This window comes from Stagnimonas sp. FW305-C-60 (genome assembly GCF_058782965.1).
The window spans coordinates 55,672-167,298 of record NZ_JBYSYF010000005.1; the positions used below are offsets into that span (position 1 = coordinate 55,672).

Sequence of the window (111,627 nt, forward strand, 5' to 3'; positions counted from 1 at the left end):
GATCACGAACGGCAGCGCACGACCGGCGGCCAGATCGGTGAGACCGCTCTCGATGTAGTCGCGCATGCCCTGCTGTCCGGCCACCGCGCTGGGAAACCAGCGGAAGGTCGCCGGATCGCTGCCGGCCTCGCACAGAGCGGCATGGTGCCCGGCCAACAGCGGCTCCAGCCGCACATGGCGGCCTTCCAGAGTCACTGGCGCGAGCATCAGTCCTTGAAGTGTTCGACGCGGATCCGGGCCGCGCCCTCGCGCACGAAGGGCAAGGCCTCGATCGCCGCCAGCGCGTCGTTGAAGCGCTGCTCGGCGACGCGGTCGGTGATCAGCGCCACCGTGGCGTCTTCGTCGCCGCGCGGCTCCTTCTGCAGGATCGCCTCGATGCTGATGTCATGCTCGGCGAGGATACCGGTGAGTCCCTTGAGCACGCCCGGTTCATCGGCCACCCGCAGGCGCAGGTAGTAGCAGGACTCGATGGCACTGATCGGCAGCAGGTTCAGCACCTGCACCGCTCCCGGCTGGAAGGCCAGCGCCGGCACATGGCGGTGCGCCTCCGCGCCCAGGCCGCGCGCGACGTCGACCAGATCGGCCACCACCGCGCTGGCGGTGGCGTCGCCACCGGCGCCACGGCCGTAGAAACCCACCTGGCCGACGGCATTGCCCTGCACCAGCACCGAGTTCAGCACGCCATCGACCTTCGCCAGCAACTGGTCATCGGGGATCAGCGTCGGATGCACGCGCAGTTCGACGCCAGCCGCGGCGCGCTTGGCGATGCCCAGCAGCTTTATGCGATAGCCCAGCGTCTGGGCGATCTGGATGTCCTGCGCGGTGACCTTGGTGATGCCCTCGCAGGCCACTGCCGGGAACGACAGCGGCATGCCGAAGGCGATGCTGGCCAGGATGCTGAGCTTGTGAGCGGCGTCCACGCCCTCGACGTCGAAGGTCGGATCGGCCTCGGCATAGCCCAGCTTCTGCGCGTCGGCGAGCGCATCGGCAAAACTCTGCCCCTTCACCGTCATCTGGCTGAGGATGTAGTTGCAGGTGCCGTTGATGATGCCGGCGAGGCCATCGATGCGGTTGCCGGCCAGGCCCTCGCGGATCGCCTTGATGATCGGAATGCCACCGGCGACGCTTGCCTCGAAGGCTACCGGCACACCAGCCTTGGCGGCGGCGGCGAAGATGGCATTGCCGTTCTCGGCCAGCAGCGCCTTGTTGGCGGTAACTACCGGCTTGCCACGAGCCAGTGCCGCCAGGATCGCGTCCTTGGCGACACCCTGCCCGCCGATCACCTCCACCAGCACATCGATGTCGGCCTCGCGCGCCACGCTCATGGCATCGCTGACCACGGTGATGCCGTTGAGGTCGATCTCGCGCTTGCGTCCCAGATCGCGGGCGCTGGCATGGGTAATCAGCACCGGGCGACCGACCCGACGGGCGATCTCCTCGGCGTTGTTCTTGAGGACGCGGACCACACCCTGGCCGACGGTGCCCAGGCCGATCAGGCCGACTCTTACCGGACTATTGCTCACTGCTTCACTCTCGACGTGAAGCGTGAGGAGTGAGGAGTGAGGCGAGGCTGGCAAGGCCTCGCCCCTAGCGCCTCACGCCTCACGCAGGAATTTCTTGATGTTGCGGATGGCCTGCCGGGTCCGGTGCTCGTTCTCGATCAGGGCGAAGCGCACATGGGTGTCGCCCTCGTGGCCAAAGCCGATGCCCGGGCTGACCGCGACATGGGCCTGCTCCAGCAGCAGCTTGGAGAACTCGATGGAACCCAGCGCCCTGTATTTCTCCGGAATCTCGGCCCAGACGAACATCGTCGCCTTCGGCTTTTCGACCTTCCAGCCGGCGGCGTTGAGGCCTTCGCAGAGCACATCGCGGCGCAGCCGGTACATCTCGCAGATCTCGGCGACGCAGTCCTGCGGGCCTTCCAGCGCGGCGATCGCGGCGACCTGGATCGGCGTGAACATGCCGTAGTCGAGATAGCTCTTGATGCGCGCCAGCGCCGCCACCAGGATCGGGTTGCCGACCATGAAGCCGACCCGCCAGCCCGGCATGTTGTAGCTCTTCGAGAGCGTGAAGAATTCCACCGCCACGTCCTTGGCACCCGGCACCTGCATCACGCTCGGCGCCTTGTAGCCGTCGAAAACGATGTCGGCATAGGCGAGATCGTGGATCAGCCACATCTCGTGTTCCTTGCAGATCGCCACCGCCTTCTCGAAGAAGTCCAGCTCCACGCACTGCGTGGTCGGATTGCCCGGGAAGTTGAGGATCAGCATCTTCGGCTTCGGCCAGCTGTCCTTGATGGCCTTAACCAGCTCCTCGAAGAAGTCGACGTCGGGCGTCATCTTCACATGGCGCACGTCGGCGCCGGCCAGCACCACGCCATAGGGGTGGATCGGGTAGGCCGGATTCGGGCACATCACCACATCACCCGGCGCCAGCGTGGCGAAGGCCAGGTGCGCGAGACCTTCCTTGGAGCCGATGGTGGCGATCACCTCGGTCTCGGGGTTGAGATCGACGGCGTAACGGTTCTTGTACCAGTTGGCCATCGCCCGGCGCAGGCGCGGAATGCCCTTGCTGACGCTATAGCGATGGGTATGGGTGCCGTCCTCGTCGTGGACTTCCGGCTTGACGTAGTCGCTCTCGGTGCCGCGCACCGAGGCTTCCACCAGCTTGTCGACGATGTGCTTCGGCGTCGGTTGGTCGGGGTTGCCCATGCTGAAATCGATGACATCGTCCCCGCGAGCTCGGGCCGCCTTCTTCATATCACCGACGATGTTGAAGACGTAGGGCGGCAAGCGCTGGATGCGCGGGAAATTGGTGTTCATCGTGAACGCAACAGGGGTCTGTCCTCGTGGTAGTGGGCTGCAATGCCGCCTGGGCGGCGACCGCCGCGGGCGCGGCGGCGCGCAATTAGACTCCCAGTCGCTACGCGCTGCAACAAAATTGCGGACTTGAGCTGGCCGTCAGCGCGCAGGAAGGAAGCGCAAGGGGTCCACTGGCTTGCCGTGCTCGCGGATCTCGAAGTGCAGCGCGGGCTTCTGCTCGGGGCCGATGCCCAACTCGGCGATGGTCTGGCCGGCACGCACCTCGTCGCCCTCCTTCACCAGGCGCCGCTGGTTGTAGCCGTAGGCGGAGAGATAGGTGTCGTCGTGCTTGACGATCACCAACTCGCCATAGCCCTTGAGCGCGCTGCCGCTGTAGACCACCTTGCCGGCGGCGGTGGCGGTCACTGGCTGGCCGATGTCGCCGCCGATGTCGACGCCCTTGGCGCCGGCTGCCAGGCTGTAGCCGCGCAGTACCGCGCCGTTGGTAGGCCAGGACCAGCGCAGACCAGAGCTGCTTGCAGGCGGCAGGCTCACGACCGGCGCTGGCAGGCTGGCTACCGCCGGCAGCGTGGCGGCCGGCACAGGCGCGGGTCCGGTCGCCGCAATCGGCTTGGGCCCCGCCGGCTGCGGTGCCGGTGGCAGCGCGGTCGGCGCCAACGGCCGGGTCTCGACCACCTCGCTGCCCAGCGGTGCCGCCGGTGCGGTCAGCCGCAGGCCCTGGCCAGCACGGATCAGGTAGTCAGGGCCGGCAATGCCGTTCCAGGCCGCCAGATCCTTCCAGTCGAGCTGATTCTTGAAGCCAATGGCGTACAGGGTGTCGCCCGGCTGCACCAGGTAGTCAGCAGCCGAAATCCCTGCGCCTGGGCCCTGCCCGCGCACGCCATTGGCGGCCGAGGGCGGGTAGATGCGGGGCTCTTCCTTCCAACCGTAACCGCAGGCGGCCAGCAGCAGGGCGGGGGCGAGGACCAAGACGAGACGCGGCGACGACATGGCGATCAACCTCCGGGTTCAAGGGCGTGGGCGGAGCAGGAACCACAGGCCGAACAGCGCCGTCAGCGCCACCGCGGCATAGCCGAACAGATGGCTGTACTCGGCCACCAGGCGGATGGTCGGCTCGCCCAGGTAATAGCCCAGCGTCACCAACACTCCGCACCAGAGCGTCGCGCCCAGCGTGGTCAGCAGCGCGAACGGCAGCAGCCCCATGCCGAACACGCCGGCCGGCAGCGAGATCAGGTGCCGGATCACCGGAATGAAACGGCCGACGAAGGTGGCCAGCCGGGCGTTCTTCAGAAACAAGGCCTCCGCCTCGTGGTACTTGGCCTCGTTGATCAGAAACCACTTGCCATAGCGCAGCAGAACCGCACGGCCCACATAGCGGCCCAGCGCATAGTTGGCGGAGGCGCCGAGCAGCGAGCCCAAGCCGCCGGTGAGCGTCGCCAGCCAGGGATTGAGATCGCCCTGCGCGGCGCGGAAGCCGGCGGGGATCATCACCAGCTCCGAGGGCACCGGAAACAGGCTGGACTCCAGCGCCATCAGGAAGAAGATTTCGGTGTAGCCCAGATGCTGGACCACGGACTGCACCCACTCGGCGAATCCAGCCATCACTGCTTACCGGGCAATAGGGGAACGAAACTGACCGTGGCCACGTCCTGCACCTGGGTCTTGCCGGCGGCATCGCGGCTGATCAGCTTGAGCAGCTGCCGCCCGGAAGGCCCCACCGGCACAACCAGACGTCCGCCCGGCGCCAGCTGCTCGACCAGGGTCGGCGACAGCGCCTCGGCGCCGGCGGTGACCAGGATGCCGTCGTAGGGCGCGAAGCTGGCCCAGCCATCGGTGCCATCGGCGTAGCCGAAATGCACGTTCTTGATGCCCATCGCCGCCAATCGCCGGCGCGCGGTCTCGCTCAGGGCCTTGATGCGCTCGACGGTGAATACGGTGTCGCAGAGGCTGGCCAGCACCGCGGTCTGGTAGCCGGAGCCGGTGCCGATCTCCAGCACCCGGCCAAACTTGCCGCTGGGCTTGCCGGCCAGCAGGGCCTCGGTCATCACCGCCACCACCCGCGCCTGCGACAGCGTCTGGGCGTGGCCGATCGGCAATGTCAGATCGGCCTTGTAGGCCTGGGCCTGGAACGCCGGATCGACGAATTCGTGGCGCGGCAGCTTGCCGATGGCGGCCAGTACCCGTTCATCCTTGACGCCCAGGCCGCGCAACTCCTCGACCAGTTTGGCGCGGCTGCCGGGCGAGGTCAGCCCACGGCCCTGGGCATGGCTGTGGCTCTCGCGCATCAGGCCGCGAGCCAGCCGCGGAGGCTGTCCAACGCGCTGTGCTTGGTGAGATCCACCAGCAGCGGCGTGATCGAAACCTTGCGGTTGTTGACGGCGTGGAAGTCGGTGCCGGGACCGCAGTCTTCCTCCGGACCGGCGGCACCCACCCACCAGATGGTCTTGCCGCGCGGATCGGCGCTGCGGATCGCCGACTCGGCGGTATAGCGATGCCCCAGGCGTGTCACTTCGATCCCCTGCAGCTCTTCGTAGGGGATGTCCGGCACATTGACGTTGAGGATGGTGTCGCGCGGCAGCGGCACCCGCTGCAGGCGCTCGATCAGCTCCACCGTCACCCGCGCAGCGGTGGCGTAGTGGTGCGGCGCATGGGCCACGCAGGAGACCGCGATCGCCGCCGCCGCCAGCCGGCGGCCTTCCATGGCGGCGGCGACGGTGCCCGAGTACAGGGTGTCGTCGCCGAGGTTGGCGCCGGCATTGATGCCCGAGACCACCATGTCGGGCACCTCGTCCAACAGGCCGGTGAGCGCCAAATGCACGCAGTCGGTGGGGGTACCGTCGACGCACCAGCCGGGGATTTCCCCGTGGTCGTGCCGCTGCGGCCGCAGCGGATGCAGGATGGTCAGCGAGTTGGAGGCGCCGCTGCGATTGCGATCCGGCGCCACGACCTGCACCGCGTGCTGCTCGGCCAGCTTGGCAGCGAGCACACGCAGCCCGAGCGCGGTGCAGCCATCGTCGTTGGAAACAAGAATTTTCATCGGCCCGCCGCGGTGTTCAACCGCGTGCGTTTACTTGAGGTCTGTGGGAAGGCGGTATTGTATCGCCACCCCTCGCAGCGAGCGCCGCCGATGACGCGCGACGATGACAGCCCGGTCGATTTGCTGGCGGCCCTGCCCGGCCTGGTGCGGCTGCCGCCCTCCGACCGCCTGCCCCCTGCGCTGAAACCCCTGCCGCCACCGCACCCGCGCCAGCAGGAACTGGACGAGCGCGCGGTTCTGGTCGAGATGCTTCAAGACCCGCTACACCCGGAAGACTTCGAGAGCGGCGACACCCTCGCCTACCGCGCTCAGGGCATCCAGGACAGCGTCTGGCGCAAGCTACGCCGCGGCCAGTTTCGCATCCAGTCGGAGCTCGACCTGCACGGTCTCAACCGCGACGGTGCCCGCAGCGAGGTCGCCCTGTTCCTCGCCCACTGCCAAGACCAGGCCTACCGCTGCGTGCGCATCGTCCACGGCAAGGGCAATGGCTCCCCCAACAGCGGGCCGGTGATCAAGCGCTACCTCGACGGCTGGCTGCGCAAGCGCCGCGACGTGCTGGCGTTTTGCTCGGCGCGCGCCTGCGATGGCGGCACCGGCGCGGTGTACGTGCTGCTGCGCGCCAACGGCGCCGCCTAGCGCCCAAGCGCCACAGGCATCCACACCCTGCCGCCTTGACTTGGCGCGCCCGCAAGCTGCACAGTTGTTCAGCTTACAAACTTGTAAGTTGAATGCAGAACGCCTCCGCCGACCTCGCTGTCTGCGGAGCACACCATCAGCACCAGAAGGCTGCCGCCAAGACGGTGGCCTCGACCATTCGGAGGAGTGGTTATGTCGCAGTTTCGTCTACGCCCGGCGCAGGTCGCCGGTGCCCTCGCCGTGGCCCTGGCCGCATTCGCACTGTCTGCCTGCGGCGAAAGCAGCAAGCCCACAGGCAGTGGCAATCCAGGCAGCGGTGATCCGGTGATCCCCGCCCCGCCGGCGCCGGTGGACAACAGTCCGCCACCGCCGGCCGCGAGCCTGGACAGCAGCGTGCTGCAAGACCTGCTGAGCTTCGACCGCTGCGATTTCCTCAATCGCGAGTACTGCATGTTCCCCTGGCCGAACAACTGGTTCACCACGACGGACAGCAGCACCGACACCGGCCTGCGGATCAACCTCAACCCGCTGTCGATGCCCAGCAACGTGCTGGCCAAGCCGCTGGACCCCAGCGACTGGAATCGCAACGACGGCTTCTCGCCGGGCCAGGCCATCCTGATTCGAATTCCCGGCCTGGATCTCGGCAAGACCGGCGCGGTGCCGCTCACCGACATCGCCAAGAGCTATGCGCATGACGCGCCGATTGAGGTGATCGACGCCGACACCGGCGAGCGCCAGCTGATCTGGGCAGAGATGGACGCCAACATCACCAAGTTCGAGGGCTGCGACACGCTGGGTATCGTCGCCACCCTGGGCAGTCTGCTGGGTGAAGTCGGCTTGCCGGGCGTCGACAGCGTCGAAACCCTGGCCAACACCCTGCGCGGCTACTGCGGGCAACTGCCAGCAATCAGCAACCCGCTGGTCGACCCGGGCCCGGCGCTGATCATCCGTCCAGCCAAGAACTTCACCCCCGGCCACCGCTACATCGTGGTGCTGCGCAACCTCAAGGACACTGACGGCGCCGCCATCGAGGCGCCCGCGGCGTTCCGCATCTACCGCGACAATCACAGCAGCAGCCTGCCGATGGTCGAAGGCCGGCGCGCGCACTTCGAGGACTTGTTCACCAGCCTGGGCAAGGCCGGCATCCCGCGCAGCGAGCTGTTCCTCACCTGGGACTTCACGGTTGCCAGCGAGCGCAACCTCACCGAGCGGGCGCTGCACATCCGCGACGATGCACTGGCGGCGCTGGGCGACGACACCCCGGCCGATGGCATCGTCCAGGGCGAGGCACCGACCATCTCCGACATCACGGTCAGCGACCGCGTCGGCGACGCGAACATCGCCCGCGAGGTGCGCGGCGTGATCACCGTGCCGAGCTATCTGAACATCCCCAACGGCCCCGCCGGCTCGCGCTTCTACTACGCGCCGGGCAATGGCAGCCTCTACGGCGACGGCCTGCCCGACCGCAACCCGATCAAGGGCACGCAGACCTTCGACTTCCTCTGCCGCATCCCGCGCCGCGCCTTCGATGGCGCGCAGGATCCGGCGACCGCGACCAAGGGCGTCCCGCAGCGGCCGGCGCTCTACGGCCACGGCCTGCTGGGTTCGCAGAGCGAGGGCAGCGGCCAGGTCGGCGCCATCATCCAGGAAGTCGGCATGGTCTATTGCTCCACCGACTGGATCGGCATGGCCAGCCACAACTTCGACCCCACCCAGCCCATCGACACCGTCTATTACGACCCGCCGCTGGGCGATGTACTGAACGTGCTGACGCTGCTGATCGACATGAGCAACTTCACCACGCTTACCGACCGTGTGCAGCAGAGCCTGATCAACTTCAGCTATCTGGGCCGGGCGGTGCTGCACCCGGATGGCTTCTGCAAACTCGACGCCTTCAAGGTCGGCGATCAATGCCTGCTCGACCGCAGCGAGCTTTACTACGACGGCAATTCCCAGGGCGGCATCATCGGCGGCGCCTTGCTGGCGGTGAGCCCGGATATCAAGGCCGGCGTGCTGGGTGTGCCGGGCATGAACTACTCGACCCTGTTGTCGCGCAGCGTCGATTTCGACCTCTACGCCACCTTCTTCTACGCCAGCTACCAGGCCAGCCTGGACCAGCAGTTCGTGCTGTCGCTGATCCAGATGCTCTGGGACCGCGCCGAGAACAACGGCTATGCCTGGAGTCTGGCCGCCGGCAAGAACCTGCCCGGCGCCACGCCGAAGCGGGCGCTGCTGCATCCGGCCTTCGGAGATCACCAGGTGACCATGACCACCGCGGAAGTGATGGCCCGCACCATCGGCGCGGGGGTGCACTGCCCGGCGGTGGCGCGCGGCAGCAGTCCGCAGCGTGGCCGCGGGGTCTATGACCTGGTGAACGCCGCCATCGGCCTGGACCCGCTGGACCTCAATCGCCGTCACCCGGACGACGAGCCCTATTACGCGATTCCCTGCCTCAGCAATCCGCATGTCGGCAATGCCCTGGTGGTCTGGGACTCCGGCCCCACCCTGCGCGCCGATGGCACGCCGCGCAACGACGCCGACGACAGCGGCGAGAAGCTCTCCGGCGTCGCCCCACCGCCGGTCACCAACACGCCCCCAAGACCGGAGCTGGGCTACGGCGCCGACCCGCACGAATACCCGCGCTCCACCGCCGCCAGCCGCCAGCAGAAGGACGCCTTCTTCCGCCCCAATGGCGCGGTGGTGGACACCTGCGGCGGCAAGCCCTGCGCCACCCGCAAGTTCGAGCCATGACGCGCCGAAGCATCGCGCTGGCCATCGCGGCCGGCTTGCTGCTGGCCGCCTGTGGCAACTCCTCGCGTCCGGAACCGGGCGCCGGCGACGGGGTCATCGGCGATCCCGCTCTGCCGGACCTGGAAGTGCTGGCCGGCCCGCCGATCCGCGAAGGCGAATCCGGCGCGGCGGCCCTGCGCTTCGAACTACGGCTGAGCCGAACCAGCGACCGGCCAGTGCAGGTCCGCTACCAAACCCGCGACGGGGAAGCCCAGGCCGGCGAGGACTATCAGGAAACCGCCGGCAGCCTGAGCATTGCGGCCGGAGAACGCCGCGCCTACGTCGTCGTGCCGCTGATCGACGACGCACGCCCGGAACATGACGAGCGGTTCGCGCTAGCGGTCAGCGAGGCCAGCGGCAGCAATCTCCGCGGCGCCAGCGCCCAGGGCCTGATCGTCAACGACGATCTGGTCAGCGACTGCGCGCAACCGGCGCCCGGACTGTTCTGCGCCGGCGCCGCCGAAGGTGCACTGCGGGTGCCGGTGGGCGTGCCCCTGGGCGGCTATCTGCGGCCGCCGCTAGGCGGCGAGTACGCGCCGCAGCTGGAGGAGCTGGCGGGGGGCAATCCGCTGCCCTTCTTCCAGGCTCTGCTTGGTTTCATCCCGGCGATCAGCGAGGGTGGCGGCCTCAATGTCGTGCCGCCCAACGAGCTGCGCCGTTCGCCCTACTCGACCATCTCGCCGTCTTCGCGCGGCTATTACGACTCACTGATGACCAAGGCCATCGCGCTCAGCCGCGACGGCAAGACCCTGGTGCTGGTGAAGACCGACACCGTCGGCATGCTCGACGAGCTGGTGGTTGGCGTCGCCGCCGAGGTGAAGGCGCGTACCGGCATCGATCTCGGCGACGGCCTGATCATGTCGGCCACCCATACCCACGATGGTCCCGGCGCGATCGGCAACCTCTCGATCAAGTACTTCTGGGCGGCGCTCGATGTCTATCACCCCGATCTCTTCGAGCAGATGGTGCACAGCGTCAGCGATGTCGTGGTGCAGGCGCTCGCCAACCGGGTGCCGGCGCGCTTCGGCTTCACCGAAGGTCTGGAACAGGGCCGCGGCGAGGACCGCTACCTGAATTCCTTCCGCCGGTCCCGCGAGCCCTACAGCGAGGAGCGGGTCGCCGAACAGACGCTGCTGCGCCGGCGCATCGGCGTGTTTCGTATCGATGAGGTCGACGCCCGGGGAGCGCCGGTGCGCCCGCTGGCGGTGATGGTCAACTACGCCGCGCACGGCATCATGTTCGACATCGAGAACCTGTACTTCTCCGGCGATTGCCTGGCCGGCCTGGAGCGCAGTGTGCAGGCGCGCTTCGAGACGCCGGTGGTGACCATGCTGATCCAGGCCGCGACCGGCGATGTCAGTCCGCGCGCCGACGGCGACCCCACGCGCCAGCGCATCGAACGCTTCGGCGAGCTGATCGCGCCACAAGTCCTCGACCTCTGGCGCAAGATCGACAACTTCAACCGCGCGCCGGAACTCCGGCTGCTCAGCCAGCGCGTCATCCTCAGCCTAGACAAGCTCGGCTACGCGCCCGACGAATACCCCTACCCATTCGGCGCCGTGCAGTGCAACGCCCTGGCGCCGTTGCCGCTGTGCCTGCCGGCCACACCTTCCGGGCCGGAGGACCTGCTCGACAACGGCGTCGCCGAGAACGATGCCTTCGTGCCCCAGGACACCCGCCTGGGCGTCGCCCAGATCGGCGACGCGGTGCTGATCCTGCAACCGGGCGAGCCACTGACCGAGCAGGGACTACGGTTACTGGAAGCCAGCCCGTTCCCACGCGAGCACAGCTTCATCTGGGGTTATTCGCAGGACCACGTCGGCTACATCCTCCCTGATCTGAAGGCCGATTGGGACCTGGGCGGCACCGAGGGCACCACCACCTTCTGGGGCTGGAAGCAGGGCGGCCTGATCCTGGACCGCACCGTGGCTCTGCTAAATGCGCTCAAGAACCACAGCGAGCCGCCGCCGGACGAGTTCCAGGTCAACTACTTCTCGCTCTTGCCGTCCCTGCCGCCGCCGGCCTTGCCTTCGCTGGCTCCGGGCAGCGTGCTGGTGCAGCCGGCGAGCATTGCGCGCTTCGGCAGCAACCATCTGCGCTTCGAGGGCGGTGATCCGGTGATCGACCTGCCGGTGGTGACCCTGGAAGAAAAGGTCGGCGAGAACTGGCAGCCGATGCGGCGCAGCGACGGCCGGGTGCTGCAGCCCTACTACGAGTTCTGGCTGGAGTATCTGATGACCAATGGCCAGCACGGCTGGAACGTCCGCTTCGAGCCGACAAAGGATTTTCCGGTCGGCGAGTACCGCTTCCACGTCCGCGGGCTCGCGCAGCAGTTGCCGGTGCAGGCGCCCTACGAATTCAGCTCTGAACCGTTCACCGTTTCCGAAGCCGGCAATTTGCTGGTGGAAGACCTGCGGCGCGAAGGCGACTGGCTGAGCGCCACGCTGGCCTACACCCCGGTGCCGGACAACTATCGGAACATCGAGCCGGAAGGCGACGCCGATCAGCCGGCGCCGGTGCGCCAGGGCCGGGTGCGCTTCCAGTCCGGCAAGCGGGTAGCGGTGGCCAGCCAGCCGGAGATTGAAGAGATTGAGGGTCGGGTCTACGCCCGCTATCGGGTGCGTCTGCCCGCCGCCGGAGCCGACAGCGCCAGCGGCGAGGACCGCTGGGGCAATCGCACGCCGGAGCCCAGCGACTAGGGCAGGTTCGGACTAAACCTTCGCCAGCAGCACCACCGCGTGGGCTGCGATGCCCTCGCGGCGGCCGATGTGGCCCATGGTCTCGTTGGTGGTGGCCTTGACGTTGATGGCGTCCAGCCCCAGCCCCATCACCGCGCCCAGGGCCTCGCGCATCGCCGGCACATGCTTGGCAACGCGCGGCACCTCGGCGATCAGGGTCAGGTCGGCGTTTGCCGGTGCGTAGCCGGCGGCACGCACGCGCTCCATCACCACCGCCAGCAGTTTCCGGCTGTCGATGCCCTTGAACTGCGGATCGTTGTCGGGAAACAGCTTGCCGATGTCGCCGCCGGCGATGGCGCCCAGCAGGGCATCGCAGAGCGCATGGATCAGCACATCGCCGTCGGAGTGGGCAATGATCCGCCAGTCGCAGGCGATGAATACGCCGCCCAGGCTGACGCCTTCCCCCGCTTCGATGCGATGGGCATCGAAGCCATGACCGATGCGGATAGGCAGGCTGCTCATGGGTGGCGCTCTCGCCGCGACAGCCAGAACTCGGCCAGCGGCAGGTCTTCGGGATAGGTCACTTTCAGATTGCTCTCGTGGCCGCGGACCAGCCGCGGCTTGTAGCCGGCGCGTTCCATCGCACTGGCCTCGTCGGTCACTTCCAGATCGCGCGCGCGGCACTCCTGCAAGGCCGCGCTCAGCAGCCTGAGCGGGAACAGCTGCGGCGTCTGTGCCCGCCAGTAGAAGGCGCGGTCAACGGTCTCCACCACCTTGCTGCCCTTGGCACGCTTGAGCGTGTCGGTACAGGGCAAGGCCAGCAGGCCGCCGTGCGGCTCACCGCATTCCTCACGCAGGCGCTCCAGCGCCGAAGCGTCCAGACAGGGACGCGCGGCATCGTGCACCAGCACGCGGACGTCCTCGAAGGCGGCGGCACGGCTGGCAACGGTGGCGAGGCCGGCCAGCACCGAGTCGGCACGCGCGGCGCCACCGGTGGTGACCACGATCTTGGGATGACCGGCGAGCGCCAGACCGGCGAACTCGTTGTCGCTCTTGGCCAGCACCACCACGATGCCGTCGATCCAGCCGGCCTCCAGCAGCGGTTGCAGACTCCATTCCAGGAGGCTGCGGCCACGCAGCGGCAGGTACTGCTTGGGCCGGTTGAGGCCCATGCGGGTGCCGCCGCCGGCGGCCGGCACCACCGCCCAGTAGCGGCAGGCGACGCGCGGGGAGCTGGAACCGCTCACGGTTTGGGAGTCATCAGGTAGAAGGTTTCGCCGGGCAGGATCATGCCGAGATCGGCGCGGGCACGGGCTTCGACCGCCGCCACGCCGGCTTTGAGGTCATCGACTTCGGCTTGCAGCGCCGCGTTGCGGGCACGCAGGCGTTCGACCTCGACGCGCTGCGCCTCCACCTGCGCCGCCAGCCGGCGCTTGTCGGCATAGCCGCCATCGCCGAGCCAGAGCCGGTACTGCAACACCAGCACCAGAGCCAGCAGCAGCCAGGTCATCAGACGACGTGGCACGACTGACTCCGGGAGTGCGTGCCTGGCTTAGCCAATCTTCACCGGGAAGGCGCCGGCGCCGGGGTAGCGCGCCTGGCTGCCGAGGATCTTCTCGATGCGCAGCAGCTGGTTGTACTTGGCCATGCGGTCGCTGCGACACAGAGAGCCGGTCTTGATCTGGGTGGCATTGGTGCCCACCGCGATGTCGGCGATGGTGGCGTCCTCGGTCTCGCCGGAGCGATGGCTGACCACGCTCGAATAGCCGGCATCGGTCGCCATCTGGATCGCCTGCAAAGTCTCGGTGAGGGTGCCGATCTGGTTGGGCTTGATCAGGATGGAGTTGGCGATGCCCTTGGCGATGCCTTCCTTGAGGATCTTGGTGTTGGTGACGAACAGGTCGTCGCCGACCAGCTGCACCTTCTTGCCGAGCTTGTCGCTCAAGTACTTCCAGCCCTTCCAGTCGCCCTCGGCCATGCCGTCCTCGATGGAGATCACCGGGTAGTTGGCGACGATGCCGGCCAGGAAATCGCCGAACTGCTCGGGAGTAAAGCTCTTGCCCTCACCGTGCAGCACGTACTTGCCCTTCTCGAAGAATTCCGAGGAGGCGACGTCGAGGCCCAGGTAGATGTCCTTGCCCGGCTTGAAGCCGGCCTTCTCGATGGCTTCCAAGAGGCAGTCCAGCGCCGCGACATTGCTGGCGAGGTCGGGGGCGAAGCCACCCTCGTCGCCGACCGCGGTGTTGAGCTTGCGGCCCTTGAGCACTGCCTTGAGGCTGTGGAAGGTCTCGGCACCCCAGCGCAGCGCTTCCGAGAAGCTCGGCGCGCCCACCGGCAGGATCATGAATTCCTGGATGTCGACATTGTTGTCGGCATGGGCGCCGCCGTTGATGACGTTCATCATCGGCACCGGCAGGGTGACGCTGCTGATGCCGCCCAGGTGGCGGAACAGCGGCAGGTAGTTTTCGTCGGCGGCGGCCTTGGCGTTGGCCAGCGACACCGCCAGGATGGCGTTGGCGCCCAGGCGGGCCTTGTTCTCGGTGCCGTCGAGCGCGCACATCGCGGCATCGACCAGGGCCTGCTCCTGCCCTTCCATGCCGACCACCTTCTTGGCGATCTCGGTCTCGACGTTCTTCACCGCCTGCAGCACGCCCTTGCCGCCGTAACGAGGGCTGGTGCGCGACTTGGTCTTGCCCTTGGGCGCGCCATCACGCAGTTCCACCGCCTCGCGGCTGCCGGTCGAGGCACCCGAGGGCGAAGCCGCCCGCCCGATCGCGCCAGACTCCAGCTCCACCACCGCTTCGATGGTCGGGTTGCCACGGGAGTCAATGATTTCGAGGGCGGTAACTTTGGCGATCTTGGACATAGTGTCTGGCGCTGGCTTCAGGTGTGGGTGGGAAAGGTCTGTGAGTGGCGCGCATTTTAGGGCCAGTTGCTCCGCCTGGCATCGCCGCGGCCAGCAACAGGCGCGTCCTGCCGCAAACTTCGGCGGTGGCAGGCACCAGGCCCAAGATGGCTTGAACGCCGGACAGGCGAACTCGGCCTGAGCCCGAACCAGCCCCAGGCCACCCGAGCCAGTGGCGAACCCCGCGTATTGCTTAGGCGCAGCCGGCCGGCTTCAGGGCGCTGTCCAGCGCCTCGCTGGTGCAGCTCCAGGTCACATTGCCGCTGGCATCCTGGCGCGGCGTGTAGCGCAGCACCGCACCGGGCAGCGACGAGCCCTCGCGGAACCAGATGCTGATCATGCCGCCTTCGCTGACGCCATAGGTCACCCCGGGCAGGGGATCGCCACCGACCTTCAGGTCTTCGATCTTCGAAGGCCAGCGCTGCTGGCTGGTGGCGAACTCGACCACGCCTTCTTGCAGGCGGGTGGCCGACTCAGTGGCGATCTTGATGTGCTCGGCCTTCTTCTGGCCGCTGCAGGCGACCAGAACCAGGAGCGGAACCGCGGCCAGAAAGCGCAGCGGGGGACGGGCGTACTTCGCGCCTTTCATCATAGTTCTCCTCCTGCCGACACCAGGACGGTTCGGCTGCGGGGAGTGTAACGCGCGGACCTGACAGCTGTTGTCAGCCGAACGGCCTAGGCCTCAGGCCAGTGCGGTTTCCAGCAAGGGCCGCTTCTTGACCACACTGTCCAGCTCGACCAGGGTCTCCAGCAGCTCCGCGATCTTGGCCAGCGGCAGGGAATTGGGGCCGTCGCAGAGCGCGGAATCCGGGTCGGGATGGGTTTCCATGAACAGGCCGGAAATGCCGGCACCGACCGCCGCGCGCGCCAGCACCGGGATCATCTCGCGCATACCGCCGCTGGCGGTGCCCTGCCCGCCCGGCAGCTGCACGGTGTGGGTGCCGTCGAACACCACCGGGGCGTACTGACGCATGATCGCCAGGCCGCGCATGTCGGCCACCAGATTGTTGTAGCCGAAGCTGAAGCCACGCTCGCAGAGCATGAACTGATGCGGCGCCACCGCCTTCATCTTCTCGATCACATTGCCCATTTCCCAGGGCGACATGAACTGGCCTTTCTTGACGTTGATCGGCCGGCCGGTCTTGGCCACGTTCTGCATGAAATTGGTCTGCCGGCACAGGAAGGCCGGGGTCTGGATCACGTCGATCACGCTGGCCACCTCGGCCAACGGAGTGTCTTCGTGCACGTCGGTGAGCACCGGCACGCCGATCTGGCGCTTGACCTCTTCCATGATCTTCAGGCCGCCTTCCAGGCCCGGGCCGCGGTAGCTCTTGTGGCTGCTGCGGTTGGCCTTGTCGAAGCTGCCCTTGAAGATGTACAGGATGCCCAGCTTCTCGGCGATCGGCTTGATGTAGCCGGCGACATCCAGCGCCAGCTGTTGGGATTCCAGGGTATCCGGGCCGGCAATCAGGAACAGGGGCTGGTCGATACCGATTTCGCGGCCGCAGAGTTTCATGGTTAGTCCTTAGGCCTTGGCCTGATGAGCAAGGTGGTGCTCGCGGGCGACGCTGACAAAGCCCTTGAACAGCGGATGACCTTCCCGCGGCGTGGAGGTGAACTCCGGGTGAAACTGCACGGCGATGAAGAACGGGTGGTCGGGCAGCTCGATGATCTCCACCAGCTCCTCGTTTTCCGACACGCCGGCAAACTGCATGCCCTTGGCGGCCAGCGGTTCGCGGTAGTTGTTGTTGAACTCGTAGCGGTGCCGGTGACGCTCGTGGATCACCTCGGCGTTGTAGAGCTCGCGTGACTTGCTGCCGGCCTTGAGCTTGCAGGCCTGCGCACCGAGTCGCATGGTGCCGCCCTTGTCGGACTTGGCCGAGCGCTTCTCGACCTTGCCGGAAGCGTCCTTCCACTCGGTGATCATGGCGATCACCGGATTCGCCGACTTGGGCGAAAACTCGGTGGAGTGCGCGTCCTTCAGGCCAACCACATTGCGCGCGTACTCGATGCAGGCCACCTGCATGCCCAGGCAGATGCCCAGGTAGGGAATCTGGTTCTCACGGGCGTGGCGGGCGGCGATGATCTTGCCCTCGACCCCGCGCTCGCCGAAGCCGCCCGGCACCAGGATGGCGTCGGCGCCCTGCAGCACCCGCGCGCCCTGGCTCTCGACCTGTTCGGAGTCGATGTAGCGGATCTTGACCTTGGTGCCGGTGTGCAGACCGGCATGGATCAGCGCCTCGTTGAGGCTCTTGTAGGCGTCGGCGAGATCGACGTACTTGCCGACCATGGCCACCGTCACCTCGGTATCGGCAGCCAGGCGCTTCTCGACCAGATCGTCCCACTCGCGCAGATCGGCCTTGTGGCAGTCGGTAAGCCCGAAGTGCTCGATCACCAGCTCGTCCAGGCCCTGCTGGTGCAGCCAGCCCGGAATCTTGTAGATGTCGTCGAGATCCACCGCCGAGATCACCGCGCGGATCGGCACATTGGTGAACATCGCGATCTTGCGACGCTCGCTCTCCGGCAGCGCGCGGTCGGTGCGGCAGAGCAGCACGTCGGGCTGGATGCCAATCGTGCGCAGCTCCTTGACGCTGTGCTGGGTCGGCTTGGTCTTCATCTCGCCGGCGGCCTTGATGTAGGGCACCAGGGTGAGATGCATGAACATGGTGTGCTTGCGGCCCAACTCGACCTGCATCTGGCGGATCGACTCCAGAAACGGCAGGCCCTCGATGTCACCGACCGTGCCGCCGATCTCCACCAGGCAGATGTCGCAGCCGGCGCCGCCGCGCTTGATCGCGGTCTGGATCTCGTCGGTGATGTGCGGGATCACCTGCACGGTCTTGCCCAGATAGTCGCCGCGACGCTCCTTGTCGAGCACGTTGCGGTAGATCTGGCCGGTGGTGACGTTGCTGTTCTTGCTGGTCTTGGCGCGCAGGTAGCGCTCGTAATGCCCCAGGTCGAGGTCGGTCTCGGCGCCGTCCTCGGTGACGAATACCTCGCCATGCTGGAACGGCGACATGGTGCCGGCATCGACGTTGATGTAGGGATCGAGCTTGATCATGTGGACCTTGAGTCCACGCGATTCCAGGATCGCACCCAGGGAGGCGGCGGCGATGCCCTTGCCGAGGGCCGAAACCACACCGCCAGTGACGAAGATATAGCGAGTCTGATGGTCCGGCATGAGGTCTTGAGTATCCCGTTCGTCTAATCCCCCATTTTACGGCAGCGGGGCACCGACCCGGAAGCCGTCAGGCCTCCGGGTCGGGTTTTGGATACCCCCGTTCAGGCGGTCGGCAGCTTGTATTCCTTGTACTGCTGACGCAGCTGTAGCTTGCTGATCTTGCCGGTGGCGGTGTGGGGGATGTCCTCGACGAACACCACGTCGTCCGGCGTCCACCATTTGGCGATCTTGCCCTCGAAGTGCGCAATCAGCTCGGCCGCGCTGAGCTCGGCACCAGCCTTCTTCACCACCACCAGCAGCGGTCGCTCGTCCCATTTCGGGTGGTAGACGCCAATGACCGCCGCCTCCTGTACCGCCGGATGGGAGACCGCGACATTCTCCAGGTCGATGCTGCTGATCCACTCGCCACCGGACTTGATCACGTCCTTGCTCCGGTCGGTGATCTGCAGATAGCCGTCGGGGTCGATGGTGCCGACATCGCCGGTCGGGAACCAGCCGTCCTGCAAGGGATCCTTGTCCAGCTTGAAGTAGTTCTTTACTACCCAGGGGCCACGCACCTGCAGGTCGCCAAAGGCCTTGCCATCGTGCGGCAGTGCCTGGCCGTTCTGGTCGACGATGCGCATGTCGACGCCGAATACCGGCCGCCCCTGCTTCAGCTCGATGGCGAACTGTTCCTCGGGTGACAGCTTCAGATGCTTTTCCTTGAGCGTGCAGACCGTACCCAGCGGCGACATCTCGCTCATGCCCCAGGCGTGGCGGATCTTCACGCCGTAGCCATCACGGTAGGCGCGCATCAGCGCCGGCGGGCAGGCGGAACCGCCAACGATGGAGTGCCAGGGCCGGCTGAAATGCAGATTGTTCTTCTGCAGATGCTGGAGCAGGCCCAGCCAGACCGTCGGCACGCCGGCCGAGAAGCTGACCTTCTCGCTCTCGAACAGCTCGTAGAGGCTGGGGCCGTCCAGACCGGCGCCGGGCATGACCAGCTTGGCGCCGATGGCGGCGGCGGAGTACGGGATGCCCCAGGCGTTGACGTGGAACATCGGCACCACCGGCAGCACCACGTCGCGCGCCGAGAGGCCCATGACGTCCGGCATGCAGGTGCCGTAGGCGTGCAGGATGGTCGAGCGGTGCGAGTACAGCACGCCCTTGGGGTTGCCGGTGGTGCCGCTGGTGTAGCAGAGCGAGCCGGCTTCGCGCTCGTCGAAGCTCGGCCACTGGTAGTCCGGCGAGGCGGCGGCCAGCAGTTCCTCGTAGGCCAGCGGCTGGACGTTCTTCATCGCCGGCAGCCGGTCGGCGCTGGTCAGCGCCACCCAGTGCTTGACGCTTGGGCAGCCGCCCGCCACCAGGCCATCAACGAGCGGCGCAAACGTCACGTCGAAGAACACCACCGCGTCTTCGGCGTGATTGATGATCCAGCAGATCTGCTCCGCGAACAGCCGCGGATTGATGGTGTGCAGCACCCGCTGGCTACCCGACACACCGTAGTACAGCTCCAGATGCCGATGCGTATTCCAGGCCAGGGTGCCGACCATGGCCTGCGGGCCTAGGCCCAGGCCGCCAAGGGCGTTGGCGAGCTGGCGGGAGCGCCGCGCCACCTCGCCCCAGCTAGTGCGATGAATGGCCCCGGCCGCGTCGGGCAGCCGCGAGACGATCTCGGTGTCTCCGTGGTAGCGCTCGGCGTGACGTATCAGTTCGGAGATCAGCAGGGGCTGATCCATCATGAGGCCGTGCATCTAGGTTCTCCTCCTGGGCAGGCGATGGTTGGTTACCGCTTTATCGACGCCAGCTTAACGGCAGGCCGGGCAGTTCGGCATTAGACCAAGTTTGGATGTATTCACAACGCGGCTTGTGATCGGCATGCCAACGCCCGGCGATGGACTGCAATTCCCCATCGACATAAATCAGCGCCAAGCGCTGTCGCACCCAGGGTGGCAGTCCCTCGCGCTGTGCCAGCGCGCGCAGGCTGCGGTGATGGGCTTCGCCGGCCAGGCGCAGGCGCTCGCCGCCGTGGGGCAGACGCACGGTGGCCCGCAGCGGACCGCCGGCTTCCAGGCGCCCACAGCCGGCCGGCAGCCGGAGTTCGCTTAAGCCATCCCACTCCAGCGCGTAGTCCTCGGGCGGAGGTGGCAGACGCGCACTGGCGTAGAGACCGTCGCGGTAGCGCCGAAACTCACCACCCGGCCAGGCCAGCAGGGGCTCGGCGTCCGGGCGCACCGCCAGCACCTCGCGGTCGAGATGCCGCAGGGTTTCATCGTAGGTCGCCGGCAGCCCCAACTGCTCCAGCCAGTGTCGCAGCAGCAGGTGACGGCGCGCCGGACTCAAGGCCAGCAGGCCAGAAACCGAGAGGCCACCGTCCTCCCGCTGTACCGCCGGCAAGCCCTCGGCGGCCAATTCCGCCAGCAACTCCGCCGCCTCGGCGCAGCGCGCGGCGGTGGCGGCGAGCTGCTGCTCGGCCTCCGGCCAGCGCAGCCGCAGCCGCGGGATCAGCTCCTGACGCAGCCAGGAGCGGGCGTAACGTGGCGACCGGTTGTGCGGGTCCTCGATCCAGTCGCTCCCGCGCTCGCGCAGGTAGTCGCGCAGCGCCGCACCCGGCACCGCCAGCAGCGGCCGCCACAGCCAGCCGGGGTCGAAGCGGGTGAAAGACCGGATCGCGGCCAGACCGTCGACGCCGCTGCCACGCAGCAGGCGCAGCAGCACGGTCTCGGCCTGGTCGTCGCGGTGATGCGCGGTCAGCAGCAGCCCGCCTGCCGGCAGGCGACTGCGCAGCGCGGCATAGCGGGCGCTGCGGGCGGCGGACTCCGGCCCCGCCGGATCGTCGGCCGCCACCTGCACGCGCAGCACCTCCAGCGGCACGCCCAGGCCAGCGCAGACCTGCTGGCAGTGCGCGGCCCAGTCATCGGCGGCGGCCTGCAGGCCGTGGTGGACATGTACCGCGCGCAGACCCGGCAGGGCCTGCTCTACGGCCAGATGCAGGAGAGCGGTGGAATCGGCGCCGCCGCTATAGGCCAGCAGGCAGGGCGCCTGGCCGTGACCAGCAGGCGCCTGTAGATGGCCGGCCCAGGAGCTGGCTCTGGATTTAGCCAACGGCCTTCAGATGGGTGACGACCTGCGGCTCCTCGTAGGCGCCGAAGTTCATCAGGCGCTGATAGCGGTCGTGCAGCAGCACGGTCATCGGCCGTTGCAGCAGGCGGTCCAGATGCTCCACCAGACGGCCCTTGACGCTGGCGATCATGGTCGCCGGATCACGGTGGGCGCCGCCCAGGGGCTCGGGGATGACTTCGTGGATCAGCTTCAGGTTGTAGATGTCCTGCGCGCCGACGCGCATGGCGGCGGCGGCTTCCGGCGCGCGGCTGGCGGACTTGAACAGGATGCTGGCGCAGCCTTCGGGCGAGATCACCGAGTAGATGCTGTACTGGAGCATCATCACCACGTCGGCGACGCCGATCGCCAGCGCGCCACCGGAGCCGCCCTCGCCGGTCACCGTGGCGATCACCGGCGTGCGCAGGCGCGACAGCTCAAAGAGATTGCGGGCGATGGCCTCGGACTGGTTGCGCTCCTCGGCACCGATGCCGGGATAGGCGCCGGGGGTGTCGATGAAGGTCAGCACCGGCAGCTGGAACTTCTCCGCCATCTTCATCAGCCGCAGCGCCTTGCGGTAACCCTCGGGGCGCGGCATGCCGAAGTTGCGCAGCACCCGCTCCTTGGCGTCGCGGCCCTTCTGCTGGCCGATCACCACGCAGGCGCGGCCTTCCAGGCGGGCAACGCCGCAGACAATGGCGGCATCGTCGGCGTAGTGGCGGTCGCCGTGCAGCTCTTCCCACTCGGTGAAGATGCCGTTGATGTAGTCCAGCGCGTAGGGGCGCTGCGGGTGGCGGGCCAGCTGGGCGACCTGCCAGGGCGTGAGATTGGCGAAGATCTGCTCGGTGAGCTGGACGATCTTGCCCTCCAGCGCCGCGATCTCGGCGGTCAGGTTGACTTCGCTGCCCTGGGTGGCGAAACGCAGCTCTTCAATCTTCTGCTGCAGGTCAGCAATGGGCTGTTCGAAGTCGAGATAGTTCAGGTTCATTCATCGTCTCCACCGCCGCCGGCGAAGGAGCGCTCGAAGCGTCGCTCCTGGACCGGTGGCACGTACCGTCGATATTGCACTTTAACGCAGTCGCCGGGAAGGAATTGTTGCAATGCCGCAAGACACTGGCCGTCGGCCTTCAGGCGCCAGTCCGGAGGGAATTCCAGCACCGCGCTGGCGCCCGCGCCCAGGTATTCCACCGTCACCGGCACGCCCAGTGGGTCCTTGTAGGGCTGCAGCAGGGTTTTCAGCGCCTGCACCTCGGCGGCCGGCCGGCGCAGCCAGCGCAGGCTGATGCGCTGGGCGTACTCGTTCATCACCGTGCCGGGGGCGAAGAAATCGGCATTGAACAACCGCTGCTCCTCCGGGCGGTCGTCCTTGGGCTGGGTCCAGCCCAGCTCGGAGAGCACGAACACCAGGCTGTCGGCCTTCAGAAAACCCGCGTACTTGGGCCATTTGTCGGCGTCGATCCAGACCGCGATGCTGCGGTCGGCATCGCTCAAGCTGACCTTGTAGCTGGCCCGTCCGCCTTCTTCCTTGGGCTTGAAGAAGCGGATCTCGGTGACCCAGGCGGCGAACAGCTGCTTGGTCCGCGGCTGCCATTTGGGCTTGCCGTCATTGCCCTTGACCGGCTTGGGCAGATTGGCCAGCAGATCGGCCAGCCGGGCGCTGCAGATCTGGTCGATCAGCTCCCGGGAGGTATCCATGGGATGCCCGGAGAGGTAGAAGCCCAGCGTCTCGATCTCGTGCTGCAGGCGCTCGCCCAGGCCCCAGTCCTGCACCTGGTCGGCCTGTACCCGCTCGCTGATCTTCGGCTGCGGCGAACCGAGGCCGAACAGCTCGTTCTGGCCGCTGCTGGCCGAGGCCGCGGCCCGCTCGGCCAGTTGCAGGGCCTTGGGCAGGGTCTTGATCAGCGAGGCGCGATTGAGGCCGAAGCCGTCCAGCGCGCCGGAATACACCAGCGCCTCCATCACCTTCTTGTTGCAGCGCTTGGTGTCGATGCGCCGGCAGAAGTCGAACAGGTCCTTGTAGGGGCCGTTGGCGTCGCGTTCGGCGACGATGCCCTCCACCGCGCCCTCGCCCACGCCCTTGATCGCCCCCAGCCCGTAGAGCACGGCGTTCGTCCCCGGCACGGTGAAGCGGTAGCGCGAGCGGTTGACGTCCGGCGGCAGCACCTTGAGGCCCATGCGCAGGGCCTCCTCGCGCATCACCACGACGGTCTCGGTATGCGCCATTTCGCAGGACATCACCGCCGCCATGAACTCGGCCGGGTAATGCGCCTTCAGCCAGGCGGTGTGGTAGCTCACCAGCGCATAGGCGGCGGCGTGCGACTTGTTGAAGCCGTAGTCGGCGAACTTCGCCATCAGGTCAAAGACCTTGCTCGCCACCTCGGTATCGACACCGCGGCCAATGGCGCCGGTGGTGAAGATCTCGCGCTGCTTTTCCATCTCGGCGCGGATCTTCTTGCCCATCGCCCGGCGCAAGAGGTCGGCGCCGCCCAGGCTGTAGCCGGCCAGGCGCTGCGACATCTGCATCACCTGCTCCTGGTAGACGAAGATGCCGTAGGTGGGCTTCAAGACCGGCTCCATCTCCGGATGCAGGTACTCCACCTTGATCTCGCCGCGCTTGCGGGCGCAGAACTCCGGGATGTTCTCCATCGGCCCGGGCCGGTACAGCGAGACGAGCGCGATGATGTCCTCGAAGCAGTCGGGCTTGAGGTCGCGGCTGGCCTTCTGCATGCCCGGCGATTCCATCTGGAACACCGCCGAGGAATCGCCGGACTGGTAGACCTTGCGGTAGGTGATCTGGTCGTCCAGCGGCAGCGCCAGCATGTCGAGCTGCTTGCCGTGCAGGCGGGCGATGGTATCGACCGCTTCCTGGATGATGGTCAGCGTCTTCAGACCGAGGAAGTCGAACTTCACCAGTCCGATGGTTTCCAGGTCCTTCATGTCGAACTGGGTGCGCACGCCGCTGCCGTCGGCTTCGCAGTACAGCGGCGTGTAGCAGGACAAGGGCTTGGGCGCGATCACCACGCCACCGGCGTGTACGCCGACGCCGCGGGTGACGCCTTCCAGCGCCAGCGCCAGGTCGAGCACCGCGCGGACGTCCTCCTCCTCTTCGTAGGCCTTTTTCAGCTCCGGGTTTTCCTCGATGGCGTCGGCCAGGGTGGCGCCGGGGATGCCGGGGATGAGCTTGGCCAGGCGGTCGCCGAAGCCGAAGCCGTGGCCCATGATGCGGGTGACATCGCGCACCACGCCGCGCGCCGCCATGGTCGCGTAGGTGACGATCTGGCCGACGTACTCGCGGCCGTACTTCTCGGCGACGTACTTGATGACGCGGTCACGGTTGTCCATGCAGAAATCGACATCAAAGTCGGGCATGGACACGCGCTCCGGGTTGAGGAAGCGCTCGAACAGCAGGTCGTAGGGTAAGGGATCGAGGTCGGTGATCTTCAGCGAATAGGCCACCAGCGAGCCGGCGCCGGAGCCACGCCCCGGCCCCACCGGACAGCCGTTGTCCTTGGCCCACTGGATGAAGTCCGACACGGTAAGGAAGTAACCGGCGAAGCCCATCTTCTTGATGATGCCGATCTCGAAATCGAGGCGGTCCCGGTACTCCTGCAGCGGTCGGGCCGGCTGGATCTGCGAAAGGCGCCACTCCAGGCCCTTCTTCGCCTCCTGTTCCAGGAAGCTGTCCGGCGTGTGGCCTTCCGGCACCGGGAAGTTGGGCAGGTGGTAGGTGCCGAACTTGAGGCTGAGCGTGCAGCGGCGGGCGATCTCCAGACTGTTCTCGATTGCCTCCGGCAAGTCGGCGAACAGTGCCTGCATCTCCTCGGCCGACTTCAGGTACTGCTCCTCGCTGTAGTCGCGCGGCCGCTTGTCGTCGGCCAGCATGCGGCCGGTGGCGATGCAGACCCGCGCCTCGTGCGCCTCGAAATCCTCGCGTTTGAGGAAGCGCACGTCGTTGGTCGCCACCAACGGCAGGCCGCTGTAGCGGCTGTAGAGCGCGGCCAGTTCCACCCAATCCTCCTCGCCGGGCCGACCGCAGCGGGTGACCTCCAGGTACAGCCGGCCGGGGAAGCGCGCCAGCCATTCGGCGCGGATCGCCTCGGCGGTTTCCAGGGCGTCGCCGAGCAGGGCCTTGGCCAGGCTGCCGTCGCGGCCGGTGAGCGCAATCAGGCCCTCGCTGCGTTCGTCCAGCCAGGCGCGCTTGATCACCGCGCCTTCGCGCCCCTGCCCCTCGGCATAGGCGCGCGACAGCAGGGCCGCGAGGTTGAGATAGCCGGCCTCGCTCTGCACCAGGAGCGTCAGGCGCTCGGCGCCCTCGTCCTTGAGCCGCTCCTCGATCAGCACATCGGCGCCGGCGATGGGCTTGATGCCCGCGCCCTCGGCGGCCTTGTAGAACTTCACCATCGCAAAGAGATTGTTGCGGTCGGTGATCGCCAGCGCCGGCAGTTGCAGGTCCTTGGCGGCCGAGGTCAGCGTCGCGCCCTGGCCGCCGCCCTTGCGCTTGGGTGGCTCGACCCGGACGATGCCGTCGGTGAGCGAGTACTCGGTGTGGACCCGCAGGTGCACGAAGCTCATGCGCCCGCTCCCTCGCCGGCCAGCGGCACCGCCACCGCACCCGCCTCCAGCAGCGAACGCTGCGCGCAGGGTGCGAAGCTCATCCGATGCTCGGCGCAGGGGCCGAGCCGGCGCAGCGCGGCGAGGTGCACGGCGGTGCCATAGCCCTTGTGCTGGGCGAATCCGTAACCGGGGTATTGGACGTCGAGTTCACGTAGTAGCCGGTCGCGGGCGACCTTGGCGAGGATGCTCGCCGCCATGATCTCCTCATGCAGGGCGTCGCCGCCGACCACCAGCGCAGTGGGCAGGCCCAGGCGCGGGTCCTGATTGCCATCGACCCGGCATAGCGCCGGTTGCAGGCCCAGCGCCGTGACCGCGCGGCGCATCGCCAGGAAGTTCGCCTGCAGGATGTTCAGCCGGTCGATCTCGGCCACGCTGGCGCTGGCGATGGCCCAGGCCAGGGCGCGCTGCTGGATCTGCGGAAAGAGTTTCTCCCGCGCAGGCGCCGACAGCTGCTTGGAATCGTTCAGACCGACCAGGCCGTGGTCGGCGGGCAGGATCACCGCCGCCGCGACCACCGGCCCGGCCAGACAGCCGCGCCCGGCCTCGTCGATGCCGGCAATCAGCCGGCAGGAGTCAGGGAGGGGGGCGGCGCTCATGGCGACAGCTTGCCTGCGCACGCGAAGGATTTCACGACTTGACGGATGCCGATTCGGCGCTCAAGCCCGTACTGACGGCGTTTCCAGCAGTTCGGCGATGGCGGCGGCGGCCTGGGTGGCGGCGTCCCGGCGCAATTCCGCGCGCACGGCGGCGAATCCGGCGGTCTGCCGGTCGGCCGCCTCGCCACCCTGCAACAGCGGCTGCAGGGCCTGCGCCAGTCGTTCCGGCGTGCAGTCCTCCTGCAGCAGCTCGGGCACCAGGTTCTGGCCGCTGAGCAGATTCGGCAGGCTGACGCTGCTGACCTTCAGCAGGCGCCGCAGCAGCCAGGCGCTGAGGCCGCTGAGCCGGTAGCCGACCACCATCGGCCGGCCCAGCAGCAGGCATTCCAGGGTGGCGGTGCCGCTGGCCAGCAGCACCGCGTCGGCGGCGCGCATGGCCTCGCGCGATTGGCCGTCGAGCAGCCGCCAGTCCAGGCCCGGTGCGTAATGCTGGCGCGCCTGTTCCAGCAGCGGCCGCAGGCCGGGCTTGGCCACCGGAGTGAGCACTTGCAGGCCGGGGATCTGCTCGGCCAGGCGTGCCGCCGCCTGCGCGAACAGCTCCGCCAGCCGGCTCACCTCGCCGCCGCGACTGCCGGGCAGCAGCGCCAGCACCGGGCGCGCCGGGTCCAGGCCCAGCGCGGCCTTGCCGACGGCGGGGCTGACCGCGTCGTCCAGCTCGTCGGCCAGCGGATGGCCGATATAGGCGGCGGCGACGCCGTGCTTGGCGTAGACCGCCGGCTCGAAGGGGAATAGGCAGAGGATGCGCTCCACCGCCTTGGCGATGGTCCGCACCCGACCTTCACGCCAGGCCCAGACCGTGGGGCTGACCAGATGCACGGTCCTGAGGCCGCGCTGCCTCAGACGGGTTTCCAGGCCGAGGTTAAAGTCGGGCGCGTCAATGCCGATCAGCACCTCCGGGCGCTCGCGGCTGTAGTGGCTGACCAGCATGCGGCGCAGCTTAAGCAGACGCGGAATCGCCGGCAGCACCTCGGCCAGCCCCATCACCGACAGGGTTTCGATGCTGGCCACCGCCTCGCAGCCCTCGGCCAGCATGCGCGGGCCGGCGACGCCGCTGAAGCGCGCCTGCGGATAGCGCCGGCGCAGGGCGCGGATCAGCGCGGCGCCCAGGAGATCACCGGAGAGTTCACCAGCGATCAGGGCGAAATGGGGAGCGTCGGTCATTAGTAGTGGTCCATACCCCGGAGCAGAGCCACTGGCTGGCACTGCTGAATCAGACCGATCGCCCGCCATCCCTGGCGCAGGCGTGCAGATACTCCCTCCCCCGGCCCGGCCATCCATGGCCGGGCGTTCGCCGGGCGAACAGCCACTGGCTGGCACTGCCGAATCGGACGGATCGCCTGCCATCCCTGGCGCAGGCGCGCAGATACTCCCACCCCCGGCCCGGCCATCCATGGCCGGGCGTTCGCCGGGCGAACAGCCACTGGCTGTTCACTACAGATCCGGCTCACCCACGCGCCAGCGGCCGCTTGCCCGAGTTGATGAACTCGGACATCAGCCGGACGTGCTCGGAGGTCTTCGCCATTTCGGCCAGCTCGGCCTTGACCTCGGCCATCACCTTGCCGGAGCGGTAGATCAGCTTGAAGGCCTCTTCGATGGGCGCCATTTCCTCCGGCGTGAAGCCGCGGCGGCGCAGACCTTCCTTGTTGATGGCCCGGGCATCGGCCGGGCTGCCCTGCACCATCACGAACGGCGGCACGTCGCCGGAGAGGCCGGCGGCGTAGGCGGTGAAGGCATGCGGGCCGATACGGCAGAACTGGTAGACCAGGGTGTAGCCGCCCAGGATCACCCAATCGCCGATCTCGACATGGCCGGCCAGGCTGGCGTTGTTGGCAAAGATGGTGTCGCTGCCAACCACGCAGTCGTGCGCGATGTGGCAGTAGTTCATGATCAGGTTGCGATCACCGATGCGGGTTTCGCCGCGCTTGGTCTCGTACTCCTTCATCGTGCCGCGCTGGATGCTGACGTACTCGCGGATGATGTTGTCGTCGCCGATCACCGTGCTGGTCGGCTGGTCCGGTGTCGCGGTCTTGTCCTGAGACAGCTCGCCGACGCTGGCGAACTGGTAGACCTTGTTGCGCTTGCCCAGCTTGAGCGGGCCGGTGAGCACCGCGTGCGGGCCGATCCAACTGTCCTCGCCGATCTCGACGCCGGCGCCGATGATCGAATAGGGGCCGACTTCCACCGAGCCATGCAGCTCGGCCTTGGCATCGATGATGGCGGTGGGATGGATGCGCGCCAGACTCATGCCGGCACCTCCAACGCCGTGCGGCCCTCGTCCGGATGCTTGAGCACGCAGGTGAGCAGGGCCTCGCAGGCCAGCTCCTCGCCGACCCGCGCGTAGGTCTTGAAGCGCCAGACATGGCGCTTCTGCTTGTCCAGCTCCACATGCAGGGTCAGCTGGTCGCCCGGCACCACCGGCCGCTTGAAGCGCGCCTCGTCGACGCCGGCGAAATACAGCAGATAACCGGAGTCCGGACGGATGCCGGAGTCGAGCACCGCCAAGAGGCCGCAGGTCTGCGCCAGCGCCTCCAGCATCAGCACTCCGGGCATGGTCGGCACCAGCGGAAAGTGACCGGTGAAGTAAGGCTCGTTGTAGGTGACGTTCTTGATCGCGGTGAGCGTCTTGTGCTTTTCGTAGGCGATCACCCGATCCACCAGCAGAAAGGGAGAGCGATGGGTCAGCAGACCCATGATGTCGCGGATGTCGAGGTTGATCTGGCTCATGCTTTAGTGGTCGTTTCCTTCAGAGGCATCGGCGCTCTCCTGCGCCTTTACGTTGAGCAAGCCTTCCAGGTGCTTCACCCGCTCAATTAGTTTGTCGAGGCGGCGGATGCGCGCCACCGACTTGCGCCAGTCGCGGGCCGGCGACGCCGGCAGGCCGGAGCCATAGATGCCGGGCTGGTCGATGGACGCCGTGACCATGCCCATGCCCAGCACCACGACATCGTCGCAGATGCTGACGTGGCCGTTGATCGCGGTCGCTCCGGCGATCAGGCAGCGCTTGCCGATCTTGGCGGAGCCGGCGATGCCGGTGCAGGCGGCGACGGCGGTGTTGGCGCCGATCAGGCAGTTGTGGGCGATCTGGATGAGATTGTCGAGACGCACCCCGTTTTCGATCACGGTATTGCCCAGGGCGCCACGGTCGATGGTGGTGTTGGCGCCGATCTCGACGTCGTCGCCGATCACCACCGTGCCCAGCTGCGGCATCGACTCCCAGCTGCCGTCCGGCAGGCGCACATTGCCGAAGCCGCGCGAGCCGATCACCGCACCGGGCTGCACCAGGATACGGGCGCCGATGCGCACGTCTTCGGCGATGGTCACCGCCGCTTCCAGGCGCGCGCCTGCACCCAGGCTGGCGCCGCGGCGCAGCACGCAGCGCGGGCCTATGTAGGAGCCCTCGCCGATCACCACGCCAGCCTCGACGACGGCACCGGCGCCGAGGTAGACGCCCTCGCCCACTCGCGCGCCAGGATCGACCACGGCGGTCTCGTGCACGCCGGGCTGGAAGTCGAGGCTACGGTCGTAGAGCTTGGCGATGCGGGCAAAGGCCAGGCCGATATCGCGCGCCACCAGGCCCGGCGTGGTCAGGCCGGCGACATCGCGCTTACCGACGATCACCGCCGCCGCGCGGGTGGTGGCCAGGCCAGCGCGGTAGGCCGCGCCGCTCATGAAGCCGAGCTTGCCCGGCTCGCCCGGCAGCAGTTCGCACAGGCCTTCAATCGAGGTACTGCCGTCGCCGACCACTTCCAGGTCGAAACGGGCAGCCAGTTCAGCAAGGGTGTAGGCAGTCATAACCGGCAACATTAACGGGACTTGGCAGCGCTGGCGAACCAGCGCTAGGCAATCAGGGCTCGAATTTTCGCGACATCCGGCCGCTCGATCACGCCGCGTTCGCAGACGATGGCGTCGATCAGCGCCGCCGGCGTGACGTCGAACACCGGGTTGTAAGCGGCGTAGCCCACCGGCGCCACCGGCGCGCCGCGGAACTCGGTCAGCTCGGCGGCGCCGCGCTCCTCGATGGGGATGTGGCCGCCGTCCGGGCAGTGCAGGTCGAAGGTGCCGCTGGGCGCCACCACCATGAACTTCGCGCCATGCGCCTTCGCGGCCAGCGCCAGCGCATAGGTGCCGATCTTGTTGGCAGTATCGCCATTGGCGGCGATGCGGTCGGCGCCGACGATCACCCAGTCGATCTTCTCGCTCTTCATCAGGTGCGCGGCGGCGCCGTCGGCCAGCAGCTTGCCGGGAATACCCTCCTGCGCCAGCTCGAAGGCGGTGAGGCGCGCGCCCTGCAGCCAGGGCCGGGTCTCGGTGTTGTAGGCGAACTTCAGCTTGCCGGCGGCATGGGCGCTGCGGATCACCCCCAGCGCAGTGCCGTGGCCGCCGGTGGCGAGCGCGCCGGTGTTGCAGTGGGTGAGCACGGTGGCGTCGTCGGGCAGCAGCGCCGCGCCCAGTTCGCCCATGCGCAGGTTCTGCGCCAGGTCTTCCTGATGGATGGCCTGGGCCTCGGCCAGCAGCGCGGCAGCGCGGCGCGGGGCGACCGCGCGCATGCGCTCCAGCGCCCAGCGCAGGTTGACGGCGGTGGGCCGCGATTCGGCGAGCAGCTTCTCCGCCGCGGCGTAGTCGCGACCCTCTTGGGCGTCGAGCACCAGGCCGTAGGCAGCGGCGATGCCGATGGCCGGCGCGCCCCGCACCGCCATGTCGTGGATCGCGCCGGCGACCTCGGCGGCGCTGCGGCAGGCGAGCATCCGCACCTCCTGCGGCAAGAGGCGCTGATCGAGCAATTGCAGGTGGTCGGCGGCCCAGACGATCGGCTGTACAACAGAAGACATGGAGCTTGCCCTTAAAATGGACGGGTGACGAAAAGGGCGCGAATTGTCGGTCATCCGCTTCGCGCCGTCATGACAAACCCTCACCACGACCCTGGCGCCGCCATGCAGCCCATCGATCTGCTCGTCTTTCCCCGCTGGCTGGTGCCGGTGGAACCCGCCGGCCTGGTGCTGGAGCAGCACGCCCTGGCCGTCGACGGCGGCCGCATCCTGGAGCTGCTGCCCGCCGCCGAGGCGGCGCAGCGCTACCAGGCCCGGGAAACCCTGCGGCTGGACCGTCACGCCCTGATGCCCGGCCTGGTCAATGCCCATAGCCACGCGGCGATGAGCCTGTTGCGCGGCATCGCCGACGACCTGCCGCTGATGACCTGGCTGCAGGAGCACATCTGGCCGGCCGAGGGCGCGCATGTCTCGCCCGAGTTCTGCCGCGACGGCGTCTCGCTGGCCGCCGCCGAGCTGATCCGCGGTGGCGTCACCTGCGTCAACGACATGTACTTCTTCCCCGACGCCAGCGCCACCGCCTTCAGCGCCGCCGGAATGCGCGCGGTGGTCAACCTGATCGTGCTGGACTTCCCCACCGCCTGGGCCGCCAACGCCGACGAGTACATCCACAAGGGCCTGGCGCTGCACGACGCGCTCAAGGGCGACAGCAAATATGGTGGGCTGGTGACCACCATCTTCGGCCCGCACGCGCCCTACACGGTGAGCGACGCGCCGCTGACCAAGATCCGCGCCTATGCCAACGAGCTTTCCATCGGCATCCACATGCACGTGCACGAGACCGCCGGCGAAGTGGCGATGGCGGTGCAGGCCAGCGGCAAGCGGCCCTGGCAGCGGCTGAAGGAGCTGGACCTGCTCGGCCCCGACTTCGTCGCCGTGCACATGACCCAGCTCACCGACGAGGAGATTGCCGAGGCCGCCGAGTTCGGCGTGCATGTCGCCCACTGCCCGGAGAGCAATCTCAAGCTCGCCAGCGGCTTCTGCCCGGTCGGCAAGCTGCTCAAGGCCGGCGTCAACGTCGCGCTCGGCACCGATGGCGCCGCCAGCAACAACGATCTCGACCTGTTCGGCGAGCTGAAGACCGCCGCCCTGCTGGCCAAGGCGGTGGCCGGCGATGCCGAAGCCCTGCCGGCGCAGGCTGCCCTGCACATGGCGACCCTGGCCGGCGCCAGGGCTCTGGGCCTGGACGAGCAGATCGGCTCGCTGAAGGCCGGCAAGCAGGCCGATTTCATCGCCGTCGACCTCGATGCGCTCAACACCCAGCCGGTCTACAACGTGCTCTCCCAGCTCGCCTATGCGGTCAACAGTCGCCAGGTGTCTGAGGTCTACGTCGCCGGCAAGCCGCTGCTGCGCGGCGGGCTGCTGACCACCCTGGACGAGCAGACCCTGCGCGCCAAGGCGCGCGAGTGGGCGGCGAAGATCCGGCCATGAGCGATCCCCGTTTCGCGCGCACGCCGAAGCCGCCCTATTACGCGGTGATCTTCAGCTCCACCCGCGCGTCCGACGATGGTGCCGCCTATGACGAGACCGCCGAGCGGATGGTGCAACTGGCGCAGCAGCAGCCGGGCTATCTGGGGGTGGAGAGCACGCGTGGCGCCGACGGCTTCGGCATCACCGTCTCCTACTGGGAAAGCGAGGCCGCGATCCTGGCCTGGAAGCAGCAACTGGAACACAGCGAGGCCCGCCGTCAGGGCCGTGAGCGCTGGTACCAGCACTACGAATTGCGCGTCGCCAAGGTCGAACGCGCCTACGGGAAACCATGAACCACAGCTCCAGCAGCAACGTCGATCCCGGCGAAATCGCCAACTTCCAGAAGCAGGCCGCAACCTGGTGGGACCCGAACGGGCCGATGCGCGCCCTGCACCACATCAACGGCCCGCGCGTGGCCTACATCGAGGCCTGTGCTGGCGGCGGCTTGAAGGGTAAGACCGTGCTGGACGTCGGCTGCGGCGGCGGCCTGCTCACCGAGGCGCTGGCGGCGCGGGGCGCGAACGCCACCGGCATCGACCTCGCCGACGAGGCGCTGGAAGTCGCCCGCCTGCACGGACTCGAACAGGAGCTGGCCGGCCACTGGGCCGGCGGTGCAAAACCCAGCTACCGCGCGATCAGCGCCGAGGCCCTGGCGGCCGAAACCCCGGCCGCCTACGACCTGGTCTGCTGCCTGGAAATGCTCGAACACGTCCCCGACCCGGCCAGCGTGCTGCGCGCCATCGCCAGTCTGGTGAAGCCGGGCGGCAACGTGGTGCTGTCCACCATCAACCGCAATCCCAAGGCCTACGCGCTGGCGGTGCTGGGCGCCGAGTACGTGCTGAATCTGGTGCCGCGCGGCACGCACGACTACGGCAAGTTCATCCGCCCTTCCGAGCTGACGAGCTGGGCGCGCGCCGCCGGCCTGGAGCCGGTGGAGCTGAAAGGCCTGAGCTACAACCCGGTGAGCAAGCAGGCGCGGCTGGGCAGCGACATCGACGTCAATTACTTCCTGCACTGCCGGAAGCCGGCATGAGCTCCGCCAACGCCGGGCAAGCCGCACGCGCCTTCTTCTTCGACCTCGACGGCACCCTGGTCGATACCGCACCGGACCTCGGCGGCGCCGCCAACCACGTCCGCGTCTCGCTGGGCCTGCCAGCCCTGCCGCTGCTCGACTACCGTCCGGTGGCCTCGGCCGGCGCGCGCGGCCTCTTGGGCAAGGCGCTGGGGATCACGCCCGAGCACGCGGACTTTCCCCGCCACCGCGACGCCTTTCTGGCCCACTACGCCGAGCATCTGGCCGACCACTCGCCGCTGTTCGAGGGTTTTGAAACGGTCCTGGCCGCCTATGCCGAGCGGGGCCTGGCCTGGGGCGTGATGACCAACAAGCCCAAGCGCTATACCAATGCCCTGATGGCGGTGCTGGGCCTGGACCGCCGCGCCGCAGCGGTGGTCAGCGCCGACGAAGTCGCCAATGCCAAACCGGCGCCGGACGGCCTGCTACTGGCCTGCCAGCGCGCCGGCCTCAAGCCCGGCGACTGCTGGTACGTCGGTGACGACCAGCGCGATATCGTCGCCGGTCGCGCCGCCGGCATGCGCACCGTTGCCGCCGCCTGGGGCTACGAAGGCCCCCATCCCATCCACACCTGGGGCGCCGACCTGACCCTGGCCCGCCCCATCGACCTGCTGGAACTGATCGCATGAGCACCCTGCCCGCCGACTACCAGCCGCAGCCCGGCAGCCTCAAGGACCGGGTGATCCTGATCACCGGCGCCGGCGATGGCCTGGGCAAGGCCACCGCGCTCGCCGCCGCCCAGGCCGGCGCCACGGTGATCCTGCTTGGCCGCACCATCAAGAAGCTGGAAGCGACCTACGACGCCATCGAAAAGGCCGGCGGCCCGCAGCCGGGCATCGTGCCGCTCAACCTCAATGGCGCCACCTGGAACGATCATCTGGCCCTGGCCGAGACCCTGGAAGCGGAGTTCGGCCGCCTCGACGGTCTGGTGCACTGCGCCGCGCACTTCACCGGCTTCGCGCGGCTGGCGGAGCTGGCGCCCAAGGACTGGATGGACAGCGTGCAGACCAATCTCACCGCCGCCTACGTGCTCAGCCGCTGCTGCCTGCCGCTGCTGGAGAAGTCGCCGGACGCCAGCCTGGTGTTCATCAGCGACGCCGGCGGCCGTCAGCCCAAGGCCTATCACGGCGCCTACGGCATCACCAAGGCGGCGGTGGAGGCCATGTCGGCAACCTGGGCGCAGGAATGCGCCAGCACCCATCCCAAGCTCCGTATCAACAGCTATTACCCGGGGCCGATGCGCACCGCGATCCGGGTCAAGGGCTATGCCGGCGAAGGCGTGCAGGAAACCCCGCCGCCAGACCTGGCGGCGCGGCGTCTGCTCTGGTTGCTGGGTCCGGACAGCCGGGGTGTCAGCGGCCAGGCGCTGTAGGCGCTAGCTGCGGGCGTTGCTATCGGCGGCGACGCTTTGCTCGGCGCGGCCGGCGCGCAGCGTGTTGACCCCGGCCAGCAGCCGATTGCCCCAGCCCAGCCCGGCGGCACCCAGACGGCGTGCCAGGCGCGCCGGCGCGGACAGACGCTCGAAGCGCGCCTGCGCGTAGGCGTAGAGCTCCAGATCCAACTGGTTCTCGGCGCTGATCGCCGCCGCCGCGGCGCTGTCCAGCAGACTGCCGCTGTCCACCCGGCTGACGTTGCGCTTCTGGTAGTAAATCCGCGTCCAGCCCAGGCTCGCGGCCAGTTGCACCAGGCTCTCGTCGAAGCGCTCGGCCAGTCCCAGCCAGGCGAAGTGCTGTTCGACGTTGGCGATGGCCCGCTGCAGATCGTCCTCGGTCAGATCGCGGTCGCCCCAGACGCCGGCCAGCATGCGGGTCTGACCATTGCTCAGCTCCTGGCACATCCGGCTGGAGGCGTAGCCGGCGAGGTCATAGCCGCGCGCCATCAACTCGGCATGCAGATCGTGGCCGGGGTTGGACTTCACATAGTTGTAGTGCGAGGCAACGCGCGGCAGCGGATGCCGCAGCATGCCCAGATAGCGCGCGCCCGGGGCCAGGAATTCGTGCAGGCCAAAGGCCTGATGACCCCGCAGAAGACGGATACCGGCGCGTTGCTCCGCCGGCATGGCCTTGAGCCGCTCGACGCTGCCGGCGATGTCGGCACTGCGGATCGCATAGGACTGCCCCGGCCCGAACTGGCGGTTGATCACCGTATTGAGGGTGGTGCCGCCGGTCTTCGGCACGTGCAGGAAGATCAACGGCGCAGCGGCGGCGGATGGTTTCATGATCGGGCCGGACCTCGTAAGAGACTTACGCGGGGGCTTCAAGCCCCGGGCCTGAGATCAATAGGTTCCATCCCTAGATCGAATTGACATTCAGTTGAGAAACCAACGGGTGGCCGGCGCGGAGGTTTACAGCGGGCATAAAAAACCCGGCGACCAGCGCCGGGTTTGGAGACTGCCCAGAACCCGAGCTGGGTCTAGTCCTCGTCACCCTTCTTCTTGCCGCGCAAGCCCAGCTTGGGCTTGCCGTTGCCGCTGGCGGCCTGGCCGTCACGCACGGTGTAGCGCTGCAAAGTCTTCTTGGGCGCCGCCCGCGCCGCCTCCGGCTTGCTGCCCCGGTAGCCACCGCCTTCGCCAGCCGGTTTGCCAAAGGGACGAGCACCCGCCGGGCGCTCACCGTAGGGCTTCTTGGCATAGGCCGGACGCGCGGCGCCTTCTTCACGCGGCGCGCGCGGCTTGTAGGCCGGACGCTCTCCACCAGCGGCAGCCCGCTCGCCATAGGGCTTCTTGCCATAGGCCGGGCGGGCGCCGGCGGCTTCGCCGGAGAAGCGCGGCTTGAACGCGGGGCGCTCGCCCTCGCCGGCACGGGCCGGGCGTTCACCGTAGGTTTTCTTGGCGTAGGCCGGACGCGCCGCGCCGTCCTCGCGCGCGGCGCGCGGCTTGTAAGCCGGACGTTCGCCGCCGGTCGCGGCACGCTCGCCGTAAGGCTTCTTGCCGTAGGCCGGACGGGCGCCGGACTCCTCGCGCGCAAAGCGCGGCTTGAACGCGGGGCGCTCGCCCTCGCCGGCACGGGCCGGCCGATCACCGTAGGGCTTCTTGGCATAGGCGGGACGGGCGGCGCCGTCTTCGCGCGCGGCGCGCGGCTTGTAGGCCGGGCGTTCGCCGCCGGTGGCCGCACGCTCGCCATAGGGCTTCTTGCCATAGGCCGGACGCGCGGCGCCTTCGCCGCGCGGCGCGTAGGGGCGCTCAGTGGCTGCCTCGCGACGGCGTGGCGCCGGCGCGCTGTCGCCACGCTCGGCATAGCTGCGCTCGGACTTGGCGCCAAAGCCGCGCGCCTTGAACTGCTGCGGCTCGCCACCGGTACTGGCCGGTGCGGCGCTGGCGGCGTCCTTGCGCCAGGGGCTGGGCTTGCCGGCCTTGGGCTTGGCGCTGGCTTCGTAGGCGCTGGGCGGACGAGCCGGGACGGCGGCATCGCGCTTCATCTCGAAGCGCTCGGTGCGTTCGATCTGCTTGCGCTCGTCGCGGCTGGCCTTGCTCCAGCCCTCGGCTCCGGACTTGAACTGCGGCTTGGGACCGGCGGCCTTGGGCTTGCCGCCCTGCGGAAACTCGCTCTTAGCGCGGTGCGATTCCCGCACCCGCTCCGGCAGCGCCTCGCTGTGGTCCATGCCGACGGCGTCGAGCAGCTTGTGGATCTCGTCGCGGGTGGCCTCGCGGTAGCTGCCACTCTTGATGCCGCGGCCGAGCTTGATCGGCCCATAGGCGGTGCGGATCAGGCGGTTGACGGTGAGGCCCTGCGACTCAAACAGCCGCCGCACCTCGCGGTGGCGGCCCTCGGCGATGGTGACGATGAACCAGTGGTTGGCGCGGCCACCGCTGCCCTCGCCCTCCGACTCGTCGTCCTCGATCTCGTTGTCGCCGAAGCGGATCGACTCGAAATGCGCCGGGCCGTCTTCCAGTTGCACGCCAGCCTGCAGGCGCTGCATGAAGCCTTCCGGCAGCTCGCCCAGCGCGCGCACCGCGTACTCGCGCTTCTGCTCAAAGCTGGGGTGCATCAACCGCCGCGCCAGCTCGCCGTGATTGGTCATCAGCAAGAGGCCGGAGGTATTGACGTCCAGACGGCCGACCGCGATCCAGCGCCCGGTTTCCAGGTCAGGCAGCTTGCGGAACACCGTGCGCCGGCCTTCCGGGTCTTCGCGGGTGACCATCTCCCCGGTGCGCTTCTTGTAGATCAGCACCTTGAGGGGCTCGTTGCCGCCCTTGAGCGAGAGCCGCTTGCCGTCGAGCTTGACGGCATCGCTCTCGTCGATCTTCTGGCCGATTTCGGCCGGCTGGCCGTTGACCACCAGGCGGCCTTCGACGATCCAGTCCTCGACCTCCCGGCGCGAGCCGTAGCCAAGATTGGAGAGGTACTTCTGGATGCGTTCGGACATGGGGTGTATCCCGGTTGACGCCTCTCGGCGTGTAAAGAAATGGGTGGACGCGGACGGCGCCGCGTCTACGCCGGTGCCGCGTTCAGTGAATGGTGACGTCGGCGGGCGGATCGGTCTCGATCACCGGTGCCGGCTCCTCGGCCTCAGCCACCGCGATCTCCAGCGGCTGGCCGGCGAGGCGGCTGAGCGCGGCTTCCAACTGCTCCATGTCCTTGATCTCGGGCAGTGAGGGCAGCTGGTCCAGCGAGCGCAGGCCAAGATCGTCGAGCAACTGCGGCGCGGTGCCGAACAGGCTGGGCCGGCCCGGGGTTTCGCGTACGCCGACCTCGCGGATCCAGCCGCGCTCGATCAGGGTCTTGAGGATGTTGGGCGACACCGCGACGCCACGAATCTCCTCGATCTCGCCGCGGGTGATCGGCTGGCGGTAGCAGATCAGCGCCAGGGTTTCGAGCAGGGCGCGGGTGAGCTTGGGCGGCTTTTCCTGCCAGAGCCGCGCCACCACTTCCGCGTAGTCGGCCTTGACCTGGATGCGCCAGCCGCTTGCCACCTCGCGCAGCTCGGCGGCGCTGTCGGCCAGGCGCTGTTCCAGACGCTCCAGCGCCAGCCGCAGTTCGCGGCGGCCGATGGGCGCATCCGGCGCCAGCAGCTTCACCAGCGCGTCCAGGCTCAGCGGCTGGTCGGCCGCCAGCAACAGGGCCTCGACCAAGCGCGACAGGCGCTCGAGATCGTGGCTGGGCGCGGCGACCTGGGCTTCCGCCGTCTCGGCCGCTTCGAGTTCCGGTTGATCTTCCATCTCGTTCATTCGTAGCTCGCCTCTTCGGTCCACTCGCCATCGGCATCCATACCCTCGCGCGGACGGCCAACGTCGATCAGCACCGGCGCGAACGGGGCATCCTGCACCAGGTCGATCAGCGCCAGCTTGGTCAGTTCCAGGATCGCCAGCAACACCACCACCACGCCGGCCTTGCCCTCGGAGAGATCGACCAGATCGCGCAGCTCGCAGGCGCCGTGGTTCTTCACATGCTCCAGCACCCGGCTCATGCGCTCGCGCACCGACAGCGGCTCGCGCGCCACCTGGTGGCGGCTGAACAGCTCGGCGCGCTGCAGGACATCCCGCAGCGCCAGCAGCAGCTCGCGCAGATGCGGCGTCGGCAGCGGCCGTTCCAGCTTGATCTCTTCCGGCTTGGCCGAGGCCAGGTGCCAGTCGCGGCCCAGGCGCGGCAGGCCGTCGAGGTTCTCGGCGGCGGTCTTGAAGCGCTCGTACTCCTGCAGCCGGCGCACCAGCTCCATACGCGGGTCGCCGCCCTCGTCGGTCTCGGCGACCGGCTTGGGCAGCAGCATGCGGCTCTTGATCTCGGCCAGCAGCGCGGCCATCACCAGGTACTCGGCAGCCAGCTCCAGGCGCAGACCCTGCATCAGCTGGATGTACTGCACGTACTGCTTGGTGATGGTCAGCACCGGGATGTCGAGGATGTCGAGGTTCTGCCGGCGGATCAGGTACAGCAGCAAGTCCAGCGGACCCTCGAAGGCCTCCAGCACCACCTCCAGCGCATCCGGCGGGATGTAGAGGTCGTCCGGCATCTTCTCCAGCAACTGGCCGTGCACCTTGACCGGATGCGCGGCCAGCACCTCCGGAGCAGGCTCGATCAGGCTGGCTTCGGTCTCGCTCATTCCGGGATGAACCCCAGCGCCTCGTGCACGCGCTTGAGCGTGGCGTCGGCCTGAGCGGCGGCGGCATCGGCGCCGGTGCGCAGCACCTTGCGCAGGCCGGGCACGTCTTCGCGGATGCTGGCGTAGTGGGCCTGGATGGGTTTCAGACATTCCACCACCGCCTCGGCGACCTCGGCCTTGAAGTGGCCATAGCCCTTGCCGACATAGCGCGCGGCGATGCTGTCGAAGCTCTCGCCCTTGATCGCGCCGAGGATGGACATCAGGTTGGAGACGCCCGGCTTCTCGGCGATGTCAAAGCGGATCTCGCTGCCCAGGTCGGTGACCGCGCGCTTGATCTTGCGGGTGACCACGTCGGGTGCGTCGAGCAGATAGATGGCGTCGGTCTCGGCGTCGCCGGACTTGCTCATTTTCGCGGTCGGGTTCTGCAGGCCCATCACCCGCGCACCCACTGGCGGGATCATCGGCTCCGGCACGGTGAACACCTCGCCGTAGAGGCCATTGAAGCGCTGGGCGATGTCGCGGGCCAGCTCCAGATGCTGCTTCTGGTCGTCGCCCACCGGCACCTGATGGGCCTGGTAGAGCAGGATGTCGGCCGCCATCAGCACCGGGTAGTCGAACAGGCCCGCGTTGATGTTGTCGGCGTGCTTTGCGGATTTGTCCTTGAACTGGGTCATGCGGTTGAGCTCGCCCATCTGCGTGTAGCAGTTGAGGATCCAGCCCAGGCGCGCGTGGGCGCCGACATGGCTCTGCACGAACAGGGTGTTCTTCGCCGGGTCCAGGCCACAGGCGATGTACAGCGCCAGGAATTCGTAGCAGCGCTCGCGCAGCACCACCGGGTCCTGGCGCACGGTGATCGCGTGCAGGTCCACCAGCATGTAGTAGCAGGAGTACAGCTCCGACAGCGGCACCCAGTTCTTGAGCGCGCCCAGGTAGTTGCCGATGGTGAGCTTGCCGGAAGGCTGGATGCCGGAGAGGACGATGGGTTTGCTGTTGGACATGATGAAGCGCGCTAGGCCTGGATGCCGAACAGGCCCAGGATGAGGGTTTGGCTGATGCCCACCAGGGGGCCAAGAATCTTGCTGAGGATGCCGGTGGCCATCAGCACAATGAGAATCACCAGGCCGTAGGGCTCCAGCTTGGAGAGTGCGATGGCCTGCTTCATCGGCAGCAGGCCGACCGCCACCCGGCCACCGTCCAGCGGCGGCATCGGCAGCAGGTTGAGCACCATCAGCACCAGGTTGATGCTGATGCCGGCGATGCTCATTTGCGCCACACCCAGCCAGATGCCGGCGCTGACGTCCTGGCTCAGGGCGATTTTCAGCAGCAGCGCCCAGCCCAGGGCCATCACCAGATTCACCGCCGGACCGGCGACGGCGACGATGGCCATGTCGCGCTTGGGGTTCTTCAGGTTGCGGTAATTGACCGGCACCGCCTTGGCCCAGCCGAACAGGAAGCCGCCCAGGAGCAACAGCAGCGCCGGCACCAGCAAGGTGCCGATCGGGTCGATGTGCTTGATCGGATTGAGCGACAGCCGCCCCTGCGCGGCGGCGGTGTTGTCGCCCAGGTGACGCGCAACATAGCCATGCGCCACCTCGTGCAGGGTGATGGCGAACAGCACGGGCAGCGCCCAGACGGCGATCTTCTGGGCGAGGGGAATTAGTTCAGGCATGGCCGCATTATACGGGCTGAGGGCGGCGGCTCCGCCGCCTGTGAGGGCGCGGGTTCGCTACGCTCCCCGCTGTGAGGGCGGGCCGCTGCGCGTCCCTGTGAGGGACAAGCACGGATAGACCACTCGTTTGAGCTTTTCCCTCACAGCGAGGCGCAGCCGAGCGACCTCACAGCCGACCAGCGCAGCGCAGTCGGCGCCCTCACAGGGTCGCGCTGCGACCCGCCCTTACCGAACTCAGAGCCCGAGCATAGAAACGTCGCCACGCCCCTGGCGCACCAGCACCGGCGCGTCGCCGGAGAGGTCGATCACCGTGGTCGGCGTGAGACCGCAGTTGCCGGCATCCAGCACCAGATCCACCGAGTGCAGCAACTGCTTCTCGGCGTCCTGCGGCTCGCTCACCGGCTGATCCTCGCCGGGAAACTGCAGGGTGCAGGAGATCAGCGGCCCGCCCAAGGCTTCCAGCAGCGACTGCGCCACCACATGCTCGGGCACGCGGATGCCGATGGTCTTGCGCTTTTCATGGCTCAGGCGCTTGGGCAGCTCCTTGGAGGCTGGCAGGATGAAGGTGTAGGGGCCGGGCGTGAGCAGCTTGAGGATGCGGAACTGCCAGTTGTCGACGCGCGCGTAGTGGGAAATCTCCGAGAGGTCGCGGCAGACCAGGGTGAACTGGTGGTGCTTGTCGAAGTCGCGGATGCGCCGCAGCCGCTCGGCAGCGGCCTTGTCGTCGAGCTGGCAGCCGAGGGCGTAGCAGGAGTCGGTGGGATAGGCGATCACCGCGCCACGGCGCAGCTGCTCGGCGGCCTGGGCGAGCAGGCGCTTCTGCGGGTTGACCGGATGCAGTTCTAGGAATTCGGCAGGCATCCCACATTGTAGGCCCAGCTACAATCGCGGGATGAAAACCCTGCTCGATCTGCTGCCCGCCATCGCCTTCATCGGCGCCTATTATTTCGGCGACATCTACCTCGCCACCGGCGTACTGATTGCCGCGATGTTCGTCACCGTCGCCGGCCACTGGCTGATCAGCCGCAAGCTGCACAAGGCGCATTTCATCGGCGCCCTGGTCGCCCTGGTTCTGGGCGGCATCACCCTCGCCTTCCGCGATCCCGATTTCATCAAGCTCAAGCCCAGCGTGGTCTACACGCTGTTCGCCGCTGCCCTGCTGGGCAGCCATCTGGTCGGCGACAAGGTGCTGCTGCAGCGCATCCCGCAGAAGATGCTGGTGATGCCGGACGCGGTCTGGAAGCGGGTGAACCTGGCCTGGGCCGCGTTCTTCCTGTTCTGCGCGGTGCTCAACTACTACGTCGCCCATCATTTCGACGAGGCCACCTGGGTCAAGCTCAAGGCCTTTGGCTTCTCGCTGATCATGATGGCCTTCATGTTTGCCCACCTGCCCTTCCTCAGCCGCTATCTGGTGCAGGAACAGGACGGCGCGGAGAAGAAGTGATGCTCTACATGATTCTCGGCCAGGACGCTCCCGACGCCCTGCCCAGGCGCAAGCTGGCCCGCCCCGCGCACGTCGAGCGCTTGCGCGTGCTGCAAGCGCAGGGCCGCCTGCTGCTGGCTGGCCCGCGTCCCAAGATCGACGCCAGCGCCGCCAACGAGGCCGGCTTCAACGGCAGCCTGATCGTCGCCGAGTTCGCCAGCCTCGCCGAGGCCGAAGCCTGGGCAGCCGCCGACCCCTACGCGCTGGAAGGCGTGTTCGAGCAGGTGCTGGTGCAGCCCTTCGTCAAGACTTTTCCGGAATGAGCGCGAGCCGCGTCGCGCGCATCGAGGCGGCGCTACGGGAGGCATTCCCCGACGCCGACATCGAGGTGCAGGACGACAGCGCGCAGCACCTCGGCCATGCCGGCGCCGCCAGTGGTCGCGGGCATTTCCGGGTGCGCCTGGTTTCCGCGACTTTCAGTGGCCAGCCGCTCTTGGCGCGCCACCGCGCGGTCTACGCGGCGCTGGGCGAGCTGATGCAGACCGACATCCACGCCCTGGCCATCGAGGCGCGGCCGCCGGGCTGATCCGGCGCAGGTGCCTCAGCCCGCGCTTGCCAGCAACGTCTGCAAGGCCGCCCAGTCCAGCACCGGCACGCCGAGCTTCTCCGCCTTCGCGAGCTTGGAGCCGGCCGCCTCGCCGGCGAGCAGGAAGTCGGTGTTCTTCGACACGCTGCCCGAGACCTTGCCACCCTGGGCCTCGATCAGGGCGGTGGCCTGTTCGCGTGACACCCCGCCGGGCAAGCTGCCGGTGATCACCAGGGTCTTGCCCGTGAGCACGCCTTGCGCCGCCGCTTTCGGGGCCGGCCATTCGATGCCGGCGGCGACCAGGGCGGCGATCACCGCGCGGTTGCGCGGCTCGGTGAAGAAATGCACCACGTGCGCAGCGACGGTCGGGCCGACGTCCGGCACCGCGCGCAGCAGCGGGAAGCGGTCCTTGTCCTTCAGCGCCGCATCGTGTTCGGTGGGCGCATCGGCCTCGGCGGCGGCGTAGAGCGCCTCCAAGCTACCGAAGTGACGGGCCAGATCGCGCGCCGTGGTCTCGCCGATCTGCGGACAGCCGAGCGCGAACAGGAAGCGCTGGAAGCTGCTCTGCTTGCTGCGGGCGATGGCCTCGACGACGTTGGCGGCGGACTTCTCGCCCATCCGCTCCAACCCGGCCAGTTCCTCGACGGTCAGCGTGTAGATGTCGGCCGCCGAGGCGACGCGGCCGGTGTCGATCAACTGGGCCAGCAGCTTTTCGCCCAGGCCCTCGATGTCCATCGCCTTGCGGCCGACGAAGTGGATCAGCGCGCCGTGCAGCTGGGCGCGGCAGGACAGCCCATTGGTGCAGCGGGCGATGACCTCGCCCTCGACGCGCTCGACCTTGCCACCGCAGACCGGGCAGGCCGGCACTAGCTCGATCCTGGGCCTCGCCTCGTGGGCCAACCGCGCGGCCTCATCCGGCAGTCGCACGCCCAGCACCTCCGGAATCACGTCGCCGGCGCGGCGGACGATGACGGTATCGCCCACCCGCACGTCCTTGCGCTCGACCTCGTCCATGTTGTGCAGCGTGGCATTGGAGACGGTCGCGCCGCCGACGAACACCGGCTTGAGCCGCGCCACCGGCGTCAGCGCGCCGGTGCGGCCGACCTGGAATTCGACTTTTTCCAGCAGCGTCTCGGCCTCTTCCGCCGCGAACTTGTAGGCGCAGGCCCAGCGCGGCTCACGGGTTACCGAACCCAGTTCCTCGCGGCCGGCGAGATCGTCGAGCTTGAACACCACGCCGTCGATGTCGAAACCGAGCTGCGCGCGCCGCGCACCGATCTTCTCGAAGTAGCGCAGGCAGCCCTCGACCCCGACCAGCCGCTCGACCAGCCGCGACACCGGGAAACCCCAGGTGCGCAACTGCTCCAGCGCTTCCGAATGCAGGCGTGGCGCCTGCCAGCCCTCGCTGTAGCCGACGGCATAGGCGGTGAAGGCCAGTGGCCGCTGGGCGGTAATGCGCGGATCGAGCTGGCGCAGGCTGCCGGCGGCGGCGTTGCGCGGATTCACCGGCACCTTCTCGCCGCGCGCCGTGGCCTCTTCGACCATGCGCCGGAACCCGTCCCAGGGCAGATAGACCTCGCCACGCACCTCCAGCAGCGGCGGCACGGCGCCACGCAACTGCAAGGGGATGCTGCGGATCGTGCGCAGGTTCTCGGTGATGTCCTCGCCGGTCTCGCCGTCGCCACGGGTGGCGCCGCGGATCAGCCGCCCCTGTTCGTAGATCAGCGACACCGCCAGGCCATCGAGCTTGGGTTCGCCGGTGTAGCCGGCCTCCGAGATGGCCAGAGTCTCGCAGACACGGCGGTCGAAGTCGCGCAACTCCTCTTCGTCGTTGCACTTGCGCAGCGACTGCATCGGCAGGCGGTGCCGTACCTCGGCGAATTCCCGCAGCGGCGCGCCGCCCACCCGCTGGGTCGGCGAGTCCGGCCTCAGCAGCTCGGGATGCGCGGCCTCAATGGCCTGCAATTCAGCGAACAGGCGGTCGTACTCGGCGTCCGAAATGCTCGGATCGTCGAGGACGTAGTAACGGTGGTTGTGCTCGTTGAGCTGCGCCCGCAGCACCTCGGCACGGGCGGCTGGCGTACTCATGATTGAGCTTGCGAAGAAATCGTAGCGAGCATGGCCTGATGCAAGGAATAGCAGCGCAGCAACCGCAGCGTACTCAAGTACGTGAGGATTGCGAGCAGCGCATGACGCCGCAGCAGGTCAGCGCAGTAGATTTATTCACAAGCTCAAGCCGTGGGGTGCTGGCGAGCCCAGTGCTCGACATCGTGTTCGAGCTTCAGCAGCGCCTCCGGCGTCAGCGGCTTGCGGCGCATGTCGTAGACCTCGGCATTGAGCGCCTGGGCCAGGGCATGGGCGGTCTGCAACATCTCGCGGAAGGCGGTGACCGGCGGCAGCGGTCCCGGCAGCACCAGGAACATCGACAGTCCCGGCGTGCTGAAGCCGGCCGCCTCGGCCGGGTCGAGATAACCAGGCTTGAGCAGGCTGGCGACGCTGAACACCGGCTCGCCGCCGGCCAGGTGGTGGTAGATCTGCTTGTCGCCAAAGGCCAGGCCCTGGGCCTTGAGCGCGGCGTGGATCTTCGGGCCGTTGATGTGGGTGCCATCGCGTTCGGCGATCAGCAGGGCGACGATCTTCTGCTGCACCGGCGGGCGGCTCGCGGCCTCCGAGGCGGTGGGCGCGCCATCCAGACGCGGCGCGACCTTGCGCGGCTTGCCGACGCCGAATTCATCAAACTGGCCGGTGCTGTTGAACATGTCGAGCTGGGCATCGGCTGGACGCCGCGGCACCCCCAGCGTAGGCTCGCCGCCGCCGCCCGGCTGCCAGTCACGCAGTCCGCTGCCGCGTCGACGCGACACCCACCAGACCGCAATCGCGGCTCCCAACCCCACAACCAACAGCGCCCACTGGAGTGGCGTCATCGTGCGTTCTCTTGTGGCAACTCGGAGCCGGTCAATTCCACTGCCTGCGCCACGTCCACACTCACCAGGCGCGACACGCCCGGCTCCTGCATGGTGACGCCGTGCAACTGGTTGGCCAGCTCCATGGTGATCTTGTTGTGCGTAATGATAATGAATTGAACGCCTTGCGACATTTCCCGGACGATCTCGCAAAACCGGCCGACATTGGCGTCGTCCAGAGGCGCATCGACCTCGTCCATCAGGCAGAACGGCGCCGGGTTGAGCTGGAACAGCGCCAGCAGCAGCGCCACCGCGGTCATCGCCTTCTCACCACCCGACAGCAGCTGGATAGTCGAGTTGCGCTTGCCCGGCGGCCGCGCCATCACCCGCACGCCGGTGTCGAGCAGATTGTCGCCGGTCAGCTCCAGATAGGCCTCGCCGCCGCCGAACAGCTTGGGGAAGCGGTCCATGAACACGGTGTTGACGGTGTCGAAGGTCTGCTTGAAGAGATCGCGGGTCTCGGCGTCGATCTTGCGCATCGCCTCTTCCAGCGTGTCCAGCGCGCCGGTGAGGTCCTGGTTCTGCTCGTCGAGGTAGGTGGCGCGGGTCTGCGCCTCTTCCAGCTCCTGAATCGCCGCCAGATTGATCGCGCCCAGGCGTTCGATACGGCGCAGCATCGAGGCCAGCTTTTCCTCCCAGGGCTCGGCGGCGGCGTCGGCCGGCAGGCCGGCGCGCAGGGGTTCCAGCTCGAAGCCGGTCTCGGTCACCTGCTCCAGCAGCGAGGCCTCGCGGGCCTTATCGCCCTCGGCTTCCAGGCGCGACTGCTGTAGCGCGTCGCGCGCCGCGTCCTGGCCGAATTCGGCGGTGCGCGCGGCCTCCTGCGCCTGCCCCAGCGCCCGCTCGGCGGCGCTCAGGCGCTCGCGGGCGCCACGCAACTGTTCGCGCTTGGCCGCGACCAGGGTGCGGGCGGCTTCGACTTCGCCCGCGGTCTCGGTGACCGGCGCATCCAGCTCGCCGGCCTGGGCCTCGTACTCGGCCTTGGCCTCGGCCTGCGCGGTGATCCGCGCGGCGAGGTCCTGCAAAGCCTGTTGCAGGGCGGTGACCGCGCTCTTCTGCCCGGCCAGGCGCAGTTGCACGGCATTGCGCGCCTGCGCCGCCTGGTTGAGCAGGGCGCGCACGCGGTTGACCTGGTCGCGGGCGCGCGCCTGCGACTGCTGCAATTCGACGCGCTCCTGGCGCAGGCGGGCGGCGGTGGCCTCCAACTGCACCAGTTGCTCGCGGGAAGCGGCCAGCTCCTGGCTCTGCTGCTCCTGCTGGCCATGCAGGGCCTGCAATTCCTGGCTCAACTGATTCTGCCGGTTGAGCACCTGCTCCAGGCGCACCGCCTGCGCCTGCCGGAAGGCCTGACGCTGCGACTGCCGCTGACGACGCTGCTCGACCCGCGCGGCCTGCTCGCGGCGCTCGGCCTCCAGGCTCTGCGCCTGGTTGCGCAGGCCACCCAGGCTCTGCTCCTGCTCGGCGACCTTCGCGGCCAGGGCATCGACCTGGGTCTTGAGCTGCTTGAGCAACTGGGCGCGCGCCAGCACGCCGCTCTGGGCGTCGCCGGTCTTGGGGTGACGCACCCAGCCACGGCCGCGCCAGACGCCGTCCGGGGTCACCACCGACTCGCCGGCGAGCAGGGTTTCGGCGCGCCCGCGCGCGGCTTCGGTGCTCGGCGCGACGAACACGCCGTGCAGGAACTCCAGCACCGCCGCCGGCCCGCGTACGTGGTGCGAGAGGCGGTCGGCATCGCCGGGCGGCACGCCGGGCGTGGCATCAAGCAGGGCGATGCCGGCCTTAGGCGCGCCGGTAGCATCGGCGTAGGTCGGAGTCAGCGGAGCTTGCAGGAGGCCGCCGAGCACGTGCTCCACCGCCGCCTCCCAGCCGCCTTCGACACTCAGCTGCGAGGCCAGCCGTGGCGCCTCGGTGAGGTTCTGCGCCCGCAGCCACTGGTTCAGCTCGGCGTCGTCCTGGCGCAGGGCGGCCTGTTGCAGGGTTTCCAGCGAGGCCAGGCGACCGCGCGCCGACTGCAAGGTCTGGCGGTCCTCGTGCAGGTTCTTTTCCAGGTTGGCGCGGATGTCGCGCTGGCTGGCCAGCTCCTGATCGACCTGCTGCAGGCGGGCACTAGCCTCGGCCAGCTCGGTTTGCAGGCTCGCCAGCTCGGCATCGCAATCGCTCAGGCTGGTCTGGATCGGCGCCGCGTCCAGCGTCGCCTGCTCGCCGGCCAGGCGCTTGACCCGCTCGTCCAGCATCAGGCGGGCGCGGTCGAGCTGCTGCACGCGCACGCGCTCGGCCTCGACCTGGGTCAGCGGCGCCTCGGCGCGCGCCAGATGCTCGTTCCACTTCTGCTGCTCGGCCTGCGACTCGGCCTCGGCCTTGCTGACCGCCGCCAGGGCCTCGCCCTCGGCGGTTTCGGCGTCCTGCGCCTGCTGCTCCAGCGCGGCGACGTCGGCGTTCAGCGACAGCAGGCGCTGCTGCTCGCGCTGTTCGCGCTGCTGCAGTTCGAGGAGCTGGCGGCTGAGCTGTTCCAGCTCGCGCGCCTTCAGGCTTTGCAGCTCGCGGGCGTGCTTGAGTGCCTGCTCGTGGCGCGCCAGCGCCGCCTCGGCCTCGTAGACCTGGGCTTGCTCGCCGTTGAGCAGCTCCTGCTCGGCCTTGAATGCCGCCTCGGCCTGCTGGCGGCCGGCGTAGCTCTCGATCACCGCCCGCTTGGCGGCCTCGAAGGCCTGCTCCTGGGCCGCGATCTGCGCCAGGGTGGCGCTGCGCTGCTGCTCCAGGGCGGCCAGGCGCAGCACCAGAATCTCGGCACGAAGTTGTCGCTCCTGTGCCTTGAATTCCTTGAACTTCTCGGCGTTGGACGCCTGCTTGGCCAAAACCTCCAGCCGGGTCCCAAGTTCGCTGCGCAAGTCATTGAGCCGGGAGAGATTTTCCCGCGTCTGCTTGATCCGCGACTCGGTTTCGCGCCGGCGCTCCTTGTACTTGCTGATGCCGGCCGCTTCTTCCAGCCACTGGCGCAACTCATCGGGCTTGGCCTCGACCATGCGGCTGACCATGCCCTGCTCGATGATCGCGTACTGGTTCTTGCCGCCCAGGCCGGTGCCGAGAAAGAGATCGGTGACGTCGCGCTTCAGGCACTTCTTGCCGTTCAGGTAGTACTGCGAGTTGCCGTCGCGGGTCAGCTCGCGCTTCACCGAGATATCGGTGTAGGCGGCGTAGGGGCCGACGATCTGCTGGTCGGAGTTGTCGAACACCAGCTCCACCGAGGCGCGGCCGACCGGCTTGCGCGACTTCGAGCCGTTGAAGATCACGTCCTCGGAGTCGGCGCCGCGCAGGTTCTTGATGCTGGTTTCGCCCAGCACCCAGCGCACCGCGTCGATGAGGTTGGACTTGCCGCAGCCATTGGGGCCGACAATGCCGGTGAGATTCGACGGCAGCGGCAGTGCCGTGGGATCGACAAAAGACTTGAAGCCCGCGAGCTTGATGGCGGTAAGACGCATTGACGGTTTGGCTTGGAGCCGCGTGGGCGCGGTCTAGATGGGCGGATGGGCGTCTAGTGTACTAATTCGGGCCGCCGCACTCGAACCGCCGGCTGCCGCCGGACCTGCCGCGCTTTCAAGTTTGCCGGGGCGCATCAATAATTCACGCCCTGTCCGGCCCCCCTACGCCGACCCAACATCCCCGCCTTGCCTCCGCAGACCATGTCCACTCAGCCGTCGAAGTCGCTGGAAACCTTCCCCAACCCGAACCCGGCGCGCGACTTCCTGATCCGCATGCGGATGCCGGAATTCACCTGCCTGTGTCCGAAGACCGGCCAGCCCGACTTCGCGACCTTCTACCTGGAGTACATCCCGGGCGAACTCTGCGTGGAACTGAAGTCCCTGAAGCTGTACATGTGGAGCTATCGCAACGAAGGCGCCTTCCACGAGGCGGTGACCAACCAGATCCTGGACGATCTGGTGGCCGCCACCCAGCCCAAGTTCATGCGCCTGACCGCCGACTGGTACGTGCGCGGTGGCATCTATACCCACGTCACCGTCGAGCACCGCCAACCCGGCTACGCGCCGGCCTTCGCCGACCCCAGCGGCCTACCGCCGGCGAAGTGGGAGGGCTATCAGAACCACTAGCCCCGAACAGACCCTAGAAACGCCACTTCAGGCGCATCTGCAGCACCGGCTCGTCCTGCTGGCCAGTGCTGCTCTTCCAGCAGGCCTGCTGAAGGGTGATGACCGCCTTGCCACGCAGGCCAAACAGGCGGTCGGCGTCGATGATCAGCTGTGGCGCCACCTGCAGGCGACGCTCGCGGTCGCGTATCTGGAACGAGGCGTCGAAGCGGTCGACGCTGACCAGATCCACCGCCGCACCCAGCGACCAGAGCTCGGAGGGCTCGGCGCTCTCGTTCTCGCCTTCACCCAGCACCCAGCGGGCGCCGCGGTCGATCTCGTCGCCACGCGGATGCAGCATGAAGTGCAGCTTGCCGGCGTCTGGCAGATCGAAGTCGACACCGATGCCATTGCGGATATCGCGCACCTGCTCGACCACCTCGTGGTTGCGCAGTTGCAGCAGACGGGCGAGACGATTGAAGGCCCCGCTCAGCCGCGGGTCATTGGTCGAAAAGCCGATGCGGTAAACACTGAGCGCGTCGCCCGAATACCCCTTCTGAGCTTCGATGCTCAGGTTCACGTTCAAGGGAATATTGCCGAACAGCTCCTGCTCCTGGCCGGCGGCGGCGAGTTGCTGGCCGCTCACCCAGAGCATCAGTCCGTAGGCGCCACGCCGAAAGGCCCCGATCAGCCCTCTCCGCCGCCGCTCTCGACCTTCCTTTGACATGGTTGCCTCCGCCGGTGCACCTGCCGCCTGGCGAGTTGCCCCGGCCTATTGCCCGAGTAACCCTGATGGCGGAACTATCGGCGCCTCAGACAAGGTGGACAGATAATGTCCAACAGCCGCGTGCATCAGGCCGACAGACGGCGGAAACGACAAAGCCCGCCGAAGCGGGCTTTGTTGCGGGGGAGAATGAAGTTGGTCGGCGCGAGAGGATTTGAACCTCCGACCACTACCACCCCAAGGTAGTGCGCTACCAGGCTGCGCTACGCGCCGAACCAGACCGCAAGTGTAGCCGAAGTGGTGGCTCAGCCGATAGCTTTTAGACTGGCCAACGCTTCAACAAATCTTCAAGCTCGGTGCGGATGTCGTGCAGCTTCTCTTTGCGGCTGGGCAGCGAGGACGACGCGGCCTTGGCCGGATTGGGCGGAGCCGCTCCATTCAACGACAGACTCGCCGCCTCGATGCGCTCGGCGCGCGCCTCGCGCAGACGCTGACGGGCCCCGCCGATGGTGAAACCCTGTTCGTAGAGCAGGCTGCGGATGCGGCGCACCATTTCGACGTCATCGAACTGGTAGTAGCGACGGTTGCCACGGCGCTTGACCGGCTTGAGCTGGGGGAACTCCTGCTCCCAGTAACGCAGCACATGCGGCTTGATGCCACAGATCTCGCTCACCTCGCCAATGGCGAAATAGCGCTTGCGCGGAATCTCTGTCTGCGCGACCGGCAGCGGCTCAACCTTCGGTTTCATCGATGCTGACCCTCAGGCGGAGCTTCTGACCCGGACGGAAAGTGACCACGCGGCGAGCGGAGATCGGGATTTCCTGACCGGTCTTGGGATTGCGACCGGGGCGCTGGTTCTTGGTACGCAATTCGAAGTTGCCAAAGCCGGAGAGTTTGACCTCCTCCCCAGCTTCCAGGCGCGTGCGCATCTCCTCGAAGAAGAGATCCACGAATTCCTTGGCTTCACGCTTGTTCAAACCCAGCTCTTCGAACAAAGCGTCGGCCAGCTCCGCCTTCGTCAACGTCACCGCCACCGGCTCCCAAAGTTGCGAAAAATGTCGTTATTCCCTCAACACGGCGCCGAGGTCGCGGGCCAAAGCCGACGTTACCCTGGCAATGGCCGCATCGATATCCTCGACAGTTAGGGTGCGGGAATAATCTTGGAAAATCAATCCCAAAGCGACACTCTTTGATCCTTCACGCAAACCCTGGCCACGGTACACGTCGAACAGCCTCAGGGCGCTGAGGCCAGGGCCGGCGGCTTGGCGCACGGCGTCGATCAGGGCCTGGGCAGGGACGGCCTCATCGATCACCACCGCCAGGTCGCGGCGCGAAGCCGGGAACTCCGACACCGGCCGGGCGACCGGAACGGTCGCCTGCGAGAGTAGCGACCAGTCCAGTTCAAACAGCAGAGGTGCAGCCGGCAGGTCGAGTTCGCGGGTCAGCACCGGGTGCAGCTCGCCATACACGCCGACCTCGACGCCGTCCCGCAGCACCCGCGCGGTGCGGCCTGGATGCAGGGCCGGATGGCTGCCGGCCTCGAAGCGGAAGCGCGCCGCCTCGCCGCCGAACACCGCACAGACCGCCTCGATGTCGGCCTTGATGTCGTAGAAATCGACGCCGCGAGCGGTATGGCCCCACTGCTCGTCCAGCGCCGGGCCGGCGGCGAGACCGGCCAGACGCGGGGTTTCGATGATGCCTTCGGCGTTTTCGGCGAAGGTGGAGGCCAGCTCGAAGAAGCGCGCGCGCTTGTTCTGGCGCTGGTGGTTGTGCAGCCAGGCGCCGATCAAGCCGCTCCAGAGACTGGTGCGCATCACCCCCATGGTCTCGGCGATCGGATTGTCGAGCGGTATGCCGACGAAGTCCGGCGTCAGCCGCGCCTGCAACTTGGCGTCGACGAAGCTGTAGGTGACCGCTTCCTGCCAGCCACGGGCCACCAGGGCATCCTTCACCCGTGTCGGTGGACGCCGGGTCTCGGACTGCGCGGCCGGCGACAGCGTGGCGGCATAGGGCCGTACCGGGATGTTCTCGTAGCCGTGGAGTCGCGCCACTTCCTCGATCAGATCCTGCTCAATGGCAAGGTCGAAGCGCCAGCTCGGCGGCGTGCACAACCACTCGCCCGTCCCGGCGGCGGTCAGCTCAATGCCGAGACGGCGCAGCAGGCCTTCGACCTCGGCCACTGGCACCTCGCAGCCGAGCAGCGCCAGCAGGCGCGCGTGGCGCAGGCGGATGGCCTGCGGCAGCGGCCGCTCGCTGCCAGCGAAGCAGATGGGCCCGACCTGCCCACCGCAGATCGCCAGGGTCAGCGCGGTGGCGCGCTCCAGCGCCTCGCGATGCAGGACTGGGTCGACGCCACGCTCGAAGCGGTAGGCGGCATCGGAACTGAGCTTGTGACGGCGAGCCACGCCCGCGACCGCCGCCGGAGTGAAGGCGGCCGACTCGAAGAAGATCGCGGTGGTGCCCGCGCCCACGCCGGACTCGGCACCACCCATGACGCCAGCCAGCGCCACCGGCGTTTCCCCACTGGCGATCAGCAGCTCGTCGCGCAGCTCGATGGTTTCATCGTTGAGCAGCTTGAGCGTCTCGCCGGCACGAGCGCGGCGCACCCGGATCGGGCCGGACAGCTTGGCGAGATCGAAGGCATGCAGCGGCTGGCCCAGTTCGATCAGCACGTAGTTGGTGATGTCCACCACCGGGTGGATGCTGCGGATGCCGGAACGGCGCAGCTTCTCGCGCATCCAGTCCGGCGTGCGCGCGGCCGGGTTCAGGCCGACGATGACACGCCCGGAGTAGGCCGTGCAGTCGGCGGCGCTGTCGATGGCCACCGCCAGCGTCTGTTCGATGCTGACCGCCGCCGCGCTCACCGCCGGACGGCGAACGTCGAGTCCGTAGAGAGCCGCCGTCTCGCGCGCCAGACCGGCCACCGACAGACAGTCACCACGGTTCGGGGTCAGCTCCAGGGTCAGCAGACCGTCATCGAGTTGCAGATAGCTCTCGATGGGCGTGCCCGGCACCGCGCTGTCGTCCAGCTCCAGCAGGCCTTCGGACTTGTCCGACAGCGCCAGTTCCTTGGCCGAGCAGAGCATGCCGCTGGAAGCGACGCCGCGCAGCTTGGCGTCCTTGATCTCCATGCCACCCGGCAGCTTGGCGCCCGGCAGCGCGCAGGGCACGCACAGGCCGGCGCGGGCATTGGGCGCACCGCAGACGATCTGGCGCGGCGTGCCATCACCGACATCGACGCTGCAAACCTGCAGGCGGTCGGCCTGGGGGTGACGCTCGGCGCTGAGGATGCGCCCGACCACCACGCCGCTGGCGCGCTCGTCGAGCAGGGGTGCTGCCTCGCATTCGAGGCCGGCGAGGTTGAGCTTGTGGGCGAGCTCGGCGGCGGTAACAGGCGGATTCGCCCATTCGCGCAGCCAGCGTTCGGAGACTTGCATGGCTGGTTCCTACTTGAACTGTTCGAGGAAGCGGACGTCGTTCTGGAAGAAGTCGCGCAGATCGCTGACGCCGTAGCGCAGCATGGCCATGCGCTCCACGCCCATGCCGAAGGCATAGCCGGTGTAGCGCTCGGGGTCGATGTTCACCGCCTTCAGCACATTGGGGTGGACCATGCCGCAGCCCATCACCTCCAGCCAGCGCGGCCCCTTCTCGGGATCGTCCCACTTGATGTGCACGTCGGCGCCCGGCTCCACGAAGGGGAAATAGCTGGGGCGGAACAGGGCCTCGACCTCGCGCTCGAAGAAGCGCGACAGGAAGGTGGTGATGTCGTACTTCAAGTCGGCGAAGCTGACCTTCTCGGCCACGTACAGACCCTCGACCTGATGGAACATCGGGCTGTGAGTGCGATCGTAGTCGACGCGGTAGACGCGGCCCGGGCAGATGATGCGGATCGGCGGCGCGCGCGACAGCATGGTGCGCACCTGCACCGGGCTGGTGTGGGTGCGCAGCAGACGGCTGCCGTTCTTGAGATAGAAGGTGTCCTGCATCGCCCGCGCCGGATGGCTTTCGGGGATGTTCAGCGCCTGGAAATTGTGGAAGTCGTCCTCGATCTCCGGGCCCTCGACGGTCTCGAAGCCGAGATCGTTGAACAGCCGCGAGATGCGGGCGATGGTGCGGCTGATCGGGTGCAGCCCCCCCACCCCTTCACCACGACCCGGCAGCGTCACGTCCAGGGTTTCCGAGGCGAGCTTGCGCGCCAGCTCCACCTCGGCCAGCGTCTGGCCGCGGGCGTCCAGCGCCTGGTTCACCGCGTCGCGCAGGCGGTTGACGCGCTCGCCAAAGGCCTTGCGCTCGTCGGGCGCCATGGCCCCCAGACTCTTGAGCAGCTCGGTCACCCGGCCTTTCTTGCCGAGCAGGTCTACCCGCAGCGCTTCCAGCGCGCGGGCGTCGGCGCTGGCGGCGATGTCCGCCTGCGCCTGGGTTTGCAGTTCGAGGAGTGGGTCGCTCATTTCGCTAAGGTCCACAAACAAAAAGGGGGAACGGCAGACCTGCCGCTCCCCCGCTTGATGCTAGTCGCGCGATCAGGCGGCGAGCTTGGCCTTGGCCTGCTCCACCAGACCCGCAAACGCCGGCTTGTCGCTGACAGCCAGTTCGGCCAGAACCTTGCGGTCCAGCTCGATCCCGGCCAGCTTCAGGCCGTGGATGAACTTGCTGTACGACAGACCGCTCTCGCGGGCAGCCGCATTGATGCGCTGGGCCCAGAGGGCGCGGAACTCGCGCTTCTTGACGCGGCGGTCGCGGAAGGCGTACTGGCCGGCCTTGATGACCGCCTGCTTGGCGACGCGGAAGACGCGCGAACGGGCGCCGTAATAGCCCTTCGCCGCGTTGAGGATTTTCTTGTGACGGGCCTTGGCGGTAACGCCACGCTTGACACGAGCCATGGTGATTCTCCTTTAGATGGGGGTGGCGTTAGGCGTAGGGAAGCATCTGCTTCACTTCCGCCACGTCCGAGGCGTGGACCTGGGTCTCGCCACGCAGGTGGCGAATGGTCTTGCCCGACATCTTGGTGAGAATGTGGCGCTTGAACGCGTGACCACGCTTGAAACCACCCTTGCCGGTGGCCGAAAAGCGCTTGGCGGCGCCCTTCTTGGTTTTCAACTTCGGCATCTTGATGCTCCTGATGTCTGCATTTTTTAACCGGCTTCACATCCCACGACATCAAAACGGGAGCTGACCGGGCTTGCTGAAAAATCCAGCAAGGCTTCGGGTGCTGCTGAAAACCGCGCCGGCTTGCCTGAGCAACCGACCCATCTGGCCGATCCCCGCCGTGCGGGGAACCGCCCTACTTCTTCTTCGGCCCCATCACCATCACGGCTTGGCGACCTTCCATCCTCGGGTGCTGCTCGACCACCGCAAGCTCGATCAGATCGGACTTGATGCGTTCGATCATCTGCAGGCCGATCTCCTGGTGGGCCATTTCGCGCCCCTTGTAGCGCAGGTTGATCTTGACCTTGTCACCCTCTTCCAAAAAGCTTCTGATCTGCCGCAACTTGGTGTTGTAGTCCGCCTCTTCGGTACCGGGGCGAAACTTCATTTCCTTGATCTGGATCTGCTTCTGCTTCTTGCGCGCGGCCTGTTGCTGCTTGTCCTTCTGATACAGGAACTTGCCGTAATCCATGATCTTGCAGACTGGCGGCTCGGCGTTGGGGGAGATTTCCACCAACTCCAAACCCTCGGCGACCGCCATGGCGATCGCTTCGCGGGTGGGGATCACACCAATCTGTGCACCGTCTGAGCCGATCACGCGTACCCGCGGTACGTTGATCTCCTCGTTGCGACGATCCTGCTTTTCTGTCGAGATAACTAAATCCTCCAGCCGAAACCCGGACGGGCGGCCAAAAATAAAGGTCGCGGATGATATTCGAGCTGCCTGCCCCAAGACAAGCGGCCCGCGCCGCGCGCGGCTAAACCTCCTGCGGCGGCAACAAATCCGCCAAGGGCGCGGGCCGCGCAAAATGGTAGCCCTGCGCGAAATCGACCCCCAGCTCGCTGGCTTGCTGCGCCTGATCGGCGGTTTCTACTCCCTCGGCCACCACCTCCAGACCCAGCTCGTGGGCCATGGCGACAATGCCGCGCACCACCTTCTCGCTGGCCTGGCTCACCGAGATACCGCGCACGAAGGAGCGGTCCAGCTTCATCGCCTGCACATCAAACAGATGCAGGTAGGAGAGCGAGCAATAGCCGGTGCCGAAGTCGTCCAGCACCACCGGCACCCCCAGTTCGCGGCAACGGATGATGAACGCCTGCATCAGCGCCACGTTGCCGATCATCAGCGACTCGGTAACCTCCAGCTTCAGCCGGCAATGCCGCCCCCGCAGACGGGCCGCCTGGGTCGCCAACGCCGGCAGAAACTGCGGATCGTGCAACTGCCTGGCAGAGAGATTGACGTTCATGAACAAGGGCGCCGGAGTCGTGGCCGCGACCCCGGCCGCGACCAACTGCAGCAGGCCGTCGACTGCGGTCTCCAGTACCCAACGGCCAATCGGCCAGATCAGGTCCGAGCTCTCGGCCACCGGGATGAACTCCGCGGGCGGCACCCGGCTACCGTCCGGCTTGAGCCAGCGGATCAGCGCCTCGTAGCCGGCGACCTCGCCGTCTGGCAGCCGCAGCACCGGCTGGAAGTAGAGCTGAAACTCGCGGTTTTGCAGAGCCAGCTCCATCGCCCGCTCGATGCGCACCCGGCCAAAGGCCAGGCGACGGTCATTGGCGGCGAGCTCGGCCTCAATCGGGTCGGTGGCGCTGACCAGCAGCGGCCCAGGACGGTTGCGTTGCAACAGCTCGCGGCTGCGCAGCACCAGCGTCCGCAGCAGATGGCGGGTCAAAGGGTCGGCGCTTTCCAGGCGTTCGCGCAGATGCTCGGCGGTGACCACCAGCAAGCGGGTCGGCTCCAGGGCCATCGCCGAGGCGCTGCGTCGGCTGTCGCCCAGCAGGGCCATCTCGCCGAACAGCTCGTTTTCGCTCAGCCGGGCGATGGTCTGCCGGCCATCATCGGTTTCGGAATAGATCTCGATGCTGCCGGCGTCGACCACATAGGCGGAGTCGCCATGCTCACCCTGGCGGAACAGCACCTCGCCGGCCTCGACCAGACGGCAGTAGCGCTCTTCGATTGACTCCCGACGGCGCGGAGCTTCCATCCGCCACACCTACCCTCGCCTGTTTCGGCATGATGGCATCGGCCGAGAAGGCCTGGCAAACCAGGCAGTGGAGACCAGAAACGAAGAACCCCGCCGTAGCGGGGTTTTCGTATTTTGGTAGGCGCGATTGGACTCGAACCAACGACCCCCACCATGTCAAGGTGGTGCTCTAACCAGCTGAGCTACGCGCCCAAAAGTTCGTTCGAGGGCGCGAAGAATACTGTCCCGACTCGCAAACGGCAAATCGGCCCTAGACCACTGCCGAACGCAGTGCCGCCTCGCGCAGCTGGCGCACCTGGTCGCGCAGCCGGGCCGCCTTCTCGAACTCCAGGTTCAGCGCCGCCTGCTTCATCTCCTTCTCCAGGCGGACGATGGCGCGCCCGAGCTTGGCCGGGTCTTCGTAGTTCGGTAGCGGCTCTATGGCCTTGGCCTGGTCGCGGCCGCCGCCCTTGCGGCGCTCCTCCGGCAGGGTTTCGTAGCCCAGGCGCATGACGTCCTGCACCTTTTTCTTGACCCCGCGCGGCGTGATGCCGTTGGCGAGGTTGAAGGCGACCTGCTTTACCCGGCGCCGGTTGGTCTCGCCGATGGCCCGCTTCATCGACTCGGTCATCTGATCGGCATAGAGGATGGCCCTGCCGTTGAGGTTGCGCGCCGCGCGGCCGATGGTCTGGATCAGCGAGCGCTCGGAGCGCAGGAAGCCCTCCTTGTCGGCGTCGAGGATCGCCACCAGGGAAACCTCGGGGATATCCAGGCCCTCGCGCAGCAGGTTGATGCCAACCAGCACGTCGAACACGCCCAGGCGCAGGTCGCGGATGATCTCGGCGCGCTCGACGGTGTCGATGTCGGAATGCAGATAGCGCACCTTCACCCCGTGCTCGTCGAGGTAATCGGTGAGATCCTCTGCCATGCGCTTGGTCAGCACGGTGATCAGCACCCGCTCCTGCAGTTCCACGCGCAGGCGAATCTCACCCAGAACGTCGTCGACCTGGCTGAGCGCCGGCCGCACCTCCACCTGGGGATCGACCAGGCCGGTGGGCCGTACCAACTGCTCGACCACCTGCCCGTCCGATTTTTTCAGCTCGTAGGGGCCGGGTGTCGCCGAGACATAGATGGTCTGCGGGCAGATGCGCTCGAACTCCTCGAACTTCAGCGGCCGGTTGTCCAGCGCCGAAGGCAGGCGAAAGCCGTATTCGACCAGGGTCTCCTTGCGCGCCCGGTCGCCCTTGTACATGCCGCCGATCTGCGGCACGGTCACGTGCGACTCGTCGAGCACCACCAGGGCATCCGGCGGCAGGTAGTCGAACAAGCAGGGCGGCGGCTCGCCGGCCTTCTTGCCGGACAGATAGCGGCTGTAGTTCTCGATGCCCTTGCAGTAGCCGATCTCCTGGATCATCTCCAGGTCGAAGTGGGTGCGCTGCTCGATGCGCTGCGCCTCCACCAGCTTGTTCACCGAGCGGAAGTAGGCGATGCGCTCCTGCAACTCGGTCTTGATGGTTTCCATCATCCCCAGCGTGCGCTCACGCGGCGTCACGTAGTGGCTGCCGGCGTAGACGCTGACCCGCGGCACCCGGCGCAGCACCGCGCCGGTGAGCGGGTCGAAGTAGGCGATGCCGTCGACCTCGCCGTCGAACAGCTCGATGCGCACCGCCTCGTCGTCGGATTCCGCCGCGAAGATGTCGATGACCTCGCCGCGCACCCGGAACTGCCCGCGCTCCAGCACCGTCTCGTTGCGGGTGTACTGCATGGCGGTGAGCTGCAGGATGATGTCGCGCTGGCTGATGCGGTCGCCCTTGACCACGTGCAGCACCATCTTGAAATAGCTCTCGGGATCACCCAGGCCGTAGATGGCGGAGACGCTGGCGATGATGATGGCATCGCGCCGCTCGATCAGCGCCTTGGTCGCCGACAGCCGCATCTGCTCGATGTGCTCGTTCACCGCCGAATCCTTCTCGATGAAGGTGTCGGAGGACGGCACATAGGCTTCCGGCTGGTAGTAGTCGTAATAGGAGACGAAGTACTCGACCGCGTTGTTGGGGAAGAACTCCTTGAACTCGCCGTAGAGCTGCGCCGCCAGGGTCTTGTTCGGCGCCATGACCAGGCAGGGCCGCTGCACCTCTTGGATGACGTTGGCGATGGTGTAGGTCTTGCCCGAGCCGGTCACGCCCAGCAGGGTCTGGTGCGCCAGACCGTCGTTGAGGCCACGTACCAGGCTGGCGATGGCGGCCGGCTGGTCACCGGCCGGCGGCCACTCCTGATTGATCTGGAACTGCAGATCCTGGCGACGCTCGAGTCGGACCAGCTTGTCGGAGACGGGTTCAGCAACCAGATCAGACATGGGGAGCACACCACAGTAGCGGACCGCCTAGTTTGCCTTAAAGCCGGGGTGTGGCTGGCCTGCTCGCCTGCCCGCGCTAGGCGCCCGACGGTCCAAGGGGTAGACTCCGCGGCCATTTTTTTGGCCCGCGGCCTCGTTCCGCTTCCCCATGACCGCCTACGCCGCCATCGACTTCGGAACCTCCAACTCGGCCGTCTGCCTGGGCATCAAGCAGAAACGCCGGCTGGTGCCGCTGGAGCAGGGCAAGGACACCCTGCCCACCGCGGTGTTCTTCAACGCCGACGAGCACCACACCGCTTTCGGCCGCCAGGCCCTGGCCGAATACCAGTCCGGCTACGGCGGCCGACTGATGCGCTCGCTGAAGAGCCTGCTCGGCAGCGAGCTGCTCGGCGAAACCACCCTGGTCAACGGCCGGCCGCTGGCCTACCGGGAAATCATTGGCCAGTTCCTCGCCCATCTGAAGGCCGCCGCCGAGGTGCAGGCCAAGGGTCCGGTGGGGCCGGTGGTGCTGGGCCGCCCGGTGCATTTCGTCGATGACAATCCGGAGCGCGACCAGCTCGCCGAGGCCACCCTGGCCGACATCGCCCGCGAAGTCGGCTTCACCGAGGTGCGCTTCCAGTACGAGCCGATCGCCGCCGCGCTCGACTACGAGTCCAAGCTGGAACGCGAAGCCCTGGTGCTGGTCGCCGACATCGGCGGCGGCACTTCCGACTTCTCGCTGGTGCGGCTCGGCCCCGGCCGCGCCGGCCGCGAGGACCGCAGCACCGACGTGCTGGCCAGCGCCGGCGTGCACCTCGCGGGTACCGACTTCGACCAGCAGCTGAGCCTGGTCACCGCCATGCCCTGCCTGGGCCTGGGCAGCCTGGGGGAAACCGGAAAGCCGGTACCGGCGCATACCTATTTCGAGCTGGCGACCTGGCACAAGATCAATTTTCTGTACACGCCGCGCGAGCTGGCGCAGGCCGAGACCCTGCGCCCCTTCTACGCCGACGAGCGCCTGCACGCGCGGCTGATGCGGGTGCTGCGCGAGCGCGAGGGCCATCGCATCGCCGGCCTGGTGGAAGACGCCAAGGTCGCGGTCGCCAACGGCGGCAGCACCCGGATTCCGCTCGACTTCATCGAAATGGCGCTGTCGGCCGAAGTCGACGAAGCCCGCCTGAACGGCGCCATCGGCAAGGCAGTGGGCAGCATCGCCGAGACCGCCCGCGAAACCCTGCGGCTGGCCGGCGTCGCACCCGGCGGGCTGGACGCGATCTACTTCACCGGCGGCTCCACCGGCGTGCGCGCGCTGCGCGCCGCCATCGCCACCGCGGTAGGCGAAGCCGAGACCGTGATGGGCGACCCTTTTGCCAGCGTCGCCCGCGGTCTCGGCGTCTATGCCGGCATGCTGTTCGGCGGCAAGAAAGCCTCAGTGCGGTAGCGTCGCACCCTCCGCATCCGGCGGCGCGCCAAACCAGCGCTTGGCGCGCTCACCGAAGGCATAGAGATAGGTGTAGAGCACCGGCACCACCACCAGAGTCAGCAGGGTGGAGGTGATGATGCCGCCAATCACCGCGCGCCCCATCGGCGCCATGGTGGAGCCGCCGCTGCCACCGCCAATGGCCATCGGCATCATGCCGAAGATCATCGCCAGGGTGGTCATCAGGATCGGCCGCAGGCGCACCTGCCCGGCCCTGAGCAGCGACTCGTGCAAGCTCAAGCCGGCCCGGATGCCGTGGTTGGCGAAGTCCACCAGCAGAATGGCGTTCTTGGTGACCAGGCCCATCAGCATGATGAAGCCGATCATCGAGAACAGGTTCAGCGTGGTGTTGGTCACCAGCAGCGCGATGAACACGCCGGCCAGGGACAGCGGCAGCGAGGCCATGATCGCCACCGGCTGCATGAAGCTGCCGAACTGCGAGGCGAGGATGATATAGATGAAGATCACCGCCAGCCCCAGGGCCGCCATCGCCGCCGCGAAGGACTCGTTCATGTCCTGCTGCTGGCCGCCGACGTCGAAGCGGTAGCCGGGAGGCAGCTTGGTATCCGCCATCAGCTTCTCGACATCCTTGCCGACGTCGCCAGACGGTCGCCCCACCGCGCCAGCGTAGAGCGAGACGCGACGTTGCAGATCCTGGCGCTTGATCTGCTGCGGGCTGGCGGTCTGCACGAACTCTGCGACCTGGCGCAAAGGCACCAGCAGCGGCAGGCCGTTGGCGTCGAGACGGTTGCTGGTCAGCGACAGCTCGCCGAGATCGCTGGCGATGCGGCGCTGATCCTGCGGCAGACGCACGATCACGTCGTAGTCCTGACCATCCGGCCCCAGCCAGTGGCTGATCTGGTCGCCGGCCACCAGCGGCCGCAGGGCGCTGCCGATGCGGGCATTGGTGAGGCCGAGATCGTTGGCCAGCTCGTTGTTGATGCGCACCGCCAGGGTCGGGTTGGCGCCCTTCTCGCTGCTTTCAAGATCGGCGATGCCGGGGATCTTCGCCATCTTCGCCATCAGCTCCTGCGAGATTTCGCTCAGCCGGGTGGCGTCGGGCCCCAGCACCGATACAAAGATCGGCTTGTCGAAGCCGACCGAGAGCTTGATGCCGGCGATGCGGGCGATGCGCTCGCGCAGGTTGGCCTCGATGTCCTTCTGCGGGCGTCGATGCGTCTGATTGAGGTCGGTGAGCTTGAGGTTGATGCGCGCGTAGTTCTTGCCCTCGTCGGTGCCGACCTGGGTGTCGACCAGCTCGATTTCCGGAAAGTCCTTGAGCAGCGCCTCCACCTGCCGGGTCTTGGCGTCGGTGTATTCCAGGCTGGAGCCGAGCGGGGTTTCCAGACGCAGGGAAGTGAAGCCCTGGTCCTCTTCCGGTATGAACTCCGAACCCAGCATTGGCACGATCAGGAAGCTGCCGAAGAAGATCGCCGCCGCCAGCCATAGCGTGATGCCACGGTTGCTGATGGTGCCGATCTGCCGCCAGTCGAGGCTACGCGCCGCGTGCACCAGGCCGAAGATCGGCAGCCAGACCCGCCGGCGCCGCTCCGACAAGGCGGCCTCCAGCAGGCGGCCATAGACGCGGTGGGTGGCTTCGATGAGATGTTCGATGCCCGCCATCAGCCGGCCCAGCCAGGGCAGGTACTTGAAGCGGTTGCCGGGTGGATCGCGCCAGACCGAGGACAGCATGGGATCGAGCGTGAAGCTGACGAACAGCGACACCAGCACCGCCACCGCCACGGTGATGCCGAACTGGAAGAAGTACTTGCCGATGATGCCGCTCATGAACGCGACCGGCACGAACACCGCCAGGATCGCGAAGGTGGTCGCCATCACCGCCAGGCCGATCTCCTCGGTACCCTCGCTCGCCGCCTGCCGATGGCTCTTGCCCATGCCCAGATGGCGGACGATGTTCTCGCGCACCACGATGGCATCGTCAATCAAAAGACCTATGCAAAGGCTCAAGGCCATCAGGGTGAGGAAGTTGAGGGTGAACCCCAGCGCGTAGACGACGATGAAGGTGGCCAGTACCGAGATCGGCAGGGTCAGGCCGGTAATCACCGTCGAGCGCCAGGAGTGCAGGAACAGGAAGACGATGAACACCGTCAGCAGCGCGCCCTCGAAGATGGTCTCCTTGACGCTGTTCAGCGAGTCACGGATCGAGTCGGCATTGGAATAGACGGTGACCACATGCACGTCTTCCGGCAGCCGCTTCTTCAAGTCCTCCAGCGCCTGCTTCACGCCCTCGCCCATCTCGACGATGTTGGCGTTCTGCACCTTGTAGAGATTGATGCCGATGGAGCGCTTGCCGTTGACGCGGGCGATGGAGGTCTCCTCCGCCTCGCCGTCGACGATCTCGGCCACCTGGTCGAGGTGGATCGGCACGCCGCCCTGCTGCAGATAGACCGCGCCGCCACGGGTGGCGACGATGATCCGCCCGAACTCGGCCGGGGTCTTGATGCGACCCTCGATGCGCACCAATTGCTCGGTGGAGCCCCGGGTGATGCTACCGGCGGGCAGATCCTGGTTGGCGGCCTGGATCGCCGCCACCACCTCGTCCACGCCGACGCCATAGCTGCGCAGCGCCTCCGGTTTGAGGAAGACCTGCACCTGCCGGACCACGCTGCCGCTCAGCTGCACATTGCCGACGCCGGGCGAGCTTTGCAGGCGCTTGGCGATGATCTGTTCGGTCAGCGTCGAAACCTCGCGCAGGGTGCGGCTGTCGGAATACACCGCCAGATTGATCACCGGCTGCTGGTTGGGATCGCCATTGGTGCGGCTCACCAGCGGCGTCTTCGCCTCGCGCGGGAAACTCGGCTGGATGTCGGCGATCTTGTCGCGCACTTCCTGCGCGGTGGCGGCGACGTCGACATCGAGGCGGAACTCGATGCTGAGAAAGCCGACACCTTCGCGCGCGGTGCCGTAGATGCGCTTGATGCCGCTGACCGTATTCACCACGTTTTCGATCGGACGGATCAGGTCGTTTTCGATCGCCTCCGGCGAGGCGCCGGGATAGGTCAGCGCGACAAACACCATCGGGTTGGCGACATCCGGCATCTGCTCCACCGGCAGCCGGTTGTACGAGAACACCCCCAGAACCAGCAGGGCGAGCATCACCATGGTCGCGAAGACCGGCTGGTTGATGCTGGTTTTAGTGATCCACATGGGCAGCCTCCCTGGCGCGCGGTCTTAGTGGCCGCCCGCCGCAGCTGCTCCGGCCGTGGCGGCCTTGAGCAGCACAGCAGCACCGGGCTTGAGATTTTCCGCCTTGGTGACCAGCACCTGGGCGCCCACCGCCAAGCCTTCACGCACCTCCACCAGGGCCGCGTCCTCGCTGCGCAGACCCAGCTTCACCGGGGTCTGCACCAGCTTGCCGTCGACGATGGCGAGCACGTAGTCCAGCCCCGCCTCGCTGCGCACCGCCGCCAAGGGGATCGCCGGCGCCGGCGCCGACTGCTCGATCACCAGCTCGCCCTGCGCAAACATGCCGCCCTTGAGCAGGCCCTCGGCGTTGTCCAGCGAGAGGTAGAGCATGATCGAGCGCGAGCCCTGCTCGGCCGCTGGATTGATGCGCTCCACCCGCGCCTTGAAGCGGCGGTCGCCGAAGCCATCCACGCGCACCTCGGCGATCTGTCCCGGTTTCACCAGCGGCACCTCGGTAGCGGGTGCCGCCGCCTGCAACTCGAGATGAGCGAGGTCCACCAGGCCCAGCAGCGGGCTGTCCACCGATACCTTCTCGCCCGGCTCGGCCAGGCGCCGCGACACCACCGCCGCGAACGGTGCCCGCACCACCGCGTCGTGCAGGCCGATCTCGGCCAGCTGCAACTGCGCCTCCGCCAGCTTCACATTGGCCACCGCCGACTCGTAGGTGCTCTGCGAGGTGTCGAGCACGTTCTGAGCGATGAAGTTCTTTTCCAACAGGCGCTGGTTGTTCTCCAGATTGAGCTTGGCCAGGGCCAGGTCGGCCTTGGCTTTTTCCAGACCCGCGCGCTGGCTGGCGACCTGGGCCTGCTGATTACGGGTGTCGATGCGCGCCAGCATCTGGCCGCGCTGCACCGCCATGCCCTCGCGCACCTCCACCGACAGCAGCTCGCCAGACACCCTGGCCTTGATCGTGGTCTGCACCAGCGGCGTCAGCGAACCAGACAAGGGCAGACGCCGCACCAGAGGCCGAGGCTCCACCGTGGCGTAGTCGCTGGGCGAGAGTTCCAGCGGCAGGGCGGCGGCGTCCGCCTTGGTCTTTGCCTCGGCCTCGGCCGTGGGCGTGGCCGTCGAGGGCTTGAAGAGGAAGAACCCGATCACTACCGCCGCCACCAGCAGCAGCAAAATCCATTTAATCGGCGAGGCGCGCCGTGGGCTGCGCGAAAAATCCGGAGTCATCTTGGGTCGTCCCTGTCTCGTTCGCCGTTACGGCGGGTTAATGCCTTGTAATTGATGCGTCGCGTCGTGCAGCCATCCGCGATCGAACCCTACGATGCTCGGGATCATCCCGGCGTTTGAAAACATTTTCATGTCCGCCCGAAAGCCGTCGCCAGTCGCCGACCGGGGCAGCCGCGCGGGCCGGGTTTGCGTATCATTGCGCGCTTTTTCCCGCAGCAGCCCTGGAGACCCCCGTGGAACTGAGCCTCGCCCAGCGCGTCGGCCGCATCAAGCCGTCCCCCACCCTTGCCGTCACCGCCAAGGCGGCCGAGCTGAAAGCACAGGGCAAGGATGTGCTTTCCCTAGGTGCCGGCGAACCCGATTTTGACACCCCTGCCCATATCAAGGCGGCGGCGCAGAAGGCGATCGAGGCAGGCTTCACCAAGTACACCGCGGTGGGCGGCACGCCCAGCCTGAAGAAGGCCATCATCGACAAGATGAAGCGCGACAACGGCCTGGACTACAAGCCCAACCAGGTGCTGGTGTCCTGCGGCGGCAAACAGAGCTGCTACAACCTCTGCATGGCGTATCTGAACGCCACCGACGAGGTGATCATCCCGGCGCCCTACTGGGTGAGCTACCCGGACATGGTGCTGCTCGCCGACGCCACCCCGGTGATCCTGGAAACCCACGCCTCCACCCGCTTCAAGATCACTCCGGCCCAGCTGGAGCGCGCGATCACCCCGCGCACCCGCATGATCTTCCTGAACAGCCCCTCTAACCCCAGCGGCATGGCCTACACCAAGGCCGAGCTGGTGGCGCTGGGTGAAGTGCTGCGCCGGCACCCGCAGGTGCTGATCGCCAGCGACGATATGTACGAGAAGATCCTCTGGACCGACGAGCCCTACAGCAACATCGTCAACGCCTGCCCGGACCTCTACGACCGCACCGTGGTGATCCACGCGGTGAGCAAGACCTATTCGATGACCGGCTGGCGCATCGGCTGGGCCTGCGGCCCGGCCAAGCTGATCACCGCGATGACCGACATCCAGAGCCAGTCCACCAGCAACCCCAACTCCATCGCCCAGGTGGCGGCGGAAGCGGCGCTGGCCGGCGACCAGTCCTGCGTCGAGGAGATGCGCCTGGTGTTCAAGGCCCGTCACGACAAGCTGGTGGCCGACCTCAACAGCATCCCCGGCGTGAGCTGCCTGCCCGGCGACGGCACCTTCTACGTGTTCCCCAACGTCGAAGGCCTGATGGCCAGGCTCGGCTGCGCCACCGATCTGGAACTGTCTGACAAGCTGCTCAACGAAGCCCTGGTTGCGCTGGTTCCCGGCTCCGCCTTTGGCGCGCCGGGCCATGTGCGGCTGTCCTTTGCCACCAGCGACAAGGTGCTGACGGGCAGCGTCGCGCGGATCAAGGCGCTGGCCGGCTAGAGCCGGGTTTTATGGCTTGCAGCCGTGTGGGGCGCTCACTACAATGCGCGCCCTTACCGAGTCATTCCGTGATAGCTCAGTCGGTAGAGCAAGTGACTGTTAATCACTGGGTCCCAGGTTCGAGTCCTGGTCACGGAGCCATATTGCAGACCTCAGCCGCGGCTGGGGTCTTTTTGTTTTCGGCGCTGCCATGAGCGCGCTTGAGCTGCCGGCGCTGCGCGCCGACCGCCAGCTGGCGGCTTGGCCGCCGGAGCTGGTTTCGCCGGTGCAGCCACGGCCGGTGCCGGAGCCGCAGCTGGTGGCCTACAGCCCGGAAGCAGCTGCCATGCTGGGCCTGGACCCGGCGCTGCCGGAGCAGGCCGACTTCATCGCGACCCTGGCCGGCAACCAGGCCTGGCCCGGTGCCGAGCCGGCCGCTACGGCCTATGCCGGTCACCAGTTCGGGGTCTGGGCCGGCCGCCTGGGCGATGGCCGGGCGATGCTGCTGGGGGAGCTGGCCAGCGCGGATGGTGCGCGCTACGAGATACAGCTGAAAGGCGCCGGCCCCACGCCCTACTCGCGCCATGCCGACGGCCGCGCGGTGCTGCGCTCCAGCCTGCGCGAGTTTCTGGCCTCGGAAGCCATGCACGGGCTGGGCATCCCCACCACCCGTGCGCTGGCGGTGGTCGCCAGCCCCTTGCCGGTGCGCCGCGAAACCCTGGAGCCGGCGGCGATCCTCACCCGCCTGGCGCCCAGCCATCTGCGCTTCGGGCACTTCGAATGGTGCCGCTCGCAGGAGCGCGAGGACTGGCTGCGCCTGCTCGCCGACGCCGCCATCGCCCACCATCACCCCGAGCTGGCCGAGCAACCCGAGCGCTATCGCCTATGGCTGACCGAAGTGGTGCAGCGCACCGCCCGGCTGATGGCGCGCTGGCAGTGCGTGGGCTTCTGCCACGGGGTGATGAATACCGACAATTTTTCGATTCTGGGGCTGACCCTGGACTACGGCCCCTTCGGATTCATCGACGCCTTCGACGCCGGGCACATCTGCAATCACTCCGACGAGGGCGGCCGTTACGCCTACCAGCAGCAGCCCAGCATCGGCCAGTGGAACTGCGCGCAGCTGCTCAACGCCTGCCTGCCGCTGCTCTCTGAACGCAGCGAGACGGCGGTGGAGATCGCCACCGGCATCCTCGACCACTACGGCCCCGCCTACGCCGAGGCCGCCGTTGCCGGCTGGCGCGCCAAGCTGGGGCTGGTCGAGGCGCGCGAGGGCGATCCGGAGCTCATCAACCGCTATCTGAGCCTGTTGCACCGCAGCCGCGCCGATTTCAGTCTGAGCTTCCGCCGGCTAGCTGCGCTGGACAGCCAGGCCGAGACTCCCGACCCCGGCCGCGATCACCTCGCCGATCCCACCGGCTACGACGCCTGGGTGATCGGCTACCGGCAGAGATTGCGCGCCGAGAACTCGGATGACGCCGCGCGGGCGTTGCGAATGAATGCGGTGAACCCGCTGTACCTGTTGCGCAACCATCTGGCGCAGACCGCGATCGAGCGCGCCGAGGCGGGCGACTACGGCTATACCGAACGGCTGCGCAGGGTGCTGACCCGGCCCTACACCGAGCAAACGGGAGCGGAGGACCTGGCGGCCGAGCCGCCAGCGGAGCTCCGGCAGATCGCGGTCAGCTGTTCATCCTGAGCTGCCGGCGGCCGGCGGCGGGAGGCCCTGCGGGCTAGACCCGCAGCCGGACCGCAGCGGCCGCAGCGGCGGCGGTCGGCAGCTCCGCCTCGGGCTCCTGCAACTGGCTCCAGTTGATCACCCCGCGGCCGCGTTCCTTGCCGCCGTAGAGCTGCTGGTCGGCGGCCGATAGGGCGTCCTGCAGGCTCACCCGGGGATTCGGCCAGCAGCGCACACCGCCACCGGTCACACTCAGGCGCTCCACCTGCGCCGACAGGCCCTGGCGCAGGTCCAGCTGCTGACGCAGCGCCAGCTCCAGTTGCTCGATCCACTGCGGGTCGGCGTCGTACCAGAGCGCCACGAACTCGTCGCCGCCAAAGCGGCTGGCGACGTCCATCGGCCGGCGGGTGAGGCCGCGCAGCGCTTCCGCCACCTCGCGTAGGCAGTCGTCGCCGGTGAGATGGCCGTGCTGATCGTTGATGCGCTTGAGGAAATCGAGGTCGAGAATCAGCAGCGACACCGACTTGTGCTCGCGGGCGGCCAGGGACCAGGCCATCTGCGCGCGGTGCCCGAAGGCACGGCGGTTGCGCAGTCCGGTAAGCGCGTCGTACTCGGCGAGCTGGCGCAATTCCAGGCGCATCAGAAACTGCCGGCGGTCCTGGTATTCGGCCAGATAGCGCCCCACCACGCCGACGGCGTTGCCCAGCAACAGGTAGAAGGCCTCGTAGACCAGCCTCTGCTCCGACGCCCCACCCTGCAAGGCCAGCGGCAGGAAGAACGCCACCCAAACCAGGGCACCGCAAAATACCGCCTGCGCCCATAGCAGGCCGGACAGGAAATACAGGTAAGCGGTCACCACCAGCAGCGCCTGCATCGGATAGTCGGGCACCTGCTGGCGTCCGTACCAGATGGTCCAGGCCACCGACAGTCCCAGAACCAGCGCGGAAACGAAGGCCGCGCGCTGCTGCTGGATCGAGCCCTGCTCCTGGTAGGTGGTAAGCAAGGGCACCAGCAGGGCCGGCACCGAGACCAGGCACAGCACCTGATACACCAGTGGCGGCGACAGCCGCAGGCTCAGGTAGTCGATGACGATGAAGGCGAGGATGGCGGCAATGCCCAGCACCTGGGCGGCACGCAGGCCGCTGGCATTGAGCTGCACGAAGCTGCGTTGGTAGTCGTGCTCGAGGTCATCGACGAAGCGCAGCAGCACGAAACCACGCGCGCGCTGCTCGGCGTAGCGCCCGGCCGGCACCTGAAACTCGTCGACAACGACCGACGGCTGTCTCCAGATTCGCGAGAACCACGACCCCATAAACCCCCCTTTCACATCCTTGCAGCCGGCCTCCGCACTCTTGTTGGCTTGGATGGCTGACAACGTCCCTTGCCTCCCTTGTACCTTGCCCATCAGGGCCGGGCAAGGCTTGAAGACCGACTATGCGACAACCGGCGTCCCAGTTCTGAGACCGGAGTCAGACTGGCTGTAGGCCTTTTGGATGAAGAGTCGGGGCGGCCCGATTCGTATACTGCGCACCCTCGAGGAGACGCCCAGAAATGCACGCCAAAGTAGAACCGCAGCCCGAGGCGGCTGCCAGCACCACGCCACTGCGCTTTGTCACCGCCGCCAGCCTGTTCGACGGCCACGACGCCGCCATCAACGTGATGCGCCGGCTGATCCAGGCCAAGGGTGCCGAGGTGATCCACCTGGGCCATAACCGCAGCGTCGAGGACATCGTCCGCGCCGCCCTGCAGGAAGACGCCGACGGCATCGCGCTCTCCAGCTACCAGGGCGGCCACAACGAGTTCTTCAAGTACATGGTGGACATGCTGGCCGAGCGCGGCGCCAGCCATATCCGCGTCTACGGCGGCGGCGGCGGCACCATCACCCCGGAGGAGATCGCGGTGCTGCACAGCCAGGGCGTGGAGCGCATCTACCACCCCAACGATGGCGCCAAGCTGGGCCTCACCGGCATGATCGACGACCTGATCGAGCGTGCCCATCAGCAGCGCCTCGAAACCCGGGTGCCGGGCAAGATCAGCGTCGACGACGAGATCAGCGTCGGCCAGATGCTCTCCACCATCGAGGAAGGCCTGCTTGGCGAAGCTGAGCTGGCCAAGCTGCGCAAAACTTGGGAGCTGGCCGGCAAGGGCACGCCGGTCATCGGCTTCACCGGCACCGGCGGCGCCGGCAAGTCCAGCGTGGTGGACGAGCTGCTGCTGCGCTTTCTGGAAGCCTTCCCGACCATGCGCATCGCCGTGCTGGCGGTCGACCCCACCCGCCGCCGCAGCGGCGGTGCCTTGCTGGGCGACCGCATCCGCATGAACTCGCTGCGTAATAAACGAGTCTTCATGCGCTCGATGGCGACCCGCCGCCAGCACGCGGCGACCAACACCGTGCTCAAGGACTGCGTGGGCTTCCTGCGCGGCCAGGGCTATGACCTGGTGATCGTCGAGACTGCCGGCATCGGCCAGTCCGACTCCGAGATCGTCGATCTGGTGGACTTTCCGGTCTATGTGATGACCAGCGAGTACGGCGCCGCCAGCCAGCTCGAAAAGATCGACATGATCGATTACGCCGAGCTGGTGATCATCAACAAGTACGACAAGCGCGGTGCCGAAGACGCGCTGCGCGATGTGCGCAAGCAGTGGAAGCGCAACCGCGTCGCCTTCCAGCTGCGCGATGAGGAGGTGCCGGTTTACCCGACCATCGCCAGCCAGTTCAACGATCCGGGCGTGACCTGGATGTTTGCCAACCTCTGCCGCCTGCTGCGCGCCAAGCTGCACCTGCCGGAGGCGAAGTGGACACCGGAGCTGGACACCAGCCTGAAGGAACCGCGCGCCACGGTACTGATCCCCGGCAACCGCACCCGCTACTTGGCCGAAATCGCCGAGCAGGGCCGGCAGATCAACCAGGCCGCCGAATCGCAGGACGAAGCCGCCAACAAGGCGCAGTCGATGTGGGAGGCCCTGAGCGAACTGGCCGACCCCAAGCTGCCGAAGCCGCTCGACCTCTACGCGCAAGAGGATCTCGTAGGGTGGGCTTCAGCCCACGCGCCTGAAGACGGTGGGCTGAAGCCCACCCTACAGTCCGCCCAGCCCGACCGCTCCCTGCTCACCCTGCGACAGCGCTACCAGAGCGCGCTGCAACAACTCAGCAAGGACTCCATCGAGCTGCTGCGCGAATGGCCGGAGCGGCTCAAGGGCGTCACCGATACGCACTACACCTACGAAGTGCGCGGCAAGGCGGTAAAGGGCGAGAACTATGTCGAGTCGCTCTCGCACTCGAAGATTCCCAAGGTCGCCGCGCCGCATTTCGAGAGCTGGGGCGAGCTGTTGCGCTTCCTCTTGAAGGAAAACCTGCCGGGCGGCTATCCCTACACCGCCGGCATCTATCCCTACCGCCGCGTCGGCGAAGACCCGATCCGCATGTTCGCCGGCGAAGGCACGCCGGAGCGCACCAACCGCCGCTTCCACTACCTCTCGCAGTCCGGTTCGGCGACCCGCCTCTCCACCGCCTTCGACTCGGTGACGCTCTACGGCGAAGACCCGGAAACCCGCCCCGACATCTACGGCAAGATCGGCAACTCGGGCGTGAGCATCGCCACCCTCGACGACATGAAGAAGCTCTATTCGGGCTTCGACCTCTGCGCGCCGAGCACCTCGGTGTCGATGACCATCAACGGTCCGGCGCCGATGATTCTGGCGATGTTCATGAACTGCGCCATCGACCAGCAGGTGGAGAAGTACCTCAAGGCCGACGCCGCCCGCTGGGCCGAAGCCGAGAAGAAGATCGCCGCGCTGTTCCAGGGCAAGACCCGCCCGGTCTACTCCGGCGAGCTGCCGCCGACCAATAACGGTCTGGGCCTGGGCCTGCTCGGCGTCACCGGCGACCAGCTCGTGGACGCCGAGACCTATGCCAGGATCAAGGCCGAGACCATGTCGACGGTGCGCGGCACCGTGCAGGCCGACATCCTCAAGGAAGACCAGGCGCAGAACACCTGCATCTTCTCGACCGAATTCGCGCTGCGGATGATGGGCGACATCCAGCAGTCCTTCGTCGAACGCAAGGTCCGCAACTTCTACTCGGTGTCGATCTCGGGCTATCACATCGCCGAAGCCGGGGCGAACCCGATCAGCCAGCTCGCCTTCACGCTGGCCAACGGCTTCACCTTTGTCGAGTACTACCTCGCGCGCGGCATGCGGATCGACGACTTCGCGCCCAACCTGAGCTTCTTCTTCAGCAACGGCATGGACCCGGAGTACAGCGTCATCGGCCGCGTCGCCCGCCGCATCTGGGCGCGCGCCATGAAGGAGCGCTACGGCGGCTCGGCGCGCAGCCAGATGATGAAGTACCACATCCAGACTTCCGGCCGTTCGCTGCACGCGCAGGAGATCCAGTTCAACGACATCCGCACCACGTTGCAGGCGCTCTACGCGCTGTTCGACAACTGCAACTCGCTGCACACCAATGCGTTTGATGAGGCGATCACCACGCCCACCGAGGACTCGGTGCGTCGCGCGGTGGCGATCCAGCTCATCATCAACCGCGAGCTGGGCCTCAACTTCTGCGAAAACCCCTGGCAGGGCAGCTTCATCATCGACCAGCTCACCGATCTGGTCGAAGAGGCCGTCTACAAGGAGTTCGAGGCGATCAGCGAGCGCGGCGGCGTGCTCGGTGCGATGGACACCATGTACCAGCGCGGCAAGATCCAGGAAGAGTCGCTGTACTACGAGCACAAGAAGTACGACGGCTCGTTGCCCCTGATCGGCGTCAACACCTTCCTGCCCAAGGACCACGGTGGCGAGATCGCCACCACCATCGAGCTGATCCGCTCGACCGAGGAGGAGAAGGCGCAGCAGATCAACAACGTCGCCAGCTACCGCGCCAACCGCAACGGCATCGCGCCGGACAGCCTCAAGCAGCTGCAGAAGACCGCCCGCGAGCGCCGGAACATCTTCGAGTCGCTGCTGGAGGCGGTGAAGACCAACAGCCTCGGCCAGATCAGCCACGCGCTCTACGAGGTGGGCGGCGAGTACCGGCGCAATATGTAGGGCGCAGGCAGGAGCAAGACCAGCCCGTGAGTGCGAGTGCGATGCCGACCGGGCGGTGGCTGCATTGAGCGCGCAGCTCGGGCTCGATCTCGGCGGTGCGCCGGAACCACAGAGCGTCTTCTTCGCGCTTTGGCCAGACCTGGCGACCCGCGAGCGACTGAGCGCGCTGGCGCAGCAATTGCGGACCACGCTGCCGTCCGCTGGACGCTGGGTGAGCCCGGTCCGCTACCACGCCACCCTGCACCACTACGCCCTGGCACCGGAGGCGTTGGCGACCTTCGAGTTGGCGGCCCGGCGCGCCGTTGCCAGACTGCCGCTGCGGCCCTTCATCTGGAGCCCGGACCGCATCGACAGCTTCCACGGCCGCGGCCAGCACCCCTGCATCCTGCGCGGCGCCACGGACCCGCCGGAACTGCGCGCCCTGTGGGAGAGCCTGCGCGAGGCGCTGATTCTCGAAGGCCTGGGCAAGCAACTCGGCCGCCAGGCTTTCACTCCGCACATCACCCTCGCCTATCTGCCACGGCCACTCGCGGAGCCGAGGCCGGTCGAGCCCTTGAACTGGAGCGTCGACCGTCTGGCGCTGTTGCACAGCGTTCCCGGTCGGCCGGACTACGAATGCCTGGCGGAGTGGCGGTTCGACTAGCTGAGCTGCGTCAGCCGGTTGCTGCCGTGGTCGCAGCGGAACACCGCGCCCAGTGACTCTTCATCCGTGGGCTGGCTCACCAGCGGCACAAACCAGAATTCCGCCTGCACCCGCTCGGCGTCGATATCGAGCACGGTGTAGCCGTTGAGGGAGTTGTTGTAGTACTTGAGGTGCGGATTGGTCAGTCGCAGCAACTGCTCGACATTGTCCGGCAGCCGCTGCAACTGGGCGCTCAGCGAATCGCCGACCACGCCGTCGCCACGCGTGCTGGTGGAGGTGACCACGAACTCCACCGCCTTCGAGCCCTCGCCGGTCAGTGGGTTGTAGGCGAGCGGGTTGTTCGGGTCGTCGCTCACATCGAAGGCGTAGGCCTCGTGCGCGTCGCCGGTGAGGATCACGACATTGCCGGCCTCGGCGATGGCGGCCAGCACCCGGTCGCGGGCCGGCTCGTAGCCGTCCCATTTGTCATTGCTGAGAAACAGGCTGAGACCGCTGGCACGAGGAAAGCCCAGCAGCTTCAGCGGTGAGAAGTAGACCTGGTTGCCGAGCAGCTTCCAGCGCGCCGTGCTCGCGCCCAGGGCGCCGACCAGCCATTGCTCCTGCTCGGCGCCAAGGAGATGGCGCGACTCGTCGGCGAAATCGCCGCTCTGGGTGAACACCGGCACCGTCTCGCCGAACAGGGTGTTGGGCGCCGCCGGTTGGTCGCGGCCGACCTGGCGGGCGTCGATCATCAACAGGTCGACCAGATCACCAAACACGAAGCGGCGGTAGATGCGCGCCAGGTCGGTGCGGTCCGGCGTGCGGATCGGCATCCACTCGTGGGCCGCCTGGAAAGCCGCGGCGCGGCGGGCGAAGAAATCACCCTGCGTCGTCGGGTCGTGCGCATCGGCGCCGCCCTTCCAGGCATTGTTCGCGAGTTCGTGATCGTCCCAGACCCAGATCATCGGATGCTGGCGGTGCAGTTCCTGAAGATCGGCATCGCCGCGCAGCGTGGCGTAACGCAGGCGGTAGTCGGCCAGACTGACGATCTCGTAGGGCGGCACCTGGGGCCGCACGTCCTCCAGGCGGCCGTTCTCGTAGATGTAGTCGCCCAGGTGCAGCACCGCCTGCAAGTCCTCGCGTTCGGCCACCCGCCGGTAGGCATTGAACAGGCCGCGCGCGTAGTCGCCGCAGGTCACCACCCCCAGTCGCAGGCCCTCAACCGGCCCTTGGGGCGCAGTACGGGTGCGGCCCAAGGGCGAGCGCTGCGCGCCGCTTCGAAACCGGTAGTAATAGGTCTGCCCCGGCGACAAGCCCCGCAGGTCCAGCTTCAGCGTGTAGTCGCTGCTGGCGCTGGCCAGGCCGGTTCCGCGCTGCACCACCTGGCTCAGCTCCGGATCCAGGGCCAGCAACCAATCCACTGGCAGCTCCTGTGCCGTCGGATCGTCCGGCGTCAGACGCGTCCAGAGGATCACCGCATCACTCAGAGGGTCGCCGCTGGCCACCCCGTGCAGGAACTGGCCGCCGGAGGTGGGCACCTCGGCGGGCGGCGAGTCGCTCTCGCCACAGGCCGACAGCAGCGGCGCCAGACTGGCGGCGGCAGCGGCCTTGAGGAGGTCGCGGCGGGAGACGGGCGGCATGGCGACGGCGGGTGGATCAGAGAGCTACGCAGTCTCGTCGTTGCAGATGGCAGCTCCGTGACGGAGCGCCCGAACCGATCAGCTACACGCGTGGAGTCGGGCACGCCCTTGAGCCGGCGACGGAAACGCTTGTAGCCCCGCCAGTACTACACCGGCGCACCCAGCTCCCGCACGAGCCACCCGAACCGATTCCGGGTGTGCAGCGGCCGACCTCGGAAGGACACGAACATACCGCTGCCCTCGCGCGGATCCTGGTCCGGCATGTGGTACACGCCGTAGCACGCAGCAAAAACGCGCCCCCCTTCAGCGACAGCGCATTCACCGCACCCCCTCCACGGTGTCCGTGGCCGCATTACCGGATGAATCGGCCCCTGAAGGGAGATACGACGTCCACCATTGGGCCTTTATTGCGTTGACGCTTGTGCGGCATTCGATGCGGCTTGGGAGCCGTATCACACGAACAATCAAAGGGAAATTCACTGATGAAATGCTTACTCCGAGGCTGCCTCGCCATTGCAGCCATGCTGTGTGTCCAGCAATCCGCCAACGCGCTGCCCGACCGACCAACACTGCCGCCTACCGCAGTGGCCTCGCGACTGAACTCCACCGTTCTGGCGGCACCTGGCCAGACCATAGAGCTCGACTTGCCCGGCAGCGCCCCGACTTCGCTGTCTGACGCCCGCCGCGAGACATTCGCTAACGGCCTGGTCGGCACGGTGGCACGTACAACGAGCGGTAACGTCCGCTTCTACGCCATGGTCAGCGGCGACCGCATTCTGAGCGCCGACGCCTACCGTGGCGGACAACACTACCAACTGGTCAGCCATCAGGGCCGCAGTTACTGGGTGCCTGCCAGTGGATCGACGAGCCGTGGCGACGCCTTGCGCACGCCGACTGCGCCCGGCGCCATCGAGGCACCGGCTCGGGGCGAGGCTGGGGTCGACGGCAACTACGAGGTCAGCGTGCTGGTCCTGTACACGCCGCAGTATGAGCAGCGGATCGCCCCAAGCATGGTCGATGAGGAAGCCCAGCGCCTGGTCTTCCTCGCCAGCGCCTACATGGAAACCAGCGCCGTCCCCGTGCGTTACTCGCTTGCCGGAACAGCGGTCTTCACCGACACCCACGAGGACAGCGGCTTCTACGACAATCTCGCCGCTCTCGCCGCCAGCAAGAGCGCCGCCAATCTCCGTGATCGCTACGCCGCTGACCTCGTGGTGCTGATGCGTTCTCAGGACGGCAACGCCGATCTCTGCGGGCTAAGCTCCGGATTCAACAACTTCCAGCGCAGCGACCCGCCCACCGACATCGACACCGCGCGCGATGCCTTCAATGTCGTCGGTATCGCGCCCGATGCCAGCGGCGGCAGCGCCTGCTTCGACGACACCTTCGCGCACGAACTGGGGCACTCCCTGGGAGGCGGGCATGATTATGTCGGCTCCACCGGATTCGCCTACTGGAAGCCCTATTCCCATGCGGCGCCCTGCTTGGACGCGAATGGGGTGCGCTATTTCTCGATGATGTGGTCCCTCGGAGTCGGACCCGGCGGCGGGCGCAGTGAACTGATCACGAATCCGCGCCGGTCTCTGGACGGAGTCCCTTGCGGCATCGTGGGGCTGGAAGGCGTGGAAGCTAGTCAGGCCGACAACGCACGCGCCATGGCCGAGGCAGCCCCTTACGTCGCCGCCTACCGTAGCAAGTCCGGCACCGGCGCGGCCATGGGAGGCGATGCAGCGAACAGCGGCTCCGGCGGCGCGTGGACCATCTGCAGCTCACTGCTGCTCGGCTTGGTCGCGTGGCGGCGGGGTCGGCGGGATCGGCGGGGCTGAGTCCAGTCGATGGCGGCCTTATCATGCAGCCCCGTATCGCCGCCGCCAGCCACCATGACCCGCTTCCGCTACGACATCGAGACCGAAGGCCTGGAGGAAGAGAACCTCGGCCCCAGCAAGACCTCGGTGAAGATCGAGATGCTCGACCTGCAGGAGCTGGGTCTGGCCCTGCTGGAACTGCCGGCCGACCGCTTTGCCCGCATCGAGATGGACGAGCGCCTGCGCGAGGCCTTTCAGGAACTGCAGCGCATCACCAATCTGAGCGCGCGCAAGCGCCAGGCCTCGTTCATCGGCAAGCTGCTGCGCGATGAAGACAGCGTCGCCTTCCGCAAGCTGCTCAGCGACTATCAGCACGGCAAGGAACAAGCCGCGCGCGGCTTTCCGGAAATCGCCCGCTGGCGCGACCGCTTGCTGAGCGACGACGGCGCGATCACCGAGTGGTTCAGCCGCTATCCCACCGGCGACACGCGCACCCTGCGCGCCCTGGTGCGCAATGCCCGCAAGGAAGAGGCCGCCGCCCTGGCCGAGGCCGAGCTCAGCGGCAAGCCGGCCAGCAAGGGCCGCTACTACAAGGAACTGTTCCAGCACCTGCGCGCGGTGGTGGACGCGGCGGCGCTGCCGCCGGACTGAAGCGCTCAGCCGCGCGCGAGGAGCAGGCCCAGGGACAGCAGCAGGAAGATCAGTTCGCCTAGCGCCAGGCCCAGCACCATCGGCACGCGTATCCGGTAACGCCACAGGCTGTAGGCGCGAAAGGGGACGATGCCACCGTAGAGCATCACGCCCAGCCACAGCCCCAGGTGGTGCAGCTCCGGATGCCATGCGAGCGCGGCGAAGATCGTCGCCAGCCCCAGTTCCAGCCCGCCATATATGCTCAGAAACTCACCGCGCCCTGCCGCCGAGAGCTGCGCATAGCCCAGCGCTTGCGAGGTTTGTCCCGACCGCGCCGCGCACCAAAGGCCGAAGCCGAGATAGGTCGCGGCATTGCCCCAGAGGTAGGCCGCCGCCAGCCAACTCATGCCGCCGAGCCGCGCAGACCCTGAACCAGCCGAAGCAAAGCCAGCGCCAAGGCCCCCGCCAGTACGCCTACCAGCGCGTTCAGCAGGGTCGGCAGCACCGGCGCCAGCCAGCCCGGCGCCGGCAGCGCTTCCAGGACGTGATGCAGCCAGGGCAGACCGTGCACGAGGATGCCGCCGCCGACCAGAAACATCGCCGCGGTGCCGAGCACCGAGAGCAGCTTCATCAGCCAGGGCGCCAGCCGCAGCAGGCCGCGCCCCAGGGCCTGCGCGAACGCATTGGCGCGGCGGCTGAGGTGCAGGCCGGCGTCATCCAACTTGACGATGCCGGCGACCAGGCCGTACACGCCCACGGTCATGATCGCGGCGATGCCGGCCAGCACCGCCAGTTGCTGCCAGAAGCCGGCGCCGGCCACCGTGCCCAACGAGATCACCACGATCTCGGCGGAGAGGATGAAGTCGGTCCGCACCGCACCCTTGATCTTGTCGCGCTCGTAGGCGACCAGATCCACCGCCGGATCGGCCACCGCCTGCACCAGTTCCTGGTGGTGCTGAGCCTCCTCGGCACGGCTGTGCAGAAACTTGTGCGCCAGCTTTTCAAAACCCTCGTAGCAGAGAAAGGCGCCGCCCAGCATCAGCAGCGGGGTGATCAGCCAGGGCAGCAGCGCGCTGATCGCCAGCGCCGCCGGCACCAGAATCAGCTTGTTCAGCGCCGAGCCCTTGGCTACCGCCCAGACCACCGGCAACTCGCGGTCGGCGCTGACACCGGCCACTTGCTGGGCATTGAGCGCGAGATCGTCGCCCAGCACTCCGGCGGTCTTCTTGGTGGCGAGCTTGGTCATCGCCGCCACGTCGTCGAGGACGCTGGCGATGTCGTCTAGCAGGAGCAACAGGCTGGAGGCCATAGTCGTATCCGGAAAGCGAGCTACAACCTCAAGGCAGCACTTCGAAACGCAGCCCGGCGTGCAGTTGCAGGCGCTCGATCAGCGCGTCGCCCAGTGCCGTGGCCGGAGTCCAGAAGCCGCCGGCGAGCGCCGACTTGGGACGATCCAGCGCCAGGCAGGCGGCGGCCTCGCCGAGCATTTTGCCGGTGGAGCCGTAGCCGGGATCGCGGTCGCCGGTCACTTTCACCTTCAGGGTCTGGCCGGCGGCGGTGCGGCCGTAGAAGCGGAAGTCGTAGCCGCCCTTCTCCTGCTGTTCCGGCGTCGGGCCCTCGCCCGGCTTGGGCACCACATAGCTTTCCAGCAGCCAGCGGCTGGGCGGCAGAGCGGCGGCGGCGACGAAGCCGCCCAGCCCCAGCGCGACGCCGGTGGCGGTCAGGCGGCCCTTGAAGCCGGGGCCGGTCATCATCGCCTCGTCGTACTGGAAGCTCTGGCCGTAGGCATCACCCTTGAGCGCGTTGGAGCGCTGCACCACGCGGGTATTGATGCCCGCCATCACGAAGGGCGCGAGCCAGCTACCGGCTTCGTCGTCGTACTGCGCGAACATCACCTCCGGCTGGCGCGGCTTGCCGGCACCGCCACCGGGCACGATGGAATACGGGTCGGCCATGATCTTGCGCAGTGCCGGATCCTCGCCGATCTCCCGCATCACGTTCATCAGACTGGCGACGGTGCCGCCGGAGAAGCCGCCGCGCAGCTTGCGGATGCGCAGCTTCACCCGCGTGCAGGGCGCACCAAAGCGGCGCTGCGCCTCGGCTTGCAGGTAGTGCACGCCGAGATCGGAGGGGATGGAGTCGAAGCCGCAGCAGTGGACGATGCGCGCGCCACTCTTGCGGGCGGCGGGCTCGTAGGCCTCGATCATGCGGCGTATCCACTGCACCTCGCCGGTGAGGTCGCAGTAGTCGGTGCCGGTTTCGGCACAGACCTTCACCAGCGGCGAGCCGTAGAGCGCGTAAGGGCCGACGGTGGAAACCACCACTCGGGTGCTGTCGCACATCGCCTTTAGCGCCACCTCGTCACTGGCCTCGGCGAGCAGGATCGGCAACTCCGCCGCGCCCTCACCCAGGCTGCTGCGCAGCGCCTGGAGCTTGGCGCTGGAGCGGCCGGCGATGGCCCATTGCACCGCGCCACCGACGCCGTGCCGACCGTAGAGATAGCGGCTCAGAATCTGGCCGACGAAGCTGGTGGCGCCGTAGACCACGAAGTGAAAGCGGGGGCTGCTCATAGGGGACTCGCTCAATTGCGGAATGCGGAATGCGGAATGCGGAATGCGGAATGCGGAATGCGGAATGCCGGCAAGCATAGCGGCGGCCGGTGCCGACGCGGGGCTCAGCCGGCCTGGCTCTGCCGCCACACGGCCGGCGTGCACCCGGTCCAGCGCCGGAAGGCCCGCTGAAAGGCGCTCTGCTCGGAAAATCCGCAGGCCTGGGCGATCTCGGCCAGGTCGGCCTGGCCGTGCCGCAGCCACCAGCAGGCGGCGTCACGGCGCACCTCGTCCTGCAAGGCGCGCAGGTTAAGGTTCTGCGCCTGCAGGCGCTCGCGCAAGCCGCGCGCGCTCAGGCCCACGGCATCTGCCAGCGCCGCCGCCTCCGGTAGCTCGCCCGGCAGCGCGGCAAAGCTGGCGGCCCGCAGGCGCAGTTCCAGCCGCCAGCTCAACGGCCCCTCGGCCAGGCGGCGCCGGGCCTCGGCGAGCACCCAGTCGGCGGCGGAGGGGTCGGCCAGCTTCAGCTCGCGGCGCAGCCACTCGGCTGGGAAGTGCAGCGCGGTCTCGGTCTGGTCGAACAGCGGTTCGCAGCCGAGCAGCTCGCGGTAAGCCGGCAGCGGCGCCCGCGCCGCGTGCGCGAAGCCCAGACGCAGCTCGCCAGCCGGCACTCCGGCCAGCGCCGGCGCCAGCAACACCCAGCCGGCCAGGGCCAGCTCCATCACTGCCGGTGGGATCGGGTACAGCGGCAGCCAGCGCAGGCTGGCCGAGGTGCCGTTGACGCTCAGCTCGATGCGGCTACCGTCCCAGACCAGGGGCTCCAGTTCGATCAGCCGTGCCAGGCCGGTGCCCAGGTCGGTGCTGGCCAAGAGGCTCAGCCCCAGCCAGGGATAGGCCTTGAGGCTCAGTTGCCGCGCCTGCCGCAGCGCCAGCAGCGGGTCGGCCTGCGCCGCCAGCGCCTGATCCAGCAGCGCATAGGCCTGGTACAGCGGCACCCGATAGTGCTCGTCCGCGCGGAGACGAGCAGCATCGATGCCGGCATCGGCCAGCAGCGACGGCGGCGGATCGGCCGGCAACAGCTCCCGCAGGTAGCGGGCGCTGATACCCGCCGGAGCGCACATCAGGGCCGGGAGCGGCGGGAGCAATGACTCGACTGCCATGCGTCGGGGGTGGCTGCGATCAAGATTGGGGAGCGGGCTAGCGCTATGGTCAACGGCGAGGAGTCATCACCACAAGAGCCATCGCCATGATCGGGATCCCCCTAGGCCTCATCACCGCCAACGCCGTCGAATGGGGCATGCACAAGTACGTGCTGCACGAGGCCGGGCGCAACAAGAACAGCTTCTGGGCCTTCCACTTCCACGAGCATCATCGGGTAGTGCGCCAGAACGCCTTTCACGACCCCAACTACCGGCGCTTTGCGCTGGGCTGGCATGCGCAGGGCAAGGAAGCCTGGTCGCTGATCGCCGCCGCCGTCGCGGTGGCGCCGCTGTTCCCGATTGCGCCCTTCTACGTCGCCACGCTCTGGTACTGCGCCGGCAACTACTACCACCTGCACAAGAAGGCGCACGACAACCCCGAGTGGGCGCGCGAGCACCTGCCCTGGCACTACGACCACCACCTGGGCCGCAACGCCGACGCAAATTGGTGCGTCACCAAACCCTGGTTCGACTACGTGATGGGCACCCGCGAGTTCATGCCGGACGCGCCGCGGGAGAGCAATGTGCTGGGCCTGCAATACCTGCCCGGCTGGTTGGCGCGGCGGCTACCGGACCCGATGAAGTACGGACGAGTCGTTGGGAAGCGGACCGCGAAAGCCTGAGCCGTAGGGTGGGCTTCAGCCCACGTACCACTTTTTCGCGTGGCCTACGTGGGCACGCTTCGCTTTGCCCACCCTACGCTTGCTTCAGCCCACGTACCATTTGTTCGCGCGGTCTAGGTGGGCACGCTTCGCTTCGCCTAGAGGCGCCTACTTCTGGTGCCCACCCTACGCTTGCTACCGAGGGCCCGCGCGACTGTCCATACGCGAGCCCATCGGCCAGATCAGCCCGGCAACACCTGGCCGCCCGGCCCTTCCAGCGTCACCGACAGCGCGATCAGCCCAATCGCCAGCCAATAGGTCGAGAGGATCAACGGCTGCGCGCCGCGATAGGCGCCGTTGAACTGGCGCACCGCCAGAGCGGAGTCGGAAATCATGAAGATGAAGGCGCCGAGCATCGCCAGTTCGGTGCCGAGATTGGGGTTGGCCTGCCAGCGGGCGCTGGCGGCCAGCACCATGCCCATCAGGGCCAGACCGTAGACCAGCACCGGGCCTTTCAGCGAGCCGGTCTTGGGCAGCAGCCAGGCGAAGAAGCCCAGGCCGTAGACGACGCCAGCCCAGCACCAGACCGGCACGCCGTAGCTGCTCAGGCCCTCGGCATAGGCCCACACGAACAGGAAGTGCGCGATCAAAAAGCTGCCCAGGCCGCCGAGAAACCAGGCGTTGCCGGCGAACATCAGGCAGATGTCGCCGAGCATCGACAGCACCAGGCCGATGGCGACCGCCGTGCGGTAGTCGCCCTCCGGTCCGCACAGCGCCATGCCGAGGATCAGCAGGGTGGTCAGCGGCTTGAGCACATAGAAAGCCTTGTGGCGCTGGGCGCCGGCGCTCTCGGCAGTGATGGCGAGCAGAGCGGAGACAGCGGCGGCGATGGTGAGTGCGGTGAGCATGGGCGAGGAGTCTTGTTAGAGGAATTTGGGGATGCCCAGCTTCAGACCCTTGCCAGGCAGGGCCATGAGCGTGGAGGTGCCGTGCGCGATCAGCTCGCCGGCTTCGTCGTAGACGCTGGCCTCGGTGTAGCTGATCTGCCGGCCGGGGCGCAGGCAGTGGCCCTCGGCGCGCAGCTTGCCGCGGCTCACCGCCTTCAGGTAGTTGAGCTTGAGATCGACGTTGACCAGCCCGGCGTCCTCCGGCAGGCGCAGGAAGCCGGCCCAGAAGGTGGCGGTGTCGATGAGTGTGGCCAGCACGCCGCCGTGGATGATCCCGAACGGCTGTAGATGCCGCTCGGCCAGCTCCAGCTCGATGCGGCAGCTGTCGAAATCCATCGCCGCCAGACGCATGCCGATCAGGCTCGGGTAGGGCGCGGTGCGCACGCTCTCCTGCACGGCGGCGATGTAGGCCGGGTTCGGGTTCAGCGCCGGCAGCTCACTGGGCTTGGTCATGGTGACCTCGGGAATAGAGTTCGGGAGGCAGCGGCTGGCCGGTCATCCGCAGCGCCAGGGCCTCGGCGACGCGGATGCCGTCGATGCCGGCGGAAAGAATGCCACCGGCGTAACCGGCGCCCTCGCCGGCCGGGTAGAGGCCACGGGTGTTGAGGCTCTGGTAGTCCGGGCCACGGGTGATGCGCAGCGGCGCCGAGGTGCGGGTTTCCACACCGGTGAGCACCGCATCGGCCATCGAGAAGCCGCGAATCTGCTTCTCGAACGCCGGCAGCGCCTCGCGGATCGCGGCGATGGCGTAGTCCGGCAGCGAGGGCGCAAGATCGGTCCAGGTCACGCCCGGCTTGTAGCTGGGCTCGACGCTGCCCGGCCCGGTGGACGGCGTGGCGGCGAGGAAATCCCCTACCCGCTGCGCCGGCGCCCGGTAGCTGCTGCCGCCCAGCAGGTAAGCGCCGGATTCAAGCTGCTCCTGCAAGGCGATGCCGGCCAGCGGGCCGGCGGCGACGCCGCCCGGATAGTCCGCCGGGGTAATGCCAACCACGATTCCGGCATTGGCATTGCGCTCGTTGCGCGAGTACTGGCTCATGCCATTGGTGACGACGCGCTGCGGCTCGGAGGTGGCCGCCACCACGGTGCCGCCCGGACACATGCAGAAGCTGTACACCGCTCGGCCGTTGCTGGCGTGATGCACCAGCTTGTAGTCGGCCGCACCCAGCAGCGGATGCCCGGCGTAGGGGCCGAGCCGCGCGCGGTCAATCAGGCTTTGCGGGTGCTCGATGCGAAAGCCGATGGAGAAGGGCTTGGCCTCCAGGTAGACGCCGCGCCGGTGCAGCAGGCGGAAGGTGTCACGGGCACTGTGGCCCACCGCCAGCACGACGTGCTCGGCCTCGATCTGCTGACCGTCGGCGAGCATCAGGCCACGCAACTGACCGTCCTCGATCAGCAGATCGGTGACGTGCTGCTGAAAGCGGATCTCGCCGCCCAAGGCGATGATCTCGGCACGCATCTTCATCACCATGCTGGCGAGGCGGAAGGTGCCGATGTGCGGCTTGTTGACGTAGAGGATTTCCTCCGGCGCGCCGGCCTTCACGAACTCGCTCAGCACCTTGCGGCCGAGGTAGCGCGGGTCTTTGACCTGGCTGTAGAGCTTGCCGTCGCTGAAGGTGCCCGCCCCGCCCTCGCCGAACTGCACGTTGGATTCCGGGTTGAGGATGCTCTTGCGCCACAGGCCCCAGGTGTCCTTGGTGCGCTCGCGGATGCCCTTGCCGCGCTCCAGCACGATGGGCCTGAAGCCGGCCTGCGCCAGGATCAGCGCCGCGAAGATGCCGCAGGGGCCAAAGCCGATCACCACCGGCCGCTGACTGAAGCCGGCGGGCGCGTGAGCGACCGGGTGATAGCCGGTATCCGGCGAGGGGCCGATGTGACGGTCGCCGGCATGGCGCGCCAGCAGCGCCGCCTCGTCGGCCACCGTGCAGTCGAGGATGTAGACGAAGCTGAGCTGGCTGTTTTTTTGGCGCGCGTCGTAGCTGCGCTTGTAGACGCTGAACTCCAGCGCCTCGGAGGGCCGCAAGCCCAGCCGCAGGCGGATGGCGGCTTCCAGGGCTTCGGGCGGGTGTTCGAGCGGCAGGCTCAGTTCGGTGATTCGCAACATTCGCTGGGAAGGCCGGTGATGATCCGGCAGAGGCGGGCGGACGCGCATTTTCCATCATTCGGCCCGGCTCGTCCGATAAGACGGCGATGCGCCGGGTACGCCTGCTTAGCCTGCGCGGACCCGATGCAGGAGGAGCACCGCATGGAACGGCAACGGAATCGCCTGCTGGCCCTGATCGTCCGCGACGGACTGCTGCTGGCCTTGAGCCTGCTGCTCTGGCACTGGACCCTGGAAGCCGGCCCGGCGCAGTCGGCCGGCGGCTACGCCCTGCACCTGGGCAGCGCGCTGATGACCGCGCTCTGCGGTTACCTGCTGCACGAATGGGGGCATCTGATCGGCGCCCTGCTGGTGCGCGCGAACGTGGTGCTGCCGCGGATGTTCGAGTCGCCCTTCCTGTTCCGCTTCGACCTGCACCGCAACAGCCGCCGGCAGTTCACCGGGATGGCCCTGGGCGGTTTCGTCTCCAGCCTGCTGTTCGTGGGCTTGCTGCCGCTGGTACTGCCACTGGGCCTGCTCGCCAGCCAGGTGGCGCTGGGCCTCACCGCGCTGGGCCTGCTCGCCACCCTGGTGATCGAAGTGCCGGAATTCTGGGGCGTGGTGGTCAAGGGCGGGCCGCTGCCCAGCGGCGCGGCGTTTGTCACCACCGCGAGCGGCCGGGTGGAGCGCCCTGCCCCGCGCTGAGCGAGAGGGCTGGCACGAATGTAGCCTCCCAGCGCGCTCAGGCGCTCATACTGCGCGCCGCCCGCAATGCCGCCTCCTTCGATGTCCGAACACGTTCCCGAACCTCGCCCTCTGCTACCGGCCCTGAACGAGGAACCGGAAGCCATCGTCCCCGAGCCCCACAGCCTGCTCGACGACGTCCAGGGCTTCCTGATGGGCGGCATGCTCAGCGCCATGGGCGTGGTGCTGCTCAGCGCCTGCGGGCTGATGACCGGCGGCACCGCCGGGCTGGCGTTTTTCCTGCACTACCTGACCGGCTGGGGTATCGGCCTGGTGTTCTTCCTCATCAACCTGCCGTTCTTCCTGCTGGCGATACGCCGCATGGGCTGGCTGTTCACCTTCAAGTCTTTCCTGTCGGTGAGCCTGCTCAGCCTGCTGGTGGATCTCATGCCGCGCTACCTGAGCTTCGCCCACGTGAATACCGCCTTCGGCGCGGTGGCCGGCGGCATGCTGCTGGGCATGGGCGTGCTCGCCTTCGTGCGCCACGGCTCCAGCCTGGGCGGCATCAACATCCTGGCGGTCTATCTCCAGAAGAGCCGTGGCCTGCGCGCCGGCCATATCCAGATCGCGGTGGATGCCGGGCTCACCATCGGCGCGCTGTTCGTGCTGGAGCCCCGGCAAGTCCTCTACTCCGGGCTCGGTGCGTTGGTGCTGGGAGCGGTACTGGCCTTCAACCACAAACCCGGGCGCTACATGGGCGTCTGAGGGACTTGGGCGAGAGCCAGCCGCGCTGACGCGGCGCCCCGTCCCGGGGGGCCGCCCACACCGGGGCTCGTCCGCCATGCGCCATCGCTGCAAGCTGCTGCTCGCCGTCCTGCTGCTCGGCCTCGCTCCCTGGGCCCGCGCCGCCATCCCCTTGCTGGAGATGCCGGCGGTGGACATCGCCGCCACGCTCGCCGCCGACGCCCGCAAGGCCGGCCCGCAGCCCTACCGCTTCGCGCTGCCGATGCCGCTCACCGCGGCGATCAGCCCCGACAGCGCTGGCGAATGGCAGACCCTGGCCGACGGCAGTGCCAACTGGCGGCTGCGCATCCGCTCGGCGGGCGCGACCTCGCTCAACTTCGGCTTCACCCGCTACCACCTGCCGGCGGGTGCGACGCTGTACCTGCAGACCGCCGATGGCCGCGAGCGGCGCGGGCCCTATACCGACAGCCACAACAAGCTCGGCCAGCTCTGGACGCCGGTGCTGCGCGCCGAGGAGGCGCTGATCGAACTGCATCTGCCGGCGGGCAGCCGGCCGCAACTGAGCCTGCTGCTGGGCGTGGTCAACCACGGTTTCAGGGGCTTCGGCGCCAAGGACGGGGTCAGCGCCAAGTCCGGCAGTTGCAACGTCGACGTGGTCTGCTCCGACGGCGACGGCTGGGGCAACGAGATCCGCAGTGTGGCGCGCTACACCATCGCCGGCGCCCTGCTCTGCACCGGGCAAATGGTCAACAACACGGCGCAGGACTTCACGCCCTACTTTCTCACCGCCAATCACTGCGTCAGCACCGCCGCCGAGGCGCCAACCACGGTGTTCTACTGGAACTACCAGACCAGCCGTTGTGGCGGCGCACCCGACGGCAGTCTGGAACAGACCCAGAGCGGCGCGCTGTACATGGCGGGCTCGGCGGGCATGACCGTGGCCGGCCCGGACTTCAGCCTGCTGCGCCTGCTCGCGGCGCCGGACCCCAGCTACAAGGTCTACTACTCGGGCTGGGACCGGCGCGACCTGGCGCCCGTGGGCGTGGTCGGCATCCACCACCCGAATGGCGACGAGAAGCGCATCAGCAAGGACTTTGACCAGACCTACATCGCCGCCTATGGCGAACTGCCGGACTCGACACTCTCCGGCCTGCAGCCCACGCATCTGATGATCCAGAGCTGGGATCGCGGCGTCACCGAGGGCGGCTCCTCCGGTTCCGGCATCTGGAACTTCCAGCACCGTCTGGTCGGCCAGCTCTCCGGCGGTAGTTCGTCCTGCGACGCGCCCAAGGAGCCCGACTGGTACGGACGCATGTACCAGAACTTCAGCTACCTCAACACGCCGCTGACCAGCCTGAGCTTCTGGCTGGACCCGACCAGCAGCGGCGTCGAGACCCTGGACGGCGCCGATCCCAACAGCCCCACCGGCGGCGGAGGTGGTGGCAGCAGCGGCGGCAACAGTGCCGGTGAAAGCGGCGATGGTGGTGGCGGCTCGCCCGGTCTGGGCCTGCTCGCCGGCCTGCTGCTGGCCTCGCTGCGGCGCGGGGCGAAGCCGGCGCGCTGAAGCCGGCGCAACCGCGTCTCGGGCTGGGCCGGTTTATGCTGCCGGCTCCGCAATAACGAGAACCTGGCCATGCCCAACTGGCTGAGGCGGCTGCTGCAAACCCTGATCCTGCTGTCGGCCATCGGTGGCCCGGCCTACTACCTTCTGGTGGTGCACAGCCCGGTGGCGAGGAGCGAGTTCCCGCTCGACCTCGCCCAGGTGCGGGCGCTGGCCGACTCGCTGCCGGGCGAGAAGCCCGGCGAGATCCGCTACGAGCGGGTCATGGACTTCAAGTTCGCCGAGGCGATGGTGATGGCCGGCGAGCCCTGGAAGGCGACGCCCATCCCGGTCTACTCCTACCAGTTGGTCTACCCGGACCGCACGCTGATCGTCGATACCGCGATGAACCAGGCCATCGCCAAGCCGGAGTTCCTGGTGCCGATGTACGACCCTGGCGCCTACCAGCGGATGAGCCAGGGGCTGGCGGCGGCCTCGCTGATCGTGCTCACCCACGAGCACATGGACCACATCGGCGGACTCGCGGCGCAGCCCAATCTCGCCGCCCTGCTGCCGGCGCTGCGGCTCACCGAGGAGCAGCTCGCCAACCCCAAGGGCATGGCCCCGGCGGAGCTGCCGGCGGCGCTGATGCAGGGCTATCAGCCGCTACGCTACCAGGGCCTGTATGCGCTGGCGCCCGGCGTGGTGCTGATCCAGTCGCCCGGCCACACGCCCGGCAGCCAGATGGTCTATGTGCGTCTGGCCGACGGCCGCGAGCTGCTGTTCCTCGGCGATGTGAGCTGGCAGATGCGCAATCTCGAACGGGTGCGCGAGCGGCCGCTGTTCATGACCCTGATGATCGGTGAGCAGCGCGACGCGGTGCTCGCCGAGTTCAAGACCCTCAACCGGCTGATGCAGACCGAGCCCGGCCTCAACCTGCTGCCCGGCCACGATGGCGCGGTGGTCGAGCGCCTGCGCGCCGCCGGCCTGCTGACGCCCGGCTTCAAGCTCTGAGGCGGCGCCCTTCATGAACCGCAAGATCCTCATCACCGGCGGCAACAGCGGCATCGGCTACGAGATGGCGCTGGCCTTCGCCGCCCAGGGCGACGAGGTGCTGATCGCGGCGCGCGATGCGGCCAAGTCGGCCGCCGCCATCGCCCGCATCCGCGCCCTGCATCCGCAGGCGCAAATCGAGAGCCTGAGCCTGGATCTCGGCGACTGGCCGGGCGTGGACCGCTGCGCCGACGCGGTGCTGCAACGCTGGCCGCGGATCGACGTGCTGATCCTCAACGCCGGGCTCTACACCATGAAGCTCTCGCGCCTCGCCAATGGCTACGAGACCATGATGGGCACCATGCACTTCGGGCACTTCCGTCTGGCGCAGCGCCTGCTGCCGGCGGTGCAGGCCGCGGAGCAGGGCCGCATCGTGGTGACCAGCTCGATGATCCACCGGCTGGGGCGCATCGACGAGGCCAGCTTCACCAACCCGGGTCGCCACAAGTCCGGCCTGCACGCCTACGGCCAGGCCAAGCTCGCCAACCTCTTGTTCACCCGCGAGCTGGCGCGCCGCCTGCAAGGCAGCCGCGTCACCGTCAACGCCTTCCACCCGGGCGCGGTCGCCACCGACATCTACCGCCAGGTGCCGGCGGCGCTGAGGCCGCTGGTCACCCGCTTCATGCTCAGCCCGCGCCAGGGTGCGGATACCGCCATCTGGCTGGCCACCGCGCCGGAGCTGGCCGGCACCAGCGGCGAATACTTCATCAAACGCCAGCGCAATGCCGGCAGCGCGCTCAGCCGCAAGCCCGAGGAAACGGCGCGGCTGTGGGCGCTCAGCGAGCAACTCTTCCCGGCGTCCGCGCCATCCCCCTGACGGATTCCTGCCATGCCCCGTTCACAACCGCTGCGCGTCGCCGCCACCGCCCTGGGTCTGTTGTTGAGCCTGCCCGCTTCGGCGACGGTGCTGGATGTCGCCGCCAATGGCTTCACCATCGAGAACAGCCTCACCGTACCGACCGACGCGATGACCGCCTACCGCGCCCTGGTCAACGACGTCGGTCGCTGGTGGCCGGCCGATCACACCTGGTGGGGCAAGGCGGAGAACCTGAGCATCCAGGCCAGGGCCGGCGGCTGCTTCTGCGAGTTGAACGGCGAGCAGCAGGCCCAGCACATGACGGTGAGCTTCGCCGACCCCGGCAAGCTGCTGCGCATGCTCGGCGGACTCGGTCCCTTGCAGGGCATGGGCCTGAGCGGCACGCTGGAATGGCGCTTTGCGCCTGCCGACAAGGACAAGCCGGAGGCCGGCACCCGCATCACACTCTGGTACCGCGCCGGCGGCTACGCGCCCAAGGACATCAGCGGTTTCGTGCCGGTGGTCGATCGGGTACAGGCCCAGCAGCTTGGCGGCCTCGGCGACTTCCTGCGCAAAGCCGAGCACTAGCCGCCGCTGCGGGTAGGTGCAGTCGCCAAAAAATTTTGGCGACGGGTTTAAACCCTGCGGCCGTTTGCGCTGTCCACTGTGGTCATCCTTTTCCCTTTCGAGCCCGCCATGAGCCCCGCCCAACCGCGCCGCCTCGCCCTGCTGCTGCTGATCGCCCTGGCCAGCAGCGCCTGCGGCAAAAAGACCGAACCCGCCGCCGCTCCCGCTCCGGCCACCGCCAGCACGCCGGCAGAGAACGCCGAGTGGCGGGGCTTCCTGAAGCAGTATCAGGAGGACTACTTCGTCGCCAATCCCGCCTTCGCGGTGGTGCAGGGCCGCCACGAGTTCGACGGCAAGCTGCCGGACTGGAGCCGTGAAGGCATCGGCCGCGAGATCGCCCGCCTGGAAGCGGCGCGCGCCAAGGCCCTCGCCTTTAGCGGCCTGTCGCCGCAGCAGACTTACGAGCGCGACTATCTGCTGGCGCGCATCGACGGCGATCTGTTCTGGGCACGCGACTCCGGCGCGCCCTGGAAGAACCCGGCCTACTACAGCGGCAGCCTGGAACCCAGCGTCTATCTGACCCGCCCCTACGCGCCGCTCGATCAGCGCATGAAGGCCTTCATCGCCTACGCCAAGGCCATCCCCACCGCGACCGCGCAGATCCGCGCCAACCTGAAGACGCCGCTGCCGAAGACCTTCGTGCAACTGGGCATCAACGGCTTTGGCGGCTTTCCCGACTTCTACCGCAAGGACGTGCCGACCATCTTCGCCGAGGTGAAGGACGAGGCCCTGCAGAAGGAGCTCGCCGCCGCCATCGAGCCGGCCGCCAAGGCCATGCAGGAACTCGCCGACTGGCTCAAGAGCGAGCAGCCCAAGGCCAATGACGACTACGCGCTCGGCGCCGAGAAGTTCGCGGCCATGCTGAAGATGACCGAAGGCGTCGATACCCCGCTGGCGGAGCTGGAGGCCATCGGCAAGGCCGACCTCGCCCGCAACCAGGCGGCGCTGAAGGAGGCCTGCGCGGCCTTTGCGCCCAAGGCCAGCATCGTCGCCTGCATCGCCAAGGTCGGCGCCAACAAGCCCAAGGGCGGCGCTGTCGAAGGCGCGCGGGCGCAGCTCGCCGGCCTGAAGCAGTTCCTCATCGACAAGGATCTGGTCAGCATCCCCGGCACCGAGGAGGCCCTGGTCAACGAGGCGCCGCCCTACCAGCGCTGGAACTTTGCCTACATCGACATCGCCGGCCCTTACGACAAGGGCATGCCCAGCACCTACTACATTGCTCCGCCCGACCCGACCTGGTCGAAGGCCGACCAGGACGCCTACGTGCCCGGTCAGGCCGACCTGCTGTTCACCTCGGCGCACGAGGTCTGGCCCGGCCACTTCCTGCAGTTCCTGCACGCCAACCGCTCGCCTTTCGAGTTCGGCCAGTTGTTCGTCGGCTACGCCTTTGCCGAAGGCTGGGCGCATTACACCGAGGAGATGATGTGGGAAGCCGGCCTGGGCGAGGGCTCGCCGGAAATCCACATCGGCCAGCTCTCCAACGCCCTGCTGCGCGACGTGCGCTACCTCTGCGCCATCGGCCTGCACACCCAGGGCATGAGCGTGCAGACCTGCGAGACGATGTTCGGCGAACAGGGTTACCAGGACCCGGGCAACTCCCGCCAGCAGGCGTCGCGCGGCACCTACGACCCGGCCTACCTCAACTACACCATGGGCAAGCTGATGATCCTGAAGCTGCGCGAGGACTGGACCGCCAGCCGTGGCGGCCGCAGCGCCTGGAAGGCCTTCCACGACCAGTTCCTGTCCTACGGCGGCCCGCCGATCCCGCTGGTGCGCGCGCAGATGCTGGGCAAGACCGAGGGTGGCTTGTTCCCCGCCCTGGCCACCGCCGCCAAGGAGTGAGCCGGCCTTGAGTCCGCTAGAACAGTTCCTGCCCTTCGTCACCAACCACCCGCTGCATCGTGCGATGGGTGTCGAGCGCATCGCCGCCGCCGAGGGTCAGGCCTCGACCGAGATCCTGGTCGGGCCTGACCTGGTCAATCCCGCTGGCATGTTTCACGGCGGGGTGGTCTACACGGTCTGCGACATGGTCTGCTTCGCCGCCCTGCTCAGCCGCCTGCAGCCGGGCGAGACCGCCGCCACCCACGACATCCACGTCTCGGTGATGAAGGCGGCGCGCCTGGGCGAGCGGGTGCTGTTCACCGGCCGGGTGCTCAAGCACGGCCGCTCGCTGGCCTTCATGGAGGCCGAGGCGCATTGCGGAGACACGCTGCTGGCGCGGGCGACGGTGACCAAGTCGATCCTGAAGATGCCGGCCAGCTAAGGCGAGCCGGCCCAAACTGATGGCGGCATATTTCGCCGGCCTGTAACGGCCGGCCGCTAGCCTGCGCGGCGCGCCACCGCCCTGCACTGCCATGCCCATCGCCACCCGTCTTCTGTCTTCGCTGTTGTTGCTCTCCCTGCTCGCCGCCTGCGATGGCGGCAGTGCCACCGACAACACCGCGATTTCACCGCCGCCCGCAGGGAACGACCTCTACGGCCGCTTTGAAGGTGGCAGCGGCGGCGCCGGCCTGGGCATCGCCGGCCTGCATTACCAGGGCAGTGGCTACGCGGCTTACACCGAGGCCGACGGCAGCTACCGCTATCGCGCCGGGGATCGCCTGCGCTGGCAGATCGGCGATGTGCTGTTGGGCGAGACCACCGCCGGAGCGCTGACCAGCCCCTACGCGCTGGCCGGCAACTGCGACTTCGATGCCACGCTGGTGCGGCTGGCGCGCCTGCTGCTGAGCCTGGACCGCGACGCCGACCCCGACAACGGCCTGCAAATGCCGGCTATCCCGGCGGCTTCAGTGCCCCGCCCGCTCGCCGACTTCAGCGAGGCCGAGCTGAGCGCGCGCCTGCGGAGCTGGCTCGGCGCCGGGCGCAGCCTGGCGGAGGAACGCGCGGCGGTGGACGCCTTCGTGCGCGTGCTCGACGACGAGCGCTGGGAACAGACCAGCCGCGAGGAATTCCGCCTGAGCGCGATCGTCCGCTCCCAGGGCCTGTCCACCGACGGCAGCGGCTGGGTGTTTTCCTGGCAGAACGGCCTGCAACGCACCGGCGACTCCCCGCTGTACCTGGCCAGCGCGACCGTGCTCGACGCCATCCCCGCCGAGCTGCGCGACGCCGGCAGCGATCACATCGGCGATACCGACATCCTCGACGGCCGCCTCTACGCGCCGGTGGAGAATGCCGGCTACACCAACCCACTGATCCTGGTCTACGACCCGGTGACGCTGGAGTATCTCGGCGAGGCCTATCCGCTGGCGCCGCACCAGGCCCATGTCGCCTGGATCGCCCTCGACGGCGCCCGCCGCCTGGCCTACAGCGGCGACTGGGACCCGATGCCGGTGGTCAATGTCTACGCGCTCGACCAGGGCTTTGCGCTGCTCCGCCAGATTCCGCTGAGCGAGCCGCTGAGCCGGGTGCAGGGCGGCAAGGTCTACCAGGGCGCGCTGTACCTGAGCCGCGACGACGAGGCCAACAGCGTCTACAAGATCAACCTCGACACCGGCACGGTGCTGCCGCTGTTCAGCCTGGAGCCCGACCTCAGCGGCCTGCTGGGTGAGATGGAGGGCCTGGCCTTCCGCGACCTCGCCGACGGCAGCCAGATGCACACTCTGGAGCTCAAGGCCACATACCTGGGCGCCAACTTCCGCCATCACCGCCGCAGCCTCGCGCCAGCCCGGCAGCGCTGGTGCGCCACGCCCGGCTCCTGAATACTGCGGGCATGCCCGCCGAGCCTCCTCCGCTACCACCCCGCCCACTCGCGCCCAGCGAGGACGACTGCTGCCATCAGGGCTGCGCGCCCTGCGTGTTCGACCTCTACGAACGCGCGCTGGAGCGCTGGGAAGAGCGAGTGGCTGCCGCGCAGAAGGCAGCGACGCCAGCGCCATCCCGTGACTAGCTGAACGCCACCTACAATCGGCCGGCGCAGCCCGCGCCCACCAACGCCACCATGACTCCTGCCCAGACCCTCGCCCAGCCGCTGCGCCTCGCCTGCGGCGTCAGCCTCAAGAACCGCCTCGCCAAGTCGGCGATGAGCGAGGCCCTGGCCAGCCTCGACAACCGCCCCGGCGAGAAGCTGGAGCGCCTCTACGGCGTCTGGGCGCAGGGCGGCGTCGGCCTTTGCATCACCGGCAATGTGATGATCGACCGCAATGCCCTGGGCGAGCCCGGCAATGTGGTGGTGGAAGACGAGCGCGACCTCGACGCCCTGCGCCGCTGGGCCCAGGCCGGCAGCGCCAACGGCACCGCGCTGTGGATGCAGATCAACCATCCCGGCAAGCAGTCCCCCAAGGGCCTCAACCGCGAAACCGTGGCGCCCTCGGCGATCCCCTTCGGGCCGGAGATGTCGAGCTTTTTCGCCACTCCGCGCGAGCTGCGCGTCGACGAGATCGAAGCCCTGGTGCTGCGCTACGGCCGCGCCGCCGGCATCGCCAAGAAGGCCGGCTGCGGCGGCGTGCAGATTCACGGCGCGCACGGCTATCTGGTCAGCCAGTTCCTGTCGCCGCGCCACAACCAGCGCAGCGATGCCTGGGGCGGCAGCGCCGACCGGCGTCGCCGCTTCGTGCTGGCGGTGCTGGCGGAGATGCGCCGGCAGGTGGGCGCGGGTTTTCCCATCGGCATCAAGCTCAACTCCGCGGACTTCCAGCGCGGCGGCTTCACCGAGGAGGAGTCGCTGGACACCGTGCGGGCGCTGGCCGAGGCCGGCATCGACCTGATCGAGATTTCCGGCGGCACCTACGAGGCCCCGGTGATGACCGGCGTGAAGAAGGTGAAGGACAGCACCCGCGTACGCGAGGCCTACTTCCTGGAGTTTGCCGAGAAGGCGCGCGCGGCGGTGTCGGTGCCGCTGATGCTCACCGGCGGCTTCCGCAGCGCCGAGGGCATGGCGGAGGCCATCGCCAGCGGCGCGGTGGATCTGGTCGGCCTCGCCCGCTCGATGGCGATGGAACCCGATCTGCCCGCGCGCCTGCTCGCCGGCGAAGCTCCACGCCATCAGGTGCGGCCGATCAGCACCGGCATCGCCATGGTCGACCGCATGGCACTGATGGAGGTGGCCTGGTACACCCGCCAGCTCCGCCGCATCGGCGAAGGCCGGGCGCCACGCCCGACCGAATCCGGTCTCGCCGCCTTCGCCGTCGGTCTGGTCGAGAACGGCTGGCGCACCTTCCAGACCCGCCGCCTGCGCGCCTGAGGCGCCGCCTCGCCATGCGCCGCCATTCCGCGCTCCGCTGGTTTGCCGTCTGCACACTGAGCCTGGCGTTGCTGCTGGGCTTGGGCGCCTGCGGCGACAAGCCGCCGCGCATGGCGCGCCTGCCTGGCGATGCGGTGATCCTCGCCTTTGGCGACAGTCTCACCTTCGGCACCGGCACCAGCCGCGAGCTGGCCTACCCGGCGCAGTTGGCGGAGCTGGTGCAGCGCCGCGTGATCAATGCCGGCGTGCCGGGCGAGACCAGCGCCGAGGGTCTGGAACGCCTGCCGGCGGCGCTCGACGAGCATCAGCCGCAACTGGTGATCCTCTGCCTGGGCGGCAACGACATGCTGCGCCAGCAGAACCGCGCGGCCATGCGCGACAACCTGGCGGCGATGATCCGCGAGATCCGTGGACGCGGCATCGCCGTGCTGCTGCTGGGCGTGCCCGAGCCCAAGCTGCTCAGCCTCAAGGCCGAGCCCAGCTACGCCGCGCTGGCGCAGGAATTCGGCCTGCCGCTGGAGGCCGAGGCGATCCCGGAAGCGCTCGGCGACCGCGACACCAAGTCCGACCCCATACACCCCAATGCCGCCGGCTACCGACAGATCGCCGTGGCGATCGCCAAGCTGCTGAAGAAGGCCGGCGCGGTCTGAGCGCCGCCAGACCTGCGCCGGCCTGCCCCTATCGGCCAGCTCGCCCGCGCGCGTAGGATGCGAGGCACAACAACACCCTGGGGAGGGTAAGAAATGATCCGCAACAATTTCGTCCGCGCGGCGCTACTGCTGCTGTTGGTCAGCGGGCTAAGCGCCTGCATGCAGAGTGTGGGCCCGGGTGGTGTGCAGCAGAGCGCCGGCCCGTTTCAGCAGAGCGTAGGCCCCGGCGGCGTCAGCCAGAATGCCGGGCCTTTCGGCTCGCAGACCGTCGGACCTGGCGGCGTGCAGCAGAGCATGGGTCCGTTCAAGCAGAGCGTCGGCCCCGGTGGCGTCCAGCAAAGCGCCGGCCCCTTCGGCTCGCAATCGGTGGGCGCCAACGGCGTACAGCAGACCGCCGGCCCGGCTTCGGCCAGCAGTACCAGCGGCAACACCTGCCGCATCAGTTGCTCCGGCCGTAGCTACAGCGCCAGTTGCCCGGCACGGGAAAACCCGCTCTGCCAATGCAGCCACGCCCCCTACGCCAGTTGCGTAGGCAGCGTGCAGCCGCGTCAGTAGAGCCCAAGGCCGGCGCCCCACTCGCCGCCCTCAAACCCCACAAGCCAAAGTCCCCTCCCCCGCAAGCGGGGGAGGGTTAGGGAGGGGGCGTTCGGCGTCGGCCATCAGACCCAAGCCCTACTCCTCTCAGGGTAGGCCCCAGCCCTGACGCTCCCCTCATAGTCGCAGCACTCAAGCCCGATAACGCCTACCCATCCTGAGGGGGATGAACCATGGCTACCCGCAGCGACTTCGCACCCATCGTGGCGTCCTATCTGCTGTGCGTCGCCGCCGGCGCCGCCCTGCTGTTCGGCGGCAGCGGCCTGCCGCAACCCTGGGACGCCCTCGCCGCCGATGTGCTCGCCACCGTGGTGATCTTTGGCTTTAGTTACGCCTACAAGAACTCCAGCTTCTACGACGCCTATTGGAGCGTGATACCGCCGCTGCTGGCGGTGTACTGGTACTGGGCCAACCCCGGCAGCTTCGAACCCACTCGCGCGGCCCTGGTGATCGGTCTGGTGTGGCTGTGGGCGATCCGGCTCACCACCAACTGGTCGGTGTACTGGGGCGGCCTGCACCACGAAGACTGGCGCTACCCCATCGTCCGCGCCCGCGCCGGCCGCTTTGCCACCCTGGCCGACTTCGGTGGCATCCACCTGTTCCCCACCCTGCAGGTGTTCGCCGGCTGCCTGCCGATCTACGCCGTGCTGAGCCAGGGCAGCACGCCGCTGGGCTGGCTGGATGCGCTGGCCTTCATCGTGACCCTGGGCGCGATCAGCCTCGAACTGATCGCCGACCTGCAATTGCACGCCTTCATCGCCCGCCGCCAGCCCGGCGAGTTCATCAGGACCGGCCTCTGGGCCTGGTCTCGCCACCCCAACTACCTGGGCGAACTGAGCTTCTGGTGGGGCCTGGCCCTGTTCGGCCTCGCCGCCGCGCCGCAGGCCTGGTGGTGGGTGCTGCCCGGCGCGCTGACCATGAACCTGATGTTCGTGTTCGTCAGCGTGCCCTTCATGGACGAACGCAGTTGCGAGCGCCGCCCCGCCTACCGCGAGCACATGCGCAAGGTCTCGGCGCTGATGCTGCTGCCGCCGCGCAAGGGCTGACCCGCTTCAGCGGCACCGCGCGCGGCTAGCGCGCATCGCGACCTGCCCTCTTGCGGAAAACCGGGGCAGGCGGCGCATACTTCAGACACAAAGGCCGGTGACGGGAATCCCGGCCCCTAGAACCATTGGGAGCCAAGAGCGTGTCCAGCCTCTGTTCTGTTATCCAGAGAAAGATGGACATTTACTCCGGCCTCATTTTTTCACGACTCCAGTTTTCCGATTCGTGTTTCATCTAATTGTATTTTGACTTCATAAGGAGGGAGTCCAAATGTCGAATCGCGGTCTTTCGATGCGAGCAGGAAACAAAGGCCTAACAGTCAGAGTAAATTTGTGGGCCTTGAATGATTTTGATGGCTTTGATTCCGAGTCGGCACGACTCTGGATCAAGGGATCGGTAACCAATGCCGATACAAGTGAGGAAAAGAAATTCAACGATGCTGGAGAGCTAATTTCCATTCTTGGAAAATGGAATTCAACCAAACTTCGGAATTTGAAAAAGCAATGATTTTTTCCACACCGAAAATCGCAAGAAAAAGATAGCACATGAAAATCAAAACACTTATTTTCTCTATTGTTCTTACAAGCTGTGCTGGCTCACCCTTTTTTGGGGAACGGTTCAACACTATTGGGCCTGGCATGTCAGGCGAGGAGCTCAAAGCCAAGCTGGGAAATCCGGACAGCTATGAGAAAAGCGGCGATTACGAGCTGTATCAGTACACAGATCGCATGGTCAGTGGTTGGGGCTGGGACAAAGGCAACTATTTTGTTGTTTTGAATGGCAACAAAGTTGAAAAATACGGTATCGGCAGCATGCGCTACAGAGAGTGGGTGCCGGCGACGCCGCCGAGCCGAACCGACGTCTACATTTACAAGCCGTAGGCAAAGAGGAGAAAAGCAAGCGTAGCCCGGATGCAATCCGGGACTTTGCCAGGTTGGCAGTTCGATCCCGGATTTCATCCGGGCTACCAGCCAGCCACCGCGAGCCGCCTCCTCCCGCCTCACAACGGGTCCGTAGAAAAAAGGGGTCGAGAGAAAAGGGGGCGGAGTAATTTAGACCTACTGGAGAACTCGACCCGTTCTCGCCTCACAAAGGGTCTGTCGTCCCAACCACATCGTCGGTATAGGTATTAAGCCGGGCGATCACCTCGTAACGGTCGGCGTCGGAAAGCCCGTAGCCCTCCAGTGTCTCGAACAGATGGGCAACGAAGCGCTGGAATTCCTGGGTGGAGATGTTGAGGCCGGCGTGCGCGTGGCGTACCGGGCGGCCGCTGTAGAGGCTGGGGCCATCCAGGGCGGCGCTGAAGAACTCGGTCTGCATGTGTTGCAGCTTGTTCATCGGCGTGTGGCGGAAATGCGGTGCCAGCACTTCGTCGGCCAGCACGCGCTGGTAGAACTGCTCCACCATGCTGCGGACGGCCTCTGCGCCACCGATACGCTCGTAGAGTGAGGTTGCAGGTTGCATCGACTGCGCTCCGAAAGTGCCGCCACGGCCCGTCGCCTGCCGCCGTGCAGGGAACCATTGCCATGAGGCCAAGCTAGAGAGCCCGGCATGGCGCTGCATTGACGCCGGTCAACTTCCAGCGTGGGCAAAAGCACCTAGGCATTCCACGGGGCTACTTGCGTAGCGATGCCGCGACCAAGCGCGGTGGGGAAGACCCACCGCCCGCCTCGCTCAAAAACCTTCGCGCGGGTTCAGCGACAACTTGGCGTCGGTGACGGCCTGCTTGCAGCCGGCGACGAACTCGGCCGGATAGCCGGCGCAGGCCTTGGCGTCGAGCAGGCTGGCACGCTGCGCCCACTGGTAGCCGTCTTCCTGGCTCTGGCAGTAGGTCTTGCAGGGAGCGGCCTCGTCCTTGCCGGGCGTGCCGCTACAGGCGTTGAGCAGCAGCAAGGCGGCAGTCGCGGCCAGGCACAGTGGGTGCAGGGCGTGGGTGCGGAAAGGCGGGTTGATCATGGGGCCACTATCTCATCAGATGCCGGGGGCGGTTTGGAGGCGACCTTGCATCGTGTGTCGCTGGGGGCGACAAGTTCAGTTGCTAGGGGGATCGTTCAGCAGGCATTGCGCTGAAACGCCCCCACCCTGGCCCTCCCCCGCTTGCGGGGGAGGGAACTCAAGGCAGGGGCAAGGCTTTAGGCCGGGCTAGAACTTGACGCCGACCACGGCGAACAACTGCCGGCCGGGCGCCTGCTGGGCGAAGTAGGTGCCGGGGAAGAAAGTGGCGTCGGTCACCTGGTTGAGCACGCGCTCGTCGCTCAGGTTGGTGCCGCCCACCGACAGGCTCCAGCGCTCGCGCACGTCGGCCACGATGAAGCGCGCGGCGTACTGGTAGTAAGGGTCGACATGGGTCGCGGGGTCGAGATCGACGTCGGTGTACTGGTCGCCCTGATAGATGATGTCGCCGGCGAGGGTGAAGGCGACTTCGCCAAACTCGTAGGTGAGCGAGGGCGTGAGCGTGCCGGTGGCCTTGGGGGCGAAGGCGATGCGCTGGCCTCCGAGGTTCTGCTTGGCGCCGATACCCTGCGAGATCGGCGCGGGCGCGCCGGGGTAGTCGAGGTACTTGGCGTCGAGCAGGCCCAGCGAACCGACGATGCGCAGCGGCCGGTAGGGCGTGAGCCACTGGAAGTCCGCCTCCAGGCCGCGCGAGCGCGCGGTGCCGGCATTGCTCACGTCGAACAGCACGCCGTTGAAGGCCAGCACCTGCAGGTTGTCGAAGTCGGTCTGGTAGAGCGTGAGGCTGGTGTTGAGCGTCTTGTTGAAGAAGCGGCCCTTGGCGCCGATCTCGTAGGTCTGCGCGGTTTCGGCGTTGTACTCCAGCTTGTCACCGGTGAGCGAGATGGCGTTGATGCCGCCGCTCTTGTCGCCGCGCGCGTAGGAGACGTAGTAGTTGACGCCGTGGTCGGCGAAGTACTGCATCGAGATCTTCGGCGAGATGTCGTATTCCTTGCGCTTCTTGTCCGGGTAGTCGTAGTCGGAGCTTTGCAGCAGCAGCTCCATCACGCAGGGCGGTGGCGGCACGCCGGGGGGCAGCGCGTCCTTGATCTGGCAATGGCTCTGGCCCTTGGTGCTGATCTTCTTTTCCTCCATGCCCAGGCGCACGCCGGGGGTGATGGCGAAGTGCTTGCTCCAGTTCCAGGTGAACTGTCCGAACAGAGCGTTGGCGGCAACCTTCTGGTTGTAGTCGAACTGGTAGTAGTCGCCATCGGAGATCAGCGGCCCGGTGAGCAGGCCCAGATTGGCGAGGTTGATCGCGCCCAGAAAGCCGACCGGCGAGGAACCCAGCGCGCCGCCGCTGGCAAGCTGGGCAGCGTCGTCGGTGAGCAGGTAGGAGGTCAGGTCCTGACCGGCCAGGATGCGCGCCAGCAGGGTGTAGTCGGAGTCGTAGCGGAACAGGCCGCCGACGAATTCCAGACCGGTGCCCAGGCCGAACAAGCTGTCGGCCTTGCCGGTGAAGCGCAGCTCGGCGGTGAACTGCTGGTGGTCCTCGTGGTTGTCGAGCCGGGCGATGTCGGAGGGCGAGACATCCAGCTCGTTGAGCTGGTCGATGCGGAAGCGCGAGCCGCCCAGCACCAGCACGGTGTTGAAGTCCTTGAGGCCGGCGACCGGACCCATCGCCCATTCGTTCTTCAGCGCAACGGTGTCGGAGCCCTTCTCGATCCAGCCCGGGGTGTCGAAGGAGGTGCGGAAGTTGTAGGGGTCGTCTTCGATGTTGGCGTCGAAGTTTTCGAGGTAGGTGCGGGTGTCGTCGTCCAGCTTCATGAGCTGGAAGGGCCAGAACGGCGCGGTGGTTTCGGAGGTGACGAGCATCAGCTCGCTGCTCCAGATTCCCGACGCGAGCTTGAGCTTGCCGCGCAGGGCCTGCTGTTGCAGCGCGTCTTCGTAGCGGTCGAGGAACTGGTTGTAGGTCTGGCCGTCCTGCTCGCGGTAGAGAAAGCCGACGCGACCACCGAAGTGCTCGCCGAACATGCCACCCATGCCGCCTTCCAGGCGCTGCTCGCCCTGGCCGCCGTAAAAGTAGCGGGCGTCGGCGCTGGGCTCGCTGGTGGGACCTTTGCTGATGACGTTGAAGACGCCGGCGATGGTGTTCTTGCCGAACAGCGTGCCCTGCGGCCCGCGCAGGATCTCGACCCGGTCGATGTCGAACATCGACTCGGTGAAGTAGCCGGGGCGGCCGAAGTAGAGGTCGTCCTGCACGAAGCCCACCGAGCTTTCAAAGCTGGGGTTGAAGGCATTGGTGCCGAAGCCGCGGATGAACACCTGCGGCGAACCAATGTCGTCGGCATCGACGCGGGCATTGGGCACGTACAGCGAGACATCGGCGAGGTCGGCGGCGCCGGTCTCCTTGATGAAATCGCCCGACAGCGCGGTAACCGAGGCCGGCACCCGGCGCAGGGACTGCTTGGTCTTCTGCGCGGTGACCACCACCTCACCGAGCTGGCGCGGCCCGGCCTTGGACTCCTCGGCCGGAGCCGGTGGCGGCGCGGACTCGGCCAGCGGCTGCACCGGGATGCTGCCGACCTCGGCGCTGCCTTCCGGCGGCACCGGCGTCGGCGCATCCGACTGGGCAAGTGCCACGACCGGGAGCAAAAGGGCCGCGCTGGCGGCGAGCAGCAGAGCTTTCATGAAGATGTGGACCTAGTCAGGTTTGTGCCTATGCGCTAGCAATACACGGTCCAGGCCGGCGATCAAGAGCGCGCCGAACCGGCAGGGTCATTTTTACCAAGCCCCGGCTGCCCGCCGGGCTTTAGTCGTCCAGCGCCGCCGCAGCCTCTTCGCGCCCGCGCTGGCGCCGCTCGGCCTCGCGGCGCGCCTCCTCGATCTGCGCCAGCACACCGTCGACGTCGGGAGCGCCTGGCGGGTGCTCGTAGCGGCCGGTGAGCGGGCTGTCCGGCCGCAGCTCGCTGGCCTGGTAGAGCTGCCAGATCTCGTAGGCGTACTCGGTGTCGAGCAGCTCCGGCGCGTAACGGCCGCAATAGGCGCGGATGTTCTCGACATCGCGCACCAGCATGCGGAAGGCGTTGTTGTTGCCGGCGGCGTCCACCGCCTGCGGCAGGTCGATGATGGTCGGGCCGTCGGCGGCCAGCAGCACGTTGAATTCCGAGAGGTCGCCGTGGATCAACCCGGCGCAGAGCATGCGCACCACCTGCTTGATCAGCAGCGCGTGCCAGGCGCGCGCCTGCTCGGCGTCGGGGTGTACGTCGTTGAGGCGCGGCGCCGGCTGGCCCTGCTCATCGACCACCACCTCCATCACCAGCACGCCCTCGTAATAGCCCTGCGGCTTGGGCACCCGCACACCGGCGGCGGCGAGGCGGTAGAGGGCATCGACCTCGGCGTTCTTCCAGGCCGCCTCCTGTTCCTTGCGGCCGTGGCGGCTGCCCTTGCCCATGGCGCGGGCATCGCGGCTACCGCGCGCCTTGCGGCCCTCCTGGTACTCGGCGAGCTTCTGGAAGCCGCGCTGCTGCGCGTCCTTGTAGACCTTGGCGCAGCGGATGTGGGGGCCGCAGCGGACCAGGAACACCGAGGCTTCCTTGCCGCTCTTCAATTGGCGCAACACGGAATCGACGATGCCATCGTCGATCAGCGGCTGCAGGCTGTTGGGGATTTTCATGCGGCATTGTGAGGGATAGCCGGCAAAACCTGCCAAACCCTCACTGCCAAATGTTTCCCGCTAGAGCTGCGCGACCACCTCCGTCGCCGCGCGTTCGCCGGAGCGGATGGCGCCGTCGAAGTAGCCGTTCCAGATCTCGGCGGTCTCGGTGCCGGCCCAGTGCAGGCGGCCGATCGGCTTGCGCAGGGCCTCGCCGTAATCGCTCCAGACGCCGGGCGGAAAGTAGCTGGCGTAGCAGCCGCGCGACCATTCCTCATCGGCCCAGCTCTGCTCGATGTACTCCAGCGGTTGCAGCGCCTCGGGGCCGAAGTAGCGGGCGAAGCATTCCAGCGCCAGTGCCCGGCGGCGCTCCGGCGCCTCGCGCAGCAGGCGGCGGCCCTCGCTGGCCTCGATGAAGCCCATGAGGATGCCGAGATGGCCGTCCTGCGGCGAGTTGTCGTAGACCAGCTTGATCGGCCCGGTGTCGCTGGTGACCTGGCCGTTGATGCCGGCGCGGCGCCAGAACGGGGTGGCATACACCGCGTTGACCTTGGTGACGGTGCCCATCGGCAGGCGCTGGGTGAGCTGGTCGCGCAGGCCGTCAAGCAGCGGGAAATAGCGGATGCGCGCCGCCAGCGGCGGCGGCACGGCAACGATCACCCGCTGGCCACGCAGCTCGAAGCCGGCGCCGGAAACTTTCACGCCCTGCCCGTCCTGCTCGATGCGCTCGACCGCGGCATTCAGCCACACCGCCTCGCCAAGCCGTTCGGCCATCGCCAGCGAGATGCGCTGCGAGCCGCCGACGATGCGCGCCTCCTGGGCGCCGCCTTCGGTATTGATGAGCAGATCCAGCGAGCCGGCGCTGTGGATGTAGAACAGCACATGCAGCAGCGAGAGATCGCGCGGCTCGGCCGAGAACACCGCCTCGATGCACAGCTCGATCAGCTCCTTGGCGCCGCGGCTGAAGATGCAGCGGTCCATCCAGCTCTGGAAGGTCTGGCCGTCCCACTCGGCGGCGCGCGGGGCGGTCCAGGGCGCGGCCAGCGGCACCTCCTTGGCCATGCGGTTGAGGCGGTTGATGGCCAGTTGCGCCTCCACCGAACCGAGCAGATTGCCGGGCGGAATGCGGCCGGAGTACTGGCGCAGGCGGCCGCGCCGGTAATCGGTAAAGCGGCCCTCGCCCCAGGTCTTGAAGGTGGAAAGCCCTAGCTCCTCGATCAGCGCCAGCACGCGGTCCTGCGTCGGTCCCACCCATTGGCCGCCGATTTCCACCACGGTGCCCGGCTTGGCACCGGGCGCGGTGAGGTTGTGGTTGAGCGTGCGGCCACCGACGCGGTCGCGCGCCTCCAGCACCAGCACCTGCCGCCCCGCGGCCTGCAACTGACGGGCGGCGGCGAGGCCGGCGAGACCGGCGCCGACGACGATGACTTCGGTGCTTGCACTGCGCATGAGGATTCCTGGGGAGGGTTGACTGGCGGTACGGGCGACGCTGAGGCAATATTCCGTACGCGTTATCGAAAAATAGAAAACCATGCCCCGAAAGTCAACGCTCGCCCCGCTCGCCGCCACGCCGCCCGGTGCGGAAGCAGCGCGCCCGCGCGGCCGGCCACGGCGCAGCGCCGAGCACGAGCAGGAGACCCGCCGGCGGATCAGCGAGGTCGCCAGCCGGCTGTTCGCCGAGGAGGGCTTCGAAGCAGTGAGCATGCGCCGGCTGGCGCAGGAGGCCGGCTGCGGCACCATGAGCCTGTACGGCTACTTCCCGAGCAAGAACGCGATCCTGCGCAGCCTGTGGAAAGACTGCTTCGCCGAGCTGTTCCCGCGCATCCAGGCGGCCAGCCGGCGCGGCACGCCGCGGCAGCGGCTGGAGCGCGCCGCCACCGCCTTCGTCGACTACTGGTGCACGCAGCCGCAGCATTACCGCTTGGTGTTCCTCAACCAGGACCAGCGTAGCGGCGAGGAGCGCTACTACGTGGAGAGCCCCGCAGTGATCGAGCGCTTTGCCTTGTTCCGCGAACTGATCGCGCAGTTGCAGGCCACGGGTCAGGGTCGTGCCGGCGAGCCGCAGTTGCTCAGCGAAGCCCTGATCTGCGCGCTGATCGGCCTCTGCCACGCGCTCATCACCATCCCGGAATTCCAGTGGCAGCCGCGCGCGGCGCTAATCGCCGCCAGTCTCGGGATCGTGCTCGCCTAGCTGCGGTAGAGCTGCCCGACCGCAGCCGCGTGCAGCCAGCGCAGGCAGTGGTCGGCCTCAGCGCTGCCCTCGACCGGCGCCCAGGGCGCGAAGTCCTTGTCGCTGGCCGCCTCGTAGGGGCCCTGCTTCACTTCCAGCAGCACCGCAAAGCCCTCGCGCACGATCAGCGAATGCCAGGTGTTGGGTGGAATCTGCACCAGACTCAGCCCGGCGCCCTCGGCACCAAGCACCTGGCGCTCGCGCAACGCGCCCTGGTCGTCGAACAGCAGCAGTTCGAAGACACCGGCCAGGCAGGCGGTCAGCTCCAGCTTGTGGGCCTGCACATGGCGGTGGGGACGCACGTAGGAGCCGGGCAGCATGCCGACCAGGAAGCGTTGCAGGGGATCGGCAGCGCTGCCCGCGTGCAGCTCCAGGTGCGCACGCCGGCGCGGGCTGCTCTCGGCGGCCGCGCGCAGGGTGGCGAGTTCAGCCGCGCCTACCGCCAGCTTCAAGGGCGGCCCTGCAGACTCAGATTCAGCTTGGCCTCGCCATCCTCGACCTGTTCGACCTTTACCGGCATGTAGTCCTTCTCCGGCGCCAGCCAGAAGCGCAAGGTGGTCTTGGGGTCATCGATGCGCTCGAAGCGCACCGCCTCGAACTTGCCGGCGGCGGTTTCCACCGTGCCGCGCCCGGCGATGGCGAAGGTGTAGCTCTTCACCCGCTTGTGGTCGGCGATGGCGATCACCAGCGGCTCGGGCTTCTTGTCGGCAACGTGGTTCTGCACCCAGAGCCGCGCCGCCTGCTGCACGCTGAGCCGATCCAGCGTGCCGGGCGCGATGGGCAGCGGGCCGTTGCGGCCGCCGAGCACCAGGCCCTGCTTCCAGTCGAAGTGGATGACGAAGCCATCCTTGCTGCGCTTGGGGTTGTTGAACTCCATGCGGCTGGGCACCACCACGCCATCGACCACGCAGAACTCGCTGGTCTCGCGCGGGCTGCCGTAGAGCCAGCGCACCAGGCCGATGGGATGGGTGCTGAGCTCGTAGCGGTAGCAGTCCTCGCCGGCCTCGGCGCTGAGGGTGAGCGTGCCCTCGCCCAGCGGCGTGTCGCCCCAGGAGACGTCGTAGCGCAGCGACATCGGCTTCAAGGCCGGCGCCGCCAGCGCCAGGCCCGGCAGCAGGCTCAGCGCGGCAAGCAGACGACGCAGCGATTGCGGTTTCATCGGAACGGCTCCTCAAGATCGGCCAGCGTGCGGGGTGTCGTCAGCGGTGCGCCCTGCAACCAGGGCTGGCCCGCACGCAACTGCAAGTCGCCGCGCGCCAGCCAAGCCACCGCCTGAGGATAGATCTTCAGCTCGACTTCGTTCATGACCCGCTCGGCCAGGGATTCGGCTGAATCCTCCGGCGCGACGGTGAACGCGCCCTGAAGTACCAGCGGCCCGCCATCCAGCGCCTCGGTGACGAAGTGCACGCTGGCGCCGTGCTCGGCATCGCCAGCGGCCAGCGCCGCCGCGTGGGTCTTCAGGCCCGGATGGCGCGGCAACAGCGAGGGATGGATGTTGAGCGCGCGGCCCAGGTAGTGGCGGGTGAAGCCAGGCGTGAGGATGCGCATGAAGCCGGCCATGGCCAGCAGGTCGGGCGCATGGCGGTCGATGGCGGCAGCGAGCGCGGCGTCGAAGGCCTCGCGGCTGGGGTAGTCGCCGTGCGGCACCAGCTCGGTGGCGATGCCGGCGCGGCGGGCGCGTTCCAGACCATAGGCCTCGGCCTTGTTGCTGATCACGGCGGCGATGCGCGCCGGAATGTGGCCGGCGGCGCAATGCTCGATCAGCGCTTGCAGATTGCGGCCGCTGCCGGAGATCAGGACGACGAGGTTTTTCATGACCTGACTCCTCCCCCCCGCGCGAGGAGGAGGAAGCACATCGCGCGGGGATCGAGGCACCGCTAGACGAACCGCACTTCCTGCTTGCTCTTGACCATCTCGCCGAGCACGAAGGGCTTGAGCTTGCTTTTCTTGAGCTGGGCCAGCGCGGCATCGAGCTTCAGGCGCGGCACCACCAGCACGAAACCGACGCCGCAGTTGAACACCCGCCACATCTCGTCCTGCTCGACATTGCCCTTTTCCTGCAACCAGTCGAACACCGCCGGCCGCTGCCAGCTCTTGGTATCGACCACCGCGCCCAGGCCCTTGGGGAAGCAGCGCGGCAGATTGCCGACGATGCCGCCGCCGGTGATGTGGCTCATGCCACGCACCGGGATGCCGGCATCCAGCAGCTTGAGCACCGGCTTGACGTAGATGGTGGTCGGCGCCAGCAGCGCCTCCTCCAAGGTCTGGCCGCTGAACAGCGGCGCGTCCAGGCGGGTCTTGCTGACTTCCAGGATCTTGCGGATCAGCGAATAGCCGTTGGAATGCGGGCCGCTGGAAGGCAGGCCGATCAGCACATCGCCGGCCTTGATGCCGCTGCCGTCGATGATCTTTTTCTTCTCGACCACCGCGACGGTGAAGCCAGCCAAGTCGAAGTCGCCCTTGGCGTAGAGGCCGGGCATCTCGGCGGTTTCGCCGCCGACCAGGGCGCAGCCGGCCAGCTTGCAGCCGGTGGCGATGCCCTTGATGACCTTGGCGGCAACCTTCTGGTCGAGCTTGCCGGTGGCGTAGTAGTCGAGGAAGAACAGCGGCTCGGCGCCGTTGACCAGCACGTCGTTGACGCACATGGCGACCAGATCCTGGCCCAGGCCCTCGACGCGGCCGGTGTCGATGCCGAGCTTGAGCTTGGTGCCGACGCCGTCGGTGCCGGAAACCAGCACCGGGTTCTTGTACTTCTTGGGCAGGCTGACCAGCGCGCCGAAGCCGCCGACACCGCCCAGCACCTCGGGCCGCTGGGTGGACTTGACGATTTTCTTGATGTCGTCGACGAGGGCATCGCCGGCGTCGATATCCACACCGGCGTCGCGGTAGGACAGGGAAGCGCGCTTTTTCATGGCTAATCGCGTGGGGGAACGCTGCTATTTTACCGGTCGCACACTCATAATTCCGACCCGACCCGCGATCCGCCCTCATGCAAGCCGAGCCCCACACCCGTCTGCACTGGCGCGAATTCTGGCCCTGGCTCTTGGCCGTGCTGGGCCTGGCGGCCCTGATCGGTGCGCTGGGACCGATCCTGATGCCCTTCGTGGTCGGCGCCATCTTCGCCTACCTGGGCGACCCGCTGGTCGATGCCCTGGAACGCCGCCGGCTGTCGCGCACCTGGGGCGTGAGCCTGGTGTTTCTGCTCATCACCCTGTCGCTGGTGCTGCTGATCCTCCTGATCGCGCCGATGCTGCAGCAGCAGGCGGTGACCCTGGCGCAGAACATCCCCGAGGGCCTGCGCTGGTTGCAGGACGTGGGCCTCGCCAAGCTCGGCATCCAGTTGCCGGACAATCTGCGGCTGGACTCCAACTACCTGCGCGACTGGGTCAGCAGCCACTGGAAGGAGGCGCGCGGCGCCGCCGGCCTGGTCGCCGAATCCGGGCTGAAGGTGATGGCCACCATCGCCAACATCGCGCTGATCCCGGTAGTGAGCTTCTACCTGTTGCGCGACTGGGACAATCTGATCGGCTGGTTCGATACCGTCACCCCGCCCCGCCACCGGCCGCTGGTGCGGCGCCTGGCGAGCGAGTGCGACGAGGTGCTGGGCAGCTTCGTGCGCGGCCAGGGCCTGGTGATGCTGGCACTGGCGCTCTACTACGCGCTGGCGCTGTGGGCGGCCGGGCTCAAGCTGGCGCTGCTGGTGGCGCTGATCGCCGGTCTGCTCAGCTTCGTGCCCTACCTCGGCTTCGCGATCGGCTTCGCCACCGCGATGATCGCCATGCTGGTGCAGTCGCCGGAACTCTGGCCGCTGCTCTGGGTGGTGGCGATCTTCGCTTTTGGCCAGGTGCTGGAAGGCAATGTGCTCACCCCGCTCCTGGTCGGCGACAAGATCGGCGTGCATCCGGTGGCGGTGATCTTCGCGATCATGGCCGGCGGCCAGTTGTTCGGCTTTACCGGCGTGCTGGTGGCCCTGCCCTGCGCGGCGATCCTGGCGGTGGGCCTGCGCGAGGTGCAGAGGCGCTGGCTGGATAGCAATGTCTACCGCTGGGGCGAACAAGTGCCTGCGCCGGAGGCGCTGCCAGCGCCTCCGGCCGCCAGCCAGGGCGAGGAGCCGCCGGCGGCATGAAGGGTCAGCAACTGCCGCTGGCGGTGGCGCTA

The 111,627-nt window shown here is 67.6% G+C and carries 103 protein-coding genes and 3 tRNA genes (2 of these 106 cut by a window edge); 40 read left to right on the forward strand and 66 right to left on the reverse strand.

Features of this window, described 5'->3' with window-relative positions; all coding sequences use genetic code 11:
* The 7 genes from AC3WT6_RS14165 to surE all read right to left on the reverse strand — a co-directional run.
* Positions 1-207: the start of a GNAT family N-acetyltransferase gene (locus tag AC3WT6_RS14165; protein ID WP_492654249.1), read on the reverse strand. The gene continues 405 nt to the left of window position 1, outside the view; only the first 207 of its 612 coding nucleotides appear in the window; its start codon is at positions 205-207; the stop codon falls past the left edge of the window.
* Complete coding sequence (locus AC3WT6_RS14170; RefSeq protein WP_492654250.1) at positions 207-1,523, reverse strand: homoserine dehydrogenase; 1,317 nt, start codon at positions 1,521-1,523, stop codon at positions 207-209. Before AC3WT6_RS14170 ends, AC3WT6_RS14165 begins: the two co-directional genes overlap by 1 nt.
* Before the next feature lie 72 nt (positions 1,524-1,595).
* On the reverse strand, positions 1,596-2,822 hold the full coding sequence (alaC, locus tag AC3WT6_RS14175; protein WP_492654251.1) for an alanine transaminase: 1,227 nt from the start codon (positions 2,820-2,822) through the stop codon (positions 1,596-1,598).
* Between the two features lie 138 nt (positions 2,823-2,960).
* The gene (locus AC3WT6_RS14180) at positions 2,961-3,812 is read right to left on the reverse strand and encodes a peptidoglycan DD-metalloendopeptidase family protein (RefSeq protein ID WP_492654252.1); all 852 of its coding nucleotides are present in this window, start codon (positions 3,810-3,812) and stop codon (positions 2,961-2,963) included.
* 18 nt (positions 3,813-3,830) lie between these two features.
* Entirely contained in the window at positions 3,831-4,424 is a 594-nt protein-coding gene (locus AC3WT6_RS14185) for a DedA family protein (protein WP_492654253.1), read from the reverse strand.
* A complete protein-coding gene (locus AC3WT6_RS14190; protein WP_492654254.1) occupies positions 4,424-5,107 on the reverse strand; it encodes a protein-L-isoaspartate(D-aspartate) O-methyltransferase in 684 nt (227 codons plus the stop codon). Before AC3WT6_RS14190 ends, AC3WT6_RS14185 begins: the two co-directional genes overlap by 1 nt.
* The gene (gene surE / locus AC3WT6_RS14195; protein WP_492654255.1) at positions 5,107-5,859 is read right to left on the reverse strand and encodes a 5'/3'-nucleotidase SurE; all 753 of its coding nucleotides are present in this window, start codon (positions 5,857-5,859) and stop codon (positions 5,107-5,109) included. Before surE ends, AC3WT6_RS14190 begins: the two co-directional genes overlap by 1 nt.
* A 90-nt stretch (positions 5,860-5,949) precedes the next feature.
* Between surE and AC3WT6_RS14200 the strand changes: the two genes are divergently transcribed.
* The 3 genes from AC3WT6_RS14200 (at position 5,950) to AC3WT6_RS14210 (ending at position 11,984) form a co-directional block, all read left to right on the forward strand.
* Positions 5,950-6,495, forward strand: a complete 546-nt coding sequence (locus AC3WT6_RS14200) for a Smr/MutS family protein (protein WP_492654256.1) — start codon at positions 5,950-5,952, stop codon at positions 6,493-6,495.
* Between the two features lie 192 nt (positions 6,496-6,687).
* A complete protein-coding gene (locus AC3WT6_RS14205) occupies positions 6,688-9,246 on the forward strand; it encodes a hypothetical protein (RefSeq protein ID WP_492654257.1) in 2,559 nt (852 codons plus the stop codon).
* Positions 9,243-11,984, forward strand: coding sequence for a neutral/alkaline non-lysosomal ceramidase N-terminal domain-containing protein (locus tag AC3WT6_RS14210; protein WP_492654258.1), 2,742 nt, complete (start codon positions 9,243-9,245; stop codon positions 11,982-11,984). The genes AC3WT6_RS14205 and AC3WT6_RS14210 overlap by 4 nt, the downstream gene beginning before the upstream one ends.
* A 12-nt stretch (positions 11,985-11,996) precedes the next feature.
* Here the strand turns inward: AC3WT6_RS14210 and ispF are convergent, their stop codons facing one another.
* The 17 genes from ispF to mtnA all read right to left on the reverse strand — a co-directional run bounded on the left by ispF (position 11,997) and on the right by mtnA (position 31,226).
* Positions 11,997-12,485 (reverse strand): 2-C-methyl-D-erythritol 2,4-cyclodiphosphate synthase, encoded by a 489-nt coding sequence (ispF, locus tag AC3WT6_RS14215; protein ID WP_492654259.1) that lies wholly within the window; start codon positions 12,483-12,485, stop codon positions 11,997-11,999.
* Entirely contained in the window at positions 12,482-13,210 is a 729-nt protein-coding gene (ispD, locus tag AC3WT6_RS14220) for a 2-C-methyl-D-erythritol 4-phosphate cytidylyltransferase (protein WP_492654260.1), read from the reverse strand. Before ispD ends, ispF begins: the two co-directional genes overlap by 4 nt.
* Positions 13,207-13,488 carry a cell division protein FtsB gene (gene ftsB / locus AC3WT6_RS14225; protein WP_492654261.1) on the reverse strand — a complete coding sequence of 94 codons (282 nt, stop codon included), beginning with the start codon at positions 13,486-13,488 and terminating at the stop codon, positions 13,207-13,209. Before ftsB ends, ispD begins: the two co-directional genes overlap by 4 nt.
* Positions 13,489-13,515: 27 nt before the next feature.
* Positions 13,516-14,829, reverse strand: coding sequence for a phosphopyruvate hydratase (gene eno / locus AC3WT6_RS14230; RefSeq protein ID WP_492654262.1), 1,314 nt, complete (start codon positions 14,827-14,829; stop codon positions 13,516-13,518).
* A 232-nt stretch (positions 14,830-15,061) separates the two neighbouring features.
* Positions 15,062-15,457 (reverse strand): pilin, encoded by a 396-nt coding sequence (locus tag AC3WT6_RS14235; RefSeq protein ID WP_492654263.1) that lies wholly within the window; start codon positions 15,455-15,457, stop codon positions 15,062-15,064.
* 93 nt (positions 15,458-15,550) lie between these two features.
* Complete coding sequence (gene kdsA / locus AC3WT6_RS14240; RefSeq protein ID WP_492654264.1) at positions 15,551-16,384, reverse strand: 3-deoxy-8-phosphooctulonate synthase; 834 nt, start codon at positions 16,382-16,384, stop codon at positions 15,551-15,553.
* Positions 16,385-16,393: 9 nt separating this feature from the next.
* The gene (gene pyrG / locus AC3WT6_RS14245; RefSeq protein ID WP_492654265.1) at positions 16,394-18,049 is read right to left on the reverse strand and encodes a CTP synthase; all 1,656 of its coding nucleotides are present in this window, start codon (positions 18,047-18,049) and stop codon (positions 16,394-16,396) included.
* A gap of 101 nt (positions 18,050-18,150) precedes the next feature.
* Positions 18,151-19,782 (reverse strand): 3-(methylthio)propionyl-CoA ligase, encoded by a 1,632-nt coding sequence (locus AC3WT6_RS14250; RefSeq protein WP_492654266.1) that lies wholly within the window; start codon positions 19,780-19,782, stop codon positions 18,151-18,153.
* A 40-nt stretch (positions 19,783-19,822) separates the two neighbouring features.
* Entirely contained in the window at positions 19,823-21,133 is a 1,311-nt protein-coding gene (gene tilS / locus AC3WT6_RS14255) for a tRNA lysidine(34) synthetase TilS (protein ID WP_492654267.1), read from the reverse strand.
* Positions 21,126-22,115, reverse strand: a complete 990-nt coding sequence (locus AC3WT6_RS14260; protein WP_492654268.1) for an acetyl-CoA carboxylase carboxyltransferase subunit alpha — start codon at positions 22,113-22,115, stop codon at positions 21,126-21,128. The genes tilS and AC3WT6_RS14260 overlap by 8 nt, the downstream gene beginning before the upstream one ends.
* Positions 22,112-25,699 (reverse strand): DNA polymerase III subunit alpha, encoded by a 3,588-nt coding sequence (dnaE, locus tag AC3WT6_RS14265; protein WP_492654269.1) that lies wholly within the window; start codon positions 25,697-25,699, stop codon positions 22,112-22,114. Before dnaE ends, AC3WT6_RS14260 begins: the two co-directional genes overlap by 4 nt.
* On the reverse strand, positions 25,696-26,337 hold the full coding sequence (gene rnhB / locus AC3WT6_RS14270) for a ribonuclease HII (RefSeq protein ID WP_492654270.1): 642 nt from the start codon (positions 26,335-26,337) through the stop codon (positions 25,696-25,698). The genes dnaE and rnhB overlap by 4 nt, the downstream gene beginning before the upstream one ends.
* A gap of 60 nt (positions 26,338-26,397) precedes the next feature.
* Positions 26,398-27,558, reverse strand: a complete 1,161-nt coding sequence (gene lpxB, locus AC3WT6_RS14275) for a lipid-A-disaccharide synthase (RefSeq protein ID WP_492654271.1) — start codon at positions 27,556-27,558, stop codon at positions 26,398-26,400.
* Positions 27,559-27,841: 283 nt separating this feature from the next.
* Entirely contained in the window at positions 27,842-28,642 is an 801-nt protein-coding gene (gene lpxA / locus AC3WT6_RS14280) for an acyl-ACP--UDP-N-acetylglucosamine O-acyltransferase (protein ID WP_492654272.1), read from the reverse strand.
* Positions 28,639-29,121, reverse strand: a complete 483-nt coding sequence (gene fabZ / locus AC3WT6_RS14285; protein ID WP_492654273.1) for a 3-hydroxyacyl-ACP dehydratase FabZ — start codon at positions 29,119-29,121, stop codon at positions 28,639-28,641. Before fabZ ends, lpxA begins: the two co-directional genes overlap by 4 nt.
* Positions 29,122-29,124: 3 nt before the next feature.
* On the reverse strand, positions 29,125-30,189 hold the full coding sequence (lpxD, locus tag AC3WT6_RS14290; RefSeq protein WP_492654274.1) for a UDP-3-O-(3-hydroxymyristoyl)glucosamine N-acyltransferase: 1,065 nt from the start codon (positions 30,187-30,189) through the stop codon (positions 29,125-29,127).
* 44 nt (positions 30,190-30,233) lie between these two features.
* A complete protein-coding gene (mtnA, locus tag AC3WT6_RS14295; RefSeq protein WP_492654275.1) occupies positions 30,234-31,226 on the reverse strand; it encodes an S-methyl-5-thioribose-1-phosphate isomerase in 993 nt (330 codons plus the stop codon).
* 102 nt (positions 31,227-31,328) lie between these two features.
* Here mtnA and AC3WT6_RS14300 point away from each other — a divergent pair, with 102 nt between their 5' ends.
* Genes AC3WT6_RS14300 through AC3WT6_RS14320 form a run of 5 tightly spaced genes read left to right on the forward strand, consistent with a single transcriptional unit; the run spans position 31,329 to position 35,137 of the window.
* Positions 31,329-32,654: a TRZ/ATZ family hydrolase gene (locus AC3WT6_RS14300; RefSeq protein WP_492654276.1), complete on the forward strand. Its 1,326-nt coding sequence runs from the start codon at positions 31,329-31,331 to the stop codon at positions 32,652-32,654.
* The gene (locus tag AC3WT6_RS14305; RefSeq protein ID WP_492654277.1) at positions 32,651-32,986 is read left to right on the forward strand and encodes an antibiotic biosynthesis monooxygenase family protein; all 336 of its coding nucleotides are present in this window, start codon (positions 32,651-32,653) and stop codon (positions 32,984-32,986) included. The genes AC3WT6_RS14300 and AC3WT6_RS14305 overlap by 4 nt, the downstream gene beginning before the upstream one ends.
* Entirely contained in the window at positions 32,983-33,726 is a 744-nt protein-coding gene (gene ubiG, locus AC3WT6_RS14310) for a bifunctional 2-polyprenyl-6-hydroxyphenol methylase/3-demethylubiquinol 3-O-methyltransferase UbiG (protein WP_492654278.1), read from the forward strand. The genes AC3WT6_RS14305 and ubiG overlap by 4 nt, the downstream gene beginning before the upstream one ends.
* Positions 33,723-34,394 (forward strand): HAD family hydrolase, encoded by a 672-nt coding sequence (locus AC3WT6_RS14315; RefSeq protein ID WP_492654279.1) that lies wholly within the window; start codon positions 33,723-33,725, stop codon positions 34,392-34,394. The genes ubiG and AC3WT6_RS14315 overlap by 4 nt, the downstream gene beginning before the upstream one ends.
* Positions 34,391-35,137: an SDR family NAD(P)-dependent oxidoreductase gene (locus tag AC3WT6_RS14320; RefSeq protein ID WP_492654280.1), complete on the forward strand. Its 747-nt coding sequence runs from the start codon at positions 34,391-34,393 to the stop codon at positions 35,135-35,137. Before AC3WT6_RS14315 ends, AC3WT6_RS14320 begins: the two co-directional genes overlap by 4 nt.
* 3 nt (positions 35,138-35,140) lie before the next feature.
* Here AC3WT6_RS14320 and AC3WT6_RS14325 read toward each other — a convergent pair whose 3' ends face one another.
* The 7 genes from AC3WT6_RS14325 to AC3WT6_RS14355 all read right to left on the reverse strand — a co-directional run bounded on the left by AC3WT6_RS14325 (position 35,141) and on the right by AC3WT6_RS14355 (position 42,331).
* The gene (locus tag AC3WT6_RS14325; RefSeq protein WP_492654281.1) at positions 35,141-35,983 is read right to left on the reverse strand and encodes a sulfotransferase family protein; all 843 of its coding nucleotides are present in this window, start codon (positions 35,981-35,983) and stop codon (positions 35,141-35,143) included.
* Between the two features lie 194 nt (positions 35,984-36,177).
* A complete protein-coding gene (locus AC3WT6_RS14330) occupies positions 36,178-38,130 on the reverse strand; it encodes a pseudouridine synthase (RefSeq protein ID WP_492654282.1) in 1,953 nt (650 codons plus the stop codon).
* Positions 38,131-38,212: 82 nt separating this feature from the next.
* Entirely contained in the window at positions 38,213-38,932 is a 720-nt protein-coding gene (scpB, locus tag AC3WT6_RS14335; protein WP_492654283.1) for an SMC-Scp complex subunit ScpB, read from the reverse strand.
* Positions 38,929-39,801 carry a segregation and condensation protein A gene (locus tag AC3WT6_RS14340; RefSeq protein ID WP_492654284.1) on the reverse strand — a complete coding sequence of 291 codons (873 nt, stop codon included), beginning with the start codon at positions 39,799-39,801 and terminating at the stop codon, positions 38,929-38,931. The genes scpB and AC3WT6_RS14340 overlap by 4 nt, the downstream gene beginning before the upstream one ends.
* Positions 39,798-40,799, reverse strand: a complete 1,002-nt coding sequence (gene trpS, locus AC3WT6_RS14345; protein ID WP_492654285.1) for a tryptophan--tRNA ligase — start codon at positions 40,797-40,799, stop codon at positions 39,798-39,800. Before trpS ends, AC3WT6_RS14340 begins: the two co-directional genes overlap by 4 nt.
* Positions 40,800-40,810: 11 nt before the next feature.
* Entirely contained in the window at positions 40,811-41,470 is a 660-nt protein-coding gene (locus AC3WT6_RS14350; RefSeq protein WP_492654286.1) for a site-2 protease family protein, read from the reverse strand.
* Positions 41,471-41,704: 234 nt separating this feature from the next.
* The gene (locus AC3WT6_RS14355) at positions 41,705-42,331 is read right to left on the reverse strand and encodes an L-threonylcarbamoyladenylate synthase (protein ID WP_492654287.1); all 627 of its coding nucleotides are present in this window, start codon (positions 42,329-42,331) and stop codon (positions 41,705-41,707) included.
* A gap of 31 nt (positions 42,332-42,362) precedes the next feature.
* Between AC3WT6_RS14355 and ispZ the strand changes: the two genes are divergently transcribed.
* Genes ispZ through AC3WT6_RS14370 form a run of 3 tightly spaced genes read left to right on the forward strand, consistent with a single transcriptional unit; the run spans position 42,363 to position 43,479 of the window.
* A complete protein-coding gene (ispZ, locus tag AC3WT6_RS14360; protein WP_492654288.1) occupies positions 42,363-42,914 on the forward strand; it encodes a septation protein IspZ in 552 nt (183 codons plus the stop codon).
* Positions 42,914-43,216 carry a YciI family protein gene (locus AC3WT6_RS14365; protein ID WP_492654289.1) on the forward strand — a complete coding sequence of 101 codons (303 nt, stop codon included), beginning with the start codon at positions 42,914-42,916 and terminating at the stop codon, positions 43,214-43,216. The genes ispZ and AC3WT6_RS14365 overlap by 1 nt, the downstream gene beginning before the upstream one ends.
* Positions 43,213-43,479: a BolA family protein gene (locus AC3WT6_RS14370; RefSeq protein ID WP_492654290.1), complete on the forward strand. Its 267-nt coding sequence runs from the start codon at positions 43,213-43,215 to the stop codon at positions 43,477-43,479. The genes AC3WT6_RS14365 and AC3WT6_RS14370 overlap by 4 nt, the downstream gene beginning before the upstream one ends.
* A 15-nt stretch (positions 43,480-43,494) precedes the next feature.
* Here AC3WT6_RS14370 and ligA read toward each other — a convergent pair whose 3' ends face one another.
* The 3 genes from ligA to smc all read right to left on the reverse strand — a co-directional run bounded on the left by ligA (position 43,495) and on the right by smc (position 49,915).
* Positions 43,495-45,567, reverse strand: coding sequence for an NAD-dependent DNA ligase LigA (ligA, locus tag AC3WT6_RS14375; protein ID WP_492654291.1), 2,073 nt, complete (start codon positions 45,565-45,567; stop codon positions 43,495-43,497).
* A gap of 143 nt (positions 45,568-45,710) precedes the next feature.
* Positions 45,711-46,403 (reverse strand): cell division protein ZipA, encoded by a 693-nt coding sequence (locus AC3WT6_RS14380; protein WP_492654292.1) that lies wholly within the window; start codon positions 46,401-46,403, stop codon positions 45,711-45,713.
* The gene (gene smc / locus AC3WT6_RS14385; RefSeq protein WP_492654293.1) at positions 46,400-49,915 is read right to left on the reverse strand and encodes a chromosome segregation protein SMC; all 3,516 of its coding nucleotides are present in this window, start codon (positions 49,913-49,915) and stop codon (positions 46,400-46,402) included. The genes AC3WT6_RS14380 and smc overlap by 4 nt, the downstream gene beginning before the upstream one ends.
* Positions 49,916-50,116: 201 nt before the next feature.
* Here smc and queF point away from each other — a divergent pair, with 201 nt between their 5' ends.
* Entirely contained in the window at positions 50,117-50,542 is a 426-nt protein-coding gene (gene queF / locus AC3WT6_RS14390; RefSeq protein WP_492654294.1) for a preQ(1) synthase, read from the forward strand.
* A gap of 13 nt (positions 50,543-50,555) precedes the next feature.
* Here the strand turns inward: queF and AC3WT6_RS14395 are convergent, their stop codons facing one another.
* From AC3WT6_RS14395 to uvrB, 12 genes are all read right to left on the reverse strand, one after another.
* Positions 50,556-51,245, reverse strand: a complete 690-nt coding sequence (locus AC3WT6_RS14395; protein WP_492654295.1) for a hypothetical protein — start codon at positions 51,243-51,245, stop codon at positions 50,556-50,558.
* Between the two features lie 193 nt (positions 51,246-51,438).
* Positions 51,439-51,515, reverse strand: a tRNA-Pro gene (locus tag AC3WT6_RS14400).
* Between the two features lie 46 nt (positions 51,516-51,561).
* A complete protein-coding gene (locus tag AC3WT6_RS14405; RefSeq protein ID WP_492654296.1) occupies positions 51,562-51,990 on the reverse strand; it encodes a MerR family transcriptional regulator in 429 nt (142 codons plus the stop codon).
* Positions 51,974-52,270, reverse strand: coding sequence for an integration host factor subunit alpha (locus tag AC3WT6_RS14410; protein WP_492654297.1), 297 nt, complete (start codon positions 52,268-52,270; stop codon positions 51,974-51,976). The genes AC3WT6_RS14405 and AC3WT6_RS14410 overlap by 17 nt, the downstream gene beginning before the upstream one ends.
* A 33-nt stretch (positions 52,271-52,303) precedes the next feature.
* On the reverse strand, positions 52,304-54,679 hold the full coding sequence (pheT, locus tag AC3WT6_RS14415) for a phenylalanine--tRNA ligase subunit beta (protein WP_492654298.1): 2,376 nt from the start codon (positions 54,677-54,679) through the stop codon (positions 52,304-52,306).
* 9 nt (positions 54,680-54,688) lie between these two features.
* Positions 54,689-55,690, reverse strand: a complete 1,002-nt coding sequence (gene pheS / locus AC3WT6_RS14420; RefSeq protein ID WP_492654299.1) for a phenylalanine--tRNA ligase subunit alpha — start codon at positions 55,688-55,690, stop codon at positions 54,689-54,691.
* 72 nt (positions 55,691-55,762) lie between these two features.
* Positions 55,763-56,122 (reverse strand): 50S ribosomal protein L20, encoded by a 360-nt coding sequence (gene rplT / locus AC3WT6_RS14425; protein ID WP_123211547.1) that lies wholly within the window; start codon positions 56,120-56,122, stop codon positions 55,763-55,765.
* 28 nt (positions 56,123-56,150) lie between these two features.
* Positions 56,151-56,348 carry a 50S ribosomal protein L35 gene (gene rpmI, locus AC3WT6_RS14430; protein WP_492654300.1) on the reverse strand — a complete coding sequence of 66 codons (198 nt, stop codon included), beginning with the start codon at positions 56,346-56,348 and terminating at the stop codon, positions 56,151-56,153.
* A 175-nt stretch (positions 56,349-56,523) separates the two neighbouring features.
* Positions 56,524-57,057, reverse strand: coding sequence for a translation initiation factor IF-3 (gene infC / locus AC3WT6_RS14435; protein WP_492654384.1), 534 nt, complete (start codon positions 57,055-57,057; stop codon positions 56,524-56,526).
* Positions 57,058-57,145: 88 nt separating this feature from the next.
* Positions 57,146-58,375, reverse strand: coding sequence for an EAL domain-containing protein (locus AC3WT6_RS14440; RefSeq protein WP_492654301.1), 1,230 nt, complete (start codon positions 58,373-58,375; stop codon positions 57,146-57,148).
* A gap of 115 nt (positions 58,376-58,490) precedes the next feature.
* A tRNA-Val gene (locus AC3WT6_RS14445) sits at positions 58,491-58,567 on the reverse strand.
* 58 nt (positions 58,568-58,625) lie between these two features.
* Entirely contained in the window at positions 58,626-60,710 is a 2,085-nt protein-coding gene (gene uvrB / locus AC3WT6_RS14450) for an excinuclease ABC subunit UvrB (RefSeq protein WP_492654302.1), read from the reverse strand.
* Between the two features lie 148 nt (positions 60,711-60,858).
* On the opposite strand from uvrB, the gene AC3WT6_RS14455 reads away from it, so the two are divergent.
* Entirely contained in the window at positions 60,859-62,130 is a 1,272-nt protein-coding gene (locus AC3WT6_RS14455) for an Hsp70 family protein (protein ID WP_492654303.1), read from the forward strand.
* On the opposite strand, the gene AC3WT6_RS14460 is transcribed toward AC3WT6_RS14455, so the two are convergent.
* Positions 62,119-65,337: an efflux RND transporter permease subunit gene (locus AC3WT6_RS14460; RefSeq protein WP_492654304.1), complete on the reverse strand. Its 3,219-nt coding sequence runs from the start codon at positions 65,335-65,337 to the stop codon at positions 62,119-62,121. The genes AC3WT6_RS14455 and AC3WT6_RS14460 overlap by 12 nt on opposite strands.
* A gap of 24 nt (positions 65,338-65,361) precedes the next feature.
* Positions 65,362-66,552, reverse strand: coding sequence for an efflux RND transporter periplasmic adaptor subunit (locus AC3WT6_RS14465; protein WP_492654305.1), 1,191 nt, complete (start codon positions 66,550-66,552; stop codon positions 65,362-65,364).
* Positions 66,553-66,785: 233 nt separating this feature from the next.
* Between AC3WT6_RS14465 and AC3WT6_RS14470 the strand changes: the two genes are divergently transcribed.
* The 3 genes from AC3WT6_RS14470 (at position 66,786) to AC3WT6_RS14480 (ending at position 69,645) form a co-directional block, all read left to right on the forward strand.
* Positions 66,786-67,967 carry a pyridoxal phosphate-dependent aminotransferase gene (locus AC3WT6_RS14470; protein WP_492654306.1) on the forward strand — a complete coding sequence of 394 codons (1,182 nt, stop codon included), beginning with the start codon at positions 66,786-66,788 and terminating at the stop codon, positions 67,965-67,967.
* Positions 67,968-68,032: 65 nt separating this feature from the next.
* A tRNA-Asn gene (locus AC3WT6_RS14475) sits at positions 68,033-68,108 on the forward strand.
* A gap of 49 nt (positions 68,109-68,157) precedes the next feature.
* The gene (locus AC3WT6_RS14480) at positions 68,158-69,645 is read left to right on the forward strand and encodes a protein adenylyltransferase SelO (protein ID WP_492654307.1); all 1,488 of its coding nucleotides are present in this window, start codon (positions 68,158-68,160) and stop codon (positions 69,643-69,645) included.
* Between the two features lie 34 nt (positions 69,646-69,679).
* Here the strand turns inward: AC3WT6_RS14480 and AC3WT6_RS14485 are convergent, their stop codons facing one another.
* Positions 69,680-70,876 (reverse strand): GGDEF domain-containing protein, encoded by a 1,197-nt coding sequence (locus tag AC3WT6_RS14485; RefSeq protein ID WP_492654308.1) that lies wholly within the window; start codon positions 70,874-70,876, stop codon positions 69,680-69,682.
* Between the two features lie 299 nt (positions 70,877-71,175).
* On the opposite strand from AC3WT6_RS14485, the gene AC3WT6_RS14490 reads away from it, so the two are divergent.
* Positions 71,176-74,673, forward strand: a complete 3,498-nt coding sequence (locus AC3WT6_RS14490; RefSeq protein WP_492654309.1) for a methylmalonyl-CoA mutase family protein — start codon at positions 71,176-71,178, stop codon at positions 74,671-74,673.
* Between the two features lie 64 nt (positions 74,674-74,737).
* Positions 74,738-75,316 (forward strand): 2'-5' RNA ligase family protein, encoded by a 579-nt coding sequence (locus AC3WT6_RS14495; protein ID WP_492654310.1) that lies wholly within the window; start codon positions 74,738-74,740, stop codon positions 75,314-75,316.
* Here AC3WT6_RS14495 and AC3WT6_RS14500 read toward each other — a convergent pair.
* A complete protein-coding gene (locus AC3WT6_RS14500; RefSeq protein WP_492654311.1) occupies positions 75,313-76,935 on the reverse strand; it encodes an alkaline phosphatase D family protein in 1,623 nt (540 codons plus the stop codon). The two genes, AC3WT6_RS14495 and AC3WT6_RS14500, sit on opposite strands and share 4 nt — an antisense overlap.
* Positions 76,936-77,417: 482 nt before the next feature.
* On the opposite strand from AC3WT6_RS14500, the gene AC3WT6_RS14505 reads away from it, so the two are divergent.
* Both AC3WT6_RS14505 and yjgA read left to right on the forward strand, forming a co-directional pair.
* Positions 77,418-78,761 (forward strand): M12 family metallo-peptidase, encoded by a 1,344-nt coding sequence (locus AC3WT6_RS14505; protein ID WP_492654312.1) that lies wholly within the window; start codon positions 77,418-77,420, stop codon positions 78,759-78,761.
* A 54-nt stretch (positions 78,762-78,815) separates the two neighbouring features.
* Entirely contained in the window at positions 78,816-79,391 is a 576-nt protein-coding gene (yjgA, locus tag AC3WT6_RS14510; RefSeq protein WP_492654313.1) for a ribosome biogenesis factor YjgA, read from the forward strand.
* 5 nt (positions 79,392-79,396) lie between these two features.
* Here yjgA and AC3WT6_RS14515 read toward each other — a convergent pair whose 3' ends face one another.
* The 4 genes from AC3WT6_RS14515 to AC3WT6_RS14530 all read right to left on the reverse strand — a co-directional run bounded on the left by AC3WT6_RS14515 (position 79,397) and on the right by AC3WT6_RS14530 (position 83,061).
* Positions 79,397-79,777, reverse strand: a complete 381-nt coding sequence (locus tag AC3WT6_RS14515) for a DUF4345 domain-containing protein (RefSeq protein ID WP_492654314.1) — start codon at positions 79,775-79,777, stop codon at positions 79,397-79,399.
* On the reverse strand, positions 79,774-80,679 hold the full coding sequence (locus tag AC3WT6_RS14520) for a DUF808 domain-containing protein (protein WP_492654315.1): 906 nt from the start codon (positions 80,677-80,679) through the stop codon (positions 79,774-79,776). The genes AC3WT6_RS14515 and AC3WT6_RS14520 overlap by 4 nt, the downstream gene beginning before the upstream one ends.
* Positions 80,680-80,707: 28 nt before the next feature.
* Positions 80,708-81,940, reverse strand: coding sequence for a saccharopine dehydrogenase family protein (locus tag AC3WT6_RS14525; RefSeq protein ID WP_492654316.1), 1,233 nt, complete (start codon positions 81,938-81,940; stop codon positions 80,708-80,710).
* A 104-nt stretch (positions 81,941-82,044) separates the two neighbouring features.
* Positions 82,045-83,061 (reverse strand): AraC family transcriptional regulator, encoded by a 1,017-nt coding sequence (locus AC3WT6_RS14530; protein ID WP_492654317.1) that lies wholly within the window; start codon positions 83,059-83,061, stop codon positions 82,045-82,047.
* Between the two features lie 101 nt (positions 83,062-83,162).
* Between AC3WT6_RS14530 and AC3WT6_RS14535 the strand changes: the two genes are divergently transcribed.
* Positions 83,163-83,738 (forward strand): hypothetical protein, encoded by a 576-nt coding sequence (locus AC3WT6_RS14535; RefSeq protein ID WP_492654318.1) that lies wholly within the window; start codon positions 83,163-83,165, stop codon positions 83,736-83,738.
* 221 nt (positions 83,739-83,959) lie between these two features.
* Here AC3WT6_RS14535 and AC3WT6_RS14540 read toward each other — a convergent pair whose 3' ends face one another.
* Genes AC3WT6_RS14540 through AC3WT6_RS14550 form a run of 3 tightly spaced genes read right to left on the reverse strand, consistent with a single transcriptional unit; the run spans position 83,960 to position 86,765 of the window.
* Positions 83,960-84,625 carry a lysoplasmalogenase gene (locus tag AC3WT6_RS14540; RefSeq protein WP_492654319.1) on the reverse strand — a complete coding sequence of 222 codons (666 nt, stop codon included), beginning with the start codon at positions 84,623-84,625 and terminating at the stop codon, positions 83,960-83,962.
* A gap of 15 nt (positions 84,626-84,640) precedes the next feature.
* Entirely contained in the window at positions 84,641-85,117 is a 477-nt protein-coding gene (locus AC3WT6_RS14545; protein WP_492654320.1) for a PaaI family thioesterase, read from the reverse strand.
* A complete protein-coding gene (locus AC3WT6_RS14550) occupies positions 85,101-86,765 on the reverse strand; it encodes an NAD(P)/FAD-dependent oxidoreductase (protein ID WP_492654321.1) in 1,665 nt (554 codons plus the stop codon). The genes AC3WT6_RS14545 and AC3WT6_RS14550 overlap by 17 nt, the downstream gene beginning before the upstream one ends.
* A 141-nt stretch (positions 86,766-86,906) precedes the next feature.
* On the opposite strand from AC3WT6_RS14550, the gene AC3WT6_RS14555 reads away from it, so the two are divergent.
* The 16 genes from AC3WT6_RS14555 to AC3WT6_RS14630 all read left to right on the forward strand — a co-directional run bounded on the left by AC3WT6_RS14555 (position 86,907) and on the right by AC3WT6_RS14630 (position 100,533).
* Positions 86,907-87,446 carry a hypothetical protein gene (locus AC3WT6_RS14555; RefSeq protein WP_492654322.1) on the forward strand — a complete coding sequence of 180 codons (540 nt, stop codon included), beginning with the start codon at positions 86,907-86,909 and terminating at the stop codon, positions 87,444-87,446.
* An 81-nt stretch (positions 87,447-87,527) separates the two neighbouring features.
* The gene (locus tag AC3WT6_RS14560; RefSeq protein WP_492654323.1) at positions 87,528-88,190 is read left to right on the forward strand and encodes a YitT family protein; all 663 of its coding nucleotides are present in this window, start codon (positions 87,528-87,530) and stop codon (positions 88,188-88,190) included.
* 76 nt (positions 88,191-88,266) lie between these two features.
* The gene (locus AC3WT6_RS14565; protein ID WP_492654324.1) at positions 88,267-89,733 is read left to right on the forward strand and encodes a trypsin-like serine peptidase; all 1,467 of its coding nucleotides are present in this window, start codon (positions 88,267-88,269) and stop codon (positions 89,731-89,733) included.
* 69 nt (positions 89,734-89,802) lie between these two features.
* A complete protein-coding gene (locus AC3WT6_RS14570; protein WP_492654325.1) occupies positions 89,803-90,723 on the forward strand; it encodes an MBL fold metallo-hydrolase in 921 nt (306 codons plus the stop codon).
* A 13-nt stretch (positions 90,724-90,736) separates the two neighbouring features.
* Complete coding sequence (locus AC3WT6_RS14575) at positions 90,737-91,579, forward strand: SDR family NAD(P)-dependent oxidoreductase (protein ID WP_492654326.1); 843 nt, start codon at positions 90,737-90,739, stop codon at positions 91,577-91,579.
* A 12-nt stretch (positions 91,580-91,591) separates the two neighbouring features.
* Complete coding sequence (locus AC3WT6_RS14580) at positions 91,592-92,146, forward strand: SRPBCC family protein (protein ID WP_492654327.1); 555 nt, start codon at positions 91,592-91,594, stop codon at positions 92,144-92,146.
* Between the two features lie 108 nt (positions 92,147-92,254).
* Positions 92,255-94,027, forward strand: a complete 1,773-nt coding sequence (locus AC3WT6_RS14585; RefSeq protein ID WP_492654328.1) for a DUF885 domain-containing protein — start codon at positions 92,255-92,257, stop codon at positions 94,025-94,027.
* A gap of 7 nt (positions 94,028-94,034) precedes the next feature.
* The gene (locus AC3WT6_RS14590) at positions 94,035-94,448 is read left to right on the forward strand and encodes a PaaI family thioesterase (protein ID WP_492654329.1); all 414 of its coding nucleotides are present in this window, start codon (positions 94,035-94,037) and stop codon (positions 94,446-94,448) included.
* A 91-nt stretch (positions 94,449-94,539) separates the two neighbouring features.
* Positions 94,540-95,883 carry a hypothetical protein gene (locus AC3WT6_RS14595; protein ID WP_492654330.1) on the forward strand — a complete coding sequence of 448 codons (1,344 nt, stop codon included), beginning with the start codon at positions 94,540-94,542 and terminating at the stop codon, positions 95,881-95,883.
* 11 nt (positions 95,884-95,894) lie between these two features.
* The gene (locus AC3WT6_RS14600) at positions 95,895-96,071 is read left to right on the forward strand and encodes an oxidoreductase-like domain-containing protein (RefSeq protein ID WP_492654331.1); all 177 of its coding nucleotides are present in this window, start codon (positions 95,895-95,897) and stop codon (positions 96,069-96,071) included.
* A 51-nt stretch (positions 96,072-96,122) separates the two neighbouring features.
* Entirely contained in the window at positions 96,123-97,364 is a 1,242-nt protein-coding gene (locus AC3WT6_RS14605; protein WP_492654332.1) for an NADH:flavin oxidoreductase/NADH oxidase family protein, read from the forward strand.
* Between the two features lie 14 nt (positions 97,365-97,378).
* The gene (locus AC3WT6_RS14610) at positions 97,379-98,014 is read left to right on the forward strand and encodes an arylesterase (protein WP_492654333.1); all 636 of its coding nucleotides are present in this window, start codon (positions 97,379-97,381) and stop codon (positions 98,012-98,014) included.
* 93 nt (positions 98,015-98,107) lie between these two features.
* Positions 98,108-98,569, forward strand: a complete 462-nt coding sequence (locus AC3WT6_RS14615) for a hypothetical protein (RefSeq protein ID WP_492654334.1) — start codon at positions 98,108-98,110, stop codon at positions 98,567-98,569.
* A 212-nt stretch (positions 98,570-98,781) separates the two neighbouring features.
* On the forward strand, positions 98,782-99,654 hold the full coding sequence (locus AC3WT6_RS14620; RefSeq protein WP_492654335.1) for a DUF1295 domain-containing protein: 873 nt from the start codon (positions 98,782-98,784) through the stop codon (positions 99,652-99,654).
* Between the two features lie 268 nt (positions 99,655-99,922).
* The gene (locus AC3WT6_RS14625; RefSeq protein WP_492654336.1) at positions 99,923-100,159 is read left to right on the forward strand and encodes a hypothetical protein; all 237 of its coding nucleotides are present in this window, start codon (positions 99,923-99,925) and stop codon (positions 100,157-100,159) included.
* Between the two features lie 38 nt (positions 100,160-100,197).
* Positions 100,198-100,533 (forward strand): hypothetical protein, encoded by a 336-nt coding sequence (locus AC3WT6_RS14630; protein ID WP_492654337.1) that lies wholly within the window; start codon positions 100,198-100,200, stop codon positions 100,531-100,533.
* Between the two features lie 205 nt (positions 100,534-100,738).
* On the opposite strand, the gene AC3WT6_RS14635 is transcribed toward AC3WT6_RS14630, so the two are convergent.
* From AC3WT6_RS14635 to AC3WT6_RS14655, 5 genes are all read right to left on the reverse strand, one after another.
* Positions 100,739-101,116, reverse strand: a complete 378-nt coding sequence (locus tag AC3WT6_RS14635; protein WP_492654338.1) for a group I truncated hemoglobin — start codon at positions 101,114-101,116, stop codon at positions 100,739-100,741.
* A gap of 210 nt (positions 101,117-101,326) precedes the next feature.
* On the reverse strand, positions 101,327-101,608 hold the full coding sequence (locus AC3WT6_RS14640; protein WP_492654339.1) for a hypothetical protein: 282 nt from the start codon (positions 101,606-101,608) through the stop codon (positions 101,327-101,329).
* Between the two features lie 186 nt (positions 101,609-101,794).
* Positions 101,795-104,275 carry a TonB-dependent receptor gene (locus AC3WT6_RS14645; protein WP_492654340.1) on the reverse strand — a complete coding sequence of 827 codons (2,481 nt, stop codon included), beginning with the start codon at positions 104,273-104,275 and terminating at the stop codon, positions 101,795-101,797.
* Between the two features lie 121 nt (positions 104,276-104,396).
* Entirely contained in the window at positions 104,397-105,260 is an 864-nt protein-coding gene (locus tag AC3WT6_RS14650; RefSeq protein WP_492654341.1) for a PA4780 family RIO1-like protein kinase, read from the reverse strand.
* 60 nt (positions 105,261-105,320) lie between these two features.
* The gene (locus AC3WT6_RS14655; protein ID WP_492654342.1) at positions 105,321-106,688 is read right to left on the reverse strand and encodes a flavin monoamine oxidase family protein; all 1,368 of its coding nucleotides are present in this window, start codon (positions 106,686-106,688) and stop codon (positions 105,321-105,323) included.
* A gap of 82 nt (positions 106,689-106,770) precedes the next feature.
* On the opposite strand from AC3WT6_RS14655, the gene AC3WT6_RS14660 reads away from it, so the two are divergent.
* On the forward strand, positions 106,771-107,430 hold the full coding sequence (locus tag AC3WT6_RS14660) for a TetR/AcrR family transcriptional regulator (RefSeq protein WP_492654343.1): 660 nt from the start codon (positions 106,771-106,773) through the stop codon (positions 107,428-107,430).
* Here AC3WT6_RS14660 and AC3WT6_RS14665 read toward each other — a convergent pair.
* The 4 genes from AC3WT6_RS14665 to purM form a co-directional block, all read right to left on the reverse strand.
* Positions 107,427-107,921 (reverse strand): WbuC family cupin fold metalloprotein, encoded by a 495-nt coding sequence (locus AC3WT6_RS14665; RefSeq protein ID WP_492654344.1) that lies wholly within the window; start codon positions 107,919-107,921, stop codon positions 107,427-107,429. The genes AC3WT6_RS14660 and AC3WT6_RS14665 overlap by 4 nt on opposite strands.
* On the reverse strand, positions 107,918-108,628 hold the full coding sequence (locus AC3WT6_RS14670; protein ID WP_492654345.1) for a DUF3108 domain-containing protein: 711 nt from the start codon (positions 108,626-108,628) through the stop codon (positions 107,918-107,920). The genes AC3WT6_RS14665 and AC3WT6_RS14670 overlap by 4 nt, the downstream gene beginning before the upstream one ends.
* Positions 108,625-109,284, reverse strand: coding sequence for a phosphoribosylglycinamide formyltransferase (gene purN, locus AC3WT6_RS14675; protein WP_492654346.1), 660 nt, complete (start codon positions 109,282-109,284; stop codon positions 108,625-108,627). Before purN ends, AC3WT6_RS14670 begins: the two co-directional genes overlap by 4 nt.
* A gap of 62 nt (positions 109,285-109,346) precedes the next feature.
* Complete coding sequence (gene purM / locus AC3WT6_RS14680; protein WP_492654347.1) at positions 109,347-110,381, reverse strand: phosphoribosylformylglycinamidine cyclo-ligase; 1,035 nt, start codon at positions 110,379-110,381, stop codon at positions 109,347-109,349.
* 77 nt (positions 110,382-110,458) lie between these two features.
* Here purM and AC3WT6_RS14685 point away from each other — a divergent pair, with 77 nt between their 5' ends.
* Positions 110,459-111,595: an AI-2E family transporter gene (locus tag AC3WT6_RS14685; RefSeq protein ID WP_492654348.1), complete on the forward strand. Its 1,137-nt coding sequence runs from the start codon at positions 110,459-110,461 to the stop codon at positions 111,593-111,595.
* A protein-coding gene (hda, locus tag AC3WT6_RS14690; RefSeq protein ID WP_492654349.1) for a DnaA regulatory inactivator Hda crosses the window boundary here: on the forward strand, positions 111,592-111,627 show its 5' end (the start). The gene runs 660 nt beyond the window's last position; only the first 36 of its 696 coding nucleotides appear in the window; it begins with the start codon at positions 111,592-111,594; its stop codon lies off the right edge, out of view. The genes AC3WT6_RS14685 and hda overlap by 4 nt, the downstream gene beginning before the upstream one ends.

Excerpts from the sequence above, each read along its gene's own strand:
- alaC (WP_492654251.1), bottom strand. The coding sequence starts at position 2,822 with ATGAACACCAATTTCCCGCGCATCCAGCGCTTGCCGCCCTACGTCTTC.
- AC3WT6_RS14180 (WP_492654252.1), bottom strand. The coding sequence starts at position 3,812 with ATGTCGTCGCCGCGTCTCGTCTTGGTCCTCGCCCCCGCCCTGCTGCTG.
- AC3WT6_RS14185 (WP_492654253.1), bottom strand. The coding sequence starts at position 4,424 with ATGGCTGGATTCGCCGAGTGGGTGCAGTCCGTGGTCCAGCATCTGGGC.
- AC3WT6_RS14190 (WP_492654254.1), bottom strand. The coding sequence starts at position 5,107 with ATGCGCGAGAGCCACAGCCATGCCCAGGGCCGTGGGCTGACCTCGCCC.
- surE (WP_492654255.1), bottom strand. The coding sequence starts at position 5,859 with ATGAAAATTCTTGTTTCCAACGACGATGGCTGCACCGCGCTCGGGCTG.
- AC3WT6_RS14200 (WP_492654256.1), top strand. The coding sequence starts at position 5,950 with ATGACGCGCGACGATGACAGCCCGGTCGATTTGCTGGCGGCCCTGCCC.
- AC3WT6_RS14205 (WP_492654257.1), top strand. The coding sequence starts at position 6,688 with ATGTCGCAGTTTCGTCTACGCCCGGCGCAGGTCGCCGGTGCCCTCGCC.
- AC3WT6_RS14210 (WP_492654258.1), top strand. The coding sequence starts at position 9,243 with ATGACGCGCCGAAGCATCGCGCTGGCCATCGCGGCCGGCTTGCTGCTG.
- ispF (WP_492654259.1), bottom strand. The coding sequence starts at position 12,485 with ATGAGCAGCCTGCCTATCCGCATCGGTCATGGCTTCGATGCCCATCGC.
- eno (WP_492654262.1), bottom strand. The coding sequence starts at position 14,829 with ATGTCCAAGATCGCCAAAGTTACCGCCCTCGAAATCATTGACTCCCGT.
- AC3WT6_RS14235 (WP_492654263.1), bottom strand. The coding sequence starts at position 15,457 with ATGAAAGGCGCGAAGTACGCCCGTCCCCCGCTGCGCTTTCTGGCCGCG.
- kdsA (WP_492654264.1), bottom strand. The coding sequence starts at position 16,384 with ATGAAACTCTGCGGCCGCGAAATCGGTATCGACCAGCCCCTGTTCCTG.
- pyrG (WP_492654265.1), bottom strand. The coding sequence starts at position 18,049 with ATGCCGGACCATCAGACTCGCTATATCTTCGTCACTGGCGGTGTGGTT.
- AC3WT6_RS14250 (WP_492654266.1), bottom strand. The coding sequence starts at position 19,782 with ATGCACGGCCTCATGATGGATCAGCCCCTGCTGATCTCCGAACTGATA.
- AC3WT6_RS14260 (WP_492654268.1), bottom strand. The coding sequence starts at position 22,115 with ATGAACCTGAACTATCTCGACTTCGAACAGCCCATTGCTGACCTGCAG.
- dnaE (WP_492654269.1), bottom strand. The coding sequence starts at position 25,699 with ATGAGCTTCGTGCACCTGCGGGTCCACACCGAGTACTCGCTCACCGAC.
- rnhB (WP_492654270.1), bottom strand. The coding sequence starts at position 26,337 with ATGAGCGCCGCCCCCCTCCCTGACTCCTGCCGGCTGATTGCCGGCATC.
- lpxB (WP_492654271.1), bottom strand. The coding sequence starts at position 27,558 with ATGACCGACGCTCCCCATTTCGCCCTGATCGCTGGTGAACTCTCCGGT.
- lpxA (WP_492654272.1), bottom strand. The coding sequence starts at position 28,642 with ATGAGTCTGGCGCGCATCCATCCCACCGCCATCATCGATGCCAAGGCC.
- fabZ (WP_492654273.1), bottom strand. The coding sequence starts at position 29,121 with ATGAGCCAGATCAACCTCGACATCCGCGACATCATGGGTCTGCTGACC.
- lpxD (WP_492654274.1), bottom strand. The coding sequence starts at position 30,189 with ATGACTGCCTACACCCTTGCTGAACTGGCTGCCCGTTTCGACCTGGAA.
- mtnA (WP_492654275.1), bottom strand. The coding sequence starts at position 31,226 with ATGTCTTCTGTTGTACAGCCGATCGTCTGGGCCGCCGACCACCTGCAA.
- AC3WT6_RS14300 (WP_492654276.1), top strand. The coding sequence starts at position 31,329 with ATGCAGCCCATCGATCTGCTCGTCTTTCCCCGCTGGCTGGTGCCGGTG.
- AC3WT6_RS14305 (WP_492654277.1), top strand. The coding sequence starts at position 32,651 with ATGAGCGATCCCCGTTTCGCGCGCACGCCGAAGCCGCCCTATTACGCG.
- ubiG (WP_492654278.1), top strand. The coding sequence starts at position 32,983 with ATGAACCACAGCTCCAGCAGCAACGTCGATCCCGGCGAAATCGCCAAC.
- AC3WT6_RS14315 (WP_492654279.1), top strand. The coding sequence starts at position 33,723 with ATGAGCTCCGCCAACGCCGGGCAAGCCGCACGCGCCTTCTTCTTCGAC.
- AC3WT6_RS14320 (WP_492654280.1), top strand. The coding sequence starts at position 34,391 with ATGAGCACCCTGCCCGCCGACTACCAGCCGCAGCCCGGCAGCCTCAAG.
- AC3WT6_RS14325 (WP_492654281.1), bottom strand. The coding sequence starts at position 35,983 with ATGAAACCATCCGCCGCCGCTGCGCCGTTGATCTTCCTGCACGTGCCG.
- AC3WT6_RS14330 (WP_492654282.1), bottom strand. The coding sequence starts at position 38,130 with ATGTCCGAACGCATCCAGAAGTACCTCTCCAATCTTGGCTACGGCTCG.
- scpB (WP_492654283.1), bottom strand. The coding sequence starts at position 38,932 with ATGAACGAGATGGAAGATCAACCGGAACTCGAAGCGGCCGAGACGGCG.
- AC3WT6_RS14340 (WP_492654284.1), bottom strand. The coding sequence starts at position 39,801 with ATGAGCGAGACCGAAGCCAGCCTGATCGAGCCTGCTCCGGAGGTGCTG.
- trpS (WP_492654285.1), bottom strand. The coding sequence starts at position 40,799 with ATGTCCAACAGCAAACCCATCGTCCTCTCCGGCATCCAGCCTTCCGGC.
- AC3WT6_RS14350 (WP_492654286.1), bottom strand. The coding sequence starts at position 41,470 with ATGCCTGAACTAATTCCCCTCGCCCAGAAGATCGCCGTCTGGGCGCTG.
- AC3WT6_RS14355 (WP_492654287.1), bottom strand. The coding sequence starts at position 42,331 with ATGCCTGCCGAATTCCTAGAACTGCATCCGGTCAACCCGCAGAAGCGC.
- ispZ (WP_492654288.1), top strand. The coding sequence starts at position 42,363 with ATGAAAACCCTGCTCGATCTGCTGCCCGCCATCGCCTTCATCGGCGCC.
- AC3WT6_RS14365 (WP_492654289.1), top strand. The coding sequence starts at position 42,914 with ATGCTCTACATGATTCTCGGCCAGGACGCTCCCGACGCCCTGCCCAGG.
- AC3WT6_RS14370 (WP_492654290.1), top strand. The coding sequence starts at position 43,213 with ATGAGCGCGAGCCGCGTCGCGCGCATCGAGGCGGCGCTACGGGAGGCA.
- ligA (WP_492654291.1), bottom strand. The coding sequence starts at position 45,567 with ATGAGTACGCCAGCCGCCCGTGCCGAGGTGCTGCGGGCGCAGCTCAAC.
- AC3WT6_RS14380 (WP_492654292.1), bottom strand. The coding sequence starts at position 46,403 with ATGACGCCACTCCAGTGGGCGCTGTTGGTTGTGGGGTTGGGAGCCGCG.
- smc (WP_492654293.1), bottom strand. The coding sequence starts at position 49,915 with ATGCGTCTTACCGCCATCAAGCTCGCGGGCTTCAAGTCTTTTGTCGAT.
- queF (WP_492654294.1), top strand. The coding sequence starts at position 50,117 with ATGTCCACTCAGCCGTCGAAGTCGCTGGAAACCTTCCCCAACCCGAAC.
- AC3WT6_RS14395 (WP_492654295.1), bottom strand. The coding sequence starts at position 51,245 with ATGTCAAAGGAAGGTCGAGAGCGGCGGCGGAGAGGGCTGATCGGGGCC.
- AC3WT6_RS14405 (WP_492654296.1), bottom strand. The coding sequence starts at position 51,990 with ATGAAACCGAAGGTTGAGCCGCTGCCGGTCGCGCAGACAGAGATTCCG.
- pheT (WP_492654298.1), bottom strand. The coding sequence starts at position 54,679 with ATGCAAGTCTCCGAACGCTGGCTGCGCGAATGGGCGAATCCGCCTGTT.
- pheS (WP_492654299.1), bottom strand. The coding sequence starts at position 55,690 with ATGAGCGACCCACTCCTCGAACTGCAAACCCAGGCGCAGGCGGACATC.
- rplT (WP_123211547.1), bottom strand. The coding sequence starts at position 56,122 with ATGGCTCGTGTCAAGCGTGGCGTTACCGCCAAGGCCCGTCACAAGAAA.
- rpmI (WP_492654300.1), bottom strand. The coding sequence starts at position 56,348 with ATGCCGAAGTTGAAAACCAAGAAGGGCGCCGCCAAGCGCTTTTCGGCC.
- AC3WT6_RS14440 (WP_492654301.1), bottom strand. The coding sequence starts at position 58,375 with ATGGAAGCTCCGCGCCGTCGGGAGTCAATCGAAGAGCGCTACTGCCGT.
- uvrB (WP_492654302.1), bottom strand. The coding sequence starts at position 60,710 with ATGTCTGATCTGGTTGCTGAACCCGTCTCCGACAAGCTGGTCCGACTC.
- AC3WT6_RS14455 (WP_492654303.1), top strand. The coding sequence starts at position 60,859 with ATGACCGCCTACGCCGCCATCGACTTCGGAACCTCCAACTCGGCCGTC.
- AC3WT6_RS14460 (WP_492654304.1), bottom strand. The coding sequence starts at position 65,337 with ATGTGGATCACTAAAACCAGCATCAACCAGCCGGTCTTCGCGACCATG.
- AC3WT6_RS14465 (WP_492654305.1), bottom strand. The coding sequence starts at position 66,552 with ATGACTCCGGATTTTTCGCGCAGCCCACGGCGCGCCTCGCCGATTAAA.
- AC3WT6_RS14480 (WP_492654307.1), top strand. The coding sequence starts at position 68,158 with ATGAGCGCGCTTGAGCTGCCGGCGCTGCGCGCCGACCGCCAGCTGGCG.
- AC3WT6_RS14490 (WP_492654309.1), top strand. The coding sequence starts at position 71,176 with ATGCACGCCAAAGTAGAACCGCAGCCCGAGGCGGCTGCCAGCACCACG.
- AC3WT6_RS14500 (WP_492654311.1), bottom strand. The coding sequence starts at position 76,935 with ATGCCGCCCGTCTCCCGCCGCGACCTCCTCAAGGCCGCTGCCGCCGCC.
- AC3WT6_RS14505 (WP_492654312.1), top strand. The coding sequence starts at position 77,418 with ATGAAATGCTTACTCCGAGGCTGCCTCGCCATTGCAGCCATGCTGTGT.
- yjgA (WP_492654313.1), top strand. The coding sequence starts at position 78,816 with ATGACCCGCTTCCGCTACGACATCGAGACCGAAGGCCTGGAGGAAGAG.
- AC3WT6_RS14515 (WP_492654314.1), bottom strand. The coding sequence starts at position 79,777 with ATGAGTTGGCTGGCGGCGGCCTACCTCTGGGGCAATGCCGCGACCTAT.
- AC3WT6_RS14520 (WP_492654315.1), bottom strand. The coding sequence starts at position 80,679 with ATGGCCTCCAGCCTGTTGCTCCTGCTAGACGACATCGCCAGCGTCCTC.
- AC3WT6_RS14525 (WP_492654316.1), bottom strand. The coding sequence starts at position 81,940 with ATGAGCAGCCCCCGCTTTCACTTCGTGGTCTACGGCGCCACCAGCTTC.
- AC3WT6_RS14535 (WP_492654318.1), top strand. The coding sequence starts at position 83,163 with ATGATCGGGATCCCCCTAGGCCTCATCACCGCCAACGCCGTCGAATGG.
- AC3WT6_RS14540 (WP_492654319.1), bottom strand. The coding sequence starts at position 84,625 with ATGCTCACCGCACTCACCATCGCCGCCGCTGTCTCCGCTCTGCTCGCC.
- AC3WT6_RS14545 (WP_492654320.1), bottom strand. The coding sequence starts at position 85,117 with ATGACCAAGCCCAGTGAGCTGCCGGCGCTGAACCCGAACCCGGCCTAC.
- AC3WT6_RS14550 (WP_492654321.1), bottom strand. The coding sequence starts at position 86,765 with ATGTTGCGAATCACCGAACTGAGCCTGCCGCTCGAACACCCGCCCGAA.
- AC3WT6_RS14555 (WP_492654322.1), top strand. The coding sequence starts at position 86,907 with ATGGAACGGCAACGGAATCGCCTGCTGGCCCTGATCGTCCGCGACGGA.
- AC3WT6_RS14560 (WP_492654323.1), top strand. The coding sequence starts at position 87,528 with ATGTCCGAACACGTTCCCGAACCTCGCCCTCTGCTACCGGCCCTGAAC.
- AC3WT6_RS14565 (WP_492654324.1), top strand. The coding sequence starts at position 88,267 with ATGCGCCATCGCTGCAAGCTGCTGCTCGCCGTCCTGCTGCTCGGCCTC.
- AC3WT6_RS14570 (WP_492654325.1), top strand. The coding sequence starts at position 89,803 with ATGCCCAACTGGCTGAGGCGGCTGCTGCAAACCCTGATCCTGCTGTCG.
- AC3WT6_RS14575 (WP_492654326.1), top strand. The coding sequence starts at position 90,737 with ATGAACCGCAAGATCCTCATCACCGGCGGCAACAGCGGCATCGGCTAC.
- AC3WT6_RS14580 (WP_492654327.1), top strand. The coding sequence starts at position 91,592 with ATGCCCCGTTCACAACCGCTGCGCGTCGCCGCCACCGCCCTGGGTCTG.
- AC3WT6_RS14585 (WP_492654328.1), top strand. The coding sequence starts at position 92,255 with ATGAGCCCCGCCCAACCGCGCCGCCTCGCCCTGCTGCTGCTGATCGCC.
- AC3WT6_RS14595 (WP_492654330.1), top strand. The coding sequence starts at position 94,540 with ATGCCCATCGCCACCCGTCTTCTGTCTTCGCTGTTGTTGCTCTCCCTG.
- AC3WT6_RS14600 (WP_492654331.1), top strand. The coding sequence starts at position 95,895 with ATGCCCGCCGAGCCTCCTCCGCTACCACCCCGCCCACTCGCGCCCAGC.
- AC3WT6_RS14605 (WP_492654332.1), top strand. The coding sequence starts at position 96,123 with ATGACTCCTGCCCAGACCCTCGCCCAGCCGCTGCGCCTCGCCTGCGGC.
- AC3WT6_RS14610 (WP_492654333.1), top strand. The coding sequence starts at position 97,379 with ATGCGCCGCCATTCCGCGCTCCGCTGGTTTGCCGTCTGCACACTGAGC.
- AC3WT6_RS14615 (WP_492654334.1), top strand. The coding sequence starts at position 98,108 with ATGATCCGCAACAATTTCGTCCGCGCGGCGCTACTGCTGCTGTTGGTC.
- AC3WT6_RS14620 (WP_492654335.1), top strand. The coding sequence starts at position 98,782 with ATGGCTACCCGCAGCGACTTCGCACCCATCGTGGCGTCCTATCTGCTG.
- AC3WT6_RS14625 (WP_492654336.1), top strand. The coding sequence starts at position 99,923 with ATGTCGAATCGCGGTCTTTCGATGCGAGCAGGAAACAAAGGCCTAACA.
- AC3WT6_RS14630 (WP_492654337.1), top strand. The coding sequence starts at position 100,198 with ATGAAAATCAAAACACTTATTTTCTCTATTGTTCTTACAAGCTGTGCT.
- AC3WT6_RS14635 (WP_492654338.1), bottom strand. The coding sequence starts at position 101,116 with ATGCAACCTGCAACCTCACTCTACGAGCGTATCGGTGGCGCAGAGGCC.
- AC3WT6_RS14640 (WP_492654339.1), bottom strand. The coding sequence starts at position 101,608 with ATGATCAACCCGCCTTTCCGCACCCACGCCCTGCACCCACTGTGCCTG.
- AC3WT6_RS14645 (WP_492654340.1), bottom strand. The coding sequence starts at position 104,275 with ATGAAAGCTCTGCTGCTCGCCGCCAGCGCGGCCCTTTTGCTCCCGGTC.
- AC3WT6_RS14650 (WP_492654341.1), bottom strand. The coding sequence starts at position 105,260 with ATGAAAATCCCCAACAGCCTGCAGCCGCTGATCGACGATGGCATCGTC.
- AC3WT6_RS14655 (WP_492654342.1), bottom strand. The coding sequence starts at position 106,688 with ATGCGCAGTGCAAGCACCGAAGTCATCGTCGTCGGCGCCGGTCTCGCC.
- AC3WT6_RS14660 (WP_492654343.1), top strand. The coding sequence starts at position 106,771 with ATGCCCCGAAAGTCAACGCTCGCCCCGCTCGCCGCCACGCCGCCCGGT.
- AC3WT6_RS14670 (WP_492654345.1), bottom strand. The coding sequence starts at position 108,628 with ATGAAACCGCAATCGCTGCGTCGTCTGCTTGCCGCGCTGAGCCTGCTG.
- purN (WP_492654346.1), bottom strand. The coding sequence starts at position 109,284 with ATGAAAAACCTCGTCGTCCTGATCTCCGGCAGCGGCCGCAATCTGCAA.
- purM (WP_492654347.1), bottom strand. The coding sequence starts at position 110,381 with ATGAAAAAGCGCGCTTCCCTGTCCTACCGCGACGCCGGTGTGGATATC.
- AC3WT6_RS14685 (WP_492654348.1), top strand. The coding sequence starts at position 110,459 with ATGCAAGCCGAGCCCCACACCCGTCTGCACTGGCGCGAATTCTGGCCC.